Genomic DNA, 91,780 nt, shown 5'->3' on the forward strand with positions numbered 1-91,780 from the left:
GACTGGTGCCAGGTGGACTGCGTCCTGGACCCGGAACGGCTGTTCAACGACGTCGGCTACCTGATGGACATCGCGATCGGCGAGGACGAGGGCACGGCGAAGGGCCGCTGGCGGCTGCTGCTGCTGGAGGACTGCGACGAGCTGATCCGGGGCGAGGCCCGCCACACGGCCGGGCAGGCGCTGTCCCGGCTGCTGAACCTGACGGACGGACTGCTGGGGCAGGGCCGCAATGTCCTGGTCGGCGTGACGACCAACGAGGACCTGGAACGGCTCCACCCGGCAGTGGTCCGCCCGGGACGCTGCCTGGCCCGCATCGAGGTCGGCCGGCTGACCCACCGCGAGGCGGTGGCCTGGCTGGGCACGGACGAGGGCGTCCCCCGCGAGGGCGCCAGCCTGGCGGAGCTGTTCGCCCTGCGGCGCGGCACGGGCCCGGCGGCGATCCTGCCGCCGCAGCCGCACACGTCGCAGGCCGGCCTCTACCTCTAGCCACCGCCCGTGCAGCCTCGCCGGCGTCCGAGGCGCGGGTCCGGGCGGAGCCCGGTGCGTCGGCCCGCGGGCCGACGAGGCCGAGCAGCGGGGCTACTCGGCCGCGTACCGGGCCCGGAGGGCGTCCGCGGCGGCGGAGAGCGCCTCGGCCTGCGTCAGGCCGAGGCGGCGGACGCGGTCCGCGTACACCTGGGCCGCCGCGGCCGCTTCGCGGGAGACCGCGTCCCCCGCGGCCGCGATGAAGGTCCCGTTGCGGCCCCGCGTCTCGATCACCGCGTCCGCCTCCAGCGCCCGGTACGCCTTCGCGACGGTGTTGGCGGCCAGCCCCAGCTCCTCCGCGAGGCCCCGTACCGTCGGCAGCCTGAAGCCGGCCGGCAGCTTCCCCGACCGGGCCCGGTCGGCGATCTGCGCGCGCAGCTGTTCGTACGGGGCGGCCGAGCCGGCCGAGCCGTCGATGGTGATCTTCAGATGTGTCGAGGTCACGCCGGTGATTCTCCCTCATCCGGGATTAATTGGGAGGCGCGCGGCGCGAGCGCGAACGTAGCGTCTGCCACATGACCGTTGTGATCCGCGACATCCGCCCCGGCGACCCCTCGGACGCGGAGTCCGTCGTGCGGGTGTGCCGTGCCGCCCTGCCCTTCCTGATCACCACCGCCGAGGCCGTGGCCTTCGAACTCGCCGGCGCCCCTCCCGCGAAGCGGTACCGGATCCTCGTCGCCGAGACCGCGGACGGCCACGTCATCGGCGCGGCCCAGGTCGGCATCGTGTACGACAGTCCCGAGCCCGGCCGGTCGTACGTCAATGCGTACGTCGACCCCGCCCACCGCGGCCTCGGCGCCGGCGGCCTCATGCTCCGCACGGCCGAGCAGCACCTCGCCGCGCACGGCGCGACGGACGTGTACGCCTGGGTGCTCGACGAGCCCGCCCATCGCGCCTTCGCCGAGCGGCACGGCTACCGCCCCAGCCGCTCGGCGCACTTCCTGCGCCTGGACCTGGCGCAGGCCACGCTGCCCGCGCTCCCGCAGGACCTTCCCGCCGGGGTCGAGGTGCGTACGGGCTCCGCCTTCGCCGCCGACCCGCGGCCGCTGTTCGAGGCCGACGCGGAGACGACCTCCGACGAGCCGGGCGACGTACCGGTCGAGTTCGACGACTACGAGGACTGGCTGGCGCACACCTGGAACGACCCGTCCCTGGACAAGGAGCTGACCACCGTCGTCCTGGTGGACGGCGCGGTGGCGGCGTTCACCGCGGCCCGGACGGACGGCGGCACCCGCTACGCCACCGGCATGACCGGCACGCGGCGCGCCTTCCGCGGCCGGGGTCTGGCCAAGCTCGCCAAGACGGTCTCCCTGCACCGGGCCTGTGCGGCCGGGTACACCGCGGCCTTCACCGGCAACGATGCGGGCAACGCGCCGATGCTCGCCATCAACGAGTGGTTCGGCTACGAGATCTGCGCGACCGAGACCCGCTTCACGAAGAAACTGGAGAACCTGTGACCGAGCAGCTGACCGTCGTCCTGACCAAGGCCGGACGGACCAAGATCCGCTACCCGGCGGCGCAGGTCGCCGACGACGGCGACCGGATCTCCGTGCGCGCCCCCTGGGCGGCCGAGGGCGTACGGGACTTCGGCTTCGTCCGATTCGAGCCCGGCGATGTGTTCGTCGAGCACTTCTGGCGGACGCGCTGGTACGCGGTCAAGGAGGTGTGGACCGGCGACGGCGTCCTCAAGGGCTGGTACTGCGACGTCACGCGCCCGGCGCTGGTGGAGAGCGGGAAGATCCTCGTGGAGGACCTGGACCTCGACCTGTGGGTCTCGGCGGACGGGACCTCCGTACTGCGCCTGGACGAGGACGAGTTCGCCGAGAGCGGCCTCGCCACGAGCGACCCGGAGGCGGCTGCCCAGGCCGTGCGTGCCCTCGACGCACTGGACGACCAGGCCAGGTCGGCAGCGGGCCTCTCCGCGCTCCTGGCCTAGGGGGTGGCGCGCGGCGGCCCTCCCGTGGGGAGCCGGGAGGGCGCCGGGCCCGGGATGGTCCGGGGCCACACCATACGCACGGGCCGCAGTGGGCCGATAGGCATATGACAGCGGGAGATTCCGCATCGCCGCCTGCCCCCACCCCCGCCCCGTGGCACGGGCGACGCGATCCGCCACTCCGTGCCGACGGCCCGGCGGCCCGGCAGCCCCGTGGCCTGATGAACTGATGGACTGGTGAAACCCCGAGCCACCGATCCGTGAGGAACCGAGCATGCTCGTCCACACCGCCGCTCCGCTCGCCGAGGCGATCTCCACACCTGAGCAGGTCTGGTACGCCTCCTACGGCTCCAACATGCACATGGACCGCCTCGCCACCTACATCGCCGGCGGGACCCCGCCGGGAGCGACCCGCACCTACCCGGGATGCCGGGACCACAGGGCGCCCGAACGCTCGATCGCGGTCGAGATGGAAGGCCGCCTGTACTTCGCGACGGAGTCTCCGGTGTGGACGGGAGGCCGCGGCCTCTACGACCCCACCGCCCCCGGAAGAATGCGCGGACGGGCGCACCTGGTGTCGGTGGGCCAGATCTCCGACATCGCCGCGCAGGAGATGTACGAGCAGCCGGGGCAGGACCTGGACCTGACCGCGGCCCTGCGGGACGGCCGCGACGAGCTGGGCCCGGGACGGTACGAGACGCTGATCTGCCCGGGCACGATCGAGGGCATCCCCGTGCTGACGTTCACCGCGCCGTGGAGCCTCGAGGACGTCGACGTTCTCAACCCGTCGGCCGCCTACCTGCGCTACCTGGCCGCCGGGCTCCTGGAGTCCGGTCCGTGGGAGGAGCAGGACATCGCCGAGTACCTCGCGGCCTGCCCCGGCGCCGCCGGCCATTGGACGGCGGCGCAGGTGAGGGAGTTGCTCACGTCCGGCGGCACCGGCTGACACCGTTCCGCCCGGCCGGCCCCGGCCGCACGGCGTCCGCCGCACCCAAGACCGGTGGGTTCAGCCGTCGAACCAGACGACCAGGCGGACGCCCTCGTCTCCGTGCCGGCTCGCCAGCGTGCGCATCACCGACCAGACGGCGCCCCAGTCACCGTCGGGCACGGCGTCCTTCCTCCTCAGACGGCCGATGCGGAAGAGGCGGTCGCCGTCGCGCCATTCGGTGCCCTCCGGGTGGGTGCGGCCGGCACGGTAGACCGTCCGGGGGTCGGTGACGCCGGCGAGCTCGGCAAAGCGGTCGAGGCCCGTGTTCCGGCCATGAAACTGCCAGGTCCCGTCCGGGCCGCGCCGGTACTCGTGGAGGCAGTCGTCGACCTCCTCGGCGGCCTCGTCCCAGTCGGTGGCCGCCAGCTCCTCCCAAGTGATCCAGGATGCGCCGATCGCATCCGAGCTCCAGGTCCCGAAGTCGGCGAGGGTCTCCTTCGATACGTCAGGGGGCAGGCCGCGGTGGTCGGCGAGCGGACGGAACGGGGTGTCGCGTACGCCGAACAGGGCCCCGAAGGCCACGTAGGACCGTCCGTTGTAGAGGTGCGTCATGTCGATCGCTCCGTACCAGCAACGGTCGTCCGCGTCGAGCCAGCGGTCCCAGCGGCACTCGATGAAGCCGTGGATGTCTATTCCCATGCCGGGATTGTTCTCCGCCGGTCCACGGCATGCGAGGAGTTTTCCGGCGCGCCCGCCCGCCCGGGGCCCGGTTCCTGAGGGGGCTCTTAGATGAGCTTGCGGAGCGCTCGATACGCCTTGAGTACGTCGGCCAGGTTCGAGTCATCCGGAGGGGCACTCCGCTCGGTACCACCAGCGAGCCAGTGCGGCTCAGCGTGGGGCGGCAGCGGCATCACCCGCGCATGCCTCCGGCGGGGGCACCGTACGCGGGTGCCGGCCGAGTGGGGCTGATGTGGGGGAGCTCCCATCGACCCAGGCAAGCCGAGCAGACACGGACCCTGGCGTCCGCTCCACGGTGTGTGGTCGGCGGCAGACGGGATGGGAGCTGGGCGGAGTGGTGGGTCGAAGGGGAGGATGCCGCCATGGCAGATACACCGAGGCGCCCTCTCAGCGACCTTCGACAAGGCGAGACCGTCCAAGCAACGATCACCAGTCACCAGCCCTATGGCCTCACGGCAGAGCTCAACGACTACGACCCCGTGGGCGCCTCGATGGATACGATTCGCCGCAGCAGCGAGCCCGGAGTGAAGCGGCTCGCGCTGGAGCTGCCGCCCGTAGGGGCGACTGTCGACCTAGTCATAGGCAAGGTACGCGTCTGGGATCACGACCCGTGGATATGGGTCGACCTCACGGCACCCGGTCCCGGCGAGGACTGACCGTGCCCCCGGCGTGCCCGATCGAGCGGGGAATACGGGGAAACGGCGGTCATCCACGGACAGCGCACGGCGCGACGGCCCCTGACCGATTGCCTGGTCAGGGGCCGTCGTAGCCGAGGGCCGCGGCGATCGGTCGCCTCACTGCTGAGTGCGGGCCGCAGCACCTGCCTCGTCAGCTGCCACATCGTCGATCCGCCTGGGCTCGGGCACAGCGGGCTTCGGGGTAGTCCGCGCCCCTCCCTGCCGCTGGAGACGCATACCAGCCGCGCTCTCGCAGCCCTCTTCGGCTTCGTTGTGGTCGGTGGCGGGCCCAACCCAGCCGACGCGGGACGAACCGCGTGTCCGCGTGCGCACTCGCGCCGCGAGAAGTGCGCTCCGCGCGCCCAGTGCGACGAGGAAGGGGGTGGGAAGGAACACCGCGTCGCAGACGACCATGGCCAGCGACAGGAAGGGAATACCCAGCAGGACCGCGATACCCAGGTGCTCCATGATCATCAGAGCGAGGAGGGCGTTCTTGATCTTGCGATGAGCGAGGGTGAAGGGGAAGGCCACCTGCACCATCACGGTGCCGTAAGTGAGAGCCAGAACGAGCAGGGTCTGATTCGCCACGAAGCCCGACAGCGTGGGCCACGGGCTGAAGTAGTCCAAGTGCAGGGCGTAGTAGAGGGCGCTGCCGTCCTGCCACCGGGTGCCCTGGATCTTGTACCAGCCGGCGGTCGCGTAGATCAGGCACACCTGCACGGCGATCACCAGCATCGCGCAGTTGTGAAGCATCGAGGCCGCGGCATCGAGGACGGCCCGCATCTCGTGGCGGGGGAACCAGCGCTCGACCGCGTACCAGACGCCGTGCACCGACCACAGAATCCAGAAGACGGGCAGCCAGCCTGCGGTGGGGTGGGCCGAGAGCGCGGCCAAGGGCGCCAGGGCAACGGCCCACAGGGCCGGCCCCGGAAGATCGGCGGATGTGTCTGCCGACGTAACACCCGGGTGCTGCGCCCGGCGAGCCCTGCGCCGGGCGTCGAGCGACCACACCTGCGCGCAGCGGGTGAAGACCAGGTAGATGACCATGATCCGGACGACGTTGTCGCCACCGTCGCCCGCCAGGCTGTTGCGGTTGATCACCGACAGGACGCCGGCCATGAGTACGACCGACATGCCCCTGGTATGCCAGCCGAGGCAGACGGCAAGGGCGGCGCAGATGGTCAGGAGGTATACGGTCTCGAACCACAGGCCTCCGTCGCCCCAGATCAGGACGGTGAAGGTGCGCTCCTCGCGGACCAGGATCTGCGCGAGGTCGAAGGAGAGCGCGCTGCTGTTCCCGTACAGCTCGTGGCGGTGCGGCCACTCGCGCACGAGGAAGGCGAGCACGACGGCGGAAAGGCCGATCCGGAAGACGGCGGCCTGGTAGGGAGCTCTGACCGTGCTGATCCTGGGCAGGATCCGGGTGAAGAGCTCGGTCGTCCGCTCCGCGATGGTGGTGGTCACGTCACAGCCCCCTGTGGTCCTGCTCGGTCACGGGCCACCAGGGCAGCAGCCGGTAGTCGGTGGTGTCGGAGGGTTCTTCAGGGCTCCAAGCAGGAGGAGCCACCAAGGAGAAGCGTCCCCCTACTTGGACTGAGACGATCCGCTCACCGTGCCAGGTACGGCCGGTGCGCTGAAGAACCACTCGCTTCAGGTAGTCGGCGGTGAGCCGGCCGCGGGCGCCCTTGGGGATGTCGTTCTTGAGACTGTGGTTGGCCACGTACGCATCCCAGGCGCGGCGCAGCATGTTCTGGTGCAGGTGGCTGGGCGCCGGGTTGCCTCGCACCGTCTTGATGTCCTGTGCGGTGAGGTTCGTCCAGTCGCTGACGTGATAGCGGCCGTCTCCGCTCAACGTTCTCATCCGGACCCCGACGGCGTCGTTGCGCTGCATCGGGTTCGGCGCGAACAGCTTCCAGTCCTGCCCGAACTCGGGTTGCACATACGCGTCGATGGTCTCGCGGTGCGCGGCGCTCGCGGCATTGGCCGGGGCAATGCTCAAGAAGACGAGCGCCAAGTGGACGAGCAGGGCGCCGGCCAGAGTCAGGCCGGTCGCCGCGAGCGCGGCCAGGGCCTTGCCGGACCACTCGTGGGGCAGCGTCGTTGCTCCCATCGTGCTCCTTATGTGGACGGACCGTGCGGTCGGCTGAGCGCACGGTCCGTCGGATCAGTTGGTGGTTCGGGGCGGCCAGGCAAAGTGCATGGCCGAACGGGCTAGAGCGGGCAGTTGTCCACCCGGGCGCCCGTGAAGTTGAGGCCCGCCTGGATGCTCAGGTAGTCGGCGACCGTGTTGGTGTCGTCACCGCCGTAGTACTGCGGGTGCTCCAGGAGGTACAGGAGGCTGGGGTCCGTCGGGGCGCCGTTGGCGATGCCGGAGGGGGTGCGGTCGGGCAGCGTGCCGCCGATGGACGCGCTCCACAGGGTGTCCGTGGGGACCGGCCAGTCCTCCGGGTGGTTCCTCCAGAAGCCGGGCGAGCACCACTCGGCGTCACCGGGCGGGGTCGTCGTCCCCGTGGTGCCCGTCGTGCCGTCCGTGCCCGTGGTGCCGGTAGTACCCGTGGTGCCAGTAGTACCCGTGGTGCCGGTAGTACCCGTGATGCCGATCAGACCGGTGGTGCCGATGAGCGTGATCGGGCCGAGCAGCTTCGGTGCGAAGTTCACCTTCTGCGTGCAGTAGCCAAACGTTTCGCCCTTGCAGCTGTGCGAAAGCTGGTGCTTCGAGTTGTCGACCACGACGTTGTCGCCCTTGTCGTGTCCGTCACCCCCGTGCATCCGGGCCGAGACGGGCGCGGCCGTACTGGTGATGGCTTGAGAAGCGCTGACCGTTCCCATAGTCAGGGCGCCCACAGAGAACGCGATGAGCAGACCACGCAGGTAACGCATGAATCGTCCTTCCTCGCCGACGGGGTCGGGCCCCCGTCTTAGAGCCTTTTAACCGATCTCGCATTCCGGAAGTGACGAGCGGAGTTCCGTTCTCCGTCGAACGGAGCAAAAATCGTACCCGGACGTCACAGAGTCGGAAAATGCGCCTATTCCGGCGAGGGAAGCGAAGGACTCATCCAGGTCTTCACGTTGTCGGATAAATTCAGCAACCCGCTCCCACCTTGGCCTTCGCCCCACTTGCCCTCCAGCGCCTTACACCCGAAGCAAAATTCATTGAATGATTTACGGCCTTGAAATTGTAGAGTCAGCGATGAGTCGACATTTGACTCCACCCAGCCAGGAGAAATGCACCGAACCCGACTGAACGGGCCGCGCTAATTCAGCGCTACCGAGCCTCGGAAACACTCGCCAGAATGCGAAAACGAACCCTCCCGGCGGCCAGAAATCTGCTCACTGCCGAGAAATCGTCGACTACCCCTTGACCGCAATCTCCAAATCCGATTGTCTGCACCGTCCGGCAGCCGTCCAAACGATGAATGCGATGAGGACGACTGCCCCGAAAATGGCGGCCGGGCAAAGCCGACGGACCCGAGGACCACGATGAACCACCATCCGATCCTGCTGTTCGACGGCGACTGCGGTTTCTGCGCGGCGTCCGTGCACCTGGCCCGCACCCGAGTGGCGCCGCACGTACGTTTCGCCCCCTGGCAGATCGCCGACCTGGACACCCTGGGCGTGACAGAGGAACAGGCCGACCACGAGATCCTGTGGATCACCCCCGAGACAGGCATCGTTCAGGCTGGCGCACGTGCAGCCGCACGGCCGGCAGCAAGGGCAGTGCGCAGCTCAGCCGCGATCTCTTCGGCGCTCAGCCGTTCGGCGTGGACGCGGACCTCGTGGGTGCGCACACCCCCAGAGATGTTGCCGCGTTCCTGCGCCGCGCCGGCCTGGAAGACGGAGAACCTGAGTGAGGACGGGCCGATCACGTGGAAAGGCGGCGGCCCCGAGGTGTGGAAGCGCCCCGAAGCCTGAACGTCACCAGCGGCACTCGGGGAGCCAACCGGGGAGCCACTGGAGGCAGCACAAGCCGGATCTGCCTGGACTGTCACGGACGGTGGGGAGCGAGAACCCTTGCGGCGCGAGGGTTGCGCGAGGCCGGTTCCTGAGGCGGTGCTTGTCCCTGGCTTAACGGGACCCTAAGGATCCGCTCCTGCGGGGCCCAGGAGGCAAAACCCGTGGTCCGGGCGGCTAGCTTGGCCGGGCCAGGACAGGAAGGGCCCGTTGCGGCGCCGCCGGGGGGCGGCGCACCGCGGGGTCCGATTCCGCCGGCACGCCCCTGCCTTGTGCCCGAAGGAGATCACCCATGCCCGCACGCAGCCGTACCGCCGTCACGATGACCCGTATCGCCTCTGCCGGTCTCGCCCCGCTCGCACTGGCCGCGTACGCGGCCGCTCCCGCGGTCGCCCACGGCTCGATGACGGACCCGGTCAGCCGGGTGGCGGCGTGCTACGCCGAAGGGCCGGAGTCCCCGCGGTCGGCGGCGTGCAAGGCGGCGGTCGCGGCGGCCGGCACTCAGGCGTTCTACGACTGGAACGGGGTGAACATCGCCAACGCGGCCGGGAACCACCGGTCGTTGATCCCCAACGGCCAGCTCTGCTCCGCCGGCAACGACAAGTACCGGGGCCTGGACCTGGCCCGTGCCGACTGGCCGGCCAGCCCGATGTCCGCCGGCACGCACACCTTCCGCTACAAGGGCACGGCCCCCCACAAGGGTTCCTTCGAGCTGTACGTCACGAAGGACGGCTACGACCCGTCGAAGCCGCTGACGTGGTCCGACCTGGAGCCGGCGCCCTTCGCGAAGGCCACCGACCCGGGCATGCAGAGCGGCGACTACGTCTTCTCCGGGACCGTCCCGAACAAGTCCGGCCGCCACCTGATCTACAGCATCTGGCAGCGCTCCGACAGCCCGGAGGCCTTCTACACCTGCTCGGACGTGGTCTTCGGCAAGGACAACGGCGGCGGCTCCGGCTCCGGCTCCGGCTCCGGTACCACCCCGACCACCGGCACAGGCACCGGGCCGACCGGCAAGCCTTCCGAGAAGCCCTCCGAGAAGCCGTCCGAGAAGCCGGCGGACAAGCCCTCGGCCCCGACCGACCAGCAGATCGCCGACGGCGCCGACAAGTCGACGGTGGAGCACAACGGCCACGGCGACAACGACCCGAAGACGAACGGCAGCGCCAACGACGCCGCCGCCCTGCTCGCGGCCGGTTCGTCGTCCTCGCCGTCCACGTCCGCCAAGGACAACCTCGCGGAGACGGGCGGCAACAGCGCCACCCCGACGATCGCGATCGCCGGGGCCGCCGCCCTGGCCGTGGGCGCGGCCGCGCTGTTCGCAGCCGCCCGCCGCCGCACCGCGCGTACGGCGACGGGCCGCCACGGCCGCTAGGCCCGGCCCCGACCCCGGCCCGGGAGGCCCGGACCGCCTGCGCCCCGTCAGTCGAAGACCGAGGCGCAGGTGGTCCGTTCGGCGTTGGCCGGGTCGAGGGCATTGACCGCCTCGTGCCAGGCGATCCGGTCGGTGAGCCCGATGGTGACGTGCTCCGAGAGGTCCAGGAAGCACAGGTCCTGGAGGACGACGTTGCGGACGTTCGGCCCTTCCAGGAAGCCGCTCCGGTACGGAGTCACCACCTCGTCGTACTTGGTGGCGATCACCGTGTACTTCACCCCGGGCACGGTGTCCCCGCCCGCGTTGAGTTTCTGCAGGAAGGCGGAGCCGGCGATCTGGTCGGCGAGACCGGGGGTCGCGCTGGTGATCAGGTCCTCGGCCCCGGGGAAGTACGGGAGGAGCTTGGTGAAGCCGAGCAGGGTCGTGCCGTGGTTGTCGGGGGCGAGTCCGACCAGCGCGTTGACCTTCGCCGCGCCCCCGAGGAACTTCAGGTAGTAGCGCGGCATCATGCCGCCCTGCGAGTGCCCGACGATGTCGGTCTTGGACGCGCCGGTGGCGGCGAGCACCTTGTCGACGAAGACGTCGAGCTGCCCGGCGGACTTGTCGATGGGGCCGAGCCCGTTGAAGAGGGGCACGCCGGGCAGCTGGCCGTAGTCGAGCGAGTAGACGCAGTACCCGCGGTGCACGAGGTACGGGGCGAAGCCCAGCCAGTTGTCCCAGGAGTTGCCGAAGGTGCCGTGGACGAGGACGACGGGGCGCGGGTGCGCGGCGGACGGCTTGCAGGACCAGTTGTTCCAGCCGCTGCTGGGGGCGGATGCAGCCTGCGCGGTGCCGGTGGGGGCGACGAGCGCGGCTGCGGTGAGGGTGAGGACGGCCAGCGGGCGGAGCAGGCGTCTCCAGGGCAGCATCGTGTGATCTCCTTGCGGTTCGACTCAAGGGGATGAGCTGTGGGGGTTCGTCCCGTGATCCGGATCACAAGGGGAGCTGCTGACGCTAAATTACGGGTGAGTAGGAACACAGGGAAGTTACGCGTCGGTAAAAAATCGCGCGCCGCCCTGCCGACACCCTGTAATGAGCCCGACGGACCGTCAGGCGGCCAGTGTGCCGCGGGCGATGGCCTGCGGGCCGAAGCGCGCGCGAACCCGGTCCGTGACGGCCTCCAGGCGGCGGGCCTTCTCGTCCTCGGGGTCGAGACTGAGCTGCCGCGTGGCCCGATCGGCCGAGGTCAGGTCCTCGGCGCGCAGGGACAGCGCGCGGACCCGGGCCCGCTGCAGGCCGAGGCCCGCGTAGAGGGCGTAGACCGTGGCGGTCAGGGTGGCCGAGTGCGCGGTGGGTTCGGCCAGGGTGCGCGTCCGGGTGAGCGTGGTGCGGTCGGCGCAACGGACGGTGAGCGAGAGGGCACGGCAGACCTGCCCGCGACCCTGTTCCTGTGTACGAAGCTTCGCGCCGAGCTCCTCCGTCAGCGCGAGCAGGGCCCGCCGGTGCCGTGCGGGATCCAGCTCGTCCAGATCGAAGAGCCGCTCGGCGGCGATGGCGCGGGCGGCAGCGCCCGGCCGGACGGGGGTCCGGTCGATCCCGAGGGCGCGCTCGTGCACCTCACGGCCGAGCCGGGCGCCGAGAATCCGCCGCAGGGCGGCGGGCGGGGCGGCGGCGACCCGGCCGACGGAGTCGAGGCCGTAGGAGCACAGGGTGCGGGCGGCCTTCGGCCCGACCCCGTCGAGGGCGGTGACGGGCCTGCCCGCCAGGAAGTCCCGTACGGCGGCCGGCTCCCCGGGGATCACCAGGGTCCCCCCGGGCCGCGCCTCACGGGCCGCGGCCCGGGCCAGCATGGGATTGCCGGCCACGCCGACGGCGGCGTCCACCCCGTGCAGGGCGAGGGCCCGGACCCGGATCACGGCGGCCAGCCGGGCGGCGTCGCAGTCGAAGTACCGCAGCGCGCCCCGGACGTCGGCGAGGACGGTGTCGGGCGCCACGGCCTCCACGGCCGGGGTGATCCCGCCGAGCAGCGCGAGCACCCCGGCGTACTCCCGCGCCCCGAGCGGCCCCCCGTCGGCGGGGTGCAGCCGCAGGCACATCACGACCCGCTCGGCCGCGGTCATCCCGCGCTCCCCGGGCTGGAGTGCCACAGCTTGCGGCCGGTCGCGGGGCCGGCGCCCGGCGGCTGGAGGTCGGCCCAGGGGTTCATCTCGTACCCCGTGGACATGCGGATCGTGCGGCCGGGCCCCTGCGGGCCCTTCGCCGCCGGCTCCCCTTCGGCGCCCGGAGCACCCGGGGCGGCCGGCTCGGCGAGGCGGGCCGCGACCGCGTCCAGGCCGCCCGCCGCCCGCAGTTCCACCAGCTCCGCCAGGTTCCACGCCGCCGCTCCGACCACGCTCAGGCTCTGCGGGCCCCGCCGCTGCACGACACCTCGTACCAGCAGCAGGAAGGAGTGGAAGACGGTGTGCGCGCAGCGTTCGTGGCTGTCGTCGAAGAAGGCCAGGTCGACCAGGCCCGTCCCGTCGTCCAGCGTCGTGAAGATGACCCGCTTCCCGGAGCGGATCGGCGGGGTCTGGGTGGCCGCCTTGGCCCCCGCGACGAGCACGGTCTGCCCGTGCTCGGTGCCGCGCAGCCGGCGCGCCGGGATCACTCCCAGCTCGGCCAGGAAGGCGTGGTGGTCCCCCATCAGGTGCCGTGAGGCGTCCATGCCGAGGACGCCCAGCTCGGCACTGAGCCGCTCCGCGTCACTCAGGTCCGGCAGCCCGACGGAGGCCGTGGACCGGCCGCCCTCCAGCGGGAGTTGAGGACCGCGCACGCCTGCGGCCCGCTGCGCGCCGTGCAGTTCGGAGACGTGCAGCAGCAGGTCCCGCCGGTTGGCGCCGAAGGCGTCCAACGCACCGACCTGCGCGAGCCGTTCGGCGACCGGGCGGCCCGGGTGCGCCCGGTCCCAGAAGTCGCGCAGGGAGGCGTAGGGCTGCCCGGCCTCGATCCGGTCCGCCTCGGCCCCGCTGATGCCGTGGACGTCGGACAGCCCGAGCCGCAACCCCCACACACCACTCCGATCGGACACCAGTTCGATACGATGGGCGGCCGCCGACCGGTTCACGTCCAGCGGCAGCACCGGTACGCCCCGCCGTCGCGCGTCCGCCAGCAGCAGCCGTTTCGGGTACATCCCCGGGTCGTGGGTCAGCAGCCCGGCGTAGAAGGCCGCCGGGTGGTGCGCCTTCAGCCAGGCCGACTGGTACGTGGGCACCGCGAAGGCCACCGCGTGCGCCTTGCAGAAGCCGTACGAGCCGAAGGCCTCCACGATCTCCCAGGTCCGGGCGATCACCTCGATCGGATAGCCGCGCTCGGCCGCCCTCGCCGCGAACCAGACCTTGATCCGCGCCTGCGACTGCGGGTCGGACAGCCCGCGCCGCACCCGGTCCGCCTCGTCCCGCCCGCAGCCGGTCATGACGTGCACGATCTCGATGATCTGCTCGTGGAAGACCACCACCCCGTACGTCTCGCGCAGCGCGTCGGCGAGGTCCGGGTGCGGGAAGCGGACCGGCGCCCGCCCGTGCCGGGCCTCGATGAAGGGCCGCACCATGTCGGCGGCCACCGGCCCCGGCCGGAACAGCGAGATGTCGACGACCAGATCGTGGAAGGTGGCCGGCTGCAGCCGGCCCACCAGGTCCCGCTGGCCCGGCGATTCGATCTGGAAACAGCCCAGGGTCTCGGCCGAACGGATCAGCTCGTACGTGTCCCGGTCGCCCGGCGGCACCTGCGCCGGGTCGTCCAGGTCGAGCTCCCGCCCCGTGCCGCGGCGGATCTCCGCGACCGCGTGCGCCATCGCGGACTGCATCCGCACGCCCAGCACGTCCAGCTTGAGCAGCCCGAGCTCCTCCACGTCGTCCTTGTCGAACTGGGACATGGGGAAGCCCTCGCCACTGGTGGGCACCACCGGCGTACGGGCGAGCAGCGAGTCGTCGGAGAGCAGCACCCCGCACGGGTGCATGGCGATCCCGCGCGGCAGCGCGTCCAGCGATTCGACGAGCTCCCACAGCCGCCCGTACGACTCCCCGCGTACGTCGCGCAGTTCGGGAAGCTCCTGCAGCGCGGCGCGGGCGTCGCGGGCCCGGATGTGCGGGAAGGCCTTGGCGAGCCGGTCGGTGACGGCGGGGTCCATGGACAGGGCGGCGCCGACGTCGCGGATGGCGTGCCGGACCCGGTAGGTCTCGGGCATGGAGACGGTGGCGACGCGCTCGGTGCCGAACCGGTCCATGATCCGCCGGTAGACCTCCAGCCGGCGGGCGGACTCCACGTCGATGTCGATGTCGGGCAGGACGCGCCGCCGCTTGGAGAGGAAGCGCTCCATCAGCAGGCCGTGGGCGACGGGGTCGGCGTGGGCGATCCCGAGCAGGTGGTTGACGAGGGAGCCGGCGCCGGAGCCGCGGGCGGCCACCCGGATGCCCATCTCGCGTACGTCGTCAACAACCTGGGCGACCGTCAGAAAATACGAGGCGAAACCATGGTGGGCGATGATGTCGAGCTCCTGGTGCATCCGCTCCCAGTAGGCGCGGTCGCCCGCGTACCCGCGCAGCACCATGCCCGCCGAGGCCCGGGAGGCGAGGACCCGCTGGGCGCTGCGGTGGGCGGCGCCGACGAGGCGGGCCTCGGGGAAGTGCACGGAACCGATGCCGAGGTCGTCCTCGGGGTCCACGGAGCAGGCCTCGGCGGTACGCCGGGTCTCCGCGAGCAGGCGCCTGGCGTCGGCGGGACGCAGTCCGGCCGCCTGCGCGATCCGGTCGGCGGCCTCGGCCATGGCGGCGGGGTCCTTGAGCCAGCGCTCGCCACTGTCGAGCGGGTACGCCGGGTTGCGCGGGTCGATGGGGACCAGGCGGCGGGCCGCGTCGAGGATGTCGGCGACCGGGCCCTGGCCGGGATCGGCGTAGCGGACGGCATTGGTCAGCACGGCCGGGACGCCCTGCTCGGCGGCGAAGCCGACGGTACGGGCGGCCAGCCGGAGCGAACCGGGCCCGGTACCGGTGCGGCCGTGGTGGACGGCCTCCAGGCGCAGGGAGTCGCCGTAGATCTCCCGCCACGGAGCGAGCAGCCGGGCGGCGCGGTCGGGGCGGCCCGCGGCGAGCGCCCGCCCCACCTCGGAGCCGGGCCCGAGCAGGACGAAGACGCCCTCGCCGCGCAGGGCTCCCCAGGGGACGAGCGGGACCTCGGCGGCCCCCGCGTGCGCGGCGGTGACCATCCGGCACAGCTCGGCCCACCCGGCGGCCCCGTCCCGGGCCAGGAAGACGGCCCGCGCGGCGGACTCGTCCACGAATGCCCCGCCCTTGACGGGGGTGCGCCGCCGGTACGAGGCCTCGCCGGGCCCGGCCGGGCCCCCCGACCCGGCCGATCCCGTCGCGGACGGCCGGGCGGGAGCCCCGGAGGGAGATACCGCCATGTCCACCCCGAACAACGGCCGGATGCCCGCCTGCGCACACGCCTTCGCGAACCGCACCGCGCCCGCCACCGTGTCGCGGTCGGTGAGCGCGAGGGCGTCCATGCCCCGCTCGGCGGCACGCTCCGCCAGCCGTTGCGGGTGGGAGCCTCCGTAGCGCATGGAGAACCCCGAAACGGTGTGCAGATGCGTAAAACCAGGCACCCGCGGCCTCCTGCTTCGCTCGAATGAACACCTCCCCCGCTCTCCACCATAGAGCAATTCGAATACCTGTGCGAAACACTTGTTCGATCACCTTACGGAGTGCCCTGCGTGCTGCTCGGCGGGGTTGTACCTCGGCCCTGCGGGCTGCTTGGGGATCTGCGGCTCGGGCCGCCCTTGCCTCGGGCCGCGCCTCAATCGCCGGCGGGGCTGGGGTGTGCGGGCGCCTCGGCGGTATGCGGCCCGGCCGGGCCGCGCCTCAATCGCCGGCGGGGCTGGGGTGTGCGGGCTGCTCGGCGCAGGTCGGTCCGTGGTGCCGTGCCGGGGTATCTCCTCGGCTCGCGCCTGCGGCGGGGGTCCAGCTGTATGGCCTGGGTTGCGCGCTCGTCCTGCGGGGACACCCCGCCACGTCCCCCCTGCCCTCCGCCGGAGAGGCCCACGGGGGAACGGCTGGCACTGCCGAAGGTCTGCCGTGGGGTGGGGACACGTAGGAGGGTCCCCGGAGGACGAGCGCGCGACCGCGGCCGCCTGTCCGTGACGGGCCCGCGTGCGCCGAGCCGAGGAGACTCTCGTGCGGGGCACCGCCCCACACCACCAGCCTCGCCGGCGTTTGAGGCGCGGCCCGAGGCAGCACGCGGCCGCGCCACACACCACCGAGCCCGCCCGCAGGGCACCGGTCGAGGAGACTCCCGTGCGGGGCACCGCCCCACACCACCAGCCCCGCCGGCGCTTGAGGCGCGGCCCGAGGCGGAACGCGGCCGCGCCGCACACCACCGAGCCCGCCCGCAGGGCAGAGGCGCCCCCCGGGCCGGGACAGGCCCGCACAGACGGGCACCGCCGAGCCACACCGCCGAGCACCCCGCAGGGGACCCGGCATGATCGGAGCATGATCACCACCCTCGCCGTCGAGAACTACCGCTCGCTGCGCAAGCTGATCGTCCCGCTGGGCCGGCTCACCGTCGTGACCGGGGCGAACGGGACCGGCAAGTCCAGCCTCTACCGTTCGCTGCGCCTGCTCGCCGACTCCGCCCGGGGCGGGGCGATCGCGGCCCTGGCGCGGGAGGGCGGGCTGCCCTCCACCCTGTGGGCCGGGCCGGAGAATCTGGCACGGGCGGTGCGCGAGGGGCAGCAGCCCCTCCAGGGAACGGTCCGCAGCGAGCCGGTCAGCCTGCGCCTGGGCTTCGCGGGCGACGAGTTCGGCTACGCCGTGGACTTCGGGCATCCCGTGCCGGTGGCGGAATCCCTCTTCGCCCTGGACCCGGAGATCAAGCGCGAGTGCACCTGGGCCGGGCCGGTGCTGCGCCCCGCGGCCCTGCTGTCCGACCGCGCGGGGCCGGCCGTACGGACCCGCACCGCGGACGGCGGCTGGCACCGTACACAGAACGCCCTGCGCCCCTACGACTCCATGCTCAGCGAGCTCGCCGACCCCCAGCTGGCACCGGACCTCCTCGCCCTGCGCGAGCTGATCCGGTCCTGGCGGTTCTACGACCACGTCCGCACGGACGCCGGGGCACCCGCCCGGAACCCGCGGATCGGCACCCGTACGCCGGTGCTCGCCGCCGACGGCTCCGACCTGCCCGCCGCGCTCCAGACGATCCGCGAGACCGGGGACCATGCCGCGCTGGACGAGGCGGTCTCGGCGGCCTTCCCCGGCAGCCGGGTCTCCGTCACCGACCGCGACGGCCGCTTCGAGCTGGAACTCCACCAGCACGGCCTGCTGCGTCCGCTGGGCGCGGCCGAGCTTTCCGACGGCACCCTGCGCTACCTGCTCTGGACGGCGGCCCTGCTGACCCCGCGGCCGCCCGCCCTGATGGTCCTCAACGAGCCGGAGACCAGCCTCCACCCGGACCTGCTCGCCCCGCTCGCGGACCTGATCCTCACGGCGAGCCGGGACACCCAGACGGTGGTGGTCACCCATGCCGCCCCGCTGGCCGAGGCCCTGGCGGCCGGGACCCGCCGGCACCGGGTGGACCTGCAGACCATCACCCTGGTCAAGGAGTTCGGCCGCACGGAGGTCGCGGGCCGCGAGGGCCCGCTGGACGAGCCGCTCTGGTACTGGCCGAAGCGCTAGGTCCTGTCGTCAAAGTAGCGCCGGTTGGGTGCCGGGCGCCGCGGGCCAGGCGGGACTTCGACGACAGGACCTAGGACACGGCCGGGCCGTCGGCGCCCAGCAGGCGGGCCGCGCGGGCGGCCTCGGCGTCGTAGACCTGGAAGTCGATCCGCCGCCCGTCCGGAGCCCGGTACTCCAGCACCTGCATACCCGGCCGCCAGCTCCCACGGGCGACCACCCGGCCGCCCACGGGCAGCGCGACCGCCCCGCGCAGCGGCGCCGCGAAGACCGCTCCCGTGCCGTCCGCGCCGGTCCGCAGCTTCCCGTAGCCGAAGAACCGCCGCCGGACCCCCTGCCGCCAGCGCGCCTGGCAGGGGACGGCGGTGACGGCGCCGCCGGCGGCAGCCGCCGTCCGGGCCTCCGCCCGCCGGGCGACCGTCCTGCGCGTCAGGGTGCCTACCAGTAACGCGCAGAGCGCCAGGGCCACCATCTCGACGACCACGTCCGTCTCCCCCGCCCTCCTCAGGGGTGAACCACCCCAAGTGAGCTCACTCTAGAGGGAGTTCCGGTGGACCACCTCGCCCGCCACGACGACCGTCTCGGCGACCGTGCCCGGGATCTCGTCCGCCGGGACGGTGAGGATGTCCCGGGACAGGATCACGAAGTCCGCCGCCTTGCCGACCGTGAGGGAACCGCGCTCCTCGTCGAGGAAGTTGGCGTGGGCCGAGCCCATCGTGTAGCCGTACACGGCCGTCTCCACGTCCACCGTCTCGGCCGGCTGCCAGGCCGGGCCGTCGCCGGACAGCGGGCGGCGCGTCACCGCCGTGTAGATGCCGACCATCGGGTCCATCTCCGCCACGTTCCAGTCGCTGGAGAACGCCAGCACCGCACCCGCCGCGTGCAGGCTCCGCATCGGCCAGGCCTTGTGCCAGCGGCCCTCGCCCACGTTCTCCGCCCAGTCCTGGCCGGGGCCCGCGATCTCCGGCGCGCAGTGCCTCGGCTGCATGCACGCGATCACGCCGAGCTCCGCGAAGCGCGGTACGTCGGCCGGGTCCAGGCATTCCACGTGGACCACCTGGTGGCGGGCGTCGCGCGGGCCGTTCAGCGTCCGCGCGTGCTCGACCGCGTCCAGGACGGTCCGGATGCCCCGGTCGCCGGTCGCGTGCACGAAGCACTGGAAGCCGCGCGCGTCCAGCTTGGCCAGCAGCTGCGCGAACTCCTCCGCCGGGTAGAAGGTCTCGCCGCGGTGGGCGCCGCAGCCGGTGTACGGCTCCAGGAGCGCGGCCGTGCGCGGTTCCACCACGTCGTCGATGTACAGCTTGAGCGGGCCGACCCGCAGCCGGTCGCCGGCGAACCGCCGTGCCGCGTCGGCGAATTCGTCCAGGTCGGCGTCGCCGGTGCCGCGCGGGTGGAACAGCGCCGCGACGATCCGTGAGCGCAACCGCCCTTCCGAGCGGGCCCGTTCGAAGAGCTCGAGGTCGTCGAGGGAGTTCTGCGGCTCGACCACCGTGGTGATGCCGAAGCCGATGGCGTCGTCGAGGCTCTTGGCGAGCCGCCCGTACTGCCGGTCCGGCGAGGCCCACGGCACGCCCAGCTCGCGCAGTGCGCGGTGGCCGGCGCGGGAGAGCCCCTTGATGGCGAAGTCCTTGACGAAGCCGGTGGGTTCGCCGGTCTCCGGGTCCACCGCGGCGGTGCCGAAGGGGAGGTCGGTGTCGTCCCGGGAGACCCCGAGCCGCCGCATGGCCGCCGTGTTCAGCCAGGCCGTGTGCACGTCGTACGAGAGCACGATCGCCGGGGTGTCCCCGGTGACGGGGTCCAGGTCGGCGGCACACGGCATCCGCCCGCCGGGGATGGCGGAGTAGTCGAAGGCCTCGGCCTCGATCCATCCGGCGTCCGGGTTGGCCTCCCGCCAGGCAAGGATCCGCTCGTGGATGCCCGCGAGGGTGCGCACCCCGGCGAGCTGGACGCAGTCCGCGTCGGAGCCGAGCCGGACGTGGTTGTGGGCGTCGATGAAGCCGGGCAGGACGAGCTTGCCGCCCGCGTCGATCCGCTGGGTACCGGGGCCCGCCCAGGCGGCGGCCTCGGTGTCCGGGCCGACCCAGACGATCCGCCCGTCGTGGACGGCGAGGGCCTCGGCCTCGGGCAGGCCGGGGTCGACGGTGTGGATCCGGGCTCCGGTGAGCAGCAGGTCGGCGGGGAAGGGGTGGCGTGCCATGTGGGGGTGCTCCATTGCGGTGTGCGGTGTCGTTCAGGCGGCCGGGGCGTACGCCGCGACCCGGCGGCGGGTGAGGGCCCAGTAGGTGAGTCCGGAGACGACCGAGCCGAGGAGGGTGAGGTCGGCGCCGCCGAGCGGGGCGACCAGTGGGCCGGTCCACAGCTCGGAGTCGCAGGTCAGGGCCGCGAAGGTCATTCCGGTGAGCAGGGCGGTGATGCCCGCGGAGTGGTAGCCGGAGCGGTACCAGTAGGCGCCCCCGCTGCCCGCGTGCAGGGCGTCGGCGTCGTAGTGGCAGCGGCGCAGCAGCATGTCGGCGAGGAAGACCCCGCCCCAGGGGGCGAACACGATGATCAGCAGGGAGAGGAAGGAGAGCAGGGAGGTGGTGAAGTCGGTGAGGAAGAGCGCGGCGAGCGAGCCGAGGGCGGTGACGGCGGCACTGATGACGATGGCCCGGGCGCGGCTCCACGGGATGCCGAGGACCTGGAGGTTCAGGCTGGAGGAGTAGAGCGTGATGATCGAGTTGGTGACCGAGCCGCCGAGCACGAGGGCCAGGAAGAGCGGCTGGAACCAGCCGGGCAGCAGGCTCTCCGCCCCGGCGACCGCGTCGGTCATGTCGGTCTGGGTGGCGGCGGCGACGCCCGCGACGCCGAGGGCCACGGAGGAGAGGAAGCCGCCGAGGGCTCCCATCCAGGTGAGGGACTTCAGCGAGGTGGTCCGGGGCAGGTAGCGGGTGTAGTCGGCGGGCATCGGCAGGTACGAGAAGGGGCCGGCGAGCATGACGACGAAGGCCAGGCTCCAGCCGGAGAGCCCGGGGGCGGCGCCGGCCGGGGCGGCGGTATCGGTGCCGGGGATGACGAAGAGGAGCAGGACGCCGAAGCCGGCGGCGAGGACGTAGGCCATCCAGCGCTCGGCGAACTGCACGGTGGCGTGGCCCCACATGGCGACGGCGAAGGTCAGCGCGAGGGTGACGAGGAGGGCGACGGCGCGGCCCGCGGTGCCGCTCTGCCAGCCGATCTCGGCGAAGAAGACTTCCAGGGCGAGGGTGCCCACCACGGTGTTGACGATGGTGTAGCCGATGCTCACGACCCAGTTGAGGACGCCGGCCGGGAAGTTGCCGCGTATGCCGAAGGCGGCGCGGGAGATGACCAGGGTGGCGGTGCCGGTGCGGATGCCGCTGAGTCCGGCGGCGCTGATGGCGAAGAAGGACAGTCCGCCGATCACGACCACGGCGGTGGCCTGCCAGAAGGAGAGCCCGAAGGCGACGGCGAGGGCCCCGTTGATCACGTAGGTGAAGGTGAGGTTGGAGCCGAACCAGAGCCAGAAGAGGTCCTTGGCGCTGCCGTGGCGCTCGGCGTCCGGGATGGGGTCGATCCCGTGGGTTTCGACCCGGAACACCTCGTCGACGTCGGCTGTCTCCTGCTGTCCCATGAGGACCCCTGACCTTGAGCGATCTTGAATGGCGTTCTAACTTCTTGAATGGCATTCAAGATGAGGGGTCGACCTCGCCCCCGTCAAGACCCTGTCCGGGATAAGGTCGGCCCAGGAAGATCCGGAGGGCGGGAGCGGTGGCGGGAGCAGCACGGCGGCGCGACGGGCAGATCGCCCAGGAGCGGATGCTGGAAGAGGCCATGGCGGCCATCGCCGAGGACGGACTGGCCGCGCTCACCATGTCCGCGCTGGCCGAGCGCCTCGGCACCAGCGGCGGCCACATCCTGTACTACTTCGGCAGCAAGGACCGGCTCCTGCTGGAGGCCCTGCGCTGGAGCGAGGAGCAGCTCACAGGGGAGCGCCGGGCGCTGCTGGGCCGCAGGGTGACGGCGGCGCGCAAGCTGGACCAGTTCCTGGAGCTCTACCTCCCCGAGGGCCCCCGCGACCCGCGCTGGACGCTGTGGATCGAGCTGTGGGCCCGTACCGCCTCCAATCAGCCGCTCAAGGCCGCCCAGGAGGAGATCGACGACAGCTGGCAGCGGGATCTGGAGTCGCTCCTGGCGAAGGGCGTGGACCAGGGCCGTTTCGCGCCCATGGACGTGCCCGCGCGGGCCTCGGAGCTGCTCGCGCTGCTGGACGGCCTGAGCACCCGCGTGGTCCTGGGCCAGCGCGGCGCGGACCGCGTCAGGGCACTGGAGCAGGCCCGCTCGGCGGCGGCCCTGCTCGTCCCCCGCACGGCGCCGTAGCCCGCCCGGCGCCCCGAGCAGCCCGGCGCCCGCGCCCCCGAACCGCCCGGCACCCCGAACCGCCCGGCCCCCCGAGCAGCCCCAACCGCCCGAACGGCGGGAACTTCTCCATTCCCCACCCGGTCCGGACCACCGGCCGGCCTTTTCCCGACAGCCCGGCCCGACGGCCCGGCCCGGCGACTCGACCCGCCGCCCCAATTCGCCGCCCGAAAACGCAAGCCACCGCGCCGAAATCCCCTCCAAGGCGGCGCGAAGGGTCGTTCACACCCGTTCACGCCCCCGAATAAACCTCCTTGACCAGGGCATATGCAGGGGATTCAAAGCTCCTTTCAGGCTCGTGAACACATTCACAAGAATTCCGCTCGAAGTGCGCCCTACCGCGCTCCTCCCCCAGCGAGCACAATCGCGATGACGACCCGAATCGATCGTGAAGGAGGGAGCGCGTGCGCAATCAGGTGCGCACAGCGGACGGGCGCGCTCTGACCGTGGAGCGCTGGGGCGATCCGGACGGCAAACCCGTCTTCCTGCTGCACGGCATGCCCGGCAGCCGCCTCGGCCCGGCCCCCCGGGGCATGGTCCTCTACCAGCGCCGGATGCAGCTCATCGCCTACGACAGACCCGGCTACGGCGGCTCCGACCGTCATGTGGGCCGCACCGTGGCCGACGTGGCCCACGACGTGGCCGCCATCGCCGACGCCCTCGGCATCGACACCTTCGCGGTCGCCGGCCGCTCCGGCGGCGCCGCCGGCGCACTGGCCTGCGCCGCCCTCCTCCCCGACCGGGTCACCCGGACCGCGGCGATGGTCGGCCTCGCTCCCCGGGATGCGGAGGACCTCGACTGGTTCGCCGGGATGGCCGCGTCGAACGTACGGGAGTACACCACCGCCACCGACGATCCCGAGGAGCTGGCGGCGCGGCTGATCCCGCGCGCCGACGGCATCCGCAAGGACCCCGGCCGGCTGCTGGACGAACTGCGTAGGGAACTGACCGACAACGACCGCATGATCGTCGCGGACGCCGGCCTGCGGTCGATGCTTCTGCGCAACTACCGTGAGGGGCTGCGCCATTCGGCGTACGGATGGATCGACGACGTCCTGGCCTTCAGCCGCCCCTGGGGCTTCGACCCGGCCGACATCCGCTGTCCGGTGATGATCTGGCACGGTGAGCTGGACGTGTTCTCCCCCGTGGGCCACTCCCGTTGGCTGGCCCGCCGCATCCCCGGGGCCACCACCAACATCGAGCCCGCCGCCGCGCACTTCGCCGCCCTGCGCGCGCTGCCCGACGTACTGAACTGGCTGCTGCGCGATCTGCCGGCACCGGACCTCAACGAACAGCAGCCCGCCTAGAGGGTGTTGAACCATACGCGTTCGATCCCGGCCCAACTGGCCGGCATTCAGCACGCGGTCGAGAAGGGAGTGTGCCGCTCTGGACTCCGCGTGTCCGGGCCCGCCCCACCCGACGGGTGGGCCCCATGAGCCGTGGAGGCCTTCGCACGACCCGCCGCATCGACGACGTCGACCCGCTCGTCCTCCCGCTGTCGGACGCCTCGCCGGCCGCGCCGCCCACCGGCGCTCCGGGGCCGCCGCCGGGCCGCTTCCGAGGGGATGTCATCGGCATGATTCGGCGCCCGCCGCCGCGGCCATCACCGCGCCCTTCCCGCTGCCCGGCGCGGAAGACGCGCGAGGTGCGCCAGGTTCGTGAGGTGCGCCAGGTTCGTGAGGTGCGTCAGGTTCGTGAGGCGCATGAGGCTTGGCCCCGGCCGGGCCGGACCCCCGGCCGACGGGACACGCCCCCCTCATCACCCCAGGTCAGTGCGCGGCCGCCGGAGTGGGTACGGACCGACCGGCACCGCCGCCGGGCCCCCCGGCAGGACCTCGACAGGACCTCGGAAGGACCCCCTCCGGGACCCCCGGCGATGAAAAGGATCTTTCTTTCCGGCAAACGGCCGAATCCGCCCTCTTGAGAAATCCGGCACGCATTGGTTGCAACTCTTGACCAGGCGTCATGTCTCGTGTTGCCAAGGGGGACTGTCCTAGTAAAGTCCCTGCTTGACAGCAGCATGTAGCCGTTGTCATTCACATGTCCATTCCACATGGCTTCCCCAAGGACGGTGCCGTGAACACTTCAGCGACCCCCACGACCAGCTCGGTCAAGGCCCACCGGGTCCCGCTCAGCAAGATCGACGTCCACACCGCTTCCGCGGCGACGACGCTCGGTCGCATGCTGCCGGCCGAATCTGCTCGTCCGGTTCAGGCACCGATCTTCAACTCCGCGCTCTGACACCGAAGTAAGAGCTCTAGACTGGTGGAATGACCGGCCTGATCCCATTTCGCGAGATCGTCCTGAAAGTTCACAGCAGATGCGATCTTGCTTGTGATCATTGCTATGTCTACGAACACGCAGATCAGAGCTGGCGAGCCCGGCCGAAAGCGATCTCCCCCGAGGTTATTTCGCACACCGCGTTGCGGCTCGCCGAACATGCCCGTGACCATGCACTCCCCTCCGTCACGGTGATTCTCCATGGAGGGGAACCCCTGTTGGCGGGCCCCGCCCGGCTCCGCCTCGTGTGCGAGGAGTTCACCCGGGCGCTCGACGGCATCGCCGCCCTCGACCTGCGCATCCACACCAACGGACTCCAGCTCAGCACGCGTTACCTCGACCTCTTCGCCGAGTACGGCGTCCGGGTCGGCATCTCCCTCGACGGGGACCGCGCGGCCAACGACCGCCACCGCCGCTTCGCCGACGGCCGCACGAGCCACCCGCTGGTCCTGGCCGCCGTCGCGCTGCTCCGCTCCGAGCCCTACCGCCACCTGTACCAGGGGCTGCTCTGCACCGTGGACGTGGCCAACGACCCCGTGGCAGTTCTGGACGCCCTGGTCGAACTGCAGCCCCCGCGCGTGGACTTCCTTTTGCCTCATGCCACGTGGGAGACACCTCCGGCCCGGCCCGACGGCGCTCCCGACGCGTACGCCCGCTGGCTCCTGCGGATCTTCGACCACTGGGACCGGCTGGGACGCCCGGTTCCCGTACGGCTCTTCGAGTCCCTGCTCTCGACCCTGCGCGGCGGACCGAGCCTCACCGAGTCGCTCGGCCTCGCCCCCACCGACCTCGTCGTCGTCGAGACCGACGGGAGCCTGGAACAGGTCGACTCCCTCAAAAGCGCCTTCGAGGGAGCCGCCGCCACCGGGTTCAACGTCTTCGACCACGCGTTTGACCAGGTCGCGGGCCATCCCGGGGTCCGCGCCCGGCAGCTGGGCCTCGATGGCGTCAGCGACTCGTGCCGCCGGTGCCCCGTCGTACGTTCGTGCGGGGGCGGGCTCTACACCCACCGCTACCGCGACCGGAACGGCTTCGACAACCCCTCCGTCTACTGCACCGACCTGCGCGAGCTGGTGGACGGGGTCGAGGGCCGCACGGCGCTGCGGGAGACCGCTCCGCAGCTGTCCGACCCCGCCGAACTCGCCCGGTCCCAGCAGGAGCTGACCCGGATCCTGCTGGCCCGGCTGCACGCGGACCTCGCCGCCGATCCCGGCTGGGCCCGCGCCTGGGAGCTGCTGGCCACCGTGGAACGGGCCGGGGAGGCGGGCGCGGACGCAGTGGACGCCGTGGTGGACCACCCCTTCACCCGGACCTGGGTGCTCGCGGCCCTGGACGCCGCGCACGACGGCACGCAGGACGCCGAGGAGGCCGCGCGCCGCCTGACCGCACTGGCGGCCGCGGCCGTGCTGCGGGGCGGCCTGGATCTGCCGGCCGAGGTGGCCTACCGGGACGGCGAGGTGTATCTGCCGACGCTGGGGCTGCTGCGCCTCGGGGAGCCCGGCACCGAGGGGCGGGCCGCGCTGCACGTCACCGACGAGGGGTACGCCGTATGGGACGGCCGCGCCGAGCACCGCTTCGGGCCGGCGGCGGGGGACGCCCGCTGGCAGCCCGTACGCACCTGGTCGCCGGGGCCGGACGCGGCCCCGGTGGCCCTGGAGGACCTCGACCCGTACCGCAACTGCTTCGCCCGCCCGCCCAGGCTGCGCCTCGGCGCCGGCGAGGCCGAGGAGTGGCGGGGCAGGCTGGACCGGGCGTGGGCGCTGCTGCACGAGGCGGTTCCGGAGTTCGCCCGGGCTGCGGCCGCCGGGCTGACCACGCTGACCCCGCTCGCGGGCGGCCCGCGGTCGGGCGGCTGGGGCGAGGCCGGCCGGCACGGTCCGGGAGCGCTCGGGGTGCCGTACGCGGCGGGGGCGCGGGAGACCGCGCTCGCACTGCTGACCGGGCGGCGGCGGACGCGGCTGCGGGCGCTGACCGAGGTCGCCGATCTGTACGCGCTGGACGGTCAGTGGGAGCACCGCTCGCCGTGGCGGGAGCGGCCGGTCCCGGTGTCCCGGCTGCTGGCCGACGTGCACGAGCGGGTGGCGGTGGAGGCGTACCGGCGGGCCACGGCGGCGGCCGAGCCGGGCGGCTCGGACCGTATCCACCGGGCCCTGGACCGGCTCTCGGAGGCGGCGGAACTGACCGTCACCGGCAAGCGGCTGGTCGCGGAGCTCCGCTACGAACTGAAGACGGTCGACGCATGAGTGCCTCCTCCCCCGCCCTCGGGAGGCTGCAGCTGGCGCTGCGATTACGGCTGCTCGGGGTCCGGCCCGGCATGCGGCTCATGGTGCACTCCGCCCTCGGCGGGACCGGGCTGCGCGCGGAGCGGCTGCGCGACGCGCTGATGGGCGTCCTCGGGCCGCGCGGCACGCTGGTGGTCCCCGCGTTCACCCCGCAGAACTCCAAGACCTCCAGCGCCCATCTGGAGCGGATCAGCGGTCTTGACGAGGCCGGGGTGCGGGCCTTCCGCGAGCGGATGCCCGCCTTCGACCCGGCGAGCACCCCGAGCCAGGGCATGGGCGCCCTCGCCGAGGCCGTCCGCACCGCGCCGGGGGCCGTGCGCAGCGACCACCCGCAGACCTCGTTCGCGGCCCTCGGCGCCGACGCGCGGCGGCTCTGCTCCGGGCACCGTCTCGAAAGCCATCTGGGGGAAGAGACACCCCTGGGAAAACTGTGCTGGGAGGGCGGGCAGGTACTCATGATCAATGTGGGGTTTTCGGTCTGCACCGCTTTCCATCTCGCGGAGTACCGAATTCCGAAGCCCCCCTTGCGCATGTACGAGTGTGTGGTGAAGGTGAACCTTCCGGGGCTGCAAAGGCACCGGCAGGAGGGGGAGTGGGCGGCGTACGAGGACGTTGCGCTGGATGACAGCGATTTCGCGGAGATCGGTGACGCGTTCCCGGATTCACGGGTGCGCAGGGGGCGGGTGGCAGGTGCGTCGACCATGCTCTTCTCCGTCCCGGAGGCCGTCGATCACGCCCTTGACTGGATGACCGAAAACCGACGCTGATTGACTGAACGATGAGGGGATGTGGCGAAGCAGCTCCGGAATGATGTTTCTTCGCTTCGCATCTTCGGGACGGGGGTCGTGTGCCCGCATCAGGGGAGCCGTACTTTTTTCTCAGTTACGCACATACACCGAGGTTCGGGGCCGGGGGACCCGACCCCGACATGTGGGTCGAGCGCCTTTTCCGCGATCTCTGCGGACACGTCATGGCGCTGACCGATCTGCGCGCCGGGTACGACGTCGGGTTCATGGACCGGGAGATACGCAGCGGCGAGGGCTGGTCCGAACGGCTGGCCCGGGCACTCGCCAACTGCCGCGTCTTCGTTCCCCTGTTCTCGCCGCGCTACTTCGCCAGCGAGATGTGCGGGAAGGAGTGGTTCGCCTTCGCGCAGCGCGCGGTCCAGCACGGTGCGGTCCGCAACACACCGGCCGAGGCCATCGTGCCCGCGTTATGGGTGCCGGTCCCGCCGGAGCAACTCCCCGGCCCCGCCGAGCGGTTGCAGTTCAACCACAACACCTTCGGCGAGCGCTACGTCACCGACGGCCTGTACGGGCTGATCAAACTGCGCGGTTACGCCGACCAGTACGAGCAGGCGGTCTACGAGCTCGCCCGGCGCATCGTCCAGGTCGCCGAGACCGCCCACCTGGAGCCCATCCGACCGCTGGACTACCGGAACGTGCCCAGCGCCTTCGGCTCCAGCGGCAGCCCGTCCCGCACCCTGCACGTGACGGTGGCCGCCGCCTCCCGGCACGAACTGCCGGAGGGCCGGACCCCCGAGTACTACGGGGACACCGCGCTGGAGTGGAACCCTTACCACCCGGTCGCCCAGCGGCCCATCGCCTACGTCGCCGAGGACCTGGTCAAGAACCTCAACTACCAGACCACCATGTCCTCCTTCGACGACGAGGCCGGACACCTCGACGGCAAACAGCTGCCGACCCGCCCGGAGATCCTGATCGTCGACCGCTGGGCGGTGGAGGACGAGGACCGGCGCCTGCGCCTGGCCGCCTTCGACCGGGACCCGCGGCCGTGGGTCAACGTGGTCGTGCCCTGGAACCGGTACGACCACCAGAGCCGGTCGAAGGAGTCCGAGCTGGCCGACCGGCTGGAGACCACCATGCCCAGGACGATGAGCCAGGGCCGGGCCGCCTGCCGTGCCGCGGCCAACGGCGTGGCGAACGTGGAGACCCTCGGCCAGATCCTGCCGCAGGTGGTCGAGGCCGCCGCCCAGCAGTTCCTCAGACACGCCCAGCCGTATCCGCCGAAGGGCGACACCTCGATCGACCGGCCCCGGCTGCTGGGTCCGATGGGGATGAACGGGCCGCCCGGCCCGCCATCGCCCCGTGTCCCCTTCCCGCCCGACTCCGACCGGCACCGGACCGGGCCCGCGGGCGCCGGCCTCCACGACAACGACGACAACGACACCGACCGGGGGGACGCGGATGACAGCGAGCAGTGACAGCGACAGCGACAGCCGTGACGGACGCATCGTCACCTTCTATTCGTACAAGGGCGGCACGGGCCGCACCATGGCGCTGGCCAACACCGCCTGGATCCTGGCGGCCAACGGCAAGCGGGTCCTCGCCGTGGACTGGGACCTGGAGGCCCCCGGCCTGCACCGCTTCTTCCACCCCTTCCTCGACCCCTCCACGCTCGGGGCCACCACCGGGGTCATCGACCTGATCAGTGAGTACGCCTGGGCCGCCACCAGCCCGGTCCAGCGACCGGACGACTGGCACAAGGACTACGCGCGGATACAGCCGCACGCCGTCTCGCTCACCCCGGAGACCCACGGCTGGGAGTTCCCGTACGGCGGCACCCTGGACTTCGTCTCGGCGGGCCGGCAGAACCGCGAGTACTCGGCGACCGTCTCCACCTTCGACTGGGACAACTTCTACGACCGGCTCGGTGGCGGGCTCTTCTTCGACGCGTTACGCGCCGACATGAAGCGGAACTACGACTACGTCCTGATCGACAGCCGCACCGGCCTGTCCGACATCGCGGACATCTGCACGGTCCACCTCCCGGACGTCCTCGTCGACTGCTTCACCCTGTCCGACCAGTCCATCGACGGCGCCGCGTCCGTGGCCCGCCAGATCGACGAGCGGTTCAACGACCGCGGCATCAAGATCTACCCGGTGCCGATGCGCATCGACGAGGGCGAGAAGGAGAAGGCCGACGCCGGCCGGGCACTGGCCCGGATCAAGTTCGACCGCTTCCCGAACGGCCTGATCGGGGACGAGCTCACCTCGTACTGGGGCGCGGTGGAGATCCCGTACCGCCCCTACTACGCCTACGAGGAGACCCTGGCCACCTTCGGCGACGAGGCCGGGCTCACCAACTCCCTGCTCTCCGCCTTCGAGCGCCTGACCGCCGTGGTCACCGAGGGCGACATCACCTCCATGCCGGTGATCGGCGAGGAGGTCCGGCTGCGCATCAGGGACGCCTTCACCCGGCGCCGCCCGGCCCTGCCCGCCGACCTGTTCCTGTCCTACGTGGCGGAGAACCGGATGTGGGCCGACTGGATCGAGTCGGTGCTCACCCGGGCCGGTTTCCGGGTCGTGCCGAAGGACGTCTCGGCCGAGCAGGCACCGGAGGTCCCGGCCGGGGACACCCTGGGGGGCGCGGGCATCAGCGTCGACACCGCCGCCCGGACCGTGGTGCTGCTCTCCACGGCCTACCTCAAGTCCGTCCGGGCCGTGGACGTGTGGGAGCGGGCGGCCGCCGAGGACCCGACCGGCGGCCGGCGCCAGCTGGTGCCGCTGAGGGTGGGGGACGTACGGCTCTCCACGCCGTACATCGACCGCAATCCGGTGGACCTCTTCCGGCTCGACGAGGTGCACGCCACCACCGCCCTGCTGCGTGCGGTGGAGCGGCCCATGGCGCTGCCCGACAGCGTCAACAGCGCCTCCCAGCCCGGCCCCCGCTTCCCGGGGACGGTCCCGAAGATCTGGAACGCGCCTCCCCGCAACCCCGGCTTCACCGGGCGCAGCATCGTGCTGGAGCGGATGCGCGACCAGCTCGGCGGCGGCATGGCCGTGGTGCTGCCGCAGCCGCAGACCCTGTTCGGGCTCGGGGGCGTCGGCAAGACCCAGGTGGCGCTGGAGTACGTGCACCGGTTCATGGCCGACTACGACCTGGTGTGGTGGATCTCCTCCGAGCAGACCGACGACGTGGTCGCGGCCCTCGCGGAGCTGGCGGTACGGCTGGGCGCGCAGACCGGCGAGGACATGGCGGCCGCCTCGCAGGAGGCGATCGACCTGCTGCGGCGCGGGGTGCCCTCCTCCCGCTGGCTGCTGGTCTTCGACAACGCGGACGACCCCGAGACGCTCAAGCGGTTCTTCCCGCCGGGCGGGCCCGGCCACGTCCTGGTGACCTCCCGCAACCAGTCCTGGTCGCAGTACGGCGACGCGCTGCCGGTGGACGTGTTCCTGCGCGAGGAGTCCATCGAGCACCTCCAGCGCCGGGCCCCCGGGCTCAGCAAGGACGACGCCGAGCAGGTGGCCGTGGCGGTGGGCGACCTGCCGCTGGCCGTGGAGCAGGCGGGTGCCTGGATCGCGGAGACGGCGACGCCGGTGTCCGTGTACATCGAGCAGCTGGCCCAGCAGGCGGCCCGGGTGCTGGCGCTGAACCAGCCGCCCGGTTACCCGGAGCCGGTGGCGGCCACGTGGAACATCTCCATCGAGCGGCTGCAGTCCCGCTCCCCGGCCGCGGTCCGGCTGCTCCAGCTCTGCGCCTTCCTCGCGCCCGAGCCGATCTCCGCGAACCTGCTCTACAGCAAGGAGATGATCGACGCCCTCAAGCCCTACGACTCCTCGCTGCAGGAGAAGCTGGTGCTGGGCCGGGTGATCCGGGAGATCGGCCGGTTCGCGCTGGCCAAGGTCGACCAGGTCAGCAACAGCATCCAGGTCCACCGGCTGGTGCAGGCGGTGATCCGGGCCCAGCTGACCGAGGAGGAGCAGCGGGAGGCCCGGCACGCGGTCCACCGGATCCTGGCGGGGGCCCGGCCGGACGACGACGAGCCGATCGACAACCCGGAGACGTGGCCGCGGTTCAACACCATCTGGTCGCACCTGACGCCGTCGGAGGCCCGGTTCTGCAAGGAGCCGGAGACGCGCCGGCTGCTGATCGACCGGGTGCGCTATCTGTGGAAGCGCGGTGACTTCAAGGCCGCGTACGCGCTCGGCGAGGAGCTGCGGGAGTCGTGGAAGGAGATGCTGGGCAACGACGACCTGCAGTACCTGTACCTGCGCTTCCACCTGTCGAACATCCTGCGTTCGCAGGGGCGGTTCGTGGAGGCGAAGGAGCTGGACGAGGTCACGCTGGAGCGGCAGCGCGCGCAGCTCGGTCCCTCGCACCCGCACACGTACATGACCATGAGCGGTCTGGCCAACACCCTGGGCGCGCTGGGCCAGTACGGCCAGGCGATGGAGCTGGCGACCGACGCGCACGAGGGCTTCAGCCAGATCTTCCACGAGGCGCACCCGCGCACGCTGGCCGCCGCGAACAACCTGGCGCTGAACCTGCGGCTCGTGGGCCAGTACACCAGAGCCCGCGAGATCGACCAGGAAGTGCACGACCTGCGCACGGAGGTGCTCGGGCCGGAGCACCCGTACACCCTGTCCTCGGCGCAGAACCTGGCCCGTGACCTGCGGGAGGTGGGCCGGTACGAGGATTCGGTGCAGCTGCTGAGCCGGACGTACGAGACCTACAAGCGGACGCTGGGACGGGCTTTCCCGGGCACCCTGTCGGCCGCGAAGAACCTGGCCGTGTCGCTGCGCCGGGCGGGCCAGCTGGAGGACGCCTTCCGGCTGACCACGGCCACCCGGGCCCGCTACCGGGCCAAGTACACCGCCGTCAACCCGGACCTGCTGTCCTGTGAGCTCAACCTGGCCTCGGACCTGTTCGCGACCGGGGATGCGGGCGGGGCGCGGGACCTGGCGCAGGAGGTGGTGGACGAGTACATGAAGGTGCCGGGCGAGCGGCACCCGTACACCCTGGCGGCCGTGAACAACCTGGCGGTCTTCCACTGGGGCACGGGCGCCGCGGAGACGGCGGAGACGATGCTGCGCCAGACGATACGGGGCATGCGGGACGTCCTGGGCGACAACCACCCGCACACGGTCTTCGCCCATCTCAACCTGGCGAACACGCGGGCCGACCTGGGTGATCCGGAGGGCGCCCTGGAGCTTGAGCGGCTCGCGGTGATGCGGTTGCGCGAGGCGCTCGGGGCGCACCATCCGGAGACCCTCGCGAGCAGCTCCAACATGGCGATCAGCCTGGACTCGATGGGCCGCAAGGAGGAGGCGGCCCGGCTGCGTTCGGAGGCGGTGTCCGAGCTGACCCGGCTGCTCGGCGAGGAGCACAGTCTGGCGCGCTATGCGCGCGACGAGCGGCGGGTCCACCGCGACCTGGAGCCTCTCGCCGTCTGATCCGACGGCGGGCGGCGGGGGCTCCGCGCGTGCGGGTCCCCCGCCGCCCGCCACCCGACAGCAGGGGGGCGCTGTGACCGACAGCACGACCTTTCGAAACGAGGACCTGCCGGCCCTCTTCCACCACACCGACCAGGCGGCGATCTCCCGGCAGCGGGAGTCGACGCAGGCCACCCGTGCCCAGTTGCTGCTGCTGGTCGCAGCCGCGGCGGCGGCCGCGCTGCCGGCCGGCCCGAAGCTGGGTTCGATGTACCTGTTCGGGCTGCTGAGCGTGGTCTCGTACCTGGGGGTGCTGGGCGTGGGCATGCGGGCGACCCGGCGCCGGGCCCGCCCGCAGTGGCAGCTCAACCGCAGTGCGGCGGAGTTCATCAAGTCCCTGGCCTGGCGTTACGCGGTGCACGGGGCGCCGTTCGGCAGCGAGGTGGCCGAACCGGAAGCGGCGTACCGCACCCGGCTGGAGGCGGGTCTGTCCGAGCTGCGGAAGATGGGCTGGGTGGATCCGCGGGCCGCCGGGACGGTGCCGGAGGGCGGGGAGATCACCGGCGTGATGCAGCGGCTGCGCGGGATGGACTACCAGGCGAGGCGCGAGACGTACGTACGGGACCGGCTGATCGAGCAGCGCAACTGGTACCGGCGGCGGTCGGAGGTGTCCCGGCGGGCGACGAACCTGTGGTCGTGGACGATCGTGCTGCTGACCTGTCTGGCCCTGCTGTTCGCTCTGCTGGGGAGTTTCGGTTCGGGTCCGGGGCCGAGGCTGACCGCCCTGCTGAGCGCGGCGGCGGCGGCCGGCATCGCCTGGAACGAGGTGCGCCGCCACCACCCGCTGATCGAGGCGCACACCCTGATCGAGCAGGATCTGGCGGCGATGATGGTCGTGATGCAGACGACGATCACCGAGTCCCAGTGGCCGTCCTCGGTGTACGAGACCGAGCGCTACGTGTCTCCGATGCACACGGACTGGCTGGCCCGGCACAGCAGTTGAGAGCGGTTGCCGAAACGGCCGGGGGCGTGGCTCAGTCGCGGGTCACGCCCTCGCGCCAGATGACGGTGACCGGTTTGCCGAGCGCCCGCGCGTAGGCGACGATCTCGCCGGTGCCGCCGTGGCCGCGGGCGGGCTGTCCGTCCCAGACGGCGACGAGCCGGTCGCAGGAGTCGGCGATGTAGGTGCCGGCGGCGTAGTAGGCCTCGTCCGTGGAGCGGGCGAAGTCCATCCGGATCTCCTGGGTGGCCCGGATCTTGAGCCCCCGGTAGCGGGCGAGGGCCTCGGCGTCCTCGAAGCCCGCTTCGTAGTCCCCGCTGGGGATCACCACGGTGAGGCCGGCGCCGTATTCGAGCGCGATGGCGGCGAACAGCTGGTCAGCCCCCTCGGCGAGGCTGGAGAGGGCTTCCAGCGGTCCTTCGTGGCTGCCCAGTACGGCCCGCAGGCCGCTCTCCACATGGCCGAGCACCGACTCCGGAATGGATCGGTGCCCGGTCACGCCGATGCGTTTCATGCAGAAACCAGCCTCCCCCGTGGACACGGCCGCCTGGAACATCCTCCCAGAAGGCGGGAGGACGTCCAGGGGTGCGGCGGGGGCGCGTGAGTCACCGTCAGTAGACGCTGACCCCGTAGGCGTTGAGGGCTTCGACCACGGGCTGGAAGAAGGTCGTGCCGCCCGAGGAGCAGTTGCCGCTGCCGCCGGAGGTGAGGCCGACGGCGCGGGTGCCCGAGTAGAGCGGGCCTCCGCTGTCGCCGGGTTCGGCGCACACGTTGGTGCGGATCATGCCGTAGACGACGTCGCCGCCGCCGTAGTTGACGGTGGCGTTGAGCCCGGTGACCCGGCCGCTGTGGGTGCCGGTGGTGGACCCGCGCCTGGTCACCGACATGTTGACGGTGGCGTTCACTGCGCTGGTGATGTCCTGGCCGCCGACGGTCCCGGGCGGCACCGGTGAGTTGCTGGCGTACTTGATGAGGCCGTAGTCGTTGGTCGGGAAGCTGGAGCCGACCGTGGAGCCGACGACGGTGGTGCGGGCGGAGTTGCTCCACCAGGTGCCCGCGCCGTCGGTGCAGTGCCCGGCGGTCAGGGCGTAGTAGGTGCTGCCGCTGCGCACGTTGAAGCCGAGCGAACAGCGCCAGCTCGACGCGTAGATGGCGTCGCCGCCGGAGACGAGCTTGGTGAGCCTGCCGGGGATGCGGTCGATGCGCAGGGCTCCGGCGTTGGCTCCGGCCTCGCGCTTGATTCTCGCGATTCCGGCGTCGGAGACCGTGGAGTCGGCGGAGACCACGAGGGTTCCGGTGGCGGGGTCGGTGTGCCAGGCGGTGCCCGCCACGTCGGCGCGCAGGACGGATGCGCCGGCCGAGGCGAGCCGGTCGGCGCTGAATCCGCCGTCCTGCGAGTCCGCACTCGCCGCCGTGGGGACGGCGAGCGCTGCGGCGGCGGCCAGGCCGGTGGCCGCCGCGAGCAGCCTGTTACGGGTCATGCGCTTGATCCTCACTTCTCGTCCTCCTGGAGAGGGTCGGGGGCCCGGCGGTCGTGGGGGTGCCAGAGCCCGTGAGGCGCAGCCGGGGGCACGGCGGGCGCATGAACTTTGGCCGTGCCCCTGACAAGCGCTGTCGGGAGTGTCCTGTCGGCGGATACCGGTCGCAAGAGCGGCTTTCAGCCTCCGCTCGCCCGCCGCGACCGCGAACGGCAGCGTGTTCCCGGGCGGCGGGAAAGGACGGATGCAGTGGTCCGCGAAGGCGCAGGGAGGCAGCGGGGAACGGTGGAATCCACCGTGATCGAGCCTCGCGCGTCGGGTATGCCGGGCTTCAGGAAACGGCGGCGGTGGCTGGAGAGTCCTGCGGTGGCATCGCCGAGGACGGCCCAGAGGCTGCCGTCGTCCGGGTCGACGGCGACCTGGGGGGTGTGCTCGGCTCCCTGGAGGACGAAGGCGGGGTCGAAGGGGGTGGCCTCGACGCCGGTGCGGGCCCGGCGGGCCCCGGAGGCGGGGTCCTGGACGCGGACACCCCACTCCCCCTCGCCCCGGATCACGACGATCCGGAGCCCGTCGGCACAGAGCCGGGCGTGCGCGGGAGAACCCTCGTCGGCGTCGAGGAGCACCTCACCCGTGAAGGGCTCGCCGTCGAGCCGGCAGGAGTCCTCGGGGGTTGCGGTCAGCACCGCGCCGGCCGCTGTGGCGCGCCAGCGCCCCGGAACGGCCGGAATTCGACCTTCCGGGTAGTCGGCGAGCCGGAAGGTTCCGGTCAGCGCGAGGGTGCCTTCGGGCGCGGACACGGCCGCCGCCCTGCGCTCGTGCCATTCCCGCCACGCGGCGTGCGGGTCGTCTGCGTCGTCGCTCATCCCGCTCAACCCTTCCACGCGGGTCCGGACGGGAATCCCCGCGTACGCCGTCCGGACCTGTGAAATCTGAAAGGGGGTCAGCAACCTCAGCAGTCGCAGCAGTCGCAGCACTCACAGGCGTCGCACCAGGGGTCCCGCTTCTTCCGGGACCACGGGCCCTCGTGCTCGGTGCAGCAGATCTGGCAGGTGCAGAACAGCCCGATGGCGACCGCACAGCCGGCGAGCAGTCCACGGCGGGGCTTCGGCGGGGGCGTCGCGCCCCCGAATCCGCCCGGGCCCGTGGGCGGCATCCCGGGACCGCCCGCTCCACCACCGTACGGAGCCCCGCCGTACGGACCCCCGCCGTTCGGGTTCTGGCCGTACGGGTTCCCGCCCTGGCCACCGTACGGCTGGCCCCCGTAGGGGTTGCCGCCCTGACCCGCGGAGGCCGTCGCCGTGTGGCCGCAGGTGCCGGCGCCGAAGGCCCGGTCCACCGAGGTGCGCAGCTCGTGCACGAGCAGCCGGTGGGCGAGTCCCGCGTCCGTGAACTCGACCTCGCGCAGCGCCAGCCTGATGCCGTGCAGGGCGTCGTCGCAGAGCCTGCGGGCCTCGGTGAGCGAGGTCCCGGTGGCGGCGAGCGGGTTCCAGGCGCCGGCGGCGGCGTCGGCGCCCCGGTCCTCCACCGCGTCCAGCAGGTGCGCGAGGCGGCCGAAGTACCGGCCGGCCTCGGCCAGCGCGGTGGCGTTGCCTGGCCGTCCGGCCAGCTGCGCGGTATGCGCGAAGGCCGCGGCCGTCGCGGTCTCCGTCGGCTCGGTCACCACGAGCACGGAGGTGCCGGGGCCGGCCAGCGTCTCGATGCCCGCCTGCCGGTCCACGGCGTCGACGAGCACCGCGGTGTCGAAACCGAGCGAGGCTCCGGTGCGGGCGCCGGCCCGGTCCCAGCCGCGGGCCACCTTGCGGGCGGCCAGGGCGATGGGGGCCCGGGCCAACAGCCCGTCACGGTCGGCGACGTGGTCGCGCACCTTGGCGGAGGCCAGCACGAGCGAGACGGCGGCCGCGAGCCGCGCACCCTCGCCCTGGGCCACGGAGGCGGTGCGCATCCCGCGCAGCGGGCAGGGTCCCGCGGTGCGCCGGGCTTCGGGCGCCGGACCCGACTGAGCCTCCGTCAGGACAGAGACCAGCAGCCCGTCATAGTTCGTCACGATCCGGGCGAACTGTCCGTGATCTCCGCGAAGTGCCAGGCAGAGGCCGCACAGATGGGCCATCCACTCCGTCTTGAACCGCTCCCCCAGCCGGTGCGTGCAAGGTCTCACGATGCCGAACAAGCTGCTTCCCCCGTGTGTCGTACGCGTGCTTACCGGGCATCGTATCGACCCGCGCGTTTCACCCGTACGTCCGCGTCGCTCACCCGTACGGCGGCGGCGGTCGTATTTTCACTCAGTCAGCAGTGGTAGCCACCAGGATCCTTGACCGTGCAACGGATGTTCTGCACCAGTACCGTCACGAAACCCCTGCGCGGCGACTATCCACTTGGCGCGTTGTCAGCATCATGGACGAGCATAGGGGCAGCGGAGAGAAGACAGACTGACCGCGGTGAAAGGAGGCAGTCCATGGGTTCGGTGCGCAAGGCGAGTGCCTGGCTGGGTCTCGTGGAGGACAGCGACGACGAGCGCTACTACGACGACGACTACGCGGAGGCCGCCCAGGGTTCGGTGGCCGGCCCCGGCGAGCAGTGGGTCACCGACCCCCGCGTGCGGGTGGCCTCCGAGTCGGCCGTGGAACACGGCCGCCGGATCGCGACGGTCACCCCGGACGGTTTCCGTGACGCGCGGGGGATCGGCGAGCTGTTCCGCGACGGGGTGCCGGTGATCGTCAACCTGTCGTCGATGGATCCGGGCGACGCGAAGCGCGTCGTCGACTTCGCGGCCGGACTGACCTTCGGGCTGCGCGGTTCGATCGAGCGGGTGGCGACCAGGGTCTTCCTCCTGACCCCGGCCGACACCCAGATCGTCAGTGGTGAAGCGGGCGGCCGCTCACGCGACTTCTTCAACCAGAGCTGAGCCTGGGGCACTTCCCAGAGGTAGCTGGGATCCTCACCGGAAGGCGTCGAGGCCGGTGAGTGCCTTGCCCAGCACCAGCTGGTGCATCTCGACGGTGCCCTCGTAGGTGAGGACCGATTCGAGGTTGGTGGCGTGCCGCATGACGGGATATTCGAGGGAGATCCCGTTGGCACCGAGGATGGTCCGCGCGGTGCGGCAGATCTCGATCGCCTCGCGGACGTTGTTGAGCTTGCCGAAGCTGATCTGCTCCGGCCGCAGGGTGCCCGCGTCCATCCGCCGGCCCAGGTGGTGGGCGAGCAGGATGCCCTTGTGGAGTTCCAGGGCCATGTCCGCGAGTTTGGCCTGGGTGAGCTGGAAACCGCCGATCGGCTTGCCGAACTGCTCCCGCGTCCTCGCGTAGTCGAGCGCGGACTCGAAACTGGCCCGCGCCGCGCCCATGGATCCCCAGATGATCCCGTACCGCGCGTGGCTGAGGCAGCCGAGCGGCCCCTTGAGCCCGGTGACGAGCGGCAGCACCGCGTCGGCGGGCAGCCGTACGTCGTCCATCACCAGCTCGCTCGTGACACTGGCCCGCAGCGACCACTTGTGCTTGATCTCCGGCGCGGAGAAACCGGCGGTGTCGGTGGGCACCGCGAAGCCGCGGATCCCCTCGTCGGTCTGCGCCCACACCACGGCGACGGAGGCCACCGACCCGTTGGTGATCCACATCTTGCGGCCGTTCAGCACCCAGTCGCCGCCGTCGCGCTTGGCGTAGGTCCGCATCGCGGCGGGATCCGATCCCACGTCGGGCTCGGTCAGCCCGAAGCAGCCGATCAGCTCGCCCGCGGCCATGCCGGGCAGCCAGCGCTGCTTCTGCTCCTCGGAGCCGTACTTCCAGATCGCGTACATGGCGAGCGAGCCCTGCACCGATACGAGCGAGCGGATACCGGAGTCGGCGGCCTCCAGCTCGAGGCAGGCGAGTCCGTACTGCACGGCGCTGGCACCGGCGCACCCGTACCCCTGGAGGGACATTCCGAGCGCCCCGATGCCACCGAGCTCGCGGGCCAGCTCCCGGATCCCGGGCAGCTCGCCGCTCTCGTACCACTGCGCGATGTTGGGCAGCACCCGGTCGGCGGCCCAGGCGCGGACGGTGTCGCGGACGGCGAGGTCCTCGGGCCCGAGGAGCTCGTCGAGCCCGAGCGGATCATGGGGCAGGAACGCGGACACGGGGCCTCCCGGCGGCCTGAGACGGAACCTAGCAGCGCAAGTTTTGCGCTCGCCCGAAGCTATTCGCCTCCGCCGGTCAAATCCAGCCCCCACTCGTCCGGCCCCGCAGGGCCGGCCCCGACCGTCAGCCCGCGCGCTCGGCCGGAGCCGGCAGCGTCTCGCCCTTCGCCTGCGCGGGAAGCCGCACCGCATCGGCCGGCGCCGCCTCGTCACCGGCCGCCGCCCCGCAGTCCATCACCCGCGGAAGCTTCAGCGCCATCACCGCCCCGGCCACCAGCAACGCCGCGCTCACCAGCAACGTCACGTGCAGCCCGTGCACGAACGACTGCCGCGCCGCGGCGTACAACGAGGCCCCTGCGGGCCCCCCGAGGTGCGCGGCGATCTGGTACGCCTCGCCCAGGGAGTTCGCCGCGCCCGCCGAATCCGCCGCCGAGACCCCCGGCACCCCCACGAGCCCCGGCCGGTACGCGGCGTTCATCACACTGCCGAGCAGCGCGATGCCCATGCCCGCGCCCAGCTGGTACGAGGTCTCGCCGATCGAGGCCGCGCCGCCCGCGGTGGCCGCCGGGGCCTCGCTCAGCATCGACTCGTACGCGGCGAACAGCGTGGTCTGCAGCCCGAAGCCGAGCAGGATGAAGCCGATGGTCAGCAGCAGCGGCCGGTCCTGCTGGCCCATGAGCGTCAGCAGCAGCACGGCGAAGGCCGTCAGGACGAAGCCCAGCGACACCATCGTGCGCGGCCCGACCCGCCCCAGGGTGTACGAGCCGGTGGCGCCCGCGGCCATCGCGGCGAAGGTCAGCGGCAGCAGCCGCAGGCCCGTCTCCAGCGGGCTGAGCTGCAGCACCAGCTGCAGGTACTGGACGGCGATCAGCTCCAGGCCGACCAGGGCCAGCATGGCGAGGACGATGCAGCCGACCGATGTGGAGAAGGCGGCCCGCGAGAACATCCGCATGTCGATCAGCGGGTGCTCGCGCCGCTTCTGCCGGCGTACGAACAGCACGAGCAGCACCACGCCGAGCAGCAGCGGGATCAGCGCCTCGGCGTCGAGGAGCCGGCGCTCGGCGCCCAGCCGCTTGACGCCGAGCACCGCGCCGAGCACGCCGCCGGCGGCCATCAATGCGCCGAGCACGTCCCACGGCCCGTCGGCGGAGCCGCGCGACTCCGGCAGCAGCCAGCGGCCGAGCGGCAGGATCAGCGCCATCAGCGGGATGTTGATGAGGAAGACCGAGCCCCACCAGAAGTGCTGGACGAGGAAGCCGCCGAGCACCGGGCCGCTGGCGGCGCCGATGGCCGCGACGGCGGTCCAGATGCCGATGGCGAGCGCCCGCTCGCGCCGGTCGGGGAAGACCTGGCGCAGGATCGACAGGGTGGCGGGCATGATCATCGCGCCGCCGATGCCGAGGAGGGCGCGCGCGGCGATGAGGACCTGGGCGTTGTCGGCGAGGGCCGCTATCGCGGAGGCCACGCCGAAGAGTCCGTAGCCGAGGAGGAGGACGCGGCGGCGGCCGACCCGGTCGCCGAGGGTGCCGAAGAGGATGAGCAGCGAGGCACAGACCAGCGGGTAGGCGTCGACGATCCAGAGGAGTTCGATCGGGCCGGGGCGCAGGTCCTCGGTGACGGAGGGGACGGCGACGTGCAGGATCGTCGCGTCGAGCGCGACGAGGACCAGGCTGACGCAGAGAACCGCCAGGACGGCCCAGCGGTTGGCTCCGCCGGAGGCCGCACTGAGCCGCTGCCAGGGGGAGGGGGTCCCGATCCCGGCCGCGTTCGTCCCCGACATGCATGTACCTCCCAGGTGATCCCTCGCGCTCGGCGGACCAGCGTCTTGTGGAGCCACGGGGGGTGGTGCGCTGTGCGGCGTCCAACGGGGTCCGGCATCGACACGCGAGTGAACGGTCAGCGTACGCGAGTTCGCCTGGCCCACACGTGGTCAAGCTCTCATCCCGGCGGCGGCCCCCGTGTGGCGTGTGCCACTCGCCACGCCCGCGGCCTTTCTCCGTGTACACGCGCGCTCACGGGACGTGGTTCTGCGTCTCGGCCCGGCTCCCGGTCCGAGCGGCGTGCCGCCGGTGCCACCGATAATCGTGCCCGTGAAAGATCTTGGATTTCGCCGGGCCGCGCCCGCACTGGCCGTCTTCGCGGCGGTCCGGCTGCTCGGGCTGGGCGTGCTCGCGGCGTGGGGCGCGGCGGCCGGCAGCAGCCCCCACACGCTGCTGTCCGCCCGCTGGGACTCGCTCTGGTACGCGCGCATCGCCGCGGAGGGATACGGGTACGAGGTGGCCCTCCCCAACGGGGACGTCCACTCGAACCTGGCGTTCTTCCCGCTGCTTCCGTGGCTGGAGCGGGTGGTGTCGGCCGCGACCGGGCTCTCGTACGGCTCCGCGGGCCTGGTCGTGTCGGTGGTCGCGGGGCTCGCGGCGGCCTGGGGGATCTTCGCGGTGGCCGATCTGCTCCACGGCCGCCGGGCCGGGGTGTTCGCGGTCGCGGTCTGGGCCGCGCTGCCGGTCGGGATCGTGCAGTCCATGGCGTACAGCGAGTCGCTGTTCACGGCGCTGGCCGCCTGGTCGCTCTACGGGGCCCTGCGCGGCCGGTGGCTGACGGCCGGGCTGCTCGCGGCCGGGGCGGGGCTGACCCGCCCGGTCGGCGCGGCGGTGGTCGCGGCGGTCTGGGTGGCCGCGGTGCTGGCATGGCGGCGCGGGGAGCGGTCCTGGCGGACGGTCGCGGGGGCGCTGCTGGCTCCGGCGGGCGCGGCGGCGTACGTGCTGTGGGTCGGCGCGCGCACCGGCGGCGGGCTGCTGGGCTACCTGGACGTGCAGGCCGGCTGGGGCAACGGCTTCGACGGCGGCTGGGCGTTCGCGCGGTTCATCGGGGCGAAGCTGGCCTCGTCCGCGTTCCTCGCCGGGGTGGGGCTGATCGCGGGGGTCGTGCTGGTCCTGTGGCTGTACGGGAAGTGCGTCCGGCAGCGGCAGCCGCTGCCGCTGCTCGTGTACTGCGGGATCGTCGTGGCGCTGGCGCTGTGCGCGTCCGGCTACTTCGGTTCCAAGCCCCGGCTGTTGCTGCCCGCCTTCCCGCTGCTGCTGCCGCCGGCGGTGGCGCTGGCGCGCTGGCGGCCCCGGCGGGCGGTCCTGGTGGTGGGCGCGGCGGCGCTGGCCTCGGCGGTCTACGGGGCGTTCTGGCTGAACGGCTCGGGCCCCCCTTAGGGCCTCCACGTCACGGAATGGATCATTCCGGACCATCTTTCAGCAAAAGAAATGACCTCTCGGGCAATAAAGTCCGGATAAGTGACTGAAACAATTACCGAAACAGTGGATCAAGAAGCCTCCAACCACTGTCGGAATACAGGGAATTACGTCCCGCGTGAGACCAACTCCACATCACATGGTCATCACAAAGCCCGCGATTCGCCCGGGCCGAGCGGCGACGGACGGTAACGTCGATTGAGTGCGTACCGACCAAATCCTCACCCGTCTGGAGCGGGTGTTCGCCCGGCTGGACCGGGAACCAGAGCGACCGGCTCATCTGCAAACCCCGCAGATGAGCCGGCACCGCGTCGTGCTCTTCGGATCGACCCTCGCCTTCTATCTCGCAATCGTGGTTGCCGTACTGACCACTTCCTGGCTCGTCCGCCTGGACTGGCAGATCATGTTCTTCCGGCCCTACGAGCAGTGGCCGCAGCTGCACGCCTTCCTCGACTACCTCGTCGTGCTCGGCCAGCGCGGACCCACCGCGGTCATGGTCGCCGCCTGGCTCGGCTGGCGCTCCTGGCGGCAGCACACCCTCCGCCCGCTGATCACCCTCGGCGTGGCGCTGCTGCTGCTCAACGTGACCGTGGGGGCCGTCAAGCTCGGCCTCGGCCGGCTCGGTCCGCACTACGCCACGGAGATCGGATCCGCCGAACTCTTCGCCGGCGGCGATATATTCCCTTCCGGCCACACCGCCAACGCCGTTGTGACCTGGGGAATCCTGGCCTACCTGGCTTCCACCGGAGTCACCCGGCGGGTGCTGTCCATCGTGTCCGCCGTCGTCTCGCTGAGCGTCGGCGCCACCACCGTGTACCTCGGCACCCACTGGGTCAGTGACGTCCTGCTGGGCTGGTCCGCGGGTCTGCTGATCCTGCTGGCGCTCCCCTGGTTCGAGCCGCTCATCGCCCGGGCCGAGGCCCACGTCTTCGACGTGCGCGAGCTGCTGCGCCGCCGCGCCGAGACCGGACGGATGCCCGTACCGGTGGTCTCCGCGCTCACCCCGCTGCTCTCGGCGGGCGGCAAGTGGCAGCTGCGGAGCGTCACAGAAGCCGTCGAGGAGCCAGTGCCTCAGCCCGTCACGGCCACCGTCGCCGTGGCGGCCGCGACGGCGACGGCCACCACCGCGACCGTCGTCGCCGCGCACTCCCCGGCGCCCCGGGTCACCGTGCACCCGACCGGCCGGCCCCACGTGATCCGGTCCGAGCGGACCCCGGTCACCCCGGTCGGCAGCCGCCGCCCGGCGCACACCGAACGGGCCGCCGCCCGGGGGGCCGCGGCCCGTCCGGTGGCCGGCGGCTGACCGTCCCACCGCGGGGGCGGTACGCACCACCTCCCCCCGCGACGCGAAGGCGGGCCGGGTCCTCGGACCCGGCCCGCCTTCGCGTTCGTCAGCGCCGCGCCCGGACGTTCGTCCGTCCCGGGTCACGCTTGTGTCACAGAATATCTACAGCCGAGAATTGTTTACCGGACCGCGACACGCCCGGGGTGCAGACGGTTTGGAATTCGCGCCGGACACTGCGCAATTCACGTCCGGGATTGCCATGACCCCCATGGTCCGGACCAGCTGAATCCCCCTCAGCTCCGCTACATTTCCTTCACTTCTCCGGCGTCCACTGCTCTCGCCAGGAGATCCCGCGCGCCCCTGATCCGATCAGTCAGCTCCGGCGGCTCGACCACTTCGAACTCACAGCCGAGCAGCATGATGTGAATCACCAGAACGTCCAGGTTCACCGCCCCGGTGTGCAGGAGGCAGCTCTGCCCGTCGACCTGTTCCAGGACCCCGTCACTCGGCCCGATGATCCGTGCCGCGTCCTGTGCCGGCATCTTCAGCCGGACCACCGCGCGGGCCGCGTACACCCGCTGCGAGACGCCCTCGGACACGTAGGCGGCGAGGTCCTCAGCGGGCGGCGGACGCGGAGTGAACCGCGGTCCGTGCGGCGGCCTGGGCTCGATCCGGTCCGCGCGGAAGGTCCGCCACGCCTCCCGGTCCAGGTCCCAGGCGACCAGGTACCAGCGCCGCTCGGTGCACACCAGCCGGTGCGGTTCGACGGTGCGCCGGCTGACGTTGCCCTCGTGGTCGCGGTACCCGAAGCGCAGCCGCTCGGCGTCCCGGCAGACCGAGGCCAGCTCGGTCAGCACCGAGGCGTCGACGGTGGACCGCTGCGCCCCGCGCAGCATCGGCACGGTGAACTCGTTGAGCGCGGAGACCCTGCGCCGCAGCCGCGACGGCAGCACCTGCTCCAGTTTCGCGAGGGCCCGTACGGAGGCCTCCCCGATGCCCTCGACCCCGTTCCCGGCGGCGGTGCGCAGGCCCACGGCGACGGCCACGGCCTCGTCGTCGTCCAGCAGCAGCGGCGGCAGCTCGGCCCCCGCCCCCAGCTGGTAGCCGCCGCCGGTACCGGGATTGGCGTTCACCGGATATCCGAGCTCGCGCAAGCGGTCCACGTCGCGCCGGACCGTCCGCGCGGTCACCCCGAGCCGGTCCGCGAGATCGGCCCCGGTCCATTCGCGGTGGGCCTGCAGCAGGGAGAGCAGGCGCAGCAGTCGTGCGGAGGTGTCGAGCATCCCCCGAGTCTGCCAGCGCGCCGCGGTCGGCCGGGGCTCAGCAGAGCAACGCCGGGGGCTCGGCGCCGCTCAGCCCGACGAGTTCGCAGAGGGTCTTGAGCGAGACCTTCCAGACTCCGTCCTCGAACACCACGGTCCCCTTGCTGCCGGGCAGTGTCGTGGCGTCGCCGACGCGCAGGTCGTAGGTCACCGTGGCCTCCGTGGGCGAGGTGAAGGTCACGTCCGTGACCTTCACGGAGACCTTGGCCGCCTCGGTGCCCGTCGAGAAGCCGTCGAGCAGCGCCTCGAGCAGGTCGCCGTGCTGCAGCAGATCGGCCTTCGCCTCGGTCGAGGTCTTCGGGTCGAAGAAGGCGGTCCAGTTCTTCTCGATCTGCGCCTTGGCCGCCTCGGGATCCGCGGGTCCGTCCACGGCGGGCAGGGACAGGACCGCGGCGGACGCAGGGCCCGGGGCCCCCGCCGCCACCGCGTCCGCGGACCACCCCACGACGGCCGGTACGGCCAGCAGGACCGCGGCCGCCGTGCAAGCCGCTGCCCGCCGGTGTGCGCGGTGCGGGTGTCTGCTCTGGACCATCTGGCTCACCACCGGGTGTGCGAGCGAGCCGTTCGGCTCGTTGTTTCCAGGGTCAGCGCCTTCAGGGCATCGCGCAACGCGCGAACGGTCCCGGCGGGCCGGTCAGGAACGCGGGGAAGGCGCCGCTGCGGGCGGAACCGGGGCCGGTTCCGGCGTCGGCGTCGGTTCCGGAGCCGGTTTCGGGGTCGGGGCGGGCTTCGGGGTCGGGACGGCGGGCTCCGGCGTGGGGAGGATCAGCAGCAGCCCCACCGCAAGGGCCTCCGGCCTCGGCCCGAGCAGCTCCAGGTTCGCCTCGTGGAGCGCCTGCCACCCGCCCCTGATCCGGTGCTTGCGGGCGATCGACACCAGCGTGTCCCCCTCCCGCACCGCGTGCATCCGCCCGGCCAGCCCGTACCGCTTGGAGCACACCGGCCACGCGTTCCACCCCTGCGAGCCGAGGACCTCCTCCGCGACCCGGATCTGCTGTGCGCGGGCGGCGAGGTCGGCCCGCTTCGCGAAGGCCAGCCCGCCGTACTCCTCCCACGTCGGCTGCCAGAACTGCAGCCCTCCGTAGAAGCCGTTGCCCGTGTTCACCGCCCACCGCCCGCCGCTCTCGCAGTCGGCCACGCAGTCCCAGGGCCATTCCCCGCCCGGCCCGCAGTCCCCCGGCCCGGTCCCGATCATCCCCGGCGAGCCGGGGTGCGCCGCCCCGGCCGGCCCGGGCGCGGGTGGCGGCGGAGCCACGGCTGCGGCGGCCGTGTCGCGGGGCAGTGCGCACACCAGCACGCAGGCGGCGACGGCGAAGGCGCCGACGGCCCGGCGGGTCCGGAGGTTGGGCATCGGGTCACGCTACGCAGCCGCCCCGGGCCTCTCGGCCCGCCACGCGGCAGGTCACCGCACCCCACCCGGTCGGCCGACCGCCCCAGTTACTCCAAACGGCCACACCCGACCATCAACTGCGCACAACCAGAAAACAGTTGGCACGAAAACAAAGCCCCGGTCGGACGGTTCACCCTTCCGGGCGCCCGGTTCGAATCCGTTCCCTCAAATGGCGTGACCCCGGCCGCCGCTGCGCCGTTGAGCCCGGCGAGCCGGGAGCCTCCCGGACCCGCACCTATGCCGAGGAGCCACCCCGTGCCGCGCATGCTCGACGTCAGTGATGAGGTACGTGCCGAGATCGGTGACGAAGAAGCCGACAGGCTGCTCGTCGGCGAAGACGCGCCGCGCAGTTACGACTGCACCTCCTGCCGCACCCCGGGCGACCCCGAGAACGACCGCACCAGCACGGTGCTGTTCGTCGGCGAGGAGACCGCCGTCCTCGCCTTCGCCCACGCCACCTGCATCCCCTCGCAGGTCGTCTCCGTCTCCGAGGAGCAGCTGCAGGGCGCCGTCCGCAGCATCACCGGCGACAGCCCGGCCGGTGGCGCCGGCGCCGCCCCGCAGAACGTGCCCGGCGGCCAGGCCGTCCTCGGCATCACCAGCGGCCTGATCCTGATCGCCGGGGAGCTGCACCCCGCCCTGGTGGTCGAGCCGACCGCCCCGATCGCCCGCCCCGGCAGCGACGGCCCCGGCGACGACTTCCTGCCGCTCCTCATCGAGCAGGGCTTCATCCCGGTGACCGACACCTCCGAGGTCCCGACCGTGCTCGGCGGCTGGTCCGTCCTGCTCGCCGCGGGCCAGCTGCACGCCGTGCTGCAGCCGGGTGCCGAGGGCGGCGGCCAGGTCGCCTGGTGGCAGGCGCACCACGCGCTGTCCGTCACCGACGGCTGGCGGGCCGCCGTCAACAAGACCCAGCGCGTGCTCATCTACGCCGCCCCGGTCGGCTCCATCGGCCAGCAGCCCCGTGAGGACCTGCTGCGCGACGCGCTGGACAAGGCCGCCGCCGCGGGCAAGCTCGTGGCCGCCGCGATGCCGCTGGCGGGTACGCCCGGCGCCTGATCCGAGCCGGTACCGGAACGGCCGCCAGCCCCCTGCCGAGGGGGCCGGGCGGCATGCGCCGGGGGTGTGCGGTCCGTCCCGCACACCCCCGGCGATCTGCGTTTCCGCCCCCGTCACCCCGCATCCGCAGAGCGCCGGTTTCGTTGGCTGGTACGTGCATTCATACGACTCCTCCCGCGCCCCGTCCTATCCGAGCAGCGTCCCCGCGATGCGTCCCGCACGGGACCGGGACAGCTCTCCGGCCGTCTCGCACACCCCGATCTACGACACGCTGTACTCGGAGTACCTGCGCGCCTTCCGGGCGCTGCCGGGCGACCGCACCGGCGAGGAGGACCACGGGTTCACGGCCTTCTCGTACGGGGGCTCGTACACGACCGGCGGCTCGTACGGCAGCGGCTGGAGCGGGTCGGCCTGGCAGCGGGTCGACGGCTGGCAGCCCTCGTACGCGCCGCAGTCCCCGTCCCAGGCGCAGCCCTCGTCCACGTCGGCGTACTCGTACGCGGGCAGCCCCGCATACGCCGACGGGCGGCAGCACCAGACCGGGATGACACACGTCCCGGCGGCCCTGCCGCCCGCTCCGCGCCGGGGTTACTGACCCCGCCCGGCTGCTACTTCTTCTTCTTGTACTGGGCGCCGCGCTTCTCGCGCACCCGCACCGAGATGTGGATCGGGGTGCCCTCGAAGCCGAACTCCTCGCGCAGGCGGCGCTCGATGAAGCGCCGGTAGCCGTGCTCCAGGAAGCCGGAGGCGAAGAGGACGAACCGCGGCGGCTTGCTGCCCGCCTGGGTACCGAACAGGATGCGGGGCTGCTTGCCGCCACGGATCGGGTGCGGGTGCGCGGCGACGACCTCGCCGAGGAAGGCGTTCAGCCGGCCGGTGGGGACGCGCGTCTCCCAGCCCGCCAGCGCCGTCTCGATCGCCGGGACCAGCTTCTCCATGTGACGGCCGGTGAGCGCCGAGACGTTCACCCGGGGAGCCCAGGCGACCTGCTGCATCTCGGTCTCGATCTCGCGCTCGAGGTAGTAGCGGCGCTCCTCGTCGAGCTCGTCCCACTTGTTGTACGCGACCACGATCGCGCGGCCCGCTTCGACGGCCATCGTGATGATGCGCTGGTCCTGGACGCTGATGGTCTCGGTGGTGTCGATCAGGATCACCGCGACCTCCGCCTTCTCGACGGCGGCGGCCGTGCGCAGGGAGGCGTAGTAGTCGGCGCCCTGCTGGAGGTGGACCTTCTTGCGGATACCGGCGGTGTCGACGAACTTCCAGGTGATGCCGCCGAGTTCGATCAGCTCGTCGACCGGGTCGCGGGTGGTGCCGGCCAGCTCGTTGACGACGACGCGGTCCTCCTTCGCCACCTTGTTCAGGAGCGAGGACTTGCCGACGTTCGGGCGGCCGATGAGCGCGATGCGGCGCGGGCCGCCGGGGGCGGCGCCGCCGAAGGTCTGCGCGGGGGCCTCGGGCAGGGCTTCGAGGACGGCGTCGAGCATGTCGCCGGTGCCGCGGCCGTGCAGCGAGGAGACCGGGTGCGGCATGCCGAGGCCCAGCGACCACAGGGAGGCCGCGTCGGACTCGCCGCTCTGGCCGTCGACCTTGTTGGCGCACAGGACGACGGGCTTGCCCGCCCTGCGCAGCAGCCGTACGACGGCCTCGTCGGTGTCGGTGGCGCCGACCTTGGCGTCGACGACGAAGACGACCGCGTCGGCGGCCTCGATGGCGTACTCGGCCTGGGCGGCGACGGAGGCGTCGATGCCGAGGACGTCCTGCTCCCAGCCGCCGGTGTCGACGACCTTGAAGCGGCGGCCGGCCCACTCGGCCTCGTACGTGACGCGGTCGCGGGTGACGCCGGGCTTGTCCTCGACGACCGCCTCGCGGCGGCCGATGATCCGGTTCACCAGGGTCGACTTGCCGACGTTCGGGCGGCCGACGACGGCGAGGACGGGAAGCGGGCCGTGGCCGGCCTCCTCGATCGCGCCTTCGACCTCTTCGATGTCGAAGCCCTCTTCCGCGGCGAGCTCCATGAACTCCGCGTACTCGGCGTCGCCAAGTGCTCCGTGGTCGTGCTGGTCGTTCATGAAGTCCGTTCCTCGTCGTTCGTGGTGGTCGGTGGTGCCCGCGCAGCGCGGTTCCACTACTGGTTTCAAGTCTCGCTCAGCGCCCGGTGAGGCGCTTGGCGTCGGCCAGGTGGGCGGTCAGCCGGTCCTGGATGCGTACGGTGGCCTCGTCCAGCGCGGTACGGGTCCGGCGGCCACTGCCGTCCCCCGCGTCGAAGGCCGAGCCGAAGACGACGTCGACCCGGCTCTTGAGGGCCGGCAGGCCCTTGACGACCCGGCCCGGGGTGTCCCCGCTGCCCAGAACGGCGACGGGCACGATGGGGGCGCCGCTGCGGACCGCGAAGTACGCGAGGCCCGCGCGCAGCGAGGCGAAGTCGCCCTCGCCCCGGGTGCCCTCGGGAAATATCCCCAGGGCCCCTCCATTGTCGAGCACTCCGAGGGCGCGGCCTATCGCGGTGCGGTCGGGGCCGCCGCGGTCGACCTTGACCTGCCCGATCCCTTCGAGGAAGGGGCCGAGCGGGCCCACGTACGCTTCCTTCTTGATCAGGAAGTGCAGCGGCCGGGGCGCGGTGCCCATGACCATGGGGCCGTCGATGTTGTGCGAGTGGTTCACGGCGAGGATGACGGGGCCCGAGGCGGGCACCTTCCAGGCCCCCAGTACGCGCGGCTTCCAGAGCCCGTACATGAGCCCGATGCCGATGCGCCTGCCGACCGCCGCACCCTTGAGGGAGGGCGCTTCGCTCACTTGCCGGCCGCCCGCTTCTCGGTGCCCGCGGTCGCGTTCTGCCGCTCGGCCACGAGCGTGACGACGCATTCGATCACCTGGTCGAGCGTGAGCTCGGTGGTGTCCACCTCGACGGCGTCGCCGGCCTTGGCCAGCGGGGAGGTCTTGCGGCCGGAGTCGGCCGCGTCGCGCTTGATCAGCGCCTCCTTGGTGGCCGCGAGGTCGGCGGCCTCCTTGCCGCGGAGCTCTCCGCTGCGCCGGGCGGCGCGCGCCTCGGCGGAGGCGGTCAGGAAGACCTTGAGGTCGGCGTCGGGCAGGACGGTGGTGCCGATGTCCCGGCCCTCGACGACGATCCCGTCGGCCTCCTGGGCCGCCTCGGCGGCGATGGAGCGCTGCAGGTCGGTGATCAGGGTGCGCACCTCGGGGACGGCGCTGACGGCGCTGACCCTGGAGGTGACCTCCTGGGTCCGGATGGGGCCCGCGGCGTCGAGGCCGTCCACGGTGATGGTGGGGGCGGCCGGGTCGGTGCCGGACACGATGGTGGGCTTGCCGGCGGCGATCGCGACGGCCTGCGGGTCGTCGGTGTCGACGCCGTTGGTGATCATCCACCAGGTGATGGCCCGGTACTGGGCGCCGGTGTCCAGGTAGCGCAGCCCGAGCTTGGCGGCCACGGCCTTGGAGGTGCTGGACTTGCCCGTGCCGGAGGGACCGTCGATGGCGACGATCACGGCGGACGGAGCTGCGGTTTCCACGGTGCGGGCACCTTCCTGGTTGCGCGTACGTGTCCGGGCGCGGCAAAGCGCCCCTCCCCAAGGTTACCGGCCCCGGACGGCCCCCGTCCCCGCCGTGCGTTTCGGGGGCCCGGCGGCCCCCGCGGCGGGCGGGAGCTACTGCTGCCGCAGCGCCCAGCCCCGCTCGCGCAGCTCGGCCGTCAGGCCCGCCACCGCGCGCGGCTCCACCATGAGCTGGACGAGGCCGGCCTGCTGGCCCGTCGCGTGCTCGATCCGTACGTCCTCGATGTTGACCCCGGCCCGTCCCGCGTCGGCGAAGATCCGCGCGAGCTCGCCGGGCTGGTCGCTGATGAGCACGGCGACCGTCTCGTAGACGGTGGGCGCCGAGCCGTGCTTGCCCGGCACCCGGACCCGGCCCGCGTTCCCGCGCCGCAGCACGTCCTCGATGCCCGCGGCGCCGCCGCGGCGCTTGTCCACGTCGGCGGACTGCAGGCCCCGCAGCGCTTCCACGGTCTCCTCCAGGTCGGCGGCGATCCCGGCGAGGACATCGGCCACCGGTCCCGGGTTGGCGGAGAGGATCTCCACCCACATCCGCGGGTCGGAGGCCGCGATCCGGGTCACGTCGCGGATGCCCTGCCCGCACAGCCGCACCGCGGTCTCGTCGGCCTCCTCCAGGCGGGCCGCGACCATGCTGGAGACCAGCTGCGGGGTGTGCGAGACGAGCGCCACCGCGCGGTCGTGGGCGTCGGCGTCCATCACCACCGGTACGGCACGGCTCAGGGCGACCAGCTCCAGTGCGAGGTTGAGCACCTCGTGATCCGTGTCCCGGGTGGGGGTCAGCACCCACGGGCGGCCCTCGAAGAGGTCCGCGGTGGCAGCGAGCGGCCCCGACTGTTCCTTGCCGGCCATCGGGTGCGTGCCGATGTAGGTGGTGACGTCCACGCCGAGTGCCGCCAGCTCCCGCCGCGGTCCGCCCTTGACGCTGGCCACGTCCACGTAGGCCCGCGCAACGCCGCGCCCGATGAGGTCGGCCAGGGTCGCGGCCACGTGGGCCGGGGGTACGGCGACGATCGCGAGGTCGACGCGCTCCTTCGGGGGCTCGTCGGTGCCGGCCCCGAGGGCGGCCGCCGTACGGGCCCGGTCCGGGTCGTGGTCGACGAGGTGGACGGTGATCCCCCGGGCTGACAGGGCGAGCGCCGCGGAGGTGCCGATCAGTCCGGTTCCGATGACGACGGCGGTTCTCACGAGGCACTCCAGGGTTGCGAAAGGCGAGCTGACGGGCTGTCCGGCCAGGGTATCCAGCCCTCGCGCGCGGAGGACCCGACCGCCCATCCCGTGGGACGGCGGCCGGGTCCTCGCGTGCTGCGGCCGGGCCGTCAGAACTTCTGGGCCCGGATGATCTCCTCCAGCGAGCCGGTCGGGAGCTGTCCCTGCGGGCTCAGCCTGTCGACGGCCGTCGGCAGCGCCTGCGCGATCTGGTCGGCGGCCTCCTGGGGGCTGACGCCGGCCTGTGCGGCCGCCTTCTGCAGGGCCTCGTCGGGCAGTGCCTCGGCGATCTGGGCGCCGCTGACCGGCTGGTTGTCCCCGGTGCCGATCCAGGACTGGGCCTGGTCGGCCAGGCCGGACCTGGTCAGCATGTCCATCAGTCCGCCGAGCGGGTTGTTCCCGCCGGCCTGGGCGCCGCCCGGACCGGCGCCCGCACCGGCGCCGCCTCCCACGAGGGCGCCGAGGAGCGCGCCGAGGATGTTGCCGCCGCCACCGCTCCCGCCCTGGCCGCCGCTTCCGCCCAGGAGGCCGCCGAGAAGGGAGCCGAGGTCGTTACCCGCCATGGTCGCGCCTTTCGAAGAGGGACCGGACCGCGCGCGCAGCGTCGTACCCGGCTTCGAGACACGGACAATGTCACCCATACCGGAGTATGCCGCCACCTGGCGCACACGCCTTCTACCGCTGCGGTAGAACGATCTGCATGATCTTCCACATCGTCCCCCTCACCGACTGGACCGCCGCACCGGAGCTCCCGTACGCCCCGGCCTCGCTGGAGGCCGAGGGGTTCGTCCACTGTTCGGCGGACCGCGCCACGGCCCTCGCGATCGCCGACGCGCACTACCGGTCGGTACCCGGGATCCTGCTCGCGGTGGAGCTCGAGGAGGGCGCACTGACCGCCGAGGTCCGCCGGGCGAGTGAAACCGGGGGCCGATACCCACATGTTCACGGCCCGCTGAACCGGGAAGCCGTGGTCCACGTGTGGGAGGTCGTACGCACACCCGGCACTCCCACCTCACTGGCCCCGTGGGAACCGGGCCGATGAACCGGCGCGGCAGGCTTCACCTGAGGCCCGCCGCAGGCCAGGATGCTGCACGCCATCCGGCCACGAAGCGAGGAGAGACTCATGAGCGACCTCACGCACACCGCCCGGCGCACGGTACTGACGATCGGCGCGGCCGCCCTGACCGGCGGTGCGATCACCGCCTGCGGCGGTGGCAGCGCCGAGAAGGCCTCCCCGGGGGAACCGAACGACGCGGCCGTCCAGCCCGTCGCCCCGGCTCCCGCCACCCCGGACGCCGGGGCGGGCGACAAGACCCTCACCAAGAAGGCGGACGTGCCGGTGGGCGGCGGCAAGGTATTCAAGGAGGAGAAGGTCGTCGTCACCCAGCCCAAGGCCGGCACCTTCAAGTGCTTCACGGCGGTCTGCCCCCACCAGGGCTGCCTGGTCAACAAGGTGGCGAACGGCACCATCGACTGCCCCTGCCACGACAGCAAGTTCGCGATCGCCGACGGCGCGGTGACCAAGGGCCCGGCCACCAAGGGACTGGCGGAGAAGAAGATCACGGTCGCGGCCGACGGCAATATCTCGCTCGCATAGCGACAGGCCGGGCGCCTACGCTCCCCGGATGGACGATCTGGCGCTGGTACGGGACCACACGGTGTACCGGTGCGTGATGGGCTCCCGGGCGTTCGGGCTGGCGACGGAGGCGAGCGACACCGACCTGCGCGGTGTCTACCTCGCCCCGACGCCGCTGTTCTGGCGGTTCGAGAAGCCCCCCACGCACGTGGAGGGACCGCGGGAGGAGGAGTTCTCCTGGGAGCTGGAGCGCTTCTGCGAACTGGCCCTGCGCGCCAACCCGAACATCCTGGAGTGCCTGCACTCCCCCCTGGTGGAGGAGGTCACCCCGGTCGGCGAGGAGCTGCTCTCGCTGCGCGGGGCCTTCCTCTCCCGCCGGGCCCACACCAGCTTCAGCCGGTACGCGGCCTCCCAGCGCGGCAAACTCGTCGCGGACGTCCGCGTCCACGGCGCCCCGCGCTGGAAGCACGCCATGCACCTGCTGCGCCTGCTGCTGTCCTGCCGCGACCTCCTGCGCACGGGCCGGCTGACCATCGACGCCGGACCGCACCGCGACCGCCTCCTCGCGGTCCGCCGCGGGGAGCTCACCTGGGAGGAGACCGACGCCTGGATGGCGCGCCTCCAGCAGGAGACGGAGACGGCCCTGGCATCCACCGTCCTGCCCGAGGAGCCGGACCACGCCCGGGTGCAGGACTTCCTGGTCCGCACCCGCCGCGCGTCGGCCGCGTAGAGCCCGTCGCCCGGCGTCAGTCGCGCAGCGTCCGCCGCCGTACGACGAACTCGTCGAGCGCGTCGTACGCCGAACCCTGCTCGGGCAGCGGGGAAGCGGCCTGCGCGGCATCCAGCACCACGTGCAGCGCCTCGAGGTCCTCCCGCACCCCGCCGAGGGCCGGGCCCTCGTAGGCCCCGTGCTCGGCGGCCGCCTTGGCCTCGATCAGGGCGGCGAGGTACGGGGGCGCCTCCGGCACCTCGGCCAGCAGGGTCGGCAGGTGGGCCTGCACCTCGGCCGAGCGCATGAGGTGGATGCCGGTGAGCAGCGCCCGGAACGCGTAGAGCAGCGGCTTGAGTTCGGCGGCCTTCTCGAAGAGCCTCCACTGGGTGCCGGCGAACCCCCGGTAGTGGTGGGCGTGGTGGGAGGTCAGCACCCCCGGGGACAGTGCGATCAGCTCCTCGTGCGCCGGTGTGGTGTGGACGACGAGCGGGGAGAGCAGCTGCTCCAGGACGTAGCCGTTGCGGTTCAGCATCAGGCGGACGAACTTGCGCAGATCGTGCGTGACCAGGTCCATCTCCACGTCGTCCCGGTCCCACATGCGGGTCCGGGTCTCCTCCGGCTCGCGCAGGCCGAGCAGGTCCCGGGCCGGGAGCAGGTGGGCGCCGCGCAGGTCGATGTCCGAGTCCCGGGAGGGGAATCCGTACAGATGCGCGCCGGAGACCGTGGCGAAGAGCAGCGGGTCGGGCTGCTCCGCCACGACGGGGGTCAGGTCGATACTCAGTGCGTCCAGCATGGATCAAGCATCCCAGGCGGCGCCGAAGGCCAGGAGTTCGTCCCGGTACTCGATGCGGCCCTCCCACTCGCGGGGCCAGACGTCGGCGCCGAGGTGGGCTCCGGCGAAGGCGCCGGCGAGGCAGGCGATGGAGTCGGAGTCGCCCCGCGTGCAGGCGGCCCGGCGCAGCGCGGCCAGCGGCTCGTCGGGGAAGAGCAGGAAGCACTGCAGGGCGGTGGCGAGGGCCTCCTCGGCGATCCAGCCGTCGCCCGTGGTCAGGCAGGGGTCGGTCTCCGGGGAGGGGGTCCGCAGGGCGTCCGCCAGGCGGTCGAGGACGGCGAGGCACTCGTCCCAGCCGCGCGCCATGAAGGACTCCGGGGAGGCGTCGGACGCGGTCCGCATCCAGAGGTCGCCGAGCCACCGCTCGTGGTAGCGGGTGCGGTTCTCCAGGGCGTACGAGCGCAGCAGTCCGACGAGCCCCGTCACCTCGGTGCCCTGCGCCAGGAGGTACACCGCCCGCGCGGTCAGGTCGGAGGCGGCGAGCGCCGTGGGGTGCCCGTGGGTGAGGGCGGACTGGAGCTGTGCGGCGCCGGCCCGCTCCTCCTCGGTCCAGTGGGGCACCAGCCCGACCGGGACCACGCGCATGTTGGCGCCGCAGCCCTTGGAACCCAGCTGGCTGGCGTCGCGCCAGTCCCGTTCGGGCAGGTCCAGGAGACTGCAGGCCTTGAGGCAGGTGTTCCCCGGCGCCCGGTTGTTCTCCGGGGAGTGGTACCAGTCGACGAACTCCTCCCGGACCGGCCGGGCCAGGCGCAGCGGGCCCACCGGGCCCCGCTCCGCCGCCGTGCGGATGCCGCGGGCCAGGGCGAGGGTCATCTGGGTGTCGTCCGTGACGATCGCCGGGCGCGGCAGGCTCATCCCGCGCCAGGGGCCGGTCTTGGCCAGGATGGAGGGCACGTCGTTGAACTCGGTCGGGAAGCCGAGGGCGTCGCCCAGGGCCAGGCCGATCATGGCGCCGGTCGCGGCTCGCTTGGTCATCGGGTGGATCCTTCCGGTCGAAGCAGGGGTGGGTGGAGGGTGGTCGCCGGGCCGGGCCGGTAGAGGGCGGCGGGCTTCCCGCGGCCGCCGGTCAGCCGGGCGGCGCCCGGGACGGCCTCGACGAAGCCCGGCGTCGCCAGGACCTTGCGGCGGAAGTTGGGGCGGTCGAGGGTGGTGTTCCAGACGGTCTCGTAGACGGACTGGAGCTCGCCGAGGGTGAATTCGGGCGGGCAGAAGCCGGTGGCCAGGCAGGTGTACTCCAGCTTGGCGCCGATCCGCTCCCGTGCGTCCGCCAGGATCACCGCGTGGTCGAAGGCCAGCTCCGAGACGTCTTCCACGGCCAGCCAGCGGGCGTGGGCCGCGTCCCCGCCACCTTCGGCCGCCGGCTCGGGCAGGTCCGGGACGAGGGCCGTGAAGGCCACCGAGACCACCCGCATCCTGGGGTCGCGGTCCGGCTCGCTGTAGGTGCGCAGCTGCTCGAGGTGGAGCGCCGCGACGAGCTGCTCCGACAGGCCGGTCTCCTCGGCCAGTTCGCGCCGGGCGGCGGTCTCGGCGGACTCCCGCGGCAGGACGAACCCGCCGGGCAGCGCCCAGGCCCCGGCGTACGGCTGCCGGCCGCGCCGGATCAGCAGCACGTGCAGGGCGCCGGCGCGCACCGTGAACACGGCCAGGTCGACGGTCACCGCGAACGGTTCGAAGGCATGGGGGTCATAGCCGGCGGTCATCGGTTCTCCGGGAGGGGGTCGGTGAAGTGCCAGCCCTCGGCCAGCAGCTCGTCCACGGCCGTCACGGCCGCCTCCAGCCTGGCCGTCCGGTCCCCGCGCACGAGGAGGAAACGCCTTCCGGTGCGCTCCAGTTCCTCCCGGAACCGCCCGGTCATCCAGGGCCGCAGCTGCGGGCCGTCCCGCAGTCCGTCGTCCTCGAAGGGCACGTCGGTGTGGTCGGTCAGCAGGTAGAGGTCCCGCCGGGTCAGGCCGGCGATCCGCTCGACCTCGTCGTTGCGGCCGCCCATGTACCGCTCGTGCCAGATCCCGGTCGCGAAGGAGTCGGTGTCGCAGAACAGCACGGGCGAGCCGAGCCGGGCCGCGTGCTCCTCGTCCGCGTCCTGGTGCCGGGCGATGAGCGGGAACTCCCCGGAGGTGAAGGACACGTCCGCCCAGGAGGCCGCCGGGTCGGCGGCGCGGGCCGCCGCGAGCTTCTCCTCGCTGTACCGGCGCCCGTACTCGGCGACCCAGCCGGTCCTGGCCCAGACGCCGCCGCGCCGCCGGTAGTGGTCCGCCAGGGCCCGCGACAGCGTGGTGGTCCCGGTGGACTCCGCGCCGAGGACGACGACCCGCCGGGCCAGCGCGGCGCGTACGGCCGGGCCGAGGAAGTCCCAGGAGCCGGCCGGGTCGTTGCGTACCGCCGTCCCGGAAACGGGGAACAGCGTCCGCTCCCGGTCCACGAGGACCTCCTCGGCGCCGAACCGGCGGGCGAGCTCGCTCCCGTACTCCTCCGAGGTGAAGACGGCGTCCACCCGCCCGGGGACCGCGCCGCGGAAGACGGCCATGTGCGCCTCCCAGATGTCCGGGTCGTGCAGGTCGACCGGTATGTCGTCGACCGCGCCGACGACCTCGGCCCCGGGGTGCGCTTCGCGCATCCATGCGACGCGGTCTGCGAGCGGGACCGACTCGACGGAGGCCGCGCACACCAGAACGGTCAGCCGCTCGCACTGGTCCTGGGCGGTGCGCACGAGGTGGTGGTGGCCGGCGTGCGGCGGGTAGAACTTGCCGAGGACCAGGCCGTGCCCGTGGCGCCTCATGCCGTCGCCTCCGCCGCCGTACGGGCGTCCCGCGCGGGCAGCGTGCGGCGCCAGCCGAGGAGTCCGACCACGCAGAGGGCGAGGAAGCCCACGTAGAGCGCGGAGGTCAGGTAGAGCCCCTTGTGCGCGTAGAGCGGGATGTAGATGAGGTCGGCCGCGATCCACAGCCACCAGGACTCGACGAGCTTGCGGCACTGTCCGTAGGTGGCGACGAGCGAGAGCCCGGTGGTGGCCGCGTCCCAGAAGGGGACGGTGGAGTCGGTGGCGCTGCTCAGCAGCAGGGTGAGCGCGAGCACCCCCACCGCCCCCGCCGCCGCGAGAGCGGCCCATTCGGTGCGCGTGGTGCGGCGCACCGGCAGGGCCTCGGCGGTTCCTGGTCCACCCCCGTGGGTCCAGGACCACCAGCCGTAGGCGGCGAGGGCGATGAAGACGATCTGGAGCCCGGCGTCGGCGTAGAGGCCGGCCTGGGCGAAGAGCACGATGAAGAAGACGTTGTTGGCGATGCCGATCGGCCAGTTGGCGACGTGCTGCCGGGCGACCAGCCAGACGCACAGGGCGCCGGTGGCGAATCCGAGCACCTCGGTCCAGTTCATGGTCCAGCTCATGCCGACCCCCCTCACTCCGTTTAATGGTCAGGTTGACTATAAACAGGGTTGGGGGTCCCCGACAAGCCGATAACGGCCCGGCAAGCAGAAAACCCGCGGCGCCCTGGGGGCACCGCGGGTTTTCTGCGATCGGGCCGGCCGCCCGTGCGGCGGCCGGCCTGCGTACTGGAGCCTGCGTACTAGAGACCGACCTCGCGCATCAGCATGCCGACCTCGGTGTTCGTCAGGCGGCGCAGCCAGCCGGACTTCTGGTCGCCCAGCTCGATCGGGCCGAAGGAGGTCCGGACGAGCTTCTCGACCGGGAAGCCGGCCTCCGCCATCATGCGGCGGACGATGTGCTTGCGGCCCTCGTGGAGGGTGACCTCGACCAGGTAGTTCTTGCCGACCTGGTCGACGACGCGGAAGTGGTCGGCACGGGCGTAGCCGTCCTCCAGCTCGATGCCGTCCTTGAGCCGCTTGCCGATCTCGCGCGGCAGCGGGCCGGTGATGGCGGCCACGTACGTCTTCTTCACGCCGTACTTCGGGTGCGTGAGGCGGTGGGCCAGCTCACCGTGGTTGGTGAGCAGGATGATGCCCTCGGTCTCCGTGTCGAGCCGGCCGACGTGGAAGAGACGGGTCTCGCGGTTGGTGACGTAGTCGCCGAGGCACTGGCGGCCGTCCGGGTCCTCCATCGTGGAGACGACACCGGCCGGCTTGTTCAGCGCGAAGAACAGGTACGACTGGGTGGCGACGGTCAGGCCGTCCACCTTGATCTCGTCCTTCGGCAGGACGCGCTTGCCCTGCTCCAGCACGATCTCGCCGTTGACCTCGACGCGGGCCTGCTCGATGAGCTCCTCGCAGGCCCGGCGCGAACCCATGCCGGCGCGGGCGAGCACCTTCTGCAGACGCTCACCCTCCTCCTCGGCGCCCGGGAAGGTCTTCGGGGTCTTGATCACGGGCTTGTCGGCGTACCGGTCGCGCACGCGCTCCTCGATGCGCGCGTCCAGCTCGCGCGGGCGGGACTGGCCGCTACGGCTGCCCGGTCCGCTGCGCGGGCCGCCGGCGCCGCCGATGCCGGGGGTCCTGGAGGTCCGGGGACCGCCCTTGGCGCCACCGCGCGCGGCAGCGCCGCGGGCACCGCCGCCGCCGGCCTTGGGGCCGCTGCGGCCGCTGCGCTCGCCCTCGGGGCCCACGTCGTAGCGGCGCTCCTCGGGACGCGGGTTGCGGATGCGGGGGGCCGGCTGGTCACGGTCGCGCGAGTCGGAGCCGCCCTGGTAGCCACCGCCGGAGCTGCCGCCGCGGGAGCCACCGCCCTGGTAGCCACCGCCCGAGCTGCCGCCGCGCGAGCCACCGCCCTGGTAGCCACCGCCCGAGCTGCCGCCGCGCGAGCCACCGCCCTGGTAGCCACCGCCCGAGCTGCCGCCGCGCGAGCCACCGCCCTGGTAGCCACCGCCCGAGCTGCCGCCGCGCGAGCCACCGCCCTGGTAGCCACCGCCCGAGCTGCCGCCGCGCGAGCCACCGCCCGAGCTACCGCCGCGGGAGCCGCCGCCGGAGCCGCTGCCGCTCCCGCGGTAGCCACCGCCGCCGCTGGAGGAGCCGCCGCGGGAGTTACCGCGCCCGCCGCCACCGCCGCCGCCGCTGTTCCTGTTGCCGCCACCGTTGCCGTTGCCGCTGCTTCGCATCAAAGTTCCGTCGTCTTGTCGTCGTCTGCATCTGTGTCCGGTGCGTCCGGATCGAACGACGGAACACCTTCCTGCGTCTCGGCTTCGATCGCCTCCGCCTCCGGGAGGAAGGGCGCGAGCTCCGGGAGCTCGTCAAGGCCGCGCAGGCCCATCCGCTCCAAAAAGTGGTTCGTCGTCCTGTACAGGATCGCACCTGTTTCGGGTTCCGTCCCCGCCTCCTCCACCAGACCCCGCTGGAGGAGGGTCCTCATGACCCCGTCGCAGTTGACTCCGCGCACGGCCGAGACCCGCGATCGGCTGACCGGCTGGCGGTACGCGACGACCGCCAGGGTCTCCAGCGCCGCCTGGGTGAGCCGGGCCTGCTGGCCGTCCAGGACGAAGCCCTCCACGGCCGGCGCGTACTGCGCCCGGGTGTAGAACCGCCAGCCCCCGGCCACGAGCCTCAGCTCAAAGCCCCGGCTCGCGGCCGTGTACTCGTCGGCGAGCTCCCTCAGCGCCTGCGCCACCTCGCGCGGGGTGCGCTCCAGCACCTTGGCCAGGTGCGCCTCGGTGGCCGGCTCGTCCACGACCATGAGTACGGCCTCCAGGGCCGGCTTCAGCTCGAGCGCGGCCACCGCGCTCACGTCGCTGCTCAATCCTTCGCCTCCACGATCTGGTCGAACTCGTCGGTCACGGTCGGCATGCCGTCGCCGTCCCCGCCGCTCCAGCGCACGGTGAGGGTCTGCAGGGCCTCCTCCTGGTCGAGGGCGACCGCCTTCTCCCGGTAGAGCTCCAGCAGGGCCAGGAAGCGCGCGACGACGGTGAGGGTGTCCCCGGCGTCCTCGGTGAGCTCCTGGAAAGTGGCCTCGCCGCGGGTCTTCAGCATCCGCACCACGAGCCCGGCCTGCTCGCGCACGCTGACGAGGGGCGCGTGGATGTGGTCCACGTAGACCTGGGGCCTGGCCTTGGGCTGCATGGCCTTCACGGCGAGCCGGGCGAACCCCTCCGGCCCGATGCTGATGACCACCTCGGGCAGCAGGTCGGCGTGGTGCGGCTCCAGCCCCACCGTCCGCGGGTACCGCCTGCCCTCGGCCTCCGCGCGCCGCTCGAGGATCTCGGCGATCTGCTTGTAGGCGCGGTACTGGAGCAGGCGGGCGAAGAGCAGGTCCCTCGCCTCCAGCAGCGCCAGGTCCGCCTCGTCCTCGACCTCGGCGACCGGCAGCAGCCGGGCGGCCTTCAGGTCGAGCAGGGTGGCGGCGACGACGAGGAACTCGGTCATCTGGTCGAGGTCCCAGTCGGGGCCCATGGACCGGATGTGGGCCATGAACTCGTCGGTGACCTTGGACAGCGCGACCTCGGTGACGTCGAGCTTGTGCCGCGAGATCAGCTGGAGCAGCAGGTCGAAGGGGCCCTCGAAGTTGGCGAGCCGCAGGGTGAAGCGGCCGTCGCCGCCCGCGGGGCTCGTGCCGTCCGGGCCCACGGCCGTCGCGGCCGCCGGGGAAGGGCCGGGCCCAGGCGGCTCCTGCGGGCCGTCTGCGGGCTTGGGGGAACGTTCCGACTCGGTACCGCCCGCCGCCGGCGCGGGGCTCTCAGCGGGCGCCTCAGGGGCTTCGGAGGTCTCGGGGACCTCGTGGACCTCGGTGGTTTCGGGGACCTCCGGGGCTCCGGGGACGTCAGGGGTTCCGGGGGCCTCGGACGCCTGCGGGCCTTCGGGGGCTCCGGCGCCTTCGCGGTCCGCTCCCGCGTCGCCTGCGTCCGGTCGCCGGTCCGGGTCGGGGGCGCCGGGGCCGCGCCCCAGGACGCGCCGGGTCGGTCGGCCGGGTTCGGCGGGGAGGGGCATCGATGTCCAGGAGGTGCATGGGGGCGGCGTGGAGGGCCGGGCGCCATGGCCGCGGCCACCAGCAGCCTACGGGCTTCCCCACGCTCCCCGGCGGATCACCGCCCGGCACGGCGCCGCACGCCTGACCGGCGCTCCCCCGCCCGTAACGAACCCCGTGCGGGCGGCTCCCGGCGACGGGGCGAGGTACCGGGAGAGCCGGGCCGTAGAGCGCCCGGAGGCCGGTCGGCGGGCCGACGGCCGCCGGTCCCGGCTCCGGGAGGGCGCACCGCGGGCCGAGCGGCGGCGCGGGTGCGGTCCGGACGGGGCCGGCACCGGGAAGGCGGGCCCGCAGGGCGGTCAGCGGCCGCGCAGGCGCCGTACGAGGATGCTCGCGTCGCCGCGGGATTCGAGATCGGCGAGAACCACCGCCACCGCCTCGCGGACGATGCGGCCCCGGTCCACCGCCAGCCCGTGCTCTCCGCGCAGCACCAGCCGCGCGTGTTCCAGGTCCATGAGCTCCTCGGCGGAGACGTAGACCGTGATCTTCTCGTCGTGCCGCTCGCGGCCGCTGGGGCGCCGGTTCGCGCCCCGGCCCTGCCCCTTGCCCCGGCGGCCCGCGCCGGCCGGGGCCGGGCCCACGCCGCCGGCCGGACCGGCAGAACCTTCCTGCGGTCGCCGCGGCTGCCCGACGACGGGCCCGCCGGACTCCGCGGCGGCCGCGGCCTCCCGGCCGCGACCGTCACTCGCCGTGCCCTCGGCCGAAGTGGCCGAGTGTTCCGCGGCGGGCGTCTCGTCGACGCCGCGCCGCGGCGAGGACGACTGGAGCGCCATCCCCCCGGTCGTACGGAACAGTTCGTCGGCTCCGGGCAGACTCACTCGGCGTGACACCGGGCGAGCACCTCCCTGGCCAGCTGGCGGTAGGCGGCGGCGCCGACGGAGTTGGACGCGTACGTCGTGATCGGCTCACCGGCGACCGTGGTCTCCGGGAAGCGCACCGTGCGGCCGATGACCGTGTGGTAGACGTGGTCGTCGAAGGCCTCGACGACGCGCGCCAGCACCTCACGGCTGTGCACCGTGCGGGAGTCGTACATCGTGGCGAGGATGCCGTCGAGCTCCAGCTCCGGGTTGAGCCGCTCCTGCACCTTCTCGATGGTCTCGGTCAGCAGCGCCACGCCGCGCAGTGCGAAGAACTCGCACTCCAGCGGGACGATGACCTTGTGAGCCGCCGTCAGGGCGTTCACGGTCAGCAGACCCAGCGAGGGCTGACAGTCGATCACGATGTAGTCGTAGTCGGCCATCAGGGGTTTCAGGGCCCGCTGCAGGGTCGACTCGCGCGCGACCTCGCTGACCAACTGCACTTCTGCAGCGGACAGGTCGATGTTGCTCGGCAGCAGGTCCATGTTGGGGACCGCCGTCTTCAGCAGCACCTCGTCGGCCGACATGCCCCGCTCCATGAGCAGGTTGTAGACCGTCAGGTCGAGTTCCATCGGGTTCACGCCGAGACCCACGGACAGCGCGCCCTGCGGGTCGAAGTCGACGAGCAGCACGCGGCGCCCGTACTCGGCGAGAGCGGCACCCAGGTTGATGGTCGACGTGGTCTTGCCCACGCCGCCCTTCTGGTTGCACATCGCGATGATCTTCGCCGGACCGTGGTCGGTCAGCGGACCCGGGATCGGGAAGTACGGGAGCGGGCGTCCGGTCGGGCCGATCCGCTCACGGCGCTGACGGGCAGCGTCGGGGGCGAGAGTGGCCGCGTACTCGGGGTCCGGTTCGTACTCCGCGTCGGGGTCGTAGAAGTGCCCCTCGGGCACATTGTCGTAGTCGGCGAAACCCACGGGCTTTTCGCCGCTCAGGTCGCCGGCCCTGGAGTTCACGTCTAGGCCGTCCATGCTCTTTTGGGGCGTCGTCATGTGCTGGTGGTTTGCGAAGGTGCGTACTGCGACGGAGCCGACAGCTTCGAGCCCGGTAGGGCCCTGGCCCCGCTCAGGCATCCCTGCTCGACCACCCCCAGGAGCAAATGTCGACTCATTCACAAGTCGTCTTACCTCCTCGGACGTGACCAGGACACTTATCGATAGGTCAGCGTGGCACCATGCCGACGGTTGGCGACTCTATGGCGTGTCACCACTCAGCGGCAACACAATCCGCCGGACCCGGCACGATGTGTCGGCAACCGAACACCGCTCTGTCAAGGGCGCACGAGCTGTCGCTGCGAAGTTTCGCGGGTGCGCGAAAGGGTTAAAGGGTTACGTTCGAGGCGAGTTGAGCGGGGTTGCGGGGCACCCCGCAAACGCGTCCGGCCGGACCTTGCGGGCAAGGTCCGGCCGGATACGTGAGATTGACGTCAGTCGTTGACGGATCAGCCGAGCAGCGTGCTCAGCTCAAGGGTCTCGAGGCCGTGGGCCTCGGCGACGGGACCGTAAACGACCTGGCCGTCATGGGTGTTGAGGCCCAGGCCGAGCGCGGGGTCACGACGCAGCGCCTCGACCCAGCCGAGGTTGGCGAGCTGCACGATGTAGGGCAGCGTCGCGTTCGTCAGCGCGTAGGTGGAGGTGTTCGGAACCGCGCCCGGCATGTTGGCGACGCAGTAGAAGACCGAGTTGTGGACCTGGAAGGTCGGCTCGGCGTGAGTGGTCGGACGGGAGTCCTCGAAGCAGCCGCCCTGGTCGATCGCAATGTCGACAAGGACACTTCCGGGCTTCATCTTGGCGACGAGCTCGTTGGTGACCAGCTTCGGGGCCTTCGCACCCGGGATCAGGACGGCGCCGATGACGAGGTCGGCCTCGACGACGGCCTTCTCCAGCTCGAAGGCGTTGGAGACGATCGTCTTGATCTTCGTTCCGAAGATCTTGTCGGCCTCGCGGAGCTTGTTGATGTCGCGGTCGAGCAGGGTCACGTGGAAGCCCATGCCGATGGCGATCTGCGCGGCGTTCCAGCCGGAGACGCCGCCGCCGATGACGACGCACTCGCCGGCGTGGGTGCCGGGGACGCCGCCCGGGAGGACGCCGCGGCCGCCGGCCGAGCGCATCAGGTGGTAGGCGCCGACCTGCGGGGCCAGACGGCCCGCGACCTCGGACATCGGGGCGAGCAGCGGGAGCGCGCGGTTGGCGAGCTCGACCGTCTCGTAGGCGATGGCGGTGGTGCCGGACTCCAGCAGGGCGTCCGTGCACTCGCGGGAGGCCGCGAGGTGCAGGTAGGTGAAGAGCGTCTGGTCCTTGCGGAGGCGGTGGTACTCCTCCGCGATCGGCTCCTTGACCTTGAGCAGCAGGTCGGCAGTGGCCCAGACCTCGTCGGCGGTGCCGAGGATCTCGGCACCGGCCGAGACGTACTCGGCGTCCGTGATCGAGGAACCCACACCGGCGTTCTGCTCGACGAAGACCTGGTGGCCGTTGCGGACCAGCTCATGCACGCCGGCGGGCGTGATGGCGACCCGGAACTCGTTGTTCTTGACCTCGCGGGGGATGCCGACCTTCATCGTCGATCACGGTCCTTGGCTCAGGGGATTTACGGGGGCACTTCCATACATACCCGCCCACAAGAACGCGCAACGGGATGCACCACAGGATGACGTGGTGAAGCCAGTCTAATGAAGGACGACGCGCTGTCTAGCCTTGCAAAGCAATAATCTCAGTCGGAACCACTGCGGATTTCGCAGGCTGCGGGGTCATCTCCCAGCAATCTGTCGGCCGCGGACCGGTGCAGCCTGGCAGCCGCGGGGTCTCCCAGCCGGTCCAGCGTGTCGGCCAGCCTGACCTGCAGCGCGGCCTGAAGTCGCTGGTCCCCCGCCCGGCGTGCCAGCTCCACCGCCTCGCGGCAGGTGTGCAGCGATTCCTCGGGCCGGCCGGCGTACTCCTGGACCCGTGCCATCTCGCTCAACGCCTTTGCCTGACCGGGGACATCGGCCAGCTTCCGGTAGCCCGCGGCGGCCGCCCGCCAGCTGCGCAGCGCGTCCCCGTACCGCCCCGCGTAGGTGTGCACGTTCCCGAGCCGCCCGTAGAGCCGGGCCTCGTCCGCGCGCTCGCCCCGCGCGAGGGCCTGGGACAGCGCCCGGCCGAACCAGTCGGAGGCCCGGTGCCAGTCCTCCAGCTCCTGGTAGGCGCCCCCTACGGATTCCATCGCGCGGCCCGTCGCGTACGGATCGTTCGCCGCCCGTCCGGCGTCCAGCGCGGCCCGGTAGCGCTCCAGCGCCTCCTGGGTCCGGCCGGTAGCGGCGTCCACGTCGGCCAGGTTCAGCAGAGCGGCGGCCTGCTCCCGGTGCAGGTTGCGGCGCTCGGCCACGTCCAGGACCAGGCGGTGCAGCCCGTACAGCTCGGGGGCGGCCTCGGCCGTGCCGCGGTGGTCCGCCAGCGCCCGTACGAGGGCTGCGACCAGCCTGCGGGCCAGGGTGTCCAGGTCCCCGTCGGCCACGGCCAGGGAGGCCGCCGCGTGGAGCGCGGGCAGCCGGGTGTCCAGCCAGGTGGCCGCGGCACGCCGGTCGGGGAAGCGCAGGGCGCGCGGCAGGCCGTCCAGCAGCTCGCGGAGGCCGTCGTCGACGGCGGCGTCGACCCCGGGCTCCCCGGGCTCGGCCATGGCCCGGCAGGAGTGCAGCAGCCGTACGGTGCGCTCCAGCATCCGGGCCCGGGCCAGCTGGACCTCGGCGGGGCGTTCCTTGGCCTCCAGCAGGGCCTGGAGCAGCGGTGCGAGGCAGCCGGGCAGCAGGAACAGGCCGTCGCGGGAGGGCCGGATCAGGCCCAGCCCGGCGAAATCGTCGAGCGTGGACTGGGCGGCGGCCACGGAGCAGCCGGCGAGGGCGGAGGCGGTGTGCGAGTCGACGATGCCGGCCGGGGCGAGCGGCAGCAGCCGCAGGGTGCGCTGGGCGGGCTGCGGCAGGGACTCGTAGACGAGCCGGAAGCCGCGGGCGAGCGGGCCGCCGGTGGTGGCGGGCATGTCGTGCAGCTGCTTGGCGACGTCGGCCACGGAGGCCTTGGGGTGGGCGGCGAGCCACCCGCCGACGAGGACGAGTGCGGCGGGCTGGCCCCCGCACTCCTCGGCGAGGGCCTCGGCGGCCCGGGGGTCCGCGGTGACGCGGGTGTCCCCGATGCGCTGCACGAGCAGTTCCACGGCGGAGAGGGTGTCGAGCCCGCCGAGGGTGCAGGGCCGGACGTCGGGGATGCCGGTGAGCGGCCCCTCGGCGGTGACCACGACGAGGCACTCGGGGGTGTCCGGCAGCAGGGCGTCCACCTGCTGCGGGTCGGCGGCGTCGTCCACCAGGATGATCACGCGTCGCCCGTCGAGGGCGGTCCGCAGGACGGAGCTCAGCTCGTCCTCGTCGGCCCCGGGCGGGGTGCACTGCCCCAGCCCCTCCAGCAGGCTCCGGACGGCCCGCTCGGTGGCCACGGCCTCCCCGCCGGGGGTCGCGAGCCGGGTGCGGAGCACTCCGTCGGGGTATTCCCCGGCGACCTCGCGCACGAAGGCCTCGGCGAGGGCCGTGCGCCCGGACCCGGGGCGCCCGGCGACGAGCAGCACCCGGGCCCGGGGCGCCTTGGCCTTGCGGCCGGAGAGGGTGTCGAGCCCGGTCCGTGCGATGTCCTCGCGCAGCTCCTTGAGCTCACGCCGCCGCCCGACGAAATCCGCCACGGATCCGCTCCTCTCCCTGCCACCGGATTGCGAGCGTAGTTCACGCAGAGCGACGACCCGTGTGGAGCGCGGCGGGCAAATCCCCCAATCGGATCAGCAGATGGACCTATTTTTCACGCACGGCCCACGTGACCCGGCCCGCGGGCCGGGTCACGCCTCGTACGGGCGGGCCGGCCAGGGGGCCAGGGCCGGACGCAGGGACTCGATGCCGCCCTCGGAGGCGAGGGCCGCGGAGAGGGCCAGTACGCCGGTCACCAGCCCCGGATTGCCCAGCTCGCCCGCCAGCACCCCGCGGACCAGGTCCGCGAGCGGAACACGGGCGATCTCCATGTCCGCCTCCTCGTCGGAGACCTCGTAACGGACGCCCTCGGCCTCCGCCAGGTTCTGTGCGAGAAAGACGCGGACGGCCTCGTCGGAGCCGCCGGGCGAGCTGAAGAAGTCGGCCAGTACCCGCCATTCGCCCGCCTTGGCGTGCGCCTCCTCGTACAGCTCCCGCTGGGCCGCGTGCAGCGGGTTCTCGCCGGGTACGTCCAGCAGCCCGGCCGGGAGCTCCCACAGCCGGTGCCGCACCGGGTGGCGGAACTGCTTGAGGACCAGCACCCGCTGCTCCTCGTCGAGGGCGAGGACGCACACCGAGCCCGGGTGCACCTGGTAGTCGCGGCGCACCACCGCGCTGTCGGGCATCCGGACCTGGTCCGACTTCACGGCCGTCTTCGCGCCCTCGAACGGGGTCCGTGAGGCGACCACCTCCCACGACTCCGGTGTGTCCACGATGTCGTTGTCCATGGCCATGGCCGATACCTTCCCCGAGAACGCGACAGCCGGGGCACGATTCGTGCCCCGGCTGTCTACGTTATGCGGTCAGGCGCTCACTTCGCGGACTGCTGCCGCTCCACGGCCGCCTTGACCAGGCCCGCGAACAGCGGGTGGGGGCGCGTCGGGCGCGAGCGCAGCTCCGGGTGGGCCTGGGTGGCCACCAGGTAGGGGTGCACCTCGCGCGGGTACTCGACGTACTCCACGAGCTTGTTGTCCGGGGAGGTGCCGGAGAAGACGATGCCGGCCTTCTTCTCCAGCTCGCCGCGGTAGGCGTTGTTGACCTCGTAGCGGTGGCGGTGGCGCTCGTCCACGTACGCCTGGTCGCCGTAGACCTCGCGCACGATGGAGCCCTCGGCGAGCTTCGCCGGGTACATGCCCAGACGCATGGTGCCACCCAGGTCGCCCGCGCCCTCGACGAAGGCCAGCTGCTCCTCCATGGTCGAGATGACCGGGTGCGGGGTGGAGGCGTCGAACTCGGTGGAGTTGGCGTCCTCGATGCCCGCGAGGTTGCGCGCGGCCTCGATGACCACGCACTGCAGGCCCAGGCACAGGCCGAGCAGCGGGATCCTGTTCTCGCGGGCGTAGGTGATCGCGCCGACCTTGCCGTTGACGCCGCGGTCGCCGAAGCCGCCGGGCACGCAGATCGCGTCCACGTCGCCGAGCACCGCAGCCGCGCCGTCCGGGGTCTTGCAGTCGTCGGAGGTGACCCACTTGATCTGGACCCGGGCCTTGTTGGCGAAACCGCCGGCGCGCAGCGCCTCGGTCACCGACAGGTAGGCGTCGGGCAGGTCGATGTACTTGCCGACGAGCGCGACCTTGACCTCGTGGTCGGGGTTGTGGACCCGGTCGAGCAGGTCCTCCCAGACCCTCCAGTCCACGTCGCGGAAGGGCAGGTCGAGCTTGCGCACGACGTACGCGTCCAGGCCCTCGGTGTGCAGCACCTTCGGGATGTCGTAGATCGACTTGGCGTCGATGGCCGCGACCACGGCCGCCTCGTCCACGTCGCACATCAGCGAGATCTTGCGCTTGATGGAGGTGGGGACGTCGCGGTCGGCGCGCAGCACGATGGCGTCGGGCTGGATACCGATGTTGCGCAGGGCCGCGACCGAGTGCTGGGTCGGCTTGGTCTTGAGCTCACCGGAGGGGCCGATGTAGGGGAGCAGTGAGATGTGCACGACGAAGACGTTGTCGCGGCCGACCTCGTGGCGGACCTGGCGGACGGTCTCCAGGAACGGCAGCGACTCGATGTCGCCGACGGTGCCGCCGACCTCGGTGATGACGACGTCGACGTCCTCGGTCGCCATGCGGCGGATCCGGTGCTTGATCTCGTTGGTGATGTGCGGGATGACCTGCACGGTGTCACCGAGGTACTCGCCGCGGCGCTCCTTGGCGATGACGGTGTTGTAGACCTGGCCGGTGGTGACGTTGGCCGAGCCGTCGAGGTCGACGTCGAGGAAGCGCTCGTAGTGGCCGATGTCCAGGTCGGTCTCGGCGCCGTCGTTGGTGACGAACACCTCGCCGTGCTGGAACGGGTTCATCGTGCCGGGGTCGACGTTCAGGTACGGGTCGAGCTTCTGCATCGTGACCCGAAGACCGCGCGCCTTCAGCAGCGCACCCAGGCTGGAGGCCGTCAGGCCCTTGCCGAGGGAGGAAGCGACACCCCCGGTGACGAAGATGTGCTTGGTCGTCATGGATTTGGGCGGCATCGCCAAGAGGGGGCTCCCGTGGTCGCGAAGTGAGGTGCGTCCGGCGCCGGCCACCGTCGATCCGGAGGGGTCTCAGGGGGCGCCGAAGCTGCGGTTTCGGGGCTCCTGATTCGCACAGGCAGACCACCGGTCCACGGGGTACCAGCCTATCAGCGCCCGGGGCGGTCCGCCTCCGGGCACGCGGCGCGCACTCCGCGTCCGGGGGCGGGAGGGTGCGCCGGGGCGGCATACCCGCTGCTCACCCGTTCGGCCCAGCCGCATTCTTCCGGGGCTCACGGAGATCACTAGGGTGCCGACATATCCTGCTCGGATATTGCACACATCACCGCCGGGCAGTCCGTCAGACGGCCTAACCGAGCCGATATACGGAATCATGGGCTCACGCGGAGATCCCTGCACACAGGAGACCGCGCAACCGCGCAATGCAAGCGCCCTTCGGGGCGGACGTGGCCGTTCGACTGGAGATGCACGTGTCCGGGCGCATCGAGGATTACGCACTGATCGGGGACATGCAGACTGCGGCACTGGTCTGCCGGGACGGGGCGGTGGACTGGCTGTGCCTGCCACGCTTCGACTCGCATGCCGTGTTCGCGAGCATTCTCGGCACCGAGGACCACGGGTTCTGGCGGATCGGCCCGTCGTTCCCCGCGGGTACCGAGGCCCCGAATGCGACCCGCCGCCGCTACCGCGGTGACTCGCTGGTGCTGGAGTCGGAGTGGGACACGCCGCGCGGCAGGGTCCGCGTGATCGACTTCATGCCGCCGCGCGAGGACCACGCGCCGCAGCTGATCCGCATCGTGGAGGGCATCAGCGGGCGGGTGCCGATGCGTTCGGCGCTGCGGATGCGTTTCAGCTACGGGCGGGTCGTGCCCTGGGTGCACAAGGTCGACGGGCGCACCGTGGCCGTCGCCGGCCCCGACTCGGTCTGGCTGGACGCCGACGCGCAGACCTACGGCAAGGACCTGACGACGTACTCCGACTTCACCGTCGGGCCCGGGGACCGGAAGGCCTTCAGCATCACGTGGCAGGCCTCGCACCGCGACGCGCCCGAGACCCCCGACGCCGAGGCGGCCCTGGAGTCGACCACCGAGTTCTGGCGCGAGTGGGTCGAGCAGTGCACGTACCACGGGCCGTACCGGGAGGCCGTGATCCGCTCCCTGATCACCCTCAAGGCCCTCACGTACGGCCCCACGGGCGGGATCGTCGCCGCGCCCACCACCTCCCTCCCGGAGGAGATCGGCGGCGTCCGGAACTGGGACTACCGCTACACCTGGCTGCGGGACGCGGCCATCACCCTCTCCTCGCTGCTGCGCACCGGCTACCGCGAGGAGGCCCGCGCCTGGCGCGAGTGGCTGCTGCGCGCGGTCGCCGGCGACCCGGAGAACCTCCAGATCATGTACGGGATCGCGGGCGAGCGGGAGCTCGGCGAGACCGAGCTGGACTGGCTGCCCGGATACGAGAACTCCCGCCCGGTCCGCGTCGGCAACGGCGCCGCGGGCCAGCTCCAGCTCGACGTGTACGGCGAGGTCACCGAGGCCCTGCACCTGGGCCACATGACCGGCCTCGCCCGCAGCGACTACGCCTCGCTGCTCCAGCTCAAGCTGATCCGGTACCTGGAGACCCACTGGGACCAGCCCGACGAGGGCATCTGGGAGGTGCGCGGCCCGCGCCGCCACTTCGTCCACTCCAAGGTGATGGCCTGGGTGGCCGTGGACCGCACGATCAAGCTGATCGAGAGCGGGGACGCGGACGGCCCGCTGGAGCGCTGGCGCGAGCTGCGCGACGAGATCCACGAGGACGTGTGCGAGAAGGGCTACGACAAGGAGCGCAACACCTTCACCCAGTCGTACGGGTCGAAGGAGCTCGACGCCTCCCTGCTGCTGATCCCGCAGATGGGCTTCCTGCCGCCGGACGACAAGCGGGTCATCGGCACCATCGAGGCGATCCAGCGCGAGCTGTCCACGCCCGACGGTTTCATCCTGCGCTACCCGACGGCGGGCGAGGAGGCCGGCGTGGACGGCCTCGAGGGCGACGAGGGCGCCTTCCTGGCCTGCTCGTTCTGGATGGCCGACGACCTGGCGATGATCGGGCGGGTGGACGAGGCACGGCGGCTGTTCGAACGGCTGCTGTCGCTCCGCAACGACCTGGGTCTCCTCGCGGAGGAGTGGGACCCGCGGCTCCAGCGGCAGGTCGGGAACTTCCCGCAGGCGTTCAGCCACGTTCCGCTGATCGACACGGCCCTGCGGCTGACGGCCAGCGGGGCGTACGGCGGCTGACGGCGGACGGACGGCCCGTGAGCGGGCGGCTCGCCGGGGGCGCGGACTTTCTCGCCGCGCCCCGGTGATCGTCCGCGCCTACGCTGGAAGGGTCCTATGCCCTCCCTCCGGTGGAAGGGGGCAGCCATGGCTCCCCTGTCGAAGGCGGGCGCGGCCCTGACCGCGCTCCGCGAGGATCTGTCCGGCGAGGTCTTCGCCCCGGAGGATCCGGGATACGACGAGGCCCGGACCCTCTTCAACGCGATGATCGACCGCAGGCCCGCCGTCATCGCCCAGTGCGAGAGCACGGAGGACGTGGTGACCGCCGTGCGCTTCGCGCGGGAGCTGGACCTGAACGTCGCCGTGCGCGGCGGCGGGCACAGCGTGGCCGGGATGTCCCTCAACGACGGCGGCCTGGTCGTGGACCTGCGGCGGATGCACAAGGTGACGGTCCATCCGGCCGCCGGGGCCGCCCACATCGAGGGCGGGGCCACGATGAGCCACCTGGACCGGGCCTGCGAGCCGTACCACCTGGCGACCACCGGCGGCCGGGCCTCCACCACCGGCGTCGGCGGCTACGTCCTGGGCGGCGGCAGCGGCTGGCTGGACCGGAAGTTCGGCCTGGCGGTGGACAACCTGCTGGGCGTGGACCTGGTCACCGCCGAGGGCGAGCTCGTCCACGCGACGACCGAGGAGCACCCGGAGCTGTTCTGGGGGCTGCACGGCGGCGGCGGGAACTTCGGCATCGCCACCTCGCTGACCCTGCGGCTGTACGAACTGCCCGCCATGTCGATCGCGTTCCTGCTGTACCTGCCGGAGCGCGGGCCCGAGGTGGTCCGTACGTACCGGGACGTCATCGAGGCCGCACCGCCCGAGGCCTCGGGCGCCGCCCTCTACCTGACCGGCCCGCCCGAGGAGTTCGTCCCGCAGCACCTGGTCGGCCGGCTGCTGGCGGGGGCGCTGCTGACGTACGCGGGCCCCGAGGAGGAGATGCGCGAGCTGGCCGGGCCGCTGCTGGCGATCCCCCACGAGTCGGAGATCGTCACGGCCATCCCGTACGCCGATCTCCAGTGCATGATCGACGACCCGGCGGGGATGCGGAACTACTGGTCGGCCGAGTACCTCACCGGCGCTCCGGACGAGTTCGTGGACGTCTTCTGTGCCCGCGCCGGGTCCATGCCCGTGCCGACCGGCACCCAGCACCTGGTCTTCCCGCAGGGCGGCGCCATCGCCTCCGGCCCGGCCGAGTACCCGGTGCCGTACCGCGACTCGCCCTGGGCGGTGCACCCGTTCGGGATCTGGGAGGACGAGGCCGACGACGAGCGCTGCCGGCAGTGGGTCAAGGACGTCCGGGCCGACGTCCAGCCTTGGAGCACCGGCGCGGTCTACCTGAACTTCACCGGGAACGAGGGCACCGAGCGGGTGGTCTCGGGCCTCGGAGCCGAGAACATGCGCCGGCTGGGCGCGTTGAAGCGCCAGTACGACCCGGACAACATCTTCCGCTTCAACCACAACATCCGGCCCGCCTGACGATGGAGACGGGTCGGCCGGTAGCGTCCCGCGCTATGGAGAACCAGGGCGGTATCACCGTTCAGCGGGCACTGGAGCTGCCGGGGCTGCGCAGCGGGCTGCCGGAGGTGGTGGCCTGCGCCGACCGCCTGGGCCGGACCGTCCGCTGGGTGCACGCGGGCGAGGTGCCGAACATCGCCTCCCTGCTCAAGGGCGGTGAGCTGCTGCTGACCACGGGGCTGGGCCTCGGCACCCGGCCGGCCGAGCAGCGCGCCTTCGTACGCCGCCTCGCCGACCGGGGGATCGCCGCGCTGGTGGTGGAACTGGGGCCGCGCTTCAGCCGGCTGCCGGCGACGATCGTGGAGACGGCGCGCTCCGCGGGGCTGCCCCTGGTCCAGCTGCACCGGGAGGTCCCCTTCGTGGCGGTCACGGAGGAGGTCCACACCGAGATCGTCAACCACCACTACGCCCTGCTCCAGCGCGCCGAGGAGGTGCACCGCCGGTGCACGGAGGCCCTGTTGGGCGGCGGGGGCATCCCGCAGGTCCTGCGGATCCTCGCCGACTTCACCGGCAATCCGGTCTTCCTGGAGACCCCCGACGGACAGCTCCTGTACGCGGCCGGCAGCGCGGCCGGGGACGCGGGCGCGGACCCGCTCCAGGTGTGGGAGGGCCTACGGGGCCAGCGCGAGGCCGAGCCCTCCGCGAACACGGTGGTGGTCGACGTACCGGGCGGGGGCCACGGCACCGGCTCGGTACGGGCCCGGGTCGTCCTGGTCGGCGTCTCGGCCCCGCTGCTCCCGGTGCACCGGATGGCCGCCGAACGCACGGCCGGCGTCCTGGCCGTCGTCCTGATGCAGGCGCGGCAGGAGGACGAGCTGGCGGCGCGCGGGCGCGGCGACTTCCTGACGGACCTCGCCGAGGGCCGCATCTCGGCGGAGGACGCCCCGGCGCAGGCCCGCGTCCTGGGCTTCAAGCCGGCCGGCGGCGCGCTGCTGCCGGTGGTCATGCGGCTCTCCTCGGACCTCGGCCCGTCCGGCAACTGGGCCGTGCTGGCCCGTGCGGTGCTGGAGGAGCTGGCGTCCGTCGGGGTGCCGGTCCTGCTGGGCGTCCGCCCGGTCGAGGGCCGGGTCCCGCTGCTGGTCTCCCTGCGCACGGAGCCGGAGCGCGCGGCCGTGGCGGACCGGGTCTCGGCGGCGCTGCGGGCGGGCGTCGAACGCGCTGGCCTGGACCGCGCGGACGCCCCGCCGGTGGTGGTCGTCGGCGTGGCGGGCGGCTGGGCGGCCGCCTCGGCGGGCCTGCGGCACGCCGCGGAGACCGCGACCGCGGCCCACGGCCTGCCTTCACTCCCCTGGTACGACGCCCGCCGCCTGGACATCGACCTGCTGCTGTGGCGGCTGCGCGAACACCCCGACCTGGCGGCCTTCGTGGACCGCGCGATCGGCCCGCTGCGCACGCACGACACGACGTCGCGGCCCCCTCTCCTGCCCACGCTGGAGACGTACCTGGCCCACGCGGGCCGCAAGGCGGAGACGGCCCGTGAGCTCCATCTGAACCGCCAGACCCTCTACAACCGCCTGGCGCGCATCTCGGAGCTGCTGGGCACGGACCTGGACGACCCGGAGACGGTCCTCTCCCTGAGCCTGGCCCTCCGCGCCCGGCGCCACACCCTTTCCTGACGCCGTTCCCCGGGCTCCGCCCGGACGGAAACCAGGCGGCACACGACAACGCAGCGCGGCCGAATCAAGCCCCGCCGGCGATTGAGGCGCGGGGGTGCGGGGGCAGCGCCCCCGGAGCGGCGGCGCGCCACGGCACGGCGCTGCCCCGCCGGGAGGCTAGCGGCGGGTCCGTTCCATCAGTTCGTCGTAGACCGACAGGACCTGAGCGACCGTGTCGTCCTCCGACGGCCACGTCGCGGCCTGGACGCGCCCCGCGGCCGCCAGCGCCGCCCTGCGGTCCGGATCGGCCAGCAGGCCGGTCACGGCCGAGGCGAGCGCCCGCGCCTCCCCCGGCGGGACCAGCACCGCGCCCTCGCCCACCAGCTCCGGCACACCGCCCACCTCCGTGGCCACCAGCGGTACGCCCACCCGCAGCGCCTCCTGCGCGAGCAGGGCCCGCGCCTCCCACCGGCTCGGCAGCACCGCCAGGTCCGCCGCCGCCAGCAGCTGCGCCGCGTCCTTGCGGCGCCCCAGCAGCCGTACCGGGAGCCCCTCCGCCTCGATCCGCCGCGAGAGTTCGGCCCGTAGCGGCCCCTCCCCCGCGATCACCAGCAGCGGCACCGGGTCCAGGCCGCGCCACTCCCGTGCCGCGTCGAGCAGTACGGAGTACCCCCGGTGCGGCACCAGGCTGCCGACCGCGATCAGCAGCGGCCGCTCCACCGCTCCGAGGTCCGCCCGCACCTTGCCGGGGTCGGCCGCGGCCTCCGGGCCCTCCGGGCCCACCGGGACCGCCACCGGGGCCAGCCGCGCGTCCCTGGCGCCCCTCAGGCGCGCGAGGTCCACCTGATCGGAGGAGGCCCCGAGCACCACCGCCGCGGCCCGCGCGACGTGCCGTTCCAGCATGCGGCTCAGCCGGCCCAGCGCACCGGCCGCCGTGGGGCCCTCGCCGTGCCAGCTCACCACCAGCGGCACCCGGCGCCCGCGCATGGCCAGCGCGGCGCGCATCCCGGCGCGCACGCCGTGCGCGTGCACGAGGTCGGCTCCGGCGCACGCGGCCCGCAGCACGCTGACCGCGTCGGGCGCGAACTGCGCCCCGGCGCCGGTGAAGTCGTACTCCCCCTCCGCCTGGACGGGCGCGCACACCGTGACCCGTACGCCGCGCGCGGCGAGCCCGGTCGCGAGCGATCGTACGTGGGCGTTGCTGCCCGCGCCCGCACCGCCGCCGAGGACCTGCACGGTGCGCAGCGGCGGCCGGCCGTAGGGCTGGGACGGGAAGGGGGTGGAGACCGGGGAGCTGCTCACGGGCCGAAGCTCCAGGGTGAGGGAGTCAGAGACGTCGCCAAGGATGCCAGTCCGCACGCGCGTTCCGGGACCATACGGGTGCGGATCCCGTACGAGATACCGCAGGACGCTCGCCAGCCTCACCCACACGGACTATCGCCGCCTCGTCCCGGAGACGGCCGAGGGCCCGGAACGCCGTGCGTTCCGGGCCCTCCCGGCGCCTCGTGACCCCATGCGCCGGATCGCCTCACGCGTCCGCGCGCGCCGCCGCCAGCAGTTCCTCGGCGTGTGCCCGCGCCGAGACCGAGTCCTCGTGTCCGGCCAGCATGCGCGACAGCTCGCGGATGCGGTCCTCGCCCTCCAGCACGGTGACACCGCTGCGGGTGACCGAGCCGTCGTTGGTCTTCTCGACGAGCAGCTGCCGGTCCGCGAAGGCAGCCACCTGCGGCAGGTGCGTGACGACCACGACCTGCGCCGTCCTGGCCAGCTTCGCCAGCCGCCGGCCCACCTCGACCGCCGCCTTGCCGCCGACGCCCGCGTCGACCTCGTCGAAGAGGTAGGTGGGCACCGGGTCGGAGCCCGCGAAGACGACCTCCACGGCCAGCATCACCCGGGAGAGCTCACCGCCCGAGGCGCCCTTGGCGATCGGCCGCGGCTGTGCGCCGGGGTGCGGGGCCAGCAGCAGTTCGACCTCGTCGGCACCCGAAGGTCCGTAGGCGACCGGGCGGCCGTCCACGACCACGCCGTCGGGGTCCTCGGCCTGCCGGATGTCGATGGTCACCCGGGCGTGCGGCATCGCCAGCGAGGCCAGCTCCTCCGTCACCGCGGAGGCGAACCGTGTCGCGGCCTCGGTCCGGGCGTCCGTCAACGCCTGTGCCAGCAGCGACAGTTCGTCGCGCAGGCCGTCGCGCTCGGCGGTCAGCTCGGTGATCCGCTCGTCGTCGCCGTCCAGTTGCAGCAGCCGCGCCGCGCCCTGTTCGGCCCACTCCAGTACGGCGTCCACGGTGCCGGCGGTGCCGTACTTGCGGGTCAGCTGGGTCAGGGCGGCCCGCCGCTCCTCCACGGCGGCCAGCCGCAGCGGATCGGCGTCCAGGTCGTCGGCGTAGCCCGCCAGCTCCCCGGCCACGTCGGATAGCAGGATGCCCAGCTCGCCGATCCGTTCGGCGAGCGCGCCCAGCGCCGGGTCGTGCGACCGTACGGACTCCAGCGCCCGGTGCGCGCCCGCGACGAGCATGTTCGCGTCGATGGCCTCCGGGTCCTCGGGGTTGCCCGCGAGCGCGGCGTGCGCCAGCTGCGCCGCCGAGGCCAGCGATTCGGCGTGTCCGAGCCGCTCCGCCTCGGCGGCGAGCTCGGTGTCCTCACCGGCCACCGGTTCCACGGCGGCGATCTCGTCCAGCCCGAAGCGCAGCAGGTCCGCCTCCTGGGCCCGTTCCCGGGCCCGGGTGGTGATCTCCTCGAGCTCGACGGCGACCGCGCGGAGCCTGCGGTGGGCCGAGCCGTACTTCTCCAGCGGGACGGCGACGGCGTCCCCGGCGTACCGGTCGAGCGCCTGCCGCTGCCTGGCCGGGCGCAGCAGCCCCTGCTGATCGGTCTGCCCGTGTACGGCGACCAGGTCGTCGGCGAGCTCGCCGAGCAGGCCGACGGGCACGGAGCGGCCGCCGACGTGGGCGCGCGAGCGGCCCTCGGCGGACACGGTCCGGCTGATCAGCAGGGCGCCGTCGTCGAGCTCGGCCCCGGCCTCCTCGGCGCGTACGGCGGCGGGGGCGCCCGGGCGCAAGACGATGCGGCCCTCGACGACCGCGGCCTTGGCCCCGATCCGTACGAGGGCCGGGTCGGCGCGACCGCCGAGCAGCAGCCCGAGGCTGGTGACGACCATCGTCTTGCCCGCACCGGTCTCGCCGGTCACCGCGGTGAAACCGGGCGACAGCTCGACCACCGCGTCGTCGATGACCCCGAGCGACCGTATCCGCATCTCCTCAAGCACGGGACGACGATACCGAGGTTTCATGGGTGCCATGTGACGTCACCCGTCCCGAGTTCTACGAACGCATGTGCTATTAGGGGGGTGCCGCCGGTCCCTCAGTGCGGCGCCCCACGCCAACCCGACACCGGCAGCGCGAACTTCGCGACGAGCCGGTCCGTGAAGGACGCGTGGTGCAGCCGGGCGAGCCGCACGGGCACCGCGCCCCGCCGCACCTCCACCCGCGCCCCGGCGGGCAGCTCCAGCGTCCGCCGGCCGTCGCACCACAGCACGCCGTGCGGAGTGCCGTTCTGCACCTCCACCGCCAGGACCGAGGTCGGCGAGGTCACCAGCGGCTTCGCGAACAGCGCGTGCGCGCTGATCGGCACCATCAGCAGCGCCTCCACCTCGGGCCAGACCACCGGCCCGCCCGCGGAGAATGCGTAGGCCGTGGAGCCCGTCGGAGTCGCGCAGACGATCCCGTCACAGCCGAAGCCGGTCACCGGGCGCCCGTCGATCTCCAGGACCACCTCGAGCATCCGCTCCGGGGACACCTTCTGGACCGCAGCCTCGTTCAGCGCCCAGTCCCGGTGGACCACATCGCCGTTCGTGCGCACGATCACGTCGAGGGTCATCCGCTCCTCAACCTCGTACGAGCGCGTCACCACCCGGTCCACGACCTTGTCCAGGTCGTCGCGCTCGGCCTCGGCGAGGAAGCCCACCCGGCCCAGGTTGACGCCCAGCATCGGCACCCCCGAGGCCCGCGCGAACTCCGCCCCGCGCAGCAGGGTTCCGTCGCCGCCCAGGACGATCAGCAGCTCGCACCCGTCGAGCGCGCCCGGGGTGAACTCGGTGACCAGCTCCACCTCGCGCGGCAGCGGCAGGTCCACCGCCTCGTGCTCCATGACGCGTACGCGCAGCCCGCACCTCAGCAGGCCCTGCACGACCAGCTCGGCGCTGCGGATGGCCGCCGGCCGCCCGGTGTGCGCGAGCAGGAAGACCGTCCGCCCCTCCCCCGAAACCCCTGAACCCGAAACCGAAACCGATGAATCTGTCACTGCGGCCCCTCCGCCACTGCACGGTCAACATCCGCCGGGTCGAGTGCCGGTGCCCCCGCCCGCAGCCACAGAAAGTACTCGACGTTGCCCGACGGCCCCGGCAGCGGACTCGCCGTCACACCGAGAACGCCCAGCCCCAGCTTCGCCGCCTGCGCCGCGACCTCGCGCACCGCCTCCGCACGCAGCTCCGGGCTGCGCACCACGCCGCCGCTCCCCAGCCGGTCCTTGCCGACCTCGAACTGCGGCTTGACCATCAGCACCAGGTCGGCGTCCGGCGCGCAGCAGCGCACCAGCGCCGGCAGCACCAGGCCGATGGAGATGAACGACAGGTCGCCGACGACCAGGTCGACCGGAACCCCGTCGAGCTGCTCCACCGTCAGCTCGCGGACGTTCGTACGGTCCTTGACCGTGACCCGGTCGTCGCTCTGCAGCGACCAGGCCAGCTGTCCGTAACCGACGTCCACGGCCATGACGTGGGCCACCCCCGAGCGCAGCAGCACATCGGTGAACCCGCCGGTCGAGGCGCCCGCGTCCAGCGCCCGGCGGCCCTCGACGAGCAGCCCCTGCGGCCGGAAGGCGGCGAGCGCGCCGGCCAGCTTGTGTCCGCCCCGCGACACGTAGTCCGGATCGCTGTCGTCCTTGAGGACCACGAGGGCCGCGCTGGTCTCGACCTGGGTGGCCGCCTTGGTCGCGGTGTTGCCTCCCACCGTCACCCGGCCCGCGGCGATCAGCTGTGCGGCGTGCTCTCGCGAGCGGGCCATGCTGCGGCGTACCAGTTCGGCGTCCAGGCGGCGGCGTGCCACTCCTGCCACGTTCGGTTCAGCTCCTGTTTTCGTACGGACCGGGGACGGGCGGTGCGTCCAGCGCGCTCAGCGCCTCGCGCAGCCCCCTGTGGACATCCTCGTACACCTCGACGTGCCCGTCCGCCGCGAGGTGGTCCGCGTCCGCCAGCCGCGCCAGGTGCGCGTCCACGCCGGAGTGGCCGGTGGACGTGCGTACGACGCCCAGCGGGGCGGGCCCCGCGGGCTCGGCGGGTTCTGCGGACTCGGCGGTGCCTTCGGGCCCGGCCCCGGCCCCGGCCCCGGGCTCGGCTGGTTCGTCGGTCATGCCCCGACGCTACCTCGAAGCGCCCGGCGACCACGTATGGCTCTGCGGTACGGTCGTGATCACGATGGCTACGATCCAGGAGTGCCGCGCAGCACTCGACAAACTCTCCGACAACCTCGCTCGGGCCGACGAAGGCGTACGCGGCGCGGCCGCCTTCGACCGCTCCCTGAGCTGCCACATCACGGACCTGGACCAGACGTTCACGGGCCGCCTGGAAACGGGCCGGATCCAGGTGGACGCGGTCGCCCCGGGGCCGCCGGCCGCGAAGGCGGAGATCCGCCTCGCGATGACCGGCGACGACCTCGTGGCGCTCGTCGCGGGCGAGCTGAAGTTCGCGAAGGCCTGGGCCTCCGGCCGGGTCCGCCTGGAAGCCGGCTTCCGCGACCTCCTCCGCCTCAAGAGCATGCTCTAAGCCGGGCGCCGGCCTCCAAGGGCCTCTCTCCCCCGGCCGGCACCCTCCCGGCCCGCACCGGCAACCCCGGTGCGGGAGCCGGACGGCCCGCGGGGGCTACTCGGCCCGGGCCACCACGCGGGCCTTGCGTGCCGCCGGAATCACCAGCGGCGTCCCCGTCTCCGGGTCGTCGATGATCTGGCAGCGCAGCCCGAACACCTCCTCCACGAGCTCCGCGGTGACCACCTCCTGGGGCGCCCCCTGCGCGACGACCTTCCCGCCCCGCATCGCGATCAGGTGCGTGGCGTACCGGGCCGCGTGGTTGAGGTCGTGCAGCACCGCGACGAGCGTGCGTCCCTGGTTCTCGTGCAGCTCCGCGCACAGGTCCAGCACGTCGATCTGGTGCTGGATGTCCAGGTACGTCGTCGGCTCGTCGAGCAGCAGCAGCGGGGTCTGCTGCGCCAGCGCCATCGCGATCCACACGCGCTGCCGCTGCCCGCCCGACAGTTCGTCCACGGCCCGGTCGGCGAGCTCGGCGACCCCGGTCGAGGCCATCGACTCGTTCACGACCCGCTCGTCCTGCGCCGACCACTGCCGCAGCAGTCCCTGGTGCGGGTAGCGGCCGCGCGAGACCAGGTCGGCCACCGTGATGCCGTCCGGCGCGATCGAGGACTGCGGGAGCAGGCCCAGCGTCTTGGCGACCTTCTTCGCGGGCATCGAGCCGATGGCCTGCCCGTCCAGCAGCACCCGCCCGGCGGACGGCTTCAGCATCCGCGACAGGGCCCGCAACAGCGTGGACTTGCCGCAGGCGTTGGGGCCGACGATCACCGTGAAGGAGTTGTCCGGGATCTCCACCGACAGGTTCTCGGCGATGACCCGCTGGTCGTAGCCGAGGGTCACGTTCTCCGCGGTCAGCCGCTGCACTTGCGTACTCCTCATGTCGCGATACGTCGCAGTCGTCGCACTCATATACGTCCGGCCTTGCGCTCGGTGACGAGCAGCCAGAGCAGGTAGACGCCGCCGACGAGGCCGGTCACCACGCCCACCGGCAGTTGGTCGGCGCCGAAGGCCTGCTGCGAGGCCCAGTCGGACACCATCAGCAGGACCGAGCCCATCAGGGCGGCGTTCAGCAGGTTCCCGCCGGGCGACCGGGTCAGCCGCCGGGCCAGCTGCGGCGCGGCCAGCGCGACGAAGCTGATGGGCCCGGCCGCGGCGCTCGACGCGGTGGTGAGCAGGATCGCCGCGAGCATCAGCAGCAGACGCGTCCGCTCCACCCGCACCCCGAGGGCGTACGCGGCGTCGTCGCCCATCTCCATCATCCGCAGGGCCCGGCCCTGTCCCAGGACCAGCGGGAAGAGCACCGCGCACACCGCGAGCAGTGGCCACACCTGCGCCCAGTCCCGGCCGGCCAGCGAACCGGTCAGCCAGACCATGGCACGGGTGGCCTCGATCATCTGGGCCTTCGTGATCAGGTACTGGATCACGGCGACGAGGATCGCGGAGACGCCGATGCCGACCAGCACCAGCCGGTAGCCCTGGATGCCCTGCTTGTACGCCAGCAGGTAGACGACGGCTCCGGCCAGCAGGCCGCCGACCAGCGCGCCGACGGCCACCTCGGTGGCGCCGCCCTTGAACAGGATGATGACGACGAGCGCGCCGACCGCCGAGCCGTAGCCGAAGCCGAGCAGGTCCGGGGAGCCCAGCGGGTTGCGGGAGACCGACTGGAAGACGGCTCCGGAGATCCCGAGGGCCGCGCCGACGAGCAGCGCGACCAGGACCCGCGGCAGGCGCAGGTCGTTGACGATGAAGTCGGTGGCGGGGGTGCCGTTGCCCAGCAGGGTCTGCACGACGTCCCACGGCGCGATCCGGAAGTCGCCGGTGCCGATGAGTACGACGGTCATCGCGAAGGCCGCGACGGTCAGCAGGACCCCGACGGCCGCTGCGCGCCGCTCGACGCGCAGCGAGATCCCGCCGGGCAGGCGCAGCGGACGGGATCCGGAGCGGCCCTTGCGGGCGGTGCCGGCAGCCGTCACGTTCTCGGGAGAGGTCGACGTCGAGGTCGCGGTCACAGCTGGGCCATCCTCTTGCGCCGAACCAGGTAGATGAAGACCGGGCCGCCGATGAGCGCGGTCACGACGCCGACCTGCAGTTCGGCGGGCCGGGTGACGACCCGGCCGACGATGTCGGCGCCGAGCAGCAGGACCGGCGACAGGACGGCCGAGTACGCGAGCACCCAGCGCATGTCCGGACCGGTGAACGCCCGGACCAGGTGCGGGACCATCAGCCCGATGAACACGATCGGCCCGCACGCGGCGGTCGCCGCCCCGCACAGCAGGGTGATGGCGATCATGGCGCCGATACGGGTCCGCGTCAGGTGCGCGCCGAGCGCCCGTGCCGTGTCGTCGCCCATGGCCATCGCGTTGAGCGGCCGGCCCAGCGACAGCGCGAGCACCGCGCCGAGCAGCAGGAAGGGGGCCACCTGCCGGACGGTGTCCATGTTGGCCGAGGCCAGCGAACCCACCGTCCAGAAGCGCAGCTTGTCCAGCGCCTTGCTGTCCATCAGCTGCACGGCGTTGATGTAGCCGACCAGGGCGGCGCTGGCCGCCGTACCGGCGAGCGCGAGGCGCACCGGCGTCGCGCTGCGGCTGCCGCCGAGCACGTACACGACGACCGAGACCACGGCGGCGCCGAGGAAGGCCCACCACACGAACTCGCTCAGCGAGCTCGCTCCGAAGAAGCTGATCGCGGAGACCACGGCGGCCGCGGCACCCGCGTTGACCCCGAGGATGCCGGGCTCGGCCAGCGGGTTGCGGGCCAGCGCCTGCATCACCGCACCCGACAGGCCGAGTCCGAGTCCGACCATCAGCCCGAGCAGGGTGCGCGGGATCCGCAGGTCCCGCACCACCACGTCGGCGGGCGTTCCCGCGTAGGCGAACAGGCCGTGCCAGACCTCGTCCAGGGACATCGGCTTGGCGCCCACGGCGATGCTCACGACGGCGATCATGGCCAGCATCACGAGGCCGGCAAGCAGACCGGCGGCGCGCACGGCATGGCGCTTGCGGGTTACGGAGGCTGCGGCGCCCTGTTCGAGCTCCGCGCTCCGTTCGGGTTCAGGGGGACTCTCGACCAACACGCAGGTTAGGCTAACCTACCCTCCGCACGGGCGGATCCCCCGGATGCCCCTAAAGACCCAGCCTGGCCAGCGCCTTCGCCGCGTCCAGCGTGCAGACCCCGTCCCCGGCCACGGTCCAGGCCGCCGCACACAGCGCCCGCAGACCGTCGAGCGGATCCCCGGCCGAGCCCTCGTTCCCCTCCTCCGCGCGCAGTTCCAGCACGCCGCCGTTCGTCGCGACCGCCGTCCAGCCGCCGCAGCGGAACCCCTCCGCGCAGGGCTCCACCTCCGGCTGACCGGTCAACAGCCCCCGCAGGTCGCGGTCCACGTAGGTCGGCCGGTGCCTGGGCTCCGCCCGCAGCAGCTGCTCCGCGTCCGTCACCCCGGTCAGCACCAGCAGCGAGTCCACCTCCCCGTTGAAGGCGCCCTCGATGTCGGTGTCCAGCCGGTCCCCGACCACCAGCGGCCGCTCCGCCCCGGTCCGCAGCACCGTCTCCCGGTGCATCGGGGGCAGCGGCTTGCCCGCCACCTGCGGCTCCGCGCCCGTGGCGATCCGTACGACCTCCACCGCAGCCCCGTTGCCCGGCGCGATCCCCCGCGCCCCCGGAATCGTCAGGTCGGTGTTCGACGCGAACCACGGCACCCCGCGGTTGATGGCGTACGAGGCCTCCGCGAACCGCCCCCACGGCAGGTCGGGCCCCCCGTACCCCTGGACGACCGCCGCGAGGCCCTCCTCCTCGGCCGAGTCCACCGGCACCAGACCCCGCTCGCGCAGCGCGACCCGCAGCCCTTCCCCGCCGATCACCAGCACCTTGGACCCCGGCTCCACCTGCTCCGCGATCAGCCGGGCCACCGCCTGCGCCGAGGTGATCACCTCGCCCGCCTCCGTCGGGATGCCCAGCTCGCCCAAGTGCTCCGCGACCGCGTCCGGCGTCCGCAGCGCGTTGTTCGTGACGTACGCGAGGTGCATCCCGTCGGCCCGGGCCGCCGCCAGGGACTCCACGGCGTGGGCGATGGCCTCGCCGCCCGCGTACACCACCCCGTCCAGGTCCAGCAGAGCGGTGTCGTACGCCTGGTGCAGACTCTGCTCACTCGCCGCGGGACTGGTCCTGCTCTGCCGGGTCATCCTGTCCGCTCCTCATGAGATCGATCTTGTCCGATTCCGTACTGCCCCGATCATCCCGCATGGCGAGACGCGTCTTACCATGCACCAATGACCACATCTGGCACCGCGGACCATGGGCTGCGCCTGATCCCGTTCCATGGCCTGCGCTACGTCCCCGAGCGTGTCGGCAGCCTCGCCGCCGTCACCTCGCCGCCGTACGACGTGGTCGTGCGCCCCGACGGAGTCGACCACCTCGAATCCGCCGACCCGCACAACATCGTCCGCCTGATCCTCCCGCAGGCCGGCACCCCGGCCGCCCGCAACGAACAGGCCGCGCGCACCCTGCACCACTGGCTCGCCGAGGGCATCCTCTCCGCCGACCCCGAGCCCGCGCTCTACGTGTACGAGCAGCGCCGGGCCGGCGTGCTGCAGCGCGGCGTCATCGGCGCCCTCGCGCTGTCCACCGCCGACGCCGGCATCGTCCTCCCCCACGAGGACGTCATGCCCGACGTCGTCACCGACCGGGCCGGCCTGATGCGGGCCACCTCCGCCAACCTGGAACCCCTGCTCCTCACCTACCGGGGCGACGACCCCGCCACGGGAGCGGCCGCGGTCGTCGAGCGGACCGCCCAGCGCGCACCCCTCCTGTCGACCACCACCGAGGACGGCTTCCAGCACCGCCTCTGGGCCATCACGGACCCGGTGGAACTCGCCGCCGTCACGGCGGACCTCAGCCACCGCCAGGCCCTCATCGCCGACGGACACCACCGCTGGGCGACCTATCTGCGCCTGCAGGAGGAGCACGGCTCCCCCACCCCGTGGGACTTCGGCCTGGTCCTCCTCGTGGACACCGCCCGCTACCCGCTCCAGGTCCGCGCCATCCACCGCATGCTGCGCCGCCTGCCGGTCGCGGACGCCCTCGCCGCCCTCGACGGCCGCTTCCGGGTCCGGCCGGTCGACGGGCCGCTCCCCCTGGCCCTGGACACCCTCGCGGACGCCGCCGAACGCGGCAACGCCTTCCTCCTCGCCGGCGACGGCGCCTTCCACCTGGTCACCGACCCCGACCTGGCGCTCCTCGACAGCACGGTCCGCCACGACCGGCCCGAGGCCTGGCGCCGGCTGGACGCCACCGTCCTGCACTCGACGCTGCTCGACGCCCTCTGGCACGTCCCGGACGCCCCCGACCAGATCACGTACATCCACGACGCGGAGTCCACCGTCGCCATGGCCGAGCGGCACGGCGGCACGGCGGTCCTGCTGCATCCGGTACGCGAGGAGGTCGTACGGGACCTGGCCCGCCAGGGCGTCACCATGCCCCGCAAGTCCACGTCCTTCGGACCGAAACCGGCCACCGGCCTGGTCCTGCGCGGCCTGGGCTGACCTCCTCCGGACATGAAGAAGGGCGGTACCCCGACCGGGGTACCGCCCTTCTTCATGTCACCGTGCCTCAGGCCTTGTCGTCCTCGACGTCGGCGTCGGCGTCGGCGTCGGCCCCGGACTGCTCCAGGGGCTCGTACTCCTCGTCGTCCTCGTCGTAGTACTCGGCGACGTCGGAGGCGCGCTCGGCCGCGGCGATCTCCGCCGCGTCCTCGTCGTCGTCCTCGTCCTCGTCGAGGTCGGACAGGTCGACCGCGGCGTCGACGAATTCGACTCCGTCGAGCTCGGCGAGACGGTCGGAGGCGTCGGTGGCGCCGTCCTTGTCCGCCTCGAGCGTCTTGCCGAACCACTCGCGCGCCTCGTCCTCACGGCCGGCCGCCAGCAGGGCGTCGGCGTAGGCGTAGCGCAGGCGCGCGGTCCACGGCTGGACGGAGCTGGAGGCCAGCTCCGGGCTCTGCAGGGTCACGATGGCCGCTTCCAGCTGGCCCTGGTCGCGCCGGGCACCGGCCGCGACGAGACGCATCTCGACCTGGCCGGCCTTGTCCAGCTTCTGCACCTCGGGCTCGCCGGCCATGGCCAGTGCCCGCTCCGGACGGCCGAGGCCGCGCTCGCAGTCGGCCATGACGGGCCACAGCTCGACCGAGCCGGTCATGCGCTTGGCGGCACGGAACTCCGCGAGGGCCTCGCTGTACTTCTGCGTGGCGTACGCGGCGAAGCCGGCGGCCTCGCGCACGGCGGCGACGCGGGAGGCCAGACGCAGGGCGATGCGCGAGTACGCGTAAGCCTGCTCGGGCTCCTCGTCGATCAGCCGCGCGACCATGACGAGGTTCTTGGAAACCTCTTCGGCCAGGCCCTTGGGCAGGCTCAGCAGCTCCTGGCGCACATCGGCGTCGATCTCGAGGCCGGTGACGTCCTCGTCGATCGGAAGCCGCTTGACCGGGTCCCGGTCGCGGTCGGCGCGGAAGTCGCGGTCGCCGCCACGGTCATCGCGACCACGGTAGCCACCACGGTCACCACCGCGGTCGTCACGACGGGGGTACGAGGGACGGTCGCCGCCACGGTCGTCACGGCCGCCACGGAACCCACCACGGTCGTCATCACGGCGCGGGTACGAGGGACGGTCGCCACCGCGGTCGTCACGGCGCGGGTAGGACGGACGGTCGCCGCCACGGTCGTCACGGCCGCCACGGAACCCACCACGGTCGTCATCACGACGGGGGTACGAGGGACGGTCCCCACCGCGGTCATCGCGGCGCGGGTAGGACGGACGGTCCCCACCACGGTCGTCACGGCCGCCACGGAACCCACCACGGTCGTCATCACGACGGGGGTACGAGGGACGGTCCCCACCGCGGTCGTCACGGCGCGGGTAGGACGGACGGTCCCCACCACCGCCGCCGGAGGGACGACCACCACGGTCATCGTCACGACGGGGGTACGAGGGACGGTCGCCACCGCGGTCATCGCGGCGCGGGTAGGACGGACGGTCCCCACCACGGTCGTCACGGCCGCCACGGAACCCACCACGGTCGTCATCACGGCGCGGGTACGAGGGACGGTCCCCACCGCGGTCATCGCGGCGCGGGTAGGACGGACGGTCCCCACCGCGGTCGTCACGGCGGAAACCACCGCCGCCACCGCCGCCGGAGGGACGACCGCCACGGTCATCGTCACGGCGCGGGTACGAGGGACGGTCGCCACCACGGTCGTCACGGCGCGGGTAGGACGGACGGTCCCCACCACGGTCGTCACGGCGGAAACCACCGCCGCCACCGCCGCCGGAGGGACGACCGCCACGGTCATCGTCACGGCGCGGGTACGACGGACGGTCGCCACCACGGTCATCGCGACGCGGGTAGGACGGACGGTCCCCACCACGGTCATCGCGACGCGGGAAGGACGGACGGTCGCCACCACGGTCATCTCGACGCGGGAAGGACGGACGGTCCCCACCACGGTCATCGCGACGGAAGCCGCCACCGCCACCGCCGCCGGAGGGACGACCACCACGGTCATCGTCACGGCGCGGGTACGAGGGACGGTCGCCACCACGGTCGTCACGGCGCGGGAAGGACGGACGGTCCCCACCACGGTCATCGCGACGGAAGCCGCCACCGCCGCCGCCGCCGGAGGGACGACCACCACGGTCATCGTCACGACGGGGGTACGACGGACGGTCGCCACCACGGTCGTCACGACGGAAACCACCGCCGCCGCCACCGCCGGAGGGACGCCCGCCACGGTCATCGCGACGGAAGCCGCCACCGCCGGCGGAGGGACGACCACTGGCACCACGGTCGTCACGACGGAACGGGGGACGGTCGCCACCACGGTCGTCACGGCCCCCGCGGTAGCCGCCCCTGTCACCGCCGTCGTTGCGCCGAGGCTCGCGCTCCGGACGATCGTCGGGAGAGTTGGACATGGGTGTGACTCCTGTCTTCGGGGTACCGCTAGTCATTCTCGCGCAACCAACCCATGGCCGCGCTTCGGCGTAAAGAGGTGAAAATAAAAAAGGACCCTTGGTCCAGCGTTGAACGCTGGACCAAGGGTCCTTTGAAAGATTGTTCGGCGGCGTCCTACTCTCCCACAGGGTCCCCCCTGCAGTACCATCGGCGCTGAAAGGCTTAGCTTCCGGGTTCGGAATGTAACCGGGCGTTTCCCTAACGCTATGACCACCGAAACCCTATCGGTTTCGAGCGAACAAGCACACTTTGTAGTTATGTTCTAGCTCTAGAAACCAGCAACTGTTCGTTGCTTCAGAACTAACACAGTGGACGCGAGCAACTGAGGACAAGCCCTCGGCCTATTAGTACCAGTCAGCTTCACCCGTTACCGGGCTTCCACATCTGGCCTATCAACCCAGTCGTCTACTGGGAGCCTTACCCTCTCAAGGAGGTGGGAATACTCATCTTGAAGCAGGCTTCCCGCTTAGATGCTTTCAGCGGTTATCCCTCCCGAACGTAGCCAACCAGCCATGCCCTTGGCAGGACAACTGGCACACCAGAGGTTCGTCCGTCCCGGTCCTCTCGTACTAGGGACAGCCCTTCTCAATATTCCTACGCGCACAGCGGATAGGGACCGAACTGTCTCACGACGTTCTAAACCCAGCTCGCGTACCGCTTTAATGGGCGAACAGCCCAACCCTTGGGACCGACTCCAGCCCCAGGATGCGACGAGCCGACATCGAGGTGCCAAACCATCCCGTCGATATGGACTCTTGGGGAAGATCAGCCTGTTATCCCCGGGGTACCTTTTATCCGTTGAGCGACGGCGCTTCCACAAGCCACCGCCGGATCACTAGTCCCGACTTTCGTCCCTGCTCGACCCGTCGGTCTCACAGTCAAGCTCCCTTGTGCACTTACACTCAACACCTGATTGCCAACCAGGCTGAGGGAACCTTTGGGCGCCTCCGTTACCCTTTGGGAGGCAACCGCCCCAGTTAAACTACCCATCAGACACTGTCCCTGATCCGGATCACGGACCGAGGTTAGACATCCAGCACGACCAGAGTGGTATTTCAACGGCGACTCCACAACCACTGGCGTGGCTGCTTCAAAGTCTCCCACCTATCCTACACAAGCCGAACCGAACACCAATATCAAACTGTAGTAAAGGTCCCGGGGTCTTTCCGTCCTGCTGCGCGAAACGAGCATCTTTACTCGTAGTGCAATTTCACCGGGCCTATGGTTGAGACAGTCGAGAAGTCGTTACGCCATTCGTGCAGGTCGGAACTTACCCGACAAGGAATTTCGCTACCTTAGGATGGTTATAGTTACCACCGCCGTTTACTGGCGCTTAAGTTCTCAGCTTCGCAACCCCGAAAGGTCACTAACCGGTCCCCTTAACGTTCCAGCACCGGGCAGGCGTCAGTCCGTATACATCGCCTTACGGCTTCGCACGGACCTGTGTTTTTAGTAAACAGTCGCTTCTCGCTGGTCTCTGCGGCCACCCCCAGCTCACGGAGCAAGTCCGATCACCAGTGATGGCCCCCTTCTCCCGAAGTTACGGGGGCATTTTGCCGAGTTCCTTAACCATAGTTCACCCGAACGCCTCGGTATTCTCTACCTGACCACCTGAGTCGGTTTAGGGTACGGGCCGCCATGAAACTCGCTAGAGGCTTTTCTCGACAGCATAGGATCATCCACTTCACCACAATCGGCTCGGCATCAGGTCTCAGCCTTAATGAGGGACGGATTTGCCTACCCCTCGGCCTACACCCTTACCCCGGGACTACCACCGCCCGGGCTGGACTACCTTCCTGC

77 protein-coding genes, 2 rRNA genes and 2 pseudogenes (2 of these 81 running past the window's edge) are annotated in these 91,780 nt (G+C 72.2%); 29 read left to right on the forward strand and 52 right to left on the reverse strand.

Features of this window, described 5'->3' with window-relative positions; genetic code table 11:
- Positions 1 to 486, forward strand: partial view of a DUF5925 domain-containing protein gene (locus tag OG753_RS11685; protein WP_405788339.1) — the end only. It extends 612 nt beyond the left edge of the window; only the last 486 of its 1,098 coding nucleotides appear in the window; its start codon lies beyond the left edge, outside the window; it ends in the stop codon at positions 484 to 486.
- A 93-nt stretch (positions 487 to 579) separates the two neighbouring features.
- On the opposite strand, the gene OG753_RS11690 is transcribed toward OG753_RS11685, so the two are convergent.
- Positions 580 to 969, reverse strand: coding sequence for a GntR family transcriptional regulator (locus OG753_RS11690; RefSeq protein WP_405788341.1), 390 nt, complete (start codon positions 967 to 969; stop codon positions 580 to 582).
- A gap of 71 nt (positions 970 to 1,040) precedes the next feature.
- On the opposite strand from OG753_RS11690, the gene OG753_RS11695 reads away from it, so the two are divergent.
- The 3 genes from OG753_RS11695 (at position 1,041) to OG753_RS11705 (ending at position 3,404) form a co-directional block, all read left to right on the forward strand.
- Positions 1,041 to 1,982 carry a GNAT family N-acetyltransferase gene (locus tag OG753_RS11695; protein ID WP_327261750.1) on the forward strand — a complete coding sequence of 314 codons (942 nt, stop codon included), beginning with the start codon at positions 1,041 to 1,043 and terminating at the stop codon, positions 1,980 to 1,982.
- Positions 1,979 to 2,461, forward strand: coding sequence for a DUF402 domain-containing protein (locus OG753_RS11700; protein WP_327261751.1), 483 nt, complete (start codon positions 1,979 to 1,981; stop codon positions 2,459 to 2,461). The genes OG753_RS11695 and OG753_RS11700 overlap by 4 nt, the downstream gene beginning before the upstream one ends.
- Before the next feature lie 271 nt (positions 2,462 to 2,732).
- Positions 2,733 to 3,404, forward strand: coding sequence for a histone deacetylase (locus tag OG753_RS11705; RefSeq protein WP_405788344.1), 672 nt, complete (start codon positions 2,733 to 2,735; stop codon positions 3,402 to 3,404).
- 60 nt (positions 3,405 to 3,464) lie between these two features.
- Here OG753_RS11705 and OG753_RS11710 read toward each other — a convergent pair whose 3' ends face one another.
- On the reverse strand, positions 3,465 to 4,085 hold the full coding sequence (locus OG753_RS11710) for a hypothetical protein (RefSeq protein WP_405788345.1): 621 nt from the start codon (positions 4,083 to 4,085) through the stop codon (positions 3,465 to 3,467).
- Positions 4,086 to 4,486: 401 nt separating this feature from the next.
- Between OG753_RS11710 and OG753_RS11715 the strand changes: the two genes are divergently transcribed.
- Positions 4,487 to 4,780 carry a hypothetical protein gene (locus OG753_RS11715; RefSeq protein WP_405788347.1) on the forward strand — a complete coding sequence of 98 codons (294 nt, stop codon included), beginning with the start codon at positions 4,487 to 4,489 and terminating at the stop codon, positions 4,778 to 4,780.
- Positions 4,781 to 4,918: 138 nt separating this feature from the next.
- Here OG753_RS11715 and OG753_RS11720 read toward each other — a convergent pair whose 3' ends face one another.
- The 3 genes from OG753_RS11720 to OG753_RS11730 all read right to left on the reverse strand — a co-directional run bounded on the left by OG753_RS11720 (position 4,919) and on the right by OG753_RS11730 (position 7,681).
- Positions 4,919 to 6,265, reverse strand: a complete 1,347-nt coding sequence (locus OG753_RS11720; RefSeq protein WP_405788349.1) for an HTTM domain-containing protein — start codon at positions 6,263 to 6,265, stop codon at positions 4,919 to 4,921.
- Between the two features lies 1 nt (position 6,266).
- Positions 6,267 to 6,911 (reverse strand): DUF5819 family protein, encoded by a 645-nt coding sequence (locus tag OG753_RS11725; protein WP_405788350.1) that lies wholly within the window; start codon positions 6,909 to 6,911, stop codon positions 6,267 to 6,269.
- Between the two features lie 101 nt (positions 6,912 to 7,012).
- A complete protein-coding gene (locus tag OG753_RS11730; RefSeq protein WP_405788352.1) occupies positions 7,013 to 7,681 on the reverse strand; it encodes a hypothetical protein in 669 nt (222 codons plus the stop codon).
- 600 nt (positions 7,682 to 8,281) lie between these two features.
- On the opposite strand from OG753_RS11730, the gene OG753_RS11735 reads away from it, so the two are divergent.
- On the forward strand, positions 8,282 to 8,713 hold the full coding sequence (locus OG753_RS11735; protein ID WP_405788354.1) for a DCC1-like thiol-disulfide oxidoreductase family protein: 432 nt from the start codon (positions 8,282 to 8,284) through the stop codon (positions 8,711 to 8,713).
- 331 nt (positions 8,714 to 9,044) lie between these two features.
- Positions 9,045 to 10,127 carry a lytic polysaccharide monooxygenase gene (locus OG753_RS11740; protein ID WP_405788356.1) on the forward strand — a complete coding sequence of 361 codons (1,083 nt, stop codon included), beginning with the start codon at positions 9,045 to 9,047 and terminating at the stop codon, positions 10,125 to 10,127.
- A gap of 47 nt (positions 10,128 to 10,174) precedes the next feature.
- On the opposite strand, the gene OG753_RS11745 is transcribed toward OG753_RS11740, so the two are convergent.
- The 3 genes from OG753_RS11745 to OG753_RS11755 form a co-directional block, all read right to left on the reverse strand.
- On the reverse strand, positions 10,175 to 11,035 hold the full coding sequence (locus tag OG753_RS11745; RefSeq protein WP_327261755.1) for an alpha/beta fold hydrolase: 861 nt from the start codon (positions 11,033 to 11,035) through the stop codon (positions 10,175 to 10,177).
- A gap of 180 nt (positions 11,036 to 11,215) precedes the next feature.
- On the reverse strand, positions 11,216 to 12,226 hold the full coding sequence (locus OG753_RS11750) for a hypothetical protein (RefSeq protein WP_405788358.1): 1,011 nt from the start codon (positions 12,224 to 12,226) through the stop codon (positions 11,216 to 11,218).
- Positions 12,223 to 15,744 carry a DNA polymerase III subunit alpha gene (locus OG753_RS11755; RefSeq protein ID WP_405788360.1) on the reverse strand — a complete coding sequence of 1,174 codons (3,522 nt, stop codon included), beginning with the start codon at positions 15,742 to 15,744 and terminating at the stop codon, positions 12,223 to 12,225. Before OG753_RS11755 ends, OG753_RS11750 begins: the two co-directional genes overlap by 4 nt.
- Positions 15,745 to 16,627: 883 nt before the next feature.
- On the opposite strand from OG753_RS11755, the gene OG753_RS11760 reads away from it, so the two are divergent.
- A complete protein-coding gene (locus OG753_RS11760; protein ID WP_405788362.1) occupies positions 16,628 to 17,812 on the forward strand; it encodes an AAA family ATPase in 1,185 nt (394 codons plus the stop codon).
- A 70-nt stretch (positions 17,813 to 17,882) separates the two neighbouring features.
- Here the strand turns inward: OG753_RS11760 and OG753_RS11765 are convergent, their stop codons facing one another.
- The 3 genes from OG753_RS11765 to OG753_RS11775 are packed head-to-tail and all read right to left on the reverse strand — an operon-like array spanning position 17,883 to position 21,434.
- The gene (locus tag OG753_RS11765) at positions 17,883 to 18,293 is read right to left on the reverse strand and encodes a hypothetical protein (RefSeq protein WP_405788364.1); all 411 of its coding nucleotides are present in this window, start codon (positions 18,291 to 18,293) and stop codon (positions 17,883 to 17,885) included.
- 51 nt (positions 18,294 to 18,344) lie between these two features.
- Positions 18,345 to 20,006 carry an amidohydrolase gene (locus tag OG753_RS11770; protein WP_405788366.1) on the reverse strand — a complete coding sequence of 554 codons (1,662 nt, stop codon included), beginning with the start codon at positions 20,004 to 20,006 and terminating at the stop codon, positions 18,345 to 18,347.
- 33 nt (positions 20,007 to 20,039) lie between these two features.
- Positions 20,040 to 21,434: a cytosine permease gene (locus tag OG753_RS11775; protein ID WP_327261760.1), complete on the reverse strand. Its 1,395-nt coding sequence runs from the start codon at positions 21,432 to 21,434 to the stop codon at positions 20,040 to 20,042.
- A 137-nt stretch (positions 21,435 to 21,571) separates the two neighbouring features.
- On the opposite strand from OG753_RS11775, the gene OG753_RS11780 reads away from it, so the two are divergent.
- From OG753_RS11780 to OG753_RS11815, 8 genes are all read left to right on the forward strand, one after another.
- On the forward strand, positions 21,572 to 22,180 hold the full coding sequence (locus OG753_RS11780) for a TetR/AcrR family transcriptional regulator (protein WP_327261761.1): 609 nt from the start codon (positions 21,572 to 21,574) through the stop codon (positions 22,178 to 22,180).
- Between the two features lie 443 nt (positions 22,181 to 22,623).
- Entirely contained in the window at positions 22,624 to 23,526 is a 903-nt protein-coding gene (locus tag OG753_RS11785) for an alpha/beta hydrolase (protein WP_327261762.1), read from the forward strand.
- Positions 23,527 to 24,295: 769 nt separating this feature from the next.
- Positions 24,296 to 24,460, forward strand: coding sequence for a hypothetical protein (locus OG753_RS11790; RefSeq protein ID WP_327261763.1), 165 nt, complete (start codon positions 24,296 to 24,298; stop codon positions 24,458 to 24,460).
- Between the two features lie 29 nt (positions 24,461 to 24,489).
- Complete coding sequence (gene fxsBH, locus OG753_RS11795) at positions 24,490 to 26,742, forward strand: radical SAM/SPASM protein FxsBH, inactivated beta-hydroxylase extension form (protein WP_405788369.1); 2,253 nt, start codon at positions 24,490 to 24,492, stop codon at positions 26,740 to 26,742.
- Positions 26,739 to 27,548 carry an AAC(3) family N-acetyltransferase gene (locus OG753_RS11800; protein WP_327261765.1) on the forward strand — a complete coding sequence of 270 codons (810 nt, stop codon included), beginning with the start codon at positions 26,739 to 26,741 and terminating at the stop codon, positions 27,546 to 27,548. Before fxsBH ends, OG753_RS11800 begins: the two co-directional genes overlap by 4 nt.
- A gap of 80 nt (positions 27,549 to 27,628) precedes the next feature.
- Entirely contained in the window at positions 27,629 to 29,005 is a 1,377-nt protein-coding gene (locus OG753_RS11805; protein ID WP_327261766.1) for a TIR-like protein FxsC, read from the forward strand.
- Positions 28,989 to 32,978 (forward strand): FxSxx-COOH system tetratricopeptide repeat protein, encoded by a 3,990-nt coding sequence (gene fxsT / locus OG753_RS11810; RefSeq protein ID WP_405788370.1) that lies wholly within the window; start codon positions 28,989 to 28,991, stop codon positions 32,976 to 32,978. Before OG753_RS11805 ends, fxsT begins: the two co-directional genes overlap by 17 nt.
- Before the next feature lie 73 nt (positions 32,979 to 33,051).
- A complete protein-coding gene (locus OG753_RS11815) occupies positions 33,052 to 33,960 on the forward strand; it encodes a DUF4231 domain-containing protein (RefSeq protein ID WP_327261768.1) in 909 nt (302 codons plus the stop codon).
- 31 nt (positions 33,961 to 33,991) lie between these two features.
- Here OG753_RS11815 and OG753_RS11820 read toward each other — a convergent pair whose 3' ends face one another.
- From OG753_RS11820 to OG753_RS11835, 4 genes and pseudogenes are all read right to left on the reverse strand, one after another.
- Complete coding sequence (locus tag OG753_RS11820; RefSeq protein WP_327261769.1) at positions 33,992 to 34,471, reverse strand: hypothetical protein; 480 nt, start codon at positions 34,469 to 34,471, stop codon at positions 33,992 to 33,994.
- A gap of 97 nt (positions 34,472 to 34,568) precedes the next feature.
- Complete coding sequence (locus OG753_RS11825) at positions 34,569 to 35,453, reverse strand: S1 family peptidase (protein ID WP_405792615.1); 885 nt, start codon at positions 35,451 to 35,453, stop codon at positions 34,569 to 34,571.
- Positions 35,454 to 35,621: 168 nt separating this feature from the next.
- Positions 35,622 to 36,298, reverse strand: a pseudogene (locus tag OG753_RS11830) (DUF1684 domain-containing protein); the annotation flags it as partial.
- An 86-nt stretch (positions 36,299 to 36,384) separates the two neighbouring features.
- Entirely contained in the window at positions 36,385 to 37,602 is a 1,218-nt protein-coding gene (locus OG753_RS11835) for a DUF5685 family protein (protein WP_401691138.1), read from the reverse strand.
- A 285-nt stretch (positions 37,603 to 37,887) separates the two neighbouring features.
- Between OG753_RS11835 and OG753_RS11840 the strand changes: the two genes are divergently transcribed.
- Positions 37,888 to 38,337, forward strand: a complete 450-nt coding sequence (locus OG753_RS11840; protein WP_052875748.1) for a cell division protein SepF — start codon at positions 37,888 to 37,890, stop codon at positions 38,335 to 38,337.
- A 33-nt stretch (positions 38,338 to 38,370) separates the two neighbouring features.
- Here OG753_RS11840 and OG753_RS11845 read toward each other — a convergent pair whose 3' ends face one another.
- Together OG753_RS11845 and OG753_RS11850 are read right to left on the reverse strand one after the other, a co-directional pair.
- Positions 38,371 to 39,543 (reverse strand): acyl-CoA dehydrogenase family protein, encoded by a 1,173-nt coding sequence (locus tag OG753_RS11845; protein ID WP_327261771.1) that lies wholly within the window; start codon positions 39,541 to 39,543, stop codon positions 38,371 to 38,373.
- Between the two features lie 124 nt (positions 39,544 to 39,667).
- Entirely contained in the window at positions 39,668 to 41,323 is a 1,656-nt protein-coding gene (locus tag OG753_RS11850) for an MFS transporter (protein WP_405788372.1), read from the reverse strand.
- A 310-nt stretch (positions 41,324 to 41,633) separates the two neighbouring features.
- On the opposite strand from OG753_RS11850, the gene OG753_RS11855 reads away from it, so the two are divergent.
- A complete protein-coding gene (locus OG753_RS11855) occupies positions 41,634 to 42,743 on the forward strand; it encodes a glycosyltransferase family 39 protein (protein ID WP_327261773.1) in 1,110 nt (369 codons plus the stop codon).
- A gap of 241 nt (positions 42,744 to 42,984) precedes the next feature.
- Positions 42,985 to 44,085, forward strand: coding sequence for a phosphatase PAP2 family protein (locus tag OG753_RS11860; RefSeq protein ID WP_405788373.1), 1,101 nt, complete (start codon positions 42,985 to 42,987; stop codon positions 44,083 to 44,085).
- Between the two features lie 284 nt (positions 44,086 to 44,369).
- Here OG753_RS11860 and OG753_RS11865 read toward each other — a convergent pair whose 3' ends face one another.
- The 3 genes from OG753_RS11865 to OG753_RS11875 all read right to left on the reverse strand — a co-directional run bounded on the left by OG753_RS11865 (position 44,370) and on the right by OG753_RS11875 (position 46,740).
- Positions 44,370 to 45,350 carry a helix-turn-helix transcriptional regulator gene (locus OG753_RS11865; RefSeq protein ID WP_405788374.1) on the reverse strand — a complete coding sequence of 327 codons (981 nt, stop codon included), beginning with the start codon at positions 45,348 to 45,350 and terminating at the stop codon, positions 44,370 to 44,372.
- A 37-nt stretch (positions 45,351 to 45,387) separates the two neighbouring features.
- Positions 45,388 to 45,921 (reverse strand): hypothetical protein, encoded by a 534-nt coding sequence (locus OG753_RS11870; protein ID WP_327261776.1) that lies wholly within the window; start codon positions 45,919 to 45,921, stop codon positions 45,388 to 45,390.
- A 102-nt stretch (positions 45,922 to 46,023) separates the two neighbouring features.
- Positions 46,024 to 46,740: a transglycosylase family protein gene (locus OG753_RS11875; protein WP_327261777.1), complete on the reverse strand. Its 717-nt coding sequence runs from the start codon at positions 46,738 to 46,740 to the stop codon at positions 46,024 to 46,026.
- A 294-nt stretch (positions 46,741 to 47,034) separates the two neighbouring features.
- Here OG753_RS11875 and OG753_RS11880 point away from each other — a divergent pair, with 294 nt between their 5' ends.
- Both OG753_RS11880 and OG753_RS11885 read left to right on the forward strand, forming a co-directional pair.
- A complete protein-coding gene (locus OG753_RS11880) occupies positions 47,035 to 47,838 on the forward strand; it encodes a hypothetical protein (protein WP_383205293.1) in 804 nt (267 codons plus the stop codon).
- 208 nt (positions 47,839 to 48,046) lie between these two features.
- Entirely contained in the window at positions 48,047 to 48,433 is a 387-nt protein-coding gene (locus tag OG753_RS11885; protein WP_405788376.1) for a hypothetical protein, read from the forward strand.
- Between the two features lie 13 nt (positions 48,434 to 48,446).
- On the opposite strand, the gene der is transcribed toward OG753_RS11885, so the two are convergent.
- The 5 genes from der to OG753_RS11910 form a co-directional block, all read right to left on the reverse strand.
- Positions 48,447 to 49,910: a ribosome biogenesis GTPase Der gene (gene der, locus OG753_RS11890; RefSeq protein WP_327261780.1), complete on the reverse strand. Its 1,464-nt coding sequence runs from the start codon at positions 49,908 to 49,910 to the stop codon at positions 48,447 to 48,449.
- 76 nt (positions 49,911 to 49,986) lie between these two features.
- Positions 49,987 to 50,703 carry a lysophospholipid acyltransferase family protein gene (locus OG753_RS11895; RefSeq protein ID WP_383196695.1) on the reverse strand — a complete coding sequence of 239 codons (717 nt, stop codon included), beginning with the start codon at positions 50,701 to 50,703 and terminating at the stop codon, positions 49,987 to 49,989.
- On the reverse strand, positions 50,631 to 51,365 hold the full coding sequence (cmk, locus tag OG753_RS11900; RefSeq protein ID WP_327261782.1) for a (d)CMP kinase: 735 nt from the start codon (positions 51,363 to 51,365) through the stop codon (positions 50,631 to 50,633). Before cmk ends, OG753_RS11895 begins: the two co-directional genes overlap by 73 nt.
- A 135-nt stretch (positions 51,366 to 51,500) precedes the next feature.
- The gene (locus OG753_RS11905) at positions 51,501 to 52,589 is read right to left on the reverse strand and encodes a prephenate dehydrogenase (protein WP_327261783.1); all 1,089 of its coding nucleotides are present in this window, start codon (positions 52,587 to 52,589) and stop codon (positions 51,501 to 51,503) included.
- A gap of 131 nt (positions 52,590 to 52,720) precedes the next feature.
- The gene (locus tag OG753_RS11910; protein WP_327261784.1) at positions 52,721 to 53,173 is read right to left on the reverse strand and encodes a YidB family protein; all 453 of its coding nucleotides are present in this window, start codon (positions 53,171 to 53,173) and stop codon (positions 52,721 to 52,723) included.
- A 137-nt stretch (positions 53,174 to 53,310) separates the two neighbouring features.
- On the opposite strand from OG753_RS11910, the gene OG753_RS11915 reads away from it, so the two are divergent.
- The 3 genes from OG753_RS11915 to OG753_RS11925 all read left to right on the forward strand — a co-directional run bounded on the left by OG753_RS11915 (position 53,311) and on the right by OG753_RS11925 (position 54,916).
- On the forward strand, positions 53,311 to 53,652 hold the full coding sequence (locus OG753_RS11915; protein ID WP_327261785.1) for a DUF952 domain-containing protein: 342 nt from the start codon (positions 53,311 to 53,313) through the stop codon (positions 53,650 to 53,652).
- An 81-nt stretch (positions 53,653 to 53,733) separates the two neighbouring features.
- On the forward strand, positions 53,734 to 54,207 hold the full coding sequence (locus tag OG753_RS11920) for a Rieske (2Fe-2S) protein (RefSeq protein ID WP_401284471.1): 474 nt from the start codon (positions 53,734 to 53,736) through the stop codon (positions 54,205 to 54,207).
- Between the two features lie 28 nt (positions 54,208 to 54,235).
- Complete coding sequence (locus OG753_RS11925; RefSeq protein WP_405788380.1) at positions 54,236 to 54,916, forward strand: DNA polymerase beta superfamily protein; 681 nt, start codon at positions 54,236 to 54,238, stop codon at positions 54,914 to 54,916.
- A 16-nt stretch (positions 54,917 to 54,932) separates the two neighbouring features.
- On the opposite strand, the gene OG753_RS11930 is transcribed toward OG753_RS11925, so the two are convergent.
- The 14 genes from OG753_RS11930 to OG753_RS11995 all read right to left on the reverse strand — a co-directional run bounded on the left by OG753_RS11930 (position 54,933) and on the right by OG753_RS11995 (position 70,708).
- Positions 54,933 to 55,691, reverse strand: coding sequence for a DNA polymerase beta superfamily protein (locus tag OG753_RS11930; RefSeq protein ID WP_405788381.1), 759 nt, complete (start codon positions 55,689 to 55,691; stop codon positions 54,933 to 54,935).
- A gap of 3 nt (positions 55,692 to 55,694) precedes the next feature.
- Positions 55,695 to 56,705, reverse strand: a complete 1,011-nt coding sequence (locus OG753_RS11935; RefSeq protein ID WP_327261789.1) for an ADP-ribosylglycohydrolase family protein — start codon at positions 56,703 to 56,705, stop codon at positions 55,695 to 55,697.
- Positions 56,702 to 57,430, reverse strand: a complete 729-nt coding sequence (locus tag OG753_RS11940) for an NUDIX hydrolase (protein WP_405788383.1) — start codon at positions 57,428 to 57,430, stop codon at positions 56,702 to 56,704. The genes OG753_RS11935 and OG753_RS11940 overlap by 4 nt, the downstream gene beginning before the upstream one ends.
- Positions 57,427 to 58,506: an AAA family ATPase gene (locus OG753_RS11945; protein WP_327261791.1), complete on the reverse strand. Its 1,080-nt coding sequence runs from the start codon at positions 58,504 to 58,506 to the stop codon at positions 57,427 to 57,429. The genes OG753_RS11940 and OG753_RS11945 overlap by 4 nt, the downstream gene beginning before the upstream one ends.
- A complete protein-coding gene (gene pnuC / locus OG753_RS11950; protein WP_327261792.1) occupies positions 58,503 to 59,111 on the reverse strand; it encodes a nicotinamide riboside transporter PnuC in 609 nt (202 codons plus the stop codon). Before pnuC ends, OG753_RS11945 begins: the two co-directional genes overlap by 4 nt.
- A gap of 179 nt (positions 59,112 to 59,290) precedes the next feature.
- The gene (locus OG753_RS11955) at positions 59,291 to 60,772 is read right to left on the reverse strand and encodes a pseudouridine synthase (RefSeq protein ID WP_405788384.1); all 1,482 of its coding nucleotides are present in this window, start codon (positions 60,770 to 60,772) and stop codon (positions 59,291 to 59,293) included.
- Complete coding sequence (gene scpB, locus OG753_RS11960; protein ID WP_327261794.1) at positions 60,772 to 61,407, reverse strand: SMC-Scp complex subunit ScpB; 636 nt, start codon at positions 61,405 to 61,407, stop codon at positions 60,772 to 60,774. Before scpB ends, OG753_RS11955 begins: the two co-directional genes overlap by 1 nt.
- Positions 61,404 to 62,591 (reverse strand): segregation/condensation protein A, encoded by a 1,188-nt coding sequence (locus OG753_RS11965; RefSeq protein WP_405788386.1) that lies wholly within the window; start codon positions 62,589 to 62,591, stop codon positions 61,404 to 61,406. The genes scpB and OG753_RS11965 overlap by 4 nt, the downstream gene beginning before the upstream one ends.
- 336 nt (positions 62,592 to 62,927) lie before the next feature.
- Positions 62,928 to 63,458, reverse strand: a complete 531-nt coding sequence (locus OG753_RS11970) for a hypothetical protein (RefSeq protein WP_327261796.1) — start codon at positions 63,456 to 63,458, stop codon at positions 62,928 to 62,930.
- Positions 63,443 to 64,561, reverse strand: coding sequence for a ParA family protein (locus OG753_RS11975; RefSeq protein WP_078626630.1), 1,119 nt, complete (start codon positions 64,559 to 64,561; stop codon positions 63,443 to 63,445). The genes OG753_RS11970 and OG753_RS11975 overlap by 16 nt, the downstream gene beginning before the upstream one ends.
- Positions 64,562 to 64,929: 368 nt before the next feature.
- Positions 64,930 to 66,045 (reverse strand): alanine dehydrogenase, encoded by a 1,116-nt coding sequence (ald, locus tag OG753_RS11980; protein WP_215144608.1) that lies wholly within the window; start codon positions 66,043 to 66,045, stop codon positions 64,930 to 64,932.
- Positions 66,046 to 66,197: 152 nt separating this feature from the next.
- Positions 66,198 to 68,186 carry a tetratricopeptide repeat protein gene (locus OG753_RS11985; protein ID WP_405788387.1) on the reverse strand — a complete coding sequence of 663 codons (1,989 nt, stop codon included), beginning with the start codon at positions 68,184 to 68,186 and terminating at the stop codon, positions 66,198 to 66,200.
- Positions 68,187 to 68,336: 150 nt separating this feature from the next.
- Positions 68,337 to 68,972, reverse strand: coding sequence for an NUDIX hydrolase (locus OG753_RS11990; protein WP_327266707.1), 636 nt, complete (start codon positions 68,970 to 68,972; stop codon positions 68,337 to 68,339).
- An 83-nt stretch (positions 68,973 to 69,055) separates the two neighbouring features.
- Complete coding sequence (locus OG753_RS11995; RefSeq protein ID WP_327261798.1) at positions 69,056 to 70,708, reverse strand: CTP synthase; 1,653 nt, start codon at positions 70,706 to 70,708, stop codon at positions 69,056 to 69,058.
- A 446-nt stretch (positions 70,709 to 71,154) separates the two neighbouring features.
- On the opposite strand from OG753_RS11995, the gene OG753_RS12000 reads away from it, so the two are divergent.
- From OG753_RS12000 to OG753_RS12010, 3 genes are all read left to right on the forward strand, one after another.
- Entirely contained in the window at positions 71,155 to 72,984 is a 1,830-nt protein-coding gene (locus tag OG753_RS12000; protein WP_327261799.1) for a glycoside hydrolase family 15 protein, read from the forward strand.
- Between the two features lie 126 nt (positions 72,985 to 73,110).
- Positions 73,111 to 74,493 (forward strand): FAD-binding protein, encoded by a 1,383-nt coding sequence (locus OG753_RS12005; RefSeq protein ID WP_405788388.1) that lies wholly within the window; start codon positions 73,111 to 73,113, stop codon positions 74,491 to 74,493.
- Between the two features lie 35 nt (positions 74,494 to 74,528).
- Positions 74,529 to 76,148 carry a PucR family transcriptional regulator gene (locus tag OG753_RS12010; RefSeq protein WP_405788389.1) on the forward strand — a complete coding sequence of 540 codons (1,620 nt, stop codon included), beginning with the start codon at positions 74,529 to 74,531 and terminating at the stop codon, positions 76,146 to 76,148.
- A gap of 156 nt (positions 76,149 to 76,304) precedes the next feature.
- Here OG753_RS12010 and OG753_RS12015 read toward each other — a convergent pair whose 3' ends face one another.
- From OG753_RS12015 to OG753_RS12035, 5 genes are all read right to left on the reverse strand, one after another.
- Positions 76,305 to 77,429 carry a glycosyltransferase family 4 protein gene (locus OG753_RS12015; protein WP_405788390.1) on the reverse strand — a complete coding sequence of 375 codons (1,125 nt, stop codon included), beginning with the start codon at positions 77,427 to 77,429 and terminating at the stop codon, positions 76,305 to 76,307.
- Positions 77,430 to 77,655: 226 nt separating this feature from the next.
- Positions 77,656 to 79,380, reverse strand: coding sequence for a DNA repair protein RecN (recN, locus tag OG753_RS12020; RefSeq protein WP_327266708.1), 1,725 nt, complete (start codon positions 79,378 to 79,380; stop codon positions 77,656 to 77,658).
- A 107-nt stretch (positions 79,381 to 79,487) separates the two neighbouring features.
- Positions 79,488 to 80,426 (reverse strand): NAD kinase, encoded by a 939-nt coding sequence (locus OG753_RS12025; protein WP_405788391.1) that lies wholly within the window; start codon positions 80,424 to 80,426, stop codon positions 79,488 to 79,490.
- The gene (locus OG753_RS12030) at positions 80,423 to 81,238 is read right to left on the reverse strand and encodes a TlyA family RNA methyltransferase (RefSeq protein WP_327261804.1); all 816 of its coding nucleotides are present in this window, start codon (positions 81,236 to 81,238) and stop codon (positions 80,423 to 80,425) included. Before OG753_RS12030 ends, OG753_RS12025 begins: the two co-directional genes overlap by 4 nt.
- 7 nt (positions 81,239 to 81,245) lie before the next feature.
- Positions 81,246 to 81,533 carry a hypothetical protein gene (locus OG753_RS12035; protein WP_405788392.1) on the reverse strand — a complete coding sequence of 96 codons (288 nt, stop codon included), beginning with the start codon at positions 81,531 to 81,533 and terminating at the stop codon, positions 81,246 to 81,248.
- A 64-nt stretch (positions 81,534 to 81,597) separates the two neighbouring features.
- Between OG753_RS12035 and OG753_RS12040 the strand changes: the two genes are divergently transcribed.
- The gene (locus OG753_RS12040; RefSeq protein WP_327266709.1) at positions 81,598 to 81,945 is read left to right on the forward strand and encodes an SCP2 sterol-binding domain-containing protein; all 348 of its coding nucleotides are present in this window, start codon (positions 81,598 to 81,600) and stop codon (positions 81,943 to 81,945) included.
- 96 nt (positions 81,946 to 82,041) lie between these two features.
- On the opposite strand, the gene OG753_RS12045 is transcribed toward OG753_RS12040, so the two are convergent.
- The 4 genes from OG753_RS12045 to OG753_RS12060 are packed head-to-tail and all read right to left on the reverse strand — an operon-like array spanning position 82,042 to position 86,162.
- Positions 82,042 to 82,893 (reverse strand): ABC transporter ATP-binding protein, encoded by an 852-nt coding sequence (locus OG753_RS12045; RefSeq protein WP_383201462.1) that lies wholly within the window; start codon positions 82,891 to 82,893, stop codon positions 82,042 to 82,044.
- The gene (locus tag OG753_RS12050; RefSeq protein WP_327266710.1) at positions 82,890 to 83,957 is read right to left on the reverse strand and encodes an iron chelate uptake ABC transporter family permease subunit; all 1,068 of its coding nucleotides are present in this window, start codon (positions 83,955 to 83,957) and stop codon (positions 82,890 to 82,892) included. Before OG753_RS12050 ends, OG753_RS12045 begins: the two co-directional genes overlap by 4 nt.
- Positions 83,958 to 83,989: 32 nt before the next feature.
- Entirely contained in the window at positions 83,990 to 85,057 is a 1,068-nt protein-coding gene (locus tag OG753_RS12055; protein WP_405788393.1) for a FecCD family ABC transporter permease, read from the reverse strand.
- 49 nt (positions 85,058 to 85,106) lie between these two features.
- Positions 85,107 to 86,162: an HAD-IIA family hydrolase gene (locus OG753_RS12060; protein WP_327261807.1), complete on the reverse strand. Its 1,056-nt coding sequence runs from the start codon at positions 86,160 to 86,162 to the stop codon at positions 85,107 to 85,109.
- 87 nt (positions 86,163 to 86,249) lie between these two features.
- Here OG753_RS12060 and OG753_RS12065 point away from each other — a divergent pair, with 87 nt between their 5' ends.
- Positions 86,250 to 87,521: a DUF1015 domain-containing protein gene (locus OG753_RS12065; protein ID WP_327261808.1), complete on the forward strand. Its 1,272-nt coding sequence runs from the start codon at positions 86,250 to 86,252 to the stop codon at positions 87,519 to 87,521.
- Positions 87,522 to 87,588: 67 nt separating this feature from the next.
- Here the strand turns inward: OG753_RS12065 and OG753_RS12070 are convergent, their stop codons facing one another.
- The 4 genes and pseudogenes from OG753_RS12070 to OG753_RS12085 all read right to left on the reverse strand — a co-directional run.
- Positions 87,589 to 88,401, reverse strand: a complete 813-nt coding sequence (locus OG753_RS12070; RefSeq protein ID WP_405792618.1) for a hypothetical protein — start codon at positions 88,399 to 88,401, stop codon at positions 87,589 to 87,591.
- Between the two features lie 435 nt (positions 88,402 to 88,836).
- Positions 88,837 to 89,925: pseudogene (locus OG753_RS12075) on the reverse strand (hypothetical protein); the annotation flags it as partial.
- 156 nt (positions 89,926 to 90,081) lie between these two features.
- Positions 90,082 to 90,198: ribosomal RNA gene (gene rrf / locus OG753_RS12080) — 5S ribosomal RNA — on the reverse strand.
- 106 nt (positions 90,199 to 90,304) lie between these two features.
- Positions 90,305 to 91,780, reverse strand: a 23S ribosomal RNA gene (locus tag OG753_RS12085); it runs 1,646 nt beyond the window's last position.

This window comes from Streptomyces sp. NBC_00029 (assembly GCF_045160505.1).
In the GTDB taxonomy this organism is placed as follows: domain Bacteria; phylum Actinomycetota; class Actinomycetes; order Streptomycetales; family Streptomycetaceae; genus Streptomyces.

Excerpts from the sequence above, each read along its gene's own strand:
- OG753_RS11695 (WP_327261750.1), top strand. The coding sequence starts at position 1,041 with ATGACCGTTGTGATCCGCGACATCCGCCCCGGCGACCCCTCGGACGCG.
- OG753_RS11705 (WP_405788344.1), top strand. The coding sequence starts at position 2,733 with ATGCTCGTCCACACCGCCGCTCCGCTCGCCGAGGCGATCTCCACACCT.
- OG753_RS11710 (WP_405788345.1), bottom strand. The coding sequence starts at position 4,085 with ATGGGAATAGACATCCACGGCTTCATCGAGTGCCGCTGGGACCGCTGG.
- OG753_RS11715 (WP_405788347.1), top strand. The coding sequence starts at position 4,487 with ATGGCAGATACACCGAGGCGCCCTCTCAGCGACCTTCGACAAGGCGAG.
- OG753_RS11725 (WP_405788350.1), bottom strand. The coding sequence starts at position 6,911 with ATGGGAGCAACGACGCTGCCCCACGAGTGGTCCGGCAAGGCCCTGGCC.
- OG753_RS11730 (WP_405788352.1), bottom strand. The coding sequence starts at position 7,681 with ATGCGTTACCTGCGTGGTCTGCTCATCGCGTTCTCTGTGGGCGCCCTG.
- OG753_RS11735 (WP_405788354.1), top strand. The coding sequence starts at position 8,282 with ATGAACCACCATCCGATCCTGCTGTTCGACGGCGACTGCGGTTTCTGC.
- OG753_RS11740 (WP_405788356.1), top strand. The coding sequence starts at position 9,045 with ATGCCCGCACGCAGCCGTACCGCCGTCACGATGACCCGTATCGCCTCT.
- OG753_RS11745 (WP_327261755.1), bottom strand. The coding sequence starts at position 11,035 with ATGCTGCCCTGGAGACGCCTGCTCCGCCCGCTGGCCGTCCTCACCCTC.
- OG753_RS11750 (WP_405788358.1), bottom strand. The coding sequence starts at position 12,226 with ATGACCGCGGCCGAGCGGGTCGTGATGTGCCTGCGGCTGCACCCCGCC.
- OG753_RS11760 (WP_405788362.1), top strand. The coding sequence starts at position 16,628 with ATGATCACCACCCTCGCCGTCGAGAACTACCGCTCGCTGCGCAAGCTG.
- OG753_RS11770 (WP_405788366.1), bottom strand. The coding sequence starts at position 20,006 with ATGGCACGCCACCCCTTCCCCGCCGACCTGCTGCTCACCGGAGCCCGG.
- OG753_RS11775 (WP_327261760.1), bottom strand. The coding sequence starts at position 21,434 with ATGGGACAGCAGGAGACAGCCGACGTCGACGAGGTGTTCCGGGTCGAA.
- fxsBH (WP_405788369.1), top strand. The coding sequence starts at position 24,490 with ATGACCGGCCTGATCCCATTTCGCGAGATCGTCCTGAAAGTTCACAGC.
- OG753_RS11800 (WP_327261765.1), top strand. The coding sequence starts at position 26,739 with ATGAGTGCCTCCTCCCCCGCCCTCGGGAGGCTGCAGCTGGCGCTGCGA.
- fxsT (WP_405788370.1), top strand. The coding sequence starts at position 28,989 with ATGACAGCGAGCAGTGACAGCGACAGCGACAGCCGTGACGGACGCATC.
- OG753_RS11820 (WP_327261769.1), bottom strand. The coding sequence starts at position 34,471 with ATGAAACGCATCGGCGTGACCGGGCACCGATCCATTCCGGAGTCGGTG.
- OG753_RS11840 (WP_052875748.1), top strand. The coding sequence starts at position 37,888 with ATGGGTTCGGTGCGCAAGGCGAGTGCCTGGCTGGGTCTCGTGGAGGAC.
- OG753_RS11850 (WP_405788372.1), bottom strand. The coding sequence starts at position 41,323 with ATGTCGGGGACGAACGCGGCCGGGATCGGGACCCCCTCCCCCTGGCAG.
- OG753_RS11865 (WP_405788374.1), bottom strand. The coding sequence starts at position 45,350 with ATGCTCGACACCTCCGCACGACTGCTGCGCCTGCTCTCCCTGCTGCAG.
- OG753_RS11870 (WP_327261776.1), bottom strand. The coding sequence starts at position 45,921 with ATGGTCCAGAGCAGACACCCGCACCGCGCACACCGGCGGGCAGCGGCT.
- OG753_RS11875 (WP_327261777.1), bottom strand. The coding sequence starts at position 46,740 with ATGCCCAACCTCCGGACCCGCCGGGCCGTCGGCGCCTTCGCCGTCGCC.
- OG753_RS11885 (WP_405788376.1), top strand. The coding sequence starts at position 48,047 with ATGCGTCCCGCACGGGACCGGGACAGCTCTCCGGCCGTCTCGCACACC.
- der (WP_327261780.1), bottom strand. The coding sequence starts at position 49,910 with ATGAACGACCAGCACGACCACGGAGCACTTGGCGACGCCGAGTACGCG.
- OG753_RS11895 (WP_383196695.1), bottom strand. The coding sequence starts at position 50,703 with ATGCGTCGTCACGCTCGTGGCCGAGCGGCAGAACGCGACCGCGGGCAC.
- OG753_RS11910 (WP_327261784.1), bottom strand. The coding sequence starts at position 53,173 with ATGGCGGGTAACGACCTCGGCTCCCTTCTCGGCGGCCTCCTGGGCGGA.
- OG753_RS11915 (WP_327261785.1), top strand. The coding sequence starts at position 53,311 with ATGATCTTCCACATCGTCCCCCTCACCGACTGGACCGCCGCACCGGAG.
- OG753_RS11920 (WP_401284471.1), top strand. The coding sequence starts at position 53,734 with ATGAGCGACCTCACGCACACCGCCCGGCGCACGGTACTGACGATCGGC.
- OG753_RS11925 (WP_405788380.1), top strand. The coding sequence starts at position 54,236 with ATGGACGATCTGGCGCTGGTACGGGACCACACGGTGTACCGGTGCGTG.
- OG753_RS11930 (WP_405788381.1), bottom strand. The coding sequence starts at position 55,691 with ATGCTGGACGCACTGAGTATCGACCTGACCCCCGTCGTGGCGGAGCAG.
- OG753_RS11935 (WP_327261789.1), bottom strand. The coding sequence starts at position 56,705 with ATGACCAAGCGAGCCGCGACCGGCGCCATGATCGGCCTGGCCCTGGGC.
- OG753_RS11940 (WP_405788383.1), bottom strand. The coding sequence starts at position 57,430 with ATGACCGCCGGCTATGACCCCCATGCCTTCGAACCGTTCGCGGTGACC.
- OG753_RS11945 (WP_327261791.1), bottom strand. The coding sequence starts at position 58,506 with ATGAGGCGCCACGGGCACGGCCTGGTCCTCGGCAAGTTCTACCCGCCG.
- pnuC (WP_327261792.1), bottom strand. The coding sequence starts at position 59,111 with ATGAGCTGGACCATGAACTGGACCGAGGTGCTCGGATTCGCCACCGGC.
- OG753_RS11955 (WP_405788384.1), bottom strand. The coding sequence starts at position 60,772 with ATGCGAAGCAGCGGCAACGGCAACGGTGGCGGCAACAGGAACAGCGGC.
- OG753_RS11965 (WP_405788386.1), bottom strand. The coding sequence starts at position 62,591 with ATGCCCCTCCCCGCCGAACCCGGCCGACCGACCCGGCGCGTCCTGGGG.
- OG753_RS11975 (WP_078626630.1), bottom strand. The coding sequence starts at position 64,561 with ATGCCTGAGCGGGGCCAGGGCCCTACCGGGCTCGAAGCTGTCGGCTCC.
- ald (WP_215144608.1), bottom strand. The coding sequence starts at position 66,045 with ATGAAGGTCGGCATCCCCCGCGAGGTCAAGAACAACGAGTTCCGGGTC.
- OG753_RS11990 (WP_327266707.1), bottom strand. The coding sequence starts at position 68,972 with ATGGACAACGACATCGTGGACACACCGGAGTCGTGGGAGGTGGTCGCC.
- OG753_RS11995 (WP_327261798.1), bottom strand. The coding sequence starts at position 70,708 with ATGCCGCCCAAATCCATGACGACCAAGCACATCTTCGTCACCGGGGGT.
- OG753_RS12005 (WP_405788388.1), top strand. The coding sequence starts at position 73,111 with ATGGCTCCCCTGTCGAAGGCGGGCGCGGCCCTGACCGCGCTCCGCGAG.
- OG753_RS12010 (WP_405788389.1), top strand. The coding sequence starts at position 74,529 with ATGGAGAACCAGGGCGGTATCACCGTTCAGCGGGCACTGGAGCTGCCG.
- recN (WP_327266708.1), bottom strand. The coding sequence starts at position 79,380 with ATGCGGATACGGTCGCTCGGGGTCATCGACGACGCGGTGGTCGAGCTG.
- OG753_RS12035 (WP_405788392.1), bottom strand. The coding sequence starts at position 81,533 with ATGACCGACGAACCAGCCGAGCCCGGGGCCGGGGCCGGGGCCGGGCCC.
- OG753_RS12040 (WP_327266709.1), top strand. The coding sequence starts at position 81,598 with ATGGCTACGATCCAGGAGTGCCGCGCAGCACTCGACAAACTCTCCGAC.
- OG753_RS12045 (WP_383201462.1), bottom strand. The coding sequence starts at position 82,893 with ATGAGTGCGACGACTGCGACGTATCGCGACATGAGGAGTACGCAAGTG.
- OG753_RS12060 (WP_327261807.1), bottom strand. The coding sequence starts at position 86,162 with ATGACCCGGCAGAGCAGGACCAGTCCCGCGGCGAGTGAGCAGAGTCTG.
- OG753_RS12065 (WP_327261808.1), top strand. The coding sequence starts at position 86,250 with ATGACCACATCTGGCACCGCGGACCATGGGCTGCGCCTGATCCCGTTC.